General features: G+C 54.1%; 95 protein-coding genes (2 of these 95 cut by a window edge). 49 read left to right on the forward strand and 46 right to left on the reverse strand.

The genetic code is table 11. The features are described from left to right. From ACYVHX_RS28840 to ACYVHX_RS28870, 7 genes are all read right to left on the reverse strand, one after another. Positions 1 to 457 carry the start of an ABC transporter permease gene (locus tag ACYVHX_RS28840; RefSeq protein ID WP_460675189.1) on the reverse strand. 2,177 nt of this gene lie to the left of the window's left edge, so 457 of the gene's 2,634 nt are visible here — the first part of the coding sequence; it begins with the start codon at positions 455 to 457; its stop codon lies beyond the left edge, outside the window. Between the two features lie 12 nt (positions 458 to 469). Beyond that, on the reverse strand, positions 470 to 814 hold the full coding sequence (locus ACYVHX_RS28845) for a PadR family transcriptional regulator (protein ID WP_460675190.1): 345 nt from the start codon (positions 812 to 814) through the stop codon (positions 470 to 472). A 315-nt stretch (positions 815 to 1,129) separates the two neighbouring features. Beyond that, positions 1,130 to 2,077, reverse strand: a complete 948-nt coding sequence (locus ACYVHX_RS28850; RefSeq protein WP_460675191.1) for an aldo/keto reductase — start codon at positions 2,075 to 2,077, stop codon at positions 1,130 to 1,132. A 62-nt stretch (positions 2,078 to 2,139) separates the two neighbouring features. Beyond that, the gene (locus tag ACYVHX_RS28855; protein ID WP_460675192.1) at positions 2,140 to 2,514 is read right to left on the reverse strand and encodes a glyoxalase superfamily protein; all 375 of its coding nucleotides are present in this window, start codon (positions 2,512 to 2,514) and stop codon (positions 2,140 to 2,142) included. 38 nt (positions 2,515 to 2,552) lie between these two features. Continuing rightward, positions 2,553 to 3,884 (reverse strand): PQQ-dependent sugar dehydrogenase, encoded by a 1,332-nt coding sequence (locus ACYVHX_RS28860; RefSeq protein ID WP_460675193.1) that lies wholly within the window; start codon positions 3,882 to 3,884, stop codon positions 2,553 to 2,555. A gap of 59 nt (positions 3,885 to 3,943) precedes the next feature. Further along, positions 3,944 to 4,321: a DUF3471 domain-containing protein gene (locus ACYVHX_RS28865; protein ID WP_460675194.1), complete on the reverse strand. Its 378-nt coding sequence runs from the start codon at positions 4,319 to 4,321 to the stop codon at positions 3,944 to 3,946. Between the two features lie 32 nt (positions 4,322 to 4,353). After that, positions 4,354 to 5,337: an alpha/beta hydrolase gene (locus tag ACYVHX_RS28870; protein WP_460675195.1), complete on the reverse strand. Its 984-nt coding sequence runs from the start codon at positions 5,335 to 5,337 to the stop codon at positions 4,354 to 4,356. A 292-nt stretch (positions 5,338 to 5,629) separates the two neighbouring features. Between ACYVHX_RS28870 and ACYVHX_RS28875 the strand changes: the two genes are divergently transcribed. The 8 genes from ACYVHX_RS28875 to ACYVHX_RS28910 all read left to right on the forward strand — a co-directional run bounded on the left by ACYVHX_RS28875 (position 5,630) and on the right by ACYVHX_RS28910 (position 17,393). Then, a complete protein-coding gene (locus ACYVHX_RS28875) occupies positions 5,630 to 6,589 on the forward strand; it encodes a sugar phosphate isomerase/epimerase family protein (RefSeq protein WP_460675196.1) in 960 nt (319 codons plus the stop codon). A gap of 102 nt (positions 6,590 to 6,691) precedes the next feature. Beyond that, positions 6,692 to 7,378 (forward strand): response regulator transcription factor, encoded by a 687-nt coding sequence (locus tag ACYVHX_RS28880; protein WP_460675197.1) that lies wholly within the window; start codon positions 6,692 to 6,694, stop codon positions 7,376 to 7,378. A gap of 3 nt (positions 7,379 to 7,381) precedes the next feature. Then, entirely contained in the window at positions 7,382 to 8,749 is a 1,368-nt protein-coding gene (locus ACYVHX_RS28885) for a sensor histidine kinase (protein WP_460675198.1), read from the forward strand. A 147-nt stretch (positions 8,750 to 8,896) separates the two neighbouring features. Then, a complete protein-coding gene (locus ACYVHX_RS28890; protein ID WP_460675199.1) occupies positions 8,897 to 10,150 on the forward strand; it encodes a TolC family protein in 1,254 nt (417 codons plus the stop codon). A 7-nt stretch (positions 10,151 to 10,157) separates the two neighbouring features. After that, the gene (locus ACYVHX_RS28895; RefSeq protein WP_460675200.1) at positions 10,158 to 11,240 is read left to right on the forward strand and encodes an efflux RND transporter periplasmic adaptor subunit; all 1,083 of its coding nucleotides are present in this window, start codon (positions 10,158 to 10,160) and stop codon (positions 11,238 to 11,240) included. A 105-nt stretch (positions 11,241 to 11,345) separates the two neighbouring features. Continuing rightward, positions 11,346 to 14,498 (forward strand): efflux RND transporter permease subunit, encoded by a 3,153-nt coding sequence (locus ACYVHX_RS28900; protein WP_460675201.1) that lies wholly within the window; start codon positions 11,346 to 11,348, stop codon positions 14,496 to 14,498. Positions 14,499 to 15,265: 767 nt separating this feature from the next. Next, entirely contained in the window at positions 15,266 to 15,655 is a 390-nt protein-coding gene (locus ACYVHX_RS28905) for a response regulator (RefSeq protein WP_460675202.1), read from the forward strand. A 268-nt stretch (positions 15,656 to 15,923) separates the two neighbouring features. After that, the gene (locus ACYVHX_RS28910; protein ID WP_460675203.1) at positions 15,924 to 17,393 is read left to right on the forward strand and encodes a hypothetical protein; all 1,470 of its coding nucleotides are present in this window, start codon (positions 15,924 to 15,926) and stop codon (positions 17,391 to 17,393) included. Positions 17,394 to 17,468: 75 nt separating this feature from the next. Here the strand turns inward: ACYVHX_RS28910 and ACYVHX_RS28915 are convergent, their stop codons facing one another. The 4 genes from ACYVHX_RS28915 to ACYVHX_RS28930 form a co-directional block, all read right to left on the reverse strand. Continuing rightward, positions 17,469 to 18,431 (reverse strand): threonine ammonia-lyase, encoded by a 963-nt coding sequence (locus ACYVHX_RS28915; RefSeq protein ID WP_460675204.1) that lies wholly within the window; start codon positions 18,429 to 18,431, stop codon positions 17,469 to 17,471. 104 nt (positions 18,432 to 18,535) lie between these two features. Continuing rightward, positions 18,536 to 19,411: an alpha/beta fold hydrolase gene (locus ACYVHX_RS28920; protein WP_460675205.1), complete on the reverse strand. Its 876-nt coding sequence runs from the start codon at positions 19,409 to 19,411 to the stop codon at positions 18,536 to 18,538. 111 nt (positions 19,412 to 19,522) lie between these two features. Next, positions 19,523 to 19,999 carry a methylated-DNA--[protein]-cysteine S-methyltransferase gene (locus ACYVHX_RS28925; protein WP_460675206.1) on the reverse strand — a complete coding sequence of 159 codons (477 nt, stop codon included), beginning with the start codon at positions 19,997 to 19,999 and terminating at the stop codon, positions 19,523 to 19,525. Between the two features lie 107 nt (positions 20,000 to 20,106). Then, positions 20,107 to 21,354, reverse strand: a complete 1,248-nt coding sequence (locus ACYVHX_RS28930) for a PQQ-dependent sugar dehydrogenase (RefSeq protein WP_460675207.1) — start codon at positions 21,352 to 21,354, stop codon at positions 20,107 to 20,109. A gap of 261 nt (positions 21,355 to 21,615) precedes the next feature. Between ACYVHX_RS28930 and ACYVHX_RS28935 the strand changes: the two genes are divergently transcribed. From ACYVHX_RS28935 to ACYVHX_RS28945, 3 genes are all read left to right on the forward strand, one after another. Further along, complete coding sequence (locus ACYVHX_RS28935) at positions 21,616 to 22,440, forward strand: serine O-acetyltransferase (protein WP_460675208.1); 825 nt, start codon at positions 21,616 to 21,618, stop codon at positions 22,438 to 22,440. An 81-nt stretch (positions 22,441 to 22,521) separates the two neighbouring features. Further along, positions 22,522 to 23,064 carry an RNA polymerase sigma factor gene (locus ACYVHX_RS28940; protein ID WP_460675209.1) on the forward strand — a complete coding sequence of 181 codons (543 nt, stop codon included), beginning with the start codon at positions 22,522 to 22,524 and terminating at the stop codon, positions 23,062 to 23,064. Between the two features lie 77 nt (positions 23,065 to 23,141). Next, on the forward strand, positions 23,142 to 23,483 hold the full coding sequence (locus tag ACYVHX_RS28945) for a thioredoxin family protein (RefSeq protein WP_460675210.1): 342 nt from the start codon (positions 23,142 to 23,144) through the stop codon (positions 23,481 to 23,483). Positions 23,484 to 23,511: 28 nt separating this feature from the next. Here the strand turns inward: ACYVHX_RS28945 and ACYVHX_RS28950 are convergent, their stop codons facing one another. From ACYVHX_RS28950 to ACYVHX_RS28960, 3 genes are read right to left on the reverse strand one after another with little or no spacing between them, the layout of a single operon-like run. Beyond that, positions 23,512 to 24,204 carry a pirin family protein gene (locus tag ACYVHX_RS28950; protein ID WP_460675211.1) on the reverse strand — a complete coding sequence of 231 codons (693 nt, stop codon included), beginning with the start codon at positions 24,202 to 24,204 and terminating at the stop codon, positions 23,512 to 23,514. Continuing rightward, positions 24,161 to 24,742, reverse strand: a complete 582-nt coding sequence (locus ACYVHX_RS28955) for a hypothetical protein (RefSeq protein ID WP_460675212.1) — start codon at positions 24,740 to 24,742, stop codon at positions 24,161 to 24,163. The genes ACYVHX_RS28950 and ACYVHX_RS28955 overlap by 44 nt, the downstream gene beginning before the upstream one ends. 12 nt (positions 24,743 to 24,754) lie before the next feature. After that, positions 24,755 to 25,471: a dioxygenase family protein gene (locus ACYVHX_RS28960; protein WP_460675213.1), complete on the reverse strand. Its 717-nt coding sequence runs from the start codon at positions 25,469 to 25,471 to the stop codon at positions 24,755 to 24,757. Between the two features lie 176 nt (positions 25,472 to 25,647). Here ACYVHX_RS28960 and ACYVHX_RS28965 point away from each other — a divergent pair, with 176 nt between their 5' ends. After that, positions 25,648 to 27,153, forward strand: a complete 1,506-nt coding sequence (locus ACYVHX_RS28965) for a sulfatase family protein (RefSeq protein ID WP_460675214.1) — start codon at positions 25,648 to 25,650, stop codon at positions 27,151 to 27,153. A gap of 51 nt (positions 27,154 to 27,204) precedes the next feature. On the opposite strand, the gene ACYVHX_RS28970 is transcribed toward ACYVHX_RS28965, so the two are convergent. Continuing rightward, positions 27,205 to 27,798 (reverse strand): TetR/AcrR family transcriptional regulator, encoded by a 594-nt coding sequence (locus ACYVHX_RS28970; protein WP_460675215.1) that lies wholly within the window; start codon positions 27,796 to 27,798, stop codon positions 27,205 to 27,207. Between the two features lie 177 nt (positions 27,799 to 27,975). After that, positions 27,976 to 28,710, reverse strand: coding sequence for a class I SAM-dependent methyltransferase (locus tag ACYVHX_RS28975; protein WP_460675216.1), 735 nt, complete (start codon positions 28,708 to 28,710; stop codon positions 27,976 to 27,978). Positions 28,711 to 28,862: 152 nt separating this feature from the next. Here ACYVHX_RS28975 and ACYVHX_RS28980 point away from each other — a divergent pair, with 152 nt between their 5' ends. Next, a complete protein-coding gene (locus tag ACYVHX_RS28980; protein WP_460675217.1) occupies positions 28,863 to 29,783 on the forward strand; it encodes an ROK family protein in 921 nt (306 codons plus the stop codon). Positions 29,784 to 29,854: 71 nt separating this feature from the next. Here ACYVHX_RS28980 and ACYVHX_RS28985 read toward each other — a convergent pair whose 3' ends face one another. The 3 genes from ACYVHX_RS28985 to ACYVHX_RS28995 all read right to left on the reverse strand — a co-directional run bounded on the left by ACYVHX_RS28985 (position 29,855) and on the right by ACYVHX_RS28995 (position 33,879). Then, positions 29,855 to 32,404: a TonB-dependent receptor gene (locus tag ACYVHX_RS28985; protein ID WP_460675218.1), complete on the reverse strand. Its 2,550-nt coding sequence runs from the start codon at positions 32,402 to 32,404 to the stop codon at positions 29,855 to 29,857. Positions 32,405 to 32,752: 348 nt separating this feature from the next. Beyond that, a complete protein-coding gene (locus ACYVHX_RS28990) occupies positions 32,753 to 33,379 on the reverse strand; it encodes a hypothetical protein (RefSeq protein ID WP_460675219.1) in 627 nt (208 codons plus the stop codon). An 11-nt stretch (positions 33,380 to 33,390) separates the two neighbouring features. Then, positions 33,391 to 33,879, reverse strand: coding sequence for an RNA polymerase sigma factor (locus tag ACYVHX_RS28995; protein ID WP_460675220.1), 489 nt, complete (start codon positions 33,877 to 33,879; stop codon positions 33,391 to 33,393). 205 nt (positions 33,880 to 34,084) lie between these two features. Here ACYVHX_RS28995 and ACYVHX_RS29000 point away from each other — a divergent pair, with 205 nt between their 5' ends. Beyond that, positions 34,085 to 34,585 carry a DUF4385 domain-containing protein gene (locus tag ACYVHX_RS29000; protein WP_460675221.1) on the forward strand — a complete coding sequence of 167 codons (501 nt, stop codon included), beginning with the start codon at positions 34,085 to 34,087 and terminating at the stop codon, positions 34,583 to 34,585. A 68-nt stretch (positions 34,586 to 34,653) separates the two neighbouring features. Here ACYVHX_RS29000 and ACYVHX_RS29005 read toward each other — a convergent pair whose 3' ends face one another. From ACYVHX_RS29005 to ACYVHX_RS29015, 3 genes are all read right to left on the reverse strand, one after another. Then, positions 34,654 to 36,921 carry an NADP-dependent malic enzyme gene (locus ACYVHX_RS29005; RefSeq protein ID WP_460675222.1) on the reverse strand — a complete coding sequence of 756 codons (2,268 nt, stop codon included), beginning with the start codon at positions 36,919 to 36,921 and terminating at the stop codon, positions 34,654 to 34,656. 215 nt (positions 36,922 to 37,136) lie between these two features. Beyond that, the gene (locus tag ACYVHX_RS29010) at positions 37,137 to 37,379 is read right to left on the reverse strand and encodes a hypothetical protein (RefSeq protein WP_460675223.1); all 243 of its coding nucleotides are present in this window, start codon (positions 37,377 to 37,379) and stop codon (positions 37,137 to 37,139) included. 188 nt (positions 37,380 to 37,567) lie between these two features. Next, on the reverse strand, positions 37,568 to 38,821 hold the full coding sequence (locus ACYVHX_RS29015; RefSeq protein WP_460675224.1) for an MFS transporter: 1,254 nt from the start codon (positions 38,819 to 38,821) through the stop codon (positions 37,568 to 37,570). 278 nt (positions 38,822 to 39,099) lie between these two features. On the opposite strand from ACYVHX_RS29015, the gene ACYVHX_RS29020 reads away from it, so the two are divergent. The 11 genes from ACYVHX_RS29020 to ACYVHX_RS29070 all read left to right on the forward strand — a co-directional run bounded on the left by ACYVHX_RS29020 (position 39,100) and on the right by ACYVHX_RS29070 (position 52,673). Beyond that, positions 39,100 to 40,236, forward strand: a complete 1,137-nt coding sequence (locus ACYVHX_RS29020) for a Gfo/Idh/MocA family protein (protein WP_460675329.1) — start codon at positions 39,100 to 39,102, stop codon at positions 40,234 to 40,236. A 140-nt stretch (positions 40,237 to 40,376) separates the two neighbouring features. After that, on the forward strand, positions 40,377 to 41,522 hold the full coding sequence (locus ACYVHX_RS29025) for a Gfo/Idh/MocA family protein (protein WP_460675225.1): 1,146 nt from the start codon (positions 40,377 to 40,379) through the stop codon (positions 41,520 to 41,522). Between the two features lie 100 nt (positions 41,523 to 41,622). Beyond that, entirely contained in the window at positions 41,623 to 41,931 is a 309-nt protein-coding gene (locus ACYVHX_RS29030) for a four helix bundle protein (protein ID WP_460675226.1), read from the forward strand. Positions 41,932 to 41,989: 58 nt separating this feature from the next. Next, entirely contained in the window at positions 41,990 to 43,042 is a 1,053-nt protein-coding gene (locus tag ACYVHX_RS29035; protein ID WP_460675227.1) for a sugar phosphate isomerase/epimerase family protein, read from the forward strand. A gap of 192 nt (positions 43,043 to 43,234) precedes the next feature. After that, positions 43,235 to 43,438, forward strand: a complete 204-nt coding sequence (locus ACYVHX_RS29040; RefSeq protein WP_460675228.1) for a hypothetical protein — start codon at positions 43,235 to 43,237, stop codon at positions 43,436 to 43,438. A gap of 270 nt (positions 43,439 to 43,708) precedes the next feature. Beyond that, positions 43,709 to 44,446 carry a molybdate ABC transporter substrate-binding protein gene (gene modA, locus ACYVHX_RS29045; RefSeq protein ID WP_460675229.1) on the forward strand — a complete coding sequence of 246 codons (738 nt, stop codon included), beginning with the start codon at positions 43,709 to 43,711 and terminating at the stop codon, positions 44,444 to 44,446. Beyond that, positions 44,443 to 45,114, forward strand: a complete 672-nt coding sequence (modB, locus tag ACYVHX_RS29050) for a molybdate ABC transporter permease subunit (RefSeq protein WP_460675230.1) — start codon at positions 44,443 to 44,445, stop codon at positions 45,112 to 45,114. The genes modA and modB overlap by 4 nt, the downstream gene beginning before the upstream one ends. A 4-nt stretch (positions 45,115 to 45,118) precedes the next feature. Beyond that, positions 45,119 to 45,949, forward strand: a complete 831-nt coding sequence (locus ACYVHX_RS29055; RefSeq protein WP_460675231.1) for a sulfate/molybdate ABC transporter ATP-binding protein — start codon at positions 45,119 to 45,121, stop codon at positions 45,947 to 45,949. A gap of 597 nt (positions 45,950 to 46,546) precedes the next feature. Then, positions 46,547 to 47,383, forward strand: a complete 837-nt coding sequence (locus tag ACYVHX_RS29060) for an MBL fold metallo-hydrolase (protein WP_460675232.1) — start codon at positions 46,547 to 46,549, stop codon at positions 47,381 to 47,383. A gap of 18 nt (positions 47,384 to 47,401) precedes the next feature. Beyond that, entirely contained in the window at positions 47,402 to 48,172 is a 771-nt protein-coding gene (locus ACYVHX_RS29065) for a patatin-like phospholipase family protein (RefSeq protein WP_460675233.1), read from the forward strand. 673 nt (positions 48,173 to 48,845) lie between these two features. Next, entirely contained in the window at positions 48,846 to 52,673 is a 3,828-nt protein-coding gene (locus ACYVHX_RS29070; RefSeq protein ID WP_460675234.1) for a carbohydrate-binding protein, read from the forward strand. 71 nt (positions 52,674 to 52,744) lie between these two features. Here ACYVHX_RS29070 and ACYVHX_RS29075 read toward each other — a convergent pair whose 3' ends face one another. From ACYVHX_RS29075 to ACYVHX_RS29115, 9 genes are read right to left on the reverse strand one after another with little or no spacing between them, the layout of a single operon-like run. Continuing rightward, complete coding sequence (locus tag ACYVHX_RS29075; protein WP_460675235.1) at positions 52,745 to 53,518, reverse strand: glycosyltransferase family 2 protein; 774 nt, start codon at positions 53,516 to 53,518, stop codon at positions 52,745 to 52,747. A gap of 42 nt (positions 53,519 to 53,560) precedes the next feature. Further along, complete coding sequence (locus tag ACYVHX_RS29080) at positions 53,561 to 54,346, reverse strand: glycosyltransferase (RefSeq protein WP_460675236.1); 786 nt, start codon at positions 54,344 to 54,346, stop codon at positions 53,561 to 53,563. Between the two features lie 46 nt (positions 54,347 to 54,392). Beyond that, positions 54,393 to 55,709, reverse strand: coding sequence for a T9SS type B sorting domain-containing protein (locus ACYVHX_RS29085; protein ID WP_460675237.1), 1,317 nt, complete (start codon positions 55,707 to 55,709; stop codon positions 54,393 to 54,395). 9 nt (positions 55,710 to 55,718) lie between these two features. After that, on the reverse strand, positions 55,719 to 56,624 hold the full coding sequence (locus ACYVHX_RS29090) for a glycosyltransferase family 2 protein (RefSeq protein ID WP_460675238.1): 906 nt from the start codon (positions 56,622 to 56,624) through the stop codon (positions 55,719 to 55,721). A 25-nt stretch (positions 56,625 to 56,649) separates the two neighbouring features. Beyond that, positions 56,650 to 57,486, reverse strand: coding sequence for a PKD domain-containing protein (locus ACYVHX_RS29095; RefSeq protein ID WP_460675239.1), 837 nt, complete (start codon positions 57,484 to 57,486; stop codon positions 56,650 to 56,652). A gap of 29 nt (positions 57,487 to 57,515) precedes the next feature. Next, complete coding sequence (locus tag ACYVHX_RS29100; RefSeq protein WP_460675240.1) at positions 57,516 to 58,664, reverse strand: acyltransferase family protein; 1,149 nt, start codon at positions 58,662 to 58,664, stop codon at positions 57,516 to 57,518. Next, the gene (locus ACYVHX_RS29105) at positions 58,664 to 60,100 is read right to left on the reverse strand and encodes an MOP flippase family protein (RefSeq protein WP_460675241.1); all 1,437 of its coding nucleotides are present in this window, start codon (positions 60,098 to 60,100) and stop codon (positions 58,664 to 58,666) included. The genes ACYVHX_RS29100 and ACYVHX_RS29105 overlap by 1 nt, the downstream gene beginning before the upstream one ends. A gap of 15 nt (positions 60,101 to 60,115) precedes the next feature. Continuing rightward, positions 60,116 to 62,326, reverse strand: coding sequence for a GumC family protein (locus ACYVHX_RS29110; protein ID WP_460675242.1), 2,211 nt, complete (start codon positions 62,324 to 62,326; stop codon positions 60,116 to 60,118). 27 nt (positions 62,327 to 62,353) lie between these two features. Then, on the reverse strand, positions 62,354 to 63,124 hold the full coding sequence (locus ACYVHX_RS29115) for a TolC family protein (protein ID WP_460675243.1): 771 nt from the start codon (positions 63,122 to 63,124) through the stop codon (positions 62,354 to 62,356). 458 nt (positions 63,125 to 63,582) lie between these two features. Between ACYVHX_RS29115 and ACYVHX_RS29120 the strand changes: the two genes are divergently transcribed. Together ACYVHX_RS29120 and ACYVHX_RS29125 are read left to right on the forward strand one after the other, a co-directional pair. Further along, complete coding sequence (locus tag ACYVHX_RS29120; protein ID WP_460675244.1) at positions 63,583 to 64,785, forward strand: glycosyltransferase; 1,203 nt, start codon at positions 63,583 to 63,585, stop codon at positions 64,783 to 64,785. Positions 64,786 to 64,803: 18 nt separating this feature from the next. After that, positions 64,804 to 65,424: an acyltransferase gene (locus ACYVHX_RS29125; protein ID WP_460675245.1), complete on the forward strand. Its 621-nt coding sequence runs from the start codon at positions 64,804 to 64,806 to the stop codon at positions 65,422 to 65,424. 3 nt (positions 65,425 to 65,427) lie between these two features. On the opposite strand, the gene ACYVHX_RS29130 is transcribed toward ACYVHX_RS29125, so the two are convergent. The 3 genes from ACYVHX_RS29130 to ACYVHX_RS29140 form a co-directional block, all read right to left on the reverse strand. Then, a complete protein-coding gene (locus ACYVHX_RS29130) occupies positions 65,428 to 66,348 on the reverse strand; it encodes a beta-1,6-N-acetylglucosaminyltransferase (protein ID WP_460675246.1) in 921 nt (306 codons plus the stop codon). Positions 66,349 to 66,453: 105 nt separating this feature from the next. Continuing rightward, positions 66,454 to 67,923 (reverse strand): O-antigen ligase family protein, encoded by a 1,470-nt coding sequence (locus tag ACYVHX_RS29135; RefSeq protein WP_460675247.1) that lies wholly within the window; start codon positions 67,921 to 67,923, stop codon positions 66,454 to 66,456. Between the two features lie 40 nt (positions 67,924 to 67,963). Beyond that, positions 67,964 to 69,142, reverse strand: a complete 1,179-nt coding sequence (locus tag ACYVHX_RS29140; protein WP_460675248.1) for an acyltransferase family protein — start codon at positions 69,140 to 69,142, stop codon at positions 67,964 to 67,966. A gap of 458 nt (positions 69,143 to 69,600) precedes the next feature. Here ACYVHX_RS29140 and ACYVHX_RS29145 point away from each other — a divergent pair, with 458 nt between their 5' ends. Continuing rightward, a complete protein-coding gene (locus ACYVHX_RS29145; RefSeq protein ID WP_460675249.1) occupies positions 69,601 to 70,143 on the forward strand; it encodes a response regulator transcription factor in 543 nt (180 codons plus the stop codon). Positions 70,144 to 70,421: 278 nt separating this feature from the next. Further along, positions 70,422 to 71,615 carry a glycosyltransferase family 2 protein gene (locus ACYVHX_RS29150; protein ID WP_460675250.1) on the forward strand — a complete coding sequence of 398 codons (1,194 nt, stop codon included), beginning with the start codon at positions 70,422 to 70,424 and terminating at the stop codon, positions 71,613 to 71,615. Between the two features lie 113 nt (positions 71,616 to 71,728). On the opposite strand, the gene ACYVHX_RS29155 is transcribed toward ACYVHX_RS29150, so the two are convergent. Both ACYVHX_RS29155 and ACYVHX_RS29160 read right to left on the reverse strand, forming a co-directional pair. Then, on the reverse strand, positions 71,729 to 73,441 hold the full coding sequence (locus tag ACYVHX_RS29155) for a GMC oxidoreductase (RefSeq protein WP_460675251.1): 1,713 nt from the start codon (positions 73,439 to 73,441) through the stop codon (positions 71,729 to 71,731). 14 nt (positions 73,442 to 73,455) lie between these two features. Continuing rightward, a complete protein-coding gene (locus ACYVHX_RS29160; RefSeq protein ID WP_460675252.1) occupies positions 73,456 to 74,016 on the reverse strand; it encodes a gluconate 2-dehydrogenase subunit 3 family protein in 561 nt (186 codons plus the stop codon). Positions 74,017 to 74,268: 252 nt separating this feature from the next. Here ACYVHX_RS29160 and ACYVHX_RS29165 point away from each other — a divergent pair, with 252 nt between their 5' ends. The 3 genes from ACYVHX_RS29165 to ACYVHX_RS29175 all read left to right on the forward strand — a co-directional run bounded on the left by ACYVHX_RS29165 (position 74,269) and on the right by ACYVHX_RS29175 (position 76,125). Continuing rightward, positions 74,269 to 74,808, forward strand: a complete 540-nt coding sequence (locus tag ACYVHX_RS29165; RefSeq protein WP_460675253.1) for a YfiT family bacillithiol transferase — start codon at positions 74,269 to 74,271, stop codon at positions 74,806 to 74,808. Between the two features lie 246 nt (positions 74,809 to 75,054). Further along, positions 75,055 to 75,627: a YeeE/YedE family protein gene (locus ACYVHX_RS29170; RefSeq protein ID WP_460675254.1), complete on the forward strand. Its 573-nt coding sequence runs from the start codon at positions 75,055 to 75,057 to the stop codon at positions 75,625 to 75,627. Between the two features lie 66 nt (positions 75,628 to 75,693). Continuing rightward, a complete protein-coding gene (locus ACYVHX_RS29175) occupies positions 75,694 to 76,125 on the forward strand; it encodes a DUF6691 family protein (protein ID WP_460675330.1) in 432 nt (143 codons plus the stop codon). Between the two features lie 85 nt (positions 76,126 to 76,210). Here ACYVHX_RS29175 and ACYVHX_RS29180 read toward each other — a convergent pair whose 3' ends face one another. Beyond that, positions 76,211 to 76,447, reverse strand: coding sequence for a hypothetical protein (locus ACYVHX_RS29180; RefSeq protein ID WP_460675255.1), 237 nt, complete (start codon positions 76,445 to 76,447; stop codon positions 76,211 to 76,213). A 128-nt stretch (positions 76,448 to 76,575) separates the two neighbouring features. On the opposite strand from ACYVHX_RS29180, the gene ACYVHX_RS29185 reads away from it, so the two are divergent. The 5 genes from ACYVHX_RS29185 to ACYVHX_RS29205 all read left to right on the forward strand — a co-directional run bounded on the left by ACYVHX_RS29185 (position 76,576) and on the right by ACYVHX_RS29205 (position 85,457). After that, on the forward strand, positions 76,576 to 78,984 hold the full coding sequence (locus ACYVHX_RS29185) for a glycoside hydrolase family 2 TIM barrel-domain containing protein (RefSeq protein ID WP_460675256.1): 2,409 nt from the start codon (positions 76,576 to 76,578) through the stop codon (positions 78,982 to 78,984). A gap of 110 nt (positions 78,985 to 79,094) precedes the next feature. Continuing rightward, a complete protein-coding gene (locus ACYVHX_RS29190; RefSeq protein ID WP_460675257.1) occupies positions 79,095 to 79,313 on the forward strand; it encodes a hypothetical protein in 219 nt (72 codons plus the stop codon). A gap of 34 nt (positions 79,314 to 79,347) precedes the next feature. Further along, positions 79,348 to 80,448: a hypothetical protein gene (locus ACYVHX_RS29195; RefSeq protein ID WP_460675258.1), complete on the forward strand. Its 1,101-nt coding sequence runs from the start codon at positions 79,348 to 79,350 to the stop codon at positions 80,446 to 80,448. Between the two features lie 338 nt (positions 80,449 to 80,786). Next, the gene (locus ACYVHX_RS29200; RefSeq protein ID WP_460675259.1) at positions 80,787 to 83,759 is read left to right on the forward strand and encodes a SusC/RagA family TonB-linked outer membrane protein; all 2,973 of its coding nucleotides are present in this window, start codon (positions 80,787 to 80,789) and stop codon (positions 83,757 to 83,759) included. Positions 83,760 to 83,768: 9 nt separating this feature from the next. Continuing rightward, a complete protein-coding gene (locus ACYVHX_RS29205; protein WP_460675260.1) occupies positions 83,769 to 85,457 on the forward strand; it encodes a RagB/SusD family nutrient uptake outer membrane protein in 1,689 nt (562 codons plus the stop codon). A gap of 82 nt (positions 85,458 to 85,539) precedes the next feature. Here the strand turns inward: ACYVHX_RS29205 and ACYVHX_RS29210 are convergent, their stop codons facing one another. The 7 genes from ACYVHX_RS29210 to ACYVHX_RS29240 all read right to left on the reverse strand — a co-directional run bounded on the left by ACYVHX_RS29210 (position 85,540) and on the right by ACYVHX_RS29240 (position 93,956). Further along, positions 85,540 to 85,902, reverse strand: a complete 363-nt coding sequence (locus ACYVHX_RS29210; protein WP_460675261.1) for a high-potential iron-sulfur protein — start codon at positions 85,900 to 85,902, stop codon at positions 85,540 to 85,542. 13 nt (positions 85,903 to 85,915) lie between these two features. Then, complete coding sequence (locus tag ACYVHX_RS29215; protein ID WP_460675262.1) at positions 85,916 to 88,066, reverse strand: PVC-type heme-binding CxxCH protein; 2,151 nt, start codon at positions 88,064 to 88,066, stop codon at positions 85,916 to 85,918. Between the two features lie 59 nt (positions 88,067 to 88,125). Next, positions 88,126 to 89,076, reverse strand: a complete 951-nt coding sequence (locus tag ACYVHX_RS29220) for an amidohydrolase family protein (protein ID WP_460675263.1) — start codon at positions 89,074 to 89,076, stop codon at positions 88,126 to 88,128. A gap of 135 nt (positions 89,077 to 89,211) precedes the next feature. Continuing rightward, positions 89,212 to 90,927 carry a DUF6923 family protein gene (locus tag ACYVHX_RS29225; RefSeq protein ID WP_460675264.1) on the reverse strand — a complete coding sequence of 572 codons (1,716 nt, stop codon included), beginning with the start codon at positions 90,925 to 90,927 and terminating at the stop codon, positions 89,212 to 89,214. A 238-nt stretch (positions 90,928 to 91,165) separates the two neighbouring features. Then, positions 91,166 to 92,221: an Atu2307/SP_0267 family LLM class monooxygenase gene (locus ACYVHX_RS29230; RefSeq protein ID WP_460675265.1), complete on the reverse strand. Its 1,056-nt coding sequence runs from the start codon at positions 92,219 to 92,221 to the stop codon at positions 91,166 to 91,168. Positions 92,222 to 92,361: 140 nt separating this feature from the next. Beyond that, entirely contained in the window at positions 92,362 to 92,868 is a 507-nt protein-coding gene (locus ACYVHX_RS29235) for a PPC domain-containing DNA-binding protein (protein ID WP_460675266.1), read from the reverse strand. Between the two features lie 146 nt (positions 92,869 to 93,014). Further along, positions 93,015 to 93,956, reverse strand: coding sequence for an NADP-dependent oxidoreductase (locus ACYVHX_RS29240; protein WP_460675267.1), 942 nt, complete (start codon positions 93,954 to 93,956; stop codon positions 93,015 to 93,017). A gap of 90 nt (positions 93,957 to 94,046) precedes the next feature. Between ACYVHX_RS29240 and ACYVHX_RS29245 the strand changes: the two genes are divergently transcribed. Continuing rightward, positions 94,047 to 94,901, forward strand: a complete 855-nt coding sequence (locus ACYVHX_RS29245; RefSeq protein ID WP_460675268.1) for an AraC family transcriptional regulator — start codon at positions 94,047 to 94,049, stop codon at positions 94,899 to 94,901. Here ACYVHX_RS29245 and ACYVHX_RS29250 read toward each other — a convergent pair. Further along, positions 94,894 to 95,346: a hypothetical protein gene (locus ACYVHX_RS29250; protein ID WP_460675269.1), complete on the reverse strand. Its 453-nt coding sequence runs from the start codon at positions 95,344 to 95,346 to the stop codon at positions 94,894 to 94,896. The genes ACYVHX_RS29245 and ACYVHX_RS29250 overlap by 8 nt on opposite strands. A 56-nt stretch (positions 95,347 to 95,402) precedes the next feature. After that, a complete protein-coding gene (locus ACYVHX_RS29255) occupies positions 95,403 to 96,887 on the reverse strand; it encodes an arabinose isomerase (protein ID WP_460675270.1) in 1,485 nt (494 codons plus the stop codon). A gap of 184 nt (positions 96,888 to 97,071) precedes the next feature. Here ACYVHX_RS29255 and ACYVHX_RS29260 point away from each other — a divergent pair, with 184 nt between their 5' ends. The 11 genes from ACYVHX_RS29260 to ACYVHX_RS29310 all read left to right on the forward strand — a co-directional run. Next, positions 97,072 to 97,746 carry an RNA polymerase sigma-70 factor gene (locus tag ACYVHX_RS29260; protein WP_460675271.1) on the forward strand — a complete coding sequence of 225 codons (675 nt, stop codon included), beginning with the start codon at positions 97,072 to 97,074 and terminating at the stop codon, positions 97,744 to 97,746. A gap of 71 nt (positions 97,747 to 97,817) precedes the next feature. Further along, positions 97,818 to 98,828 (forward strand): FecR family protein, encoded by a 1,011-nt coding sequence (locus ACYVHX_RS29265; RefSeq protein ID WP_460675272.1) that lies wholly within the window; start codon positions 97,818 to 97,820, stop codon positions 98,826 to 98,828. Positions 98,829 to 98,847: 19 nt separating this feature from the next. Then, the gene (locus ACYVHX_RS29270) at positions 98,848 to 102,303 is read left to right on the forward strand and encodes a SusC/RagA family TonB-linked outer membrane protein (protein WP_460675273.1); all 3,456 of its coding nucleotides are present in this window, start codon (positions 98,848 to 98,850) and stop codon (positions 102,301 to 102,303) included. 20 nt (positions 102,304 to 102,323) lie between these two features. Further along, the gene (locus ACYVHX_RS29275; RefSeq protein WP_460675274.1) at positions 102,324 to 103,970 is read left to right on the forward strand and encodes a RagB/SusD family nutrient uptake outer membrane protein; all 1,647 of its coding nucleotides are present in this window, start codon (positions 102,324 to 102,326) and stop codon (positions 103,968 to 103,970) included. After that, the gene (locus ACYVHX_RS29280) at positions 103,970 to 107,023 is read left to right on the forward strand and encodes a PVC-type heme-binding CxxCH protein (RefSeq protein WP_460675275.1); all 3,054 of its coding nucleotides are present in this window, start codon (positions 103,970 to 103,972) and stop codon (positions 107,021 to 107,023) included. The genes ACYVHX_RS29275 and ACYVHX_RS29280 overlap by 1 nt, the downstream gene beginning before the upstream one ends. Before the next feature lie 15 nt (positions 107,024 to 107,038). Next, positions 107,039 to 108,370, forward strand: a complete 1,332-nt coding sequence (locus ACYVHX_RS29285) for a neutral/alkaline non-lysosomal ceramidase N-terminal domain-containing protein (RefSeq protein WP_460675276.1) — start codon at positions 107,039 to 107,041, stop codon at positions 108,368 to 108,370. A gap of 56 nt (positions 108,371 to 108,426) precedes the next feature. Beyond that, complete coding sequence (locus ACYVHX_RS29290) at positions 108,427 to 109,257, forward strand: polysaccharide deacetylase family protein (protein WP_460675277.1); 831 nt, start codon at positions 108,427 to 108,429, stop codon at positions 109,255 to 109,257. Positions 109,258 to 109,551: 294 nt separating this feature from the next. Further along, the gene (locus ACYVHX_RS29295; protein WP_460675278.1) at positions 109,552 to 110,727 is read left to right on the forward strand and encodes an aldose epimerase family protein; all 1,176 of its coding nucleotides are present in this window, start codon (positions 109,552 to 109,554) and stop codon (positions 110,725 to 110,727) included. A gap of 78 nt (positions 110,728 to 110,805) precedes the next feature. After that, positions 110,806 to 112,743 carry an SGNH/GDSL hydrolase family protein gene (locus ACYVHX_RS29300; protein ID WP_460675279.1) on the forward strand — a complete coding sequence of 646 codons (1,938 nt, stop codon included), beginning with the start codon at positions 110,806 to 110,808 and terminating at the stop codon, positions 112,741 to 112,743. A gap of 183 nt (positions 112,744 to 112,926) precedes the next feature. After that, positions 112,927 to 114,261, forward strand: a complete 1,335-nt coding sequence (locus ACYVHX_RS29305) for a Gfo/Idh/MocA family protein (protein ID WP_460675280.1) — start codon at positions 112,927 to 112,929, stop codon at positions 114,259 to 114,261. Between the two features lie 162 nt (positions 114,262 to 114,423). After that, positions 114,424 to 115,343, forward strand: the 5' portion of a protein-coding gene (locus ACYVHX_RS29310; RefSeq protein ID WP_460675281.1) for a ThuA domain-containing protein. 2,497 nt of this gene lie beyond the right edge of the window; only the first 920 of its 3,417 coding nucleotides appear in the window; the start codon lies at positions 114,424 to 114,426; the stop codon falls past the right edge of the window.

The following is a 115,343-nucleotide window of genomic DNA, read 5'->3' on the forward strand; positions in this document are numbered from 1 at the left end:
TGCCCTGCACACCATCACGTTTTCCGGCGGGCGTAATGAATTGGTTTGTAATCCGGTAGATATTCGGATTGTTGGCGTGAAACTGGTCGTAACTGACCTCATCCTTGGCGTACAGAATAATGAGCATGGCCGCGGCCAGCCCAATGCTCAAGCCGATGATATTGATGATCGAATAGGCCTTGTTGTGGGCCAGCGTCCGAAAGGCGATGGTGAGGTAGCTGCGTAACATGCTGGACGTGAATAAAGGTGGAGCGGGATAGTGGGACGGTTTTCGCTTGAAAAAATACGGGTTCAGGTAATTCAGGACGGCCCAGACGAATTGCCGACGGGCTTTCGGCAACCCGTGCTGTTCGAGTTGTTTATAAAAGACTTCGTGCAAATCCCCCTGCACATCTTCCCGAAGGTGGGGAGCCACGAAGAGTTCCAGCAGGCGGTCGGCCCAGCGGGGCGGTTTCATAGGAACAGTGAATTAGGCGTGATGGGTGATGAGCTGAAATTTGCCGGGCGGAATGGCCTGCCAGAGACGACTACGGACTTCCTGAATGTCGTTCAGGGCGCGCACCCCGGCGGTGGTCAGGGCAAAAAACCGCTTGCGACGTCCTCCGCGCTCGGCGGTGGCGCCCCCCATCTCGGAGGAGAGGTAGCCTTTTTCTTCCAGACGGTATAAGGTGGCATGAACGGCGCTCATCGTGATGCTGCGGCCGGTTTGCTGCTGAACATCCTCCCAAATCGTAACGCCGTAGGCTTCGGCCGGACAGGCGGCCACCACGAGCAAAACAATTTCTTCGAACTCACCCAAAAAGGCTCTGCGCATGATGGTTACGGGCTGGTATAATTAGTTGTAATTTTGCAAAACAAATAAAGTGCCAAAGGCGAAAAAGCCTGCGGGAGTGAACGGAAGGGAGTTTTCAGGAGAGGAGTGTGTCCGAAATCGTACAGATTTTGTCCATGCACGGACAGGGGGGACGGTTTACGGTATTCGGTTTTCGGTATACGGTTTTCAGTTTACGCCGGCCCGACGCTTCGGCGGCTGAGGCATTCTCTCATTACGCAGACCAGCCAATGGGAGCGCCAGCCCACCGAAAACCGTATACCGAATACCGTAAACTGAAAACCGTAAACCGTAACCTTAAAATCCGCGCAGGAGTGCCGCCATTTTTTCACGCAGTGCCGCATCGGGCTGGCGTCCGTGGCCGGCCAGCATGTTGTCGGCGGCATGGCGCGGGTTGCTCGTGCCGGGAATGACGCAGGTGACGGCGGGGTGGCCGATGAGGAATTTCAGAAAAAACTGCGCCCAGCTCGTGATCCCATTTTCGGTGGCCCAGGGTGGTAATTCTTTGCCCTTCACGAGCGAAAATAACCGCCCTTCGGCAAAAGGCTGGTTGATAATCGTCGCTACACCTTTATCCTGGGCGGTGGGGAGAAGCCGCTTTTCGGCGTTGCGCGAAAGTATCGAATAGTTGAACTGCACGAAATCAATCGGGACTTTGGTGATGATCTCGATCAGTTCGTCGTGCATCGAGTCGGTGTAGTGCGTGATGCCGATGTAGCGGATTTTGCCACTGGCTTTCCAGGCTTTCAGGGTTTCGAGGTGAGTTTTCCAGTCAACCAGGTTGTGAATCTGCATCAGATCCATCGTCGACCGTTTCATTTTCCGCATCGAGTCGTCCATCTGCTGAATGCCCGCTTCGCGGCCCCGCGTCCAGACTTTGGTGGCGTAGAAAAACGCATTCTGGATGCCGGATGCCGCCGTGAGCTGGCCCACCACGTCCTCCGACCGGCCGTACATCGGCGAGGAGTCGATCATCTTCCCGCCCGCCTGATGCACGGCTTTGAGTGCCTGTATCAAGGGCTCCTGTTCCGGTTTTCCGGCCACGTCGAACGTTTGCCAGGTACCAATGCCGACGACGGGCAGCTTTTCTTTACTGGAAGGAATGGGGCGGTTTAGCATGGTGGTTGGGTTGGGCGTGGCAAAAACCGGTACACCATCCGTACTCAGGAGGGCAGCGGATGCGGCCAGAAACCGGAGGGCTTCGCGTCGGGAAGGTTGCTGGGGCAAGGGATTAACAGGTTTCATCGACTGGATTAACCACGATTCGGTGCCAATTGTTGAGCGGGTGGCCTGGAGGAAAGCCGGTTTTAGTGGCCCGACTCGTCTTTGCGCTGAAAAAACTCAATCCGGTTGCCGAACGGATCGCTGACGCTGACCGTCCAGGCGTTCCAGAAGGCATCTTCCAGACCCGCTTTCATGTAGGGGTAATTCTTAGCCGTCAGCTCTTCGTGGTACGCTTTCAGGTTGGGGTATTCGACCAGAATCTTGCTGCCGGGCGTGGCGTCGCCGTGGTGCTCGGAAAGATGAAACCGCAGATTTCCTCGGGTTACCTCCAGGTATATGGGGAAATTTTCTTCAAACCGGTGTTCCCACGCAATGGAAAAACCGAGCCAGTCGACGTAAAATTCGACGGCCTTGCGGTAGTCGAAAATCCGGAAAATCGGAATGATGGGGGAAAGCATAAAATAGGGGCCACAACCCGTGCCGCGGCCCCACGAAGTTAACGTTTTGCACTGACGCGCCAAATCCGGTTTCCGGCGTCGTCGGCCACCAGCAGCGATCCGTCGGGCATAACCGTGACGCCCACCGGCCGGCCGTGCACATCCTTGTCGTCAATGACAAAACCGGTCAGAAAGTCCTCCGGTTTGCCGCTCGGTTTGCCATTCGCGAAGGGCACGAAAACGACTTTGTACCCAGCGAAGGCCGAACGGTTCCAGGAACCCCGCTGCCCGATGAAGGCACCGTGGCGGTATTTTTCGGGAAAGCCTTCCTGATCGTAAAAAGCCAGTCCCAGGGACGCCGTGTGCGATCCCACCGGCACATCCGGAATAACCGCTTTCTGAACCAGATCGGGCTTTTCACCTTTCCGGCGCGGATCTTCATTCTGGCCGTAGTAGGAGTAGGGCCAGCCGTAAAACGCGCCTTCTTTCACGCTCGTAATGTAATCGGGAACGAGTTCGTCGCCCAGTTCGTCGCGTTCGTTGACCGCCGTCCACAGGGCCTTGGTCGTGGGGTTCCAGTCCATGCCGACCGGATTGCGGAGGCCGCTGGCGAAAATCCGCTCACCCGTTCCGTCAGGATTGATTTCCAGGATGTTAGCCCGTTTCACTTCGTGCTCCATGCCATTTTCGCCCACGTTGCTGCCGGAACCCACAGAAATGTAGATTTTGGAACCGTCGGCGCTGGCAATCAGGTTGCGCGTCCAGTGGTTGTTATAACCGCCCGCGGGCAGGGCCAGAATGGATTTTCCGGGGGCGGTAATTTTGGTCTGACCGGTTTGGTACGGAAAAGACAGCAGACCGTCGGTATTGGCGACATAGAACGTATTGCCAACCAGCACCATGCCATAGGGCTGGTTCAGTCCTTCCAGAAAGGTTTCCCGGATTTCCGGTTTGCCGTCTTTATCCGCATCGCGGAAAAGGGTGATGCGGTTGGCGCTTTTGCCGGTATTCTCTGATTTGCCCCGGCCGCTCACGACCGATTCAACCTTTTTGGCAATGCCTTTGCGCTCGGTTTGCGATTCCACCACGAGCACATCACCGTTCGGCAGGGCGTAGGCCTGGCGCGGATTTTTCAGGTCGCGGGCATACTCGGTCACCACAAAACCCTCGGGCGCTTTGGGCGTTTGGCCGGCATCCCAGCCCACAACGTTGCTGAAATGGGTGGACCCTTTGGTGGGGGGCGGCAGATCGGGCGCTTTCGGTGATTCTTCGGCGGTGGCCGCGCTGGCGGTTTCCGACTCGGCACTGGCTGATTTATTGCCCTGGCCGCAGGCCGACAGCAAGCCGGTTAACAGCAAAGCGTATGTAAAAAGAAAATACGGTTTTTTCATCGTTGAACAGAATTAGAGACCTCCTGTATCAACCGACTGACTAACGGCTTTGTTTTGGCCTATTTGTCTTTCGTAGCGGTAAGCTCGTTGCCCATAATCTGGATTTTAAAACCGGTCACCTGTTTCGAGGCTGCATCGCGACTGAACGTAAACACCGAACCGTATTCGCTCGTCGATTTGTAGGTGTCGGCTGCGGGTTGCTTCACCAGCTTGTTTTTCGGGTACGTATCGACCGCGCCGAATAATTCACCGTTTTCAACGGTCACGACAAACTGCTTGAAGGTATCGTTAGAAGCAAACGTATACGTTCCGGCGTAGGCTTTCAGGTCGGTCGAATCGGCCGATTGGACAAGTGCGGAAGAAATACCGGGTTTTTGAGTCGCAAAAACCAGCGTAGAAATCGTCAGGGCGAAGGCAAAAAGAAGGAGCTTTTTCATAAGGATACGGTTTTAGAAGTCAAACTGATGATTTAGGGAAGCTGTGGTTCGGACACCGGTTTGGAAACGGGGCTGGCCTGCAAAAACCGGCTGATGGTGGCCCGCCATTTATCCGGTTCTACGGTGCAGTACGACTGATGTCCTGACTTTTCAAAAATCACCAGTTGCTTTTGTATCGAGCCCAGGTTTTCAAAAATCGCGTCAGTTTCGTGGCGCAGCACCCGGGGGTCATTGATTCCCCAGTTCAGCAAAACCGGCATGGTGAGTTGTTTGGCGTATTCCGACGGCCGGAAGCTGTACCCGCTGATGCCACGCTGCAAACCGCCCCACAGCAGCAGCAGTTCCGAGGCCGGGTGGGCGGGAATGTGCATGGAACGCAGCCGACCCTGAACCGCATCGTAGAGCGAGGCAAACGGGCATTCCAGAATAACCTGCTTCGGCTTCAGGTTGTGTTCGGGGATGGCTTTCAGGATGGTGGCGGCCCCCATCGACGCGCCCCAGAAGATGATGTTTTTTTCACCGGTGCGCGTCACGAAATCGTAGGCGGCTTTCAGGTCGTTGGTTTCGCGATACCCAATGGTGCAGATGTTGCCTTCGCTGTTGCCGTGCGCTCGGAAGTCGAACGAGAGCGTGGTGTAGCCCAGTTGGTGGAAATAATCCATTTCGCACAGGATGCTTGCCTTGGTCGATGCGTGGCCGTGGGCAAGAATCACGGTGCCTCGGGCATTCTCGACCGGGATGTACCAGCCTTCCAGTTTCTGGTTGTACTCATTCGTGAGCCGAATGGTTTCAAAAGGCATTTTGGGGTAGTTGCTGACCACCGATTTCTTTAGTTTCAAGCCAAAAAAAGCCGCATTCAACTTGTCACCCGTTGAATAGGTTTCCGATTTTTTCGACGGCGTTTTGTCCGGATTATCAAAAAAATACGTAAACCGGGCCGCGTGAAACGCCAGAATGATGTTCAAAAGGACAAACAACACGAGCAGAGCCAGCCCGGTCCAACGGACGATGCGCATAAGGGGTAGTAAAAGTCGTAGCTAATTTCAGTTCCAAATTTCGACTAAAGGTACAGACAAAGTGGTCGATTTCCACGCTATAAGGACCAGGGAAGGTTGTTTTTCGTCCAGGGCTTGAAAGACTCAGATTTTGGGAGGAATGGAAAAACTGGCCGGACCGTACTCTGAAACTTTCAACGTATTACAGCGCGCGGACAAGGGGCTATGCGGCTCTGTTGGCTGGTCTGCCAAGCCCAATAGGTAGATAATCAACCGGAATTTCTTATCGGCATAGCTTCTTCTCCTTACTGCTATGCCAACGCTGCTTCAACGACGGGATGTATTAAAAGGGCTGCTGGCGACCGGGCTGGCGGGTTCGGCTGCCGAGACGCTGACGGCTGCGAATCCGGCCCCCGATGCGGCCCCTTTCAGCGTTCACATTTTTTCTAAACACCTTCATTTTCTGAATTTTACCGAACTGGCGGCCACGGCTTCCGATCTCGGTTTCGATGGCGTCGATCTGACGGTGCGACCCGATGGCCACGTTGAGCCCGTCCGCGTCCGGGAGGATTTGCCGAAGGCGGTGGAAGCGCTCAAAACGAAAAACCTGAGCGCGTCGATGATCACCACGGCGGTTACCAAAGCCGATGATGCAGTTAGCCGGACGGTTTTGGAAACCGCCAGCCAGCAGGGCGTCCGGTATTACCGCACGGGTTGGCTGCCCTATCCCGCTAATCAGCCCATTCCGGCAAGCCTGAAGCAATTCCGGCAACAATTCGGTGAATTGGCCCGGCTCAACCAGCAACTAAACCTGGCGGGAGCGTACCAAAACCACGCGGGCACCAATTTCGGCTCGGCCATCTGGGATTTGGCGACGGTTTTGCAGGAGATTAACCAACCCGGTTTGGGGTGTCAGTACGACATTCGCCACGCCACCGTCGAAGGCGGTACGTCCTGGTCGACGGGTTTGCGGGTGATTCATCCGCACATCCGGTTTATTGCCATCAAGGATGTGATCTGGGAAAAAACCGACGGCAAATGGAAGGCCGTGAGTGTGCCGCTGGGACAGGGCATGGTCGATTTTCCGGCCTACTTCGCCTTGCTCAAACAGCTGAACGTGCGGGTGCCGATTTCGCTGCACCTCGAATACCCGCTGGGCGGAGCCGATCAGGGCAAACGGGCGTTAACCATCCCCCGCGAAAAAGTGTACCAGGCTATGCAAACCGACTTGCAGACGTTGCGGGGAATGCTGAAAAAGGCGGGGCTGGCGTAGGGAATTGACGGGCTCAAGGATTAGAATACCCTTAGAAATGCTGCGTCTCAGAACTGGCGGACCCGTCGATTGCGTTATGGTAGGAACCGTTTCAGAAACCGCATGAAAACTATTCTGATCGTTGAAGATGACCGCCGGATTGCCCAGAACATCAGCCGGGGGCTGATGGAAGAGGGCTACCAGACCGAAGTGGCCTACGAGGGCTACAACGGCCGTGATCTGGCCCTGCGGGAGCCGTTTGACCTGGTGATCCTGGATATTAACCTGCCGGGTCTCAACGGCTACGAGATTTGCCGGAATGTGCGGGCCGAAAAACCGCACCTGCCCATCATCATGCTGACCGCGCTGGGCGAGATTGAGGACAAGGTGGAGGGATTGAAACGGGGCGCCGACGATTATCTGGTGAAACCGTTTGATCTCCGGGAGTTAAATGCCCGGATTGCGGCCTGTTTCCGGCGGCAGGAGTTGCTCGACAAGAGCGCCGTCGATGAGTTGTTACGGGTTGCCAATCTGGAAATTAATGTGTCTACCAAACAGGTGAAGCGCGGAAATACGCCGGTCGACCTGACCGCCCGCGAGTTTGCCCTGCTCGAATACCTGGTGCGAAACCGGGGGCGCGTGGTGTCGAAAATGGATCTGGCGGAGAAAGTCTGGAGCCTGAATTTCGATCCTGGAACCAACGTGGTCGAGGTATATATCAACTACCTGCGCAAAAAAATTGACCGCGATTTTGAGCCCAAACTGATTCACACCCGGGCGGGCATGGGCTACGTGTTAAAAGTGGAGTAGAGTATGAAAATCAGAAACCGGATTGCGCTCCAGTTTTCGCTCATTGTAGCGTCGATTCTGCTGGTTTTTTCGATTATCATTTATTTTACCACGACGGCCTACAGCCGGGATGATTTTTACGAACGGCTGAAAAAGAAGGCCCGTACCACCGCCCGGTTTTTGATTCAGGTCAATGAAGTCGATCAGAACCTGCTGAAAATCATCGACCGAAATACGCTCACGGCTTTATACGACGAAAAAGTCTTGGTGTTCGATGAACGAAACCGGCTGATCTACGCCAGCGTCGATGACCACATCATTCACTACCAGCGGAGTTTACTGGACGAAGTCCGGCAGCTGAAGGAAGTGGAAACCTGGAGCGACGAGAACCAGTTGGCCGGCATTTTTTACGAAGAGGGCGGGCGTAAACTGGTGGTGCTGGCATCGGCCTACGATCAGGTGGGGCGGAGTAAACAGAAAAACCTGCGCCTGACCCTGATCTGGGGGTTGCTGGGCGGAATTGGGCTAACCATCGGATTAGGGATCTTCTTTGCCGGACAATCGCTACGGCCGATTGACGAAATAAACACGCAGGTTTCGACCATCACCGCCCGGAATCTCCGGCAACGGCTCGACGAAGGCGACCGCCGGGATGAAATCGACCAGCTTGCCGTAAATTTCAATGCGGTTTTGGGACGGCTGGAACAGGCCTTCGAGCAGCAGCGCAGTTTTGTGTCGCACGCATCCCACGAACTGCGTACCCCGCTGGCGGCCCTGAAATCCGAAATTCAGCTGGGCCTGCGCCTACGGTTGAATACGGCCGATTACGAAACCATCCTGACCAACCTGCTCTCGGATACGAACCGGCTTATTGCATTGACCAACAGTTTGTTATTTCTGGCCCGTACGCTCGAAAACTTCAGCCAGATGCCGCTCGAACCCGTGCAGATGGAGGAGGTTGTGTTGCTGGCGAGGGACGAATTGCTGAGTGCCAAACCCGAATACCGCATTGAATTTGACTACGACAACATCCCGCAATCGGAAACCGATACCCTGGTTTCGGGCAATGAAGAACTGCTGAAACGGGTGTTGCTCAATCTGATGGACAACGCCTGCAAGTACTCGGCCGACCACACGGCCCGCGTCCGGCTCGGAACCAATGCACAGGCGTGTTGGGTGAGCGTCCGGGACGAAGGCATCGGGATGACGGCCGAGGAAACCGAGCTTATTTTTGAGCCGTTTTACCGGACAGCCAAAGCGCTGGAATACGAAGGGTTTGGCGTTGGGCTTTCCATTTGCCAACGGATTCTGGAACTGCACCAGGGCCGAATTACGGTCGAAAGCCGCCCGAACGAAGGCAGTCAGTTTACGATGCAACTGACCCACTTATAAGCGCGTTTTTAGCACTCCGCAAAGCCGACGGTTTGGATCGCTCTCTAATTTTTTTTTAACCCCTGTTTAACATTTTTCTAATTCGTTTCTAACGGACTTCTAACCTCCGCTGGTGAATCTTGCACCTGCAATGTGCTAACCAGTTAAATGCGCTTTACGTTTGTGGTCTGCATGCTCGGGTTGCTTTCGGTAGCCGGTCATGCGCAGGATTCGTTGCGGCTCAGTCGTCGGCAGGCTGATAGCCTTTTTGTCAGAAACAACTTGCTGCTGCTGGCCGGTCGGTTCCGAATCGAAGCCGGACAGGCCGACCTTATCCAGGCCAGTCTCTACGAAAACCCCACGGTTTCGATAGAATTGAGTGCGTATAATACCGAGCAGCACCGCGCCCTGGATGTGGGGCGGCAGGGCCAGAAAATCATCTCCGTTCAGCAATTGTTATACACGGCCGGGAAACGCAACAAACGCATCGCCCTGGCGCAGGAGTCCGCCCGGCTCAACGAATACGAGTTCGCCGATTTGCTGCGCTCGCTTCGTTTCGAACTCCGCAGCCGGTTTTTCGATCTTTACTTTCAGCAGCAGACCCTCGGGCGGTACGACCGCCAGATCACGACCTTGCAGGGAACCGTGACAGCTTTCGAGCAACAATATGACAAAAACAATGTGTCGCTGCGGGAATTGCTGCGCCTGAAGGCCCTGCTTTTTCAACTCAACAACGACCGGCTGGAAATCCGGCTTCGGCTGGCCGAAAACCAGCAGGTTCTGCGGACGTTACTCTCGGTTGATCAGCCCATTCTTCCCGTTGTTGACGAAGATCGGCTGCAACGGTATCGCCTGCCGGATTTGCCGGTCGCTTCCCTGCGGGATCGGGCGCTGCGGCACCGGGCCGATGTACTGGCCAATCAATCGCTGGCCCGGCAGTCGGAACTGAACTACAATCTGCAAAAAGCACTGGCGGTGCCGGATTTGCGGGTGGGCGGCACCTACGACCAGGCCGGAAGCTACGTGCCGAATTACCTCGGCGTTTCGGTGAGCCTGGATTTGCCGCTGCTGAACCGCAACCAGGGGGCCATCAAAGCCGCCCGCAGCCAGATCAACTACCAGAAACAGATTCAAAATCAGAAAACCGTACAGGTGGGCAACGAGGTGATTGCGGCCCTGCAAAAAGTGCAGGAGGTCGAGCGGACGGTGCAGTCGGTGGAGTCGCGGTTTTCGGAGCAGTTCGAGCAACTGAACCAGGGTTTGTTCACCAACTTTCAGAAACGCAACATTTCGTTGCTGGAGTTTATTGACCTCATCGAAACCTACAACGAAAGCACGCGGGAACTGAACCGGCTCAAGGCCGACCGCATCAGTGCCTATGAAGAACTGAACTATGTCGTGGGAGAAGAATTATTCAATTAAAAACCGCATGAGACCGTTCGTTAGCGGCCTGTTTTTGGGCGTAATCGGGTTGGCAACCGCCTGCCACCAGAAAGCCGAAGTGGAAGAAGCCCAGGCGTTTATGATGTCGGATACCATGATGAACCGCATTCGGGTCGATACGGTCGTGAACCTGCCGGTCCGCTCCGAACTGACGCTGGTGGGCAAGGTGGCCGCCGACGAAAACAAGGTCATCAAAGTGTTCCCGCTGGTGGGCGGGGTGGTGGAGGAAGTGGACGTGGAGCTGGGCGATTTCGTGAAAAAAGGGCAGCAGCTGGCCGTCATTCGCTCGGGCGAAGTGGCTGATTTCGAGCGCCAGATGATTCAGGCCCAGTCGGATTTGCTGCTGGCGCAGAAAAACCTGAGCGTGGCCGAAGATCTGTTCGAAAGCAAACTGAATTCGCAGCGCGAAGTCGTAGCCGCCAGGAAAGATGTCGAAAGTGCGCAGGCCGAACTGAACCGGGTAAAGGAAATTTTCCGGATTTACGGACTGGGCAAAACACCGACCTACATCGTTCGGGCGCCGATCGACGGTTTTGTGATCGAGAAAAACGTAAACCGGGATATGCAGCTGCGGTCCGACAATGCCGACAACCTGTTTACCGTCGGGCAGATCAGCGACGTCTGGGTGCTGGCCAACGTCAACGAGAGCGACATTAGCCGCGTCAAAGCCGGGATGCCTGCCAGCGTCCAGACGTTGAGTTATCCGGATGAGCAGTTCAATGGGCGGGTTGACAAAATCTTCAGTGTGCTCGATCCGGGCACCAAAGCCATGACCGTCCGCATCCGGCTGCAAAATGTGGGCATGAAACTCAAACCCGAGATGCACGCAACCGTCGCCCTGCGGTTCGAAGAAGGCCAGAAGTTGGCAACGGTGCCCTCCAACGCGGTTATTTTCGACAATTCGAAGTACTACATCATGATTTTCCGGAGCCGCTCCGACGTCGAAACCCGCGAGGTGCACATTCACAAATTTCTGGGCGATGTGGCGTATGTCAGTTCGGGCGTGAAACCGGGTGAGCAGGTGATCTCGAAAAATCAGTTGCTGGTCTATGATGCACTAAACGATTAAAAATGGAGGAGGCAGGAAGGGGTGAAAGGAGAAAGAAGAATAGAGCCAATCAGGGCTTACTTCCCTTCAATCCGCTTCTCCCTTTCCTCCCTTGCTTCTCCTGGTATGAATAAATTCATTCGGAACATGGTCGGTTTTTCGCTTAAAAACCGGTTTTTTATTTTCTTTCTGACCGTCGGGCTGAGTATGGCCGGGGTGGTCAGCTACCTGAATACGCCACTCGAAGCGTTTCCCGATGTAACCAATACCCAGATCATTGTCGTTACGGAATGGAACGGACGGAGCGCCGAGGAAGTGGAACGGTTTGTCACCGTACCCATCGAAGTGGCGATGAATTCGGTGCAGCGGAAAACCAACGTTCGCTCCATTACGATGTTTGGCCTGTCGGTCATCAAAATTATTTTTGAGGATGATGTCGAAGACTTTTTTGCCCGCCAACAGGTAAACAACCAGCTCCGGACGGTAACCCTGCCGGAAACCGTCGAACCCGACGTTCAGCCGCCGTATGGGCCGACGGGTGAGATCTTTCGTTTCACGCTCCAAAGCAAAACCCGCGACAGCCGCGAGCTGCTGACCCTGCACAACTGGGTGATCGACCGGCAGTTGCGATCGGTGCCGGGCGTGGCCGACGTGGTGGCTTTTGGTGGGCAGGAAAAAATCTACGAAATCCGGGTCAATCCCACGCAACTCACCAAGTACGATCTGACTCCGCTGGAAGTATACCAGGCCGTCACGCGCAGTAACATCAACGTCGGGGGCGATGTGATCGAGCGCAACGGACAGGCGTATGTGGTGCGGGGCGTCGGCCTGCTGACGTCGATTCCGGACATTGAAAACATCATCATTGAAGAACTGAACGGCAACCCGGTTTTGGTGCGGAACGTGGCCGAAGTGGCCGAATCGAGTTTGCCGCGCGTGGGGCAGGTCGGCCTCAACGACAATGACGACGTGGTGGAGGGGATTGTGGTGATGCGAAAAGGCGAAAACCCGAGCGAAATCCTGAAACGGGTGAAGGATAAAATCGACGAACTGAACACCAGCGTTTTGCCCACCGACACCAAAATGGTGACGTTTTACGACCGCGATAACCTGATTGCGTTCTGCACGCGGACCGTGTTGCACAACCTGACGGAAGGCATCATTCTGGTGACGGTGATCGTCTTTGTATTCATGGCCGACTGGCGCACCACGGTGATCGTTTCCATCATCATTCCGCTGGCGCTGCTGTTTGCGTTTCTGTGTCTGAAACTGCGGGGTATGTCGGCCAATCTGCTGTCAATGGGTGCGGTCGATTTCGGGATCATCATCGACGGCGCGGTGGTGATGGTGGAAGGGATATTCGTCACGCTCGACCACCTGGCTCACAAAAAAGGCATGGCGGCCTTCAACCGGATGAGCAAACTCGGTCTGATCAAAAAAACCGGGGGAGAACTCGGCAAGGCGGTTTTCTTTTCCAAGCTGATCATCATCACGGCGCTGCTACCGATTTTTTCCTTTCAGAAAGTTGAAGGAAAGATGTTTTCGCCCCTGGCCTGGACGCTCGGTTTTGCGCTGCTGGGCGCGCTGCTGTTCACGCTGACGCTGGTGCCGGTTTTGTGTTCGATTCTGCTGCGGAAAAACGTGCGGGAGAAAAACAATTTCATCGTCCGGTTTTTCGACCGCTCGGTGACCGCCGGTTTTGAATGGTGTTACGCCCGCAAACGGCTGAGCTTTCTGCTGGCGACGGCGGTTCTGGGCCTGACGTTTTTCTCCGCTACCTTGTTGGGGACGGAATTTTTGCCGCAACTCAATGAAGGCGCCTTGTGGGTGGAGGCCAAGCTGCCGATGAGTTCGTCGCTGAGCGAAACGACCAAGATGGTGCGGGTGTTGCGCAAAAAATTAATGGAGTTTCCGGAAGTCAACGGCGTGTTGTCGCAAACCGGGCGCTCCAACGACGGCACCGACCCGTCCGGTTTTTATTACGTACAGATGCAGGTCAACCTGAGACCAAAGGAGGAGTGGACGGATCGCCGGAACGCGCGCAAGCTGACAACCGACGAACTGATTGAGGAAATGGACGGAAAACTCAAACAGTTTCAGGGCATTAACTACAACTATTCACAGCCGATTATCGACAACGTGGCCGAAGCCGTGGCCGGGATGAACGCGTCCAATGCCGTCAAGATTTTCGGGGAGGATCTGAACCAGCTCAACGGACTGGCCAACGAAGTGATCGACGCCATTGAAGACGTGCCGGGCATCAAGGACGTCGGCATATTGCGCAACATCGGTCAGCCCGAAATCAGCGTGTTGTTTCACGACCACAAAATGGCGCTCTACGGCGTTTCGACGGCCGACGCCCAGGCCGTGATTGAAATGGCCATCGGCGGAAAAACCGCATCGATTCTGTACGAGGGGGAGCGCCGGTTCGACATTCGGCTGCGCTACGCCGAGAATTACCGCAAAACCGAGGACGACATCATGCGGCTGATGGTGCCCACGATGCACAGCAGCAAAATACCGCTCAGCGAAATTGCAACCTTGCGCAAAACCACCGGTCCGGCCTTTATTTACCGCGATCTGAACAAACGGTTTATCGGTGTCAAGTTCTCGGTTCGGGAGCGCGACCTGGGCAGCACCATCGCCGAAGCCCAGCAGAAAGTCGAGCAAAAACTCAAACGGATGCCGAAAGGCTATTCGGTTACCTGGACGGGCGAGTTTGAGAACCAGGTGCGGGCTACGCAGCGGCTGGGGCAGGTGGTCCCGCTGAGCCTGGCGGCCATTTTTATCATTCTCTTCATCACCTTCGGCAACGCCAAAGACGCGGGGCTGGTGTTGCTCAACGTGCCCTTTGCGTTGATGGGCGGTATTCTGGCGCTGCACGTTACGGGCATCAATTTCGGAATATCGGCGGGCGTGGGGTTCATTGCCCTGTTCGGAATTTGCGTGCAGAACGGGGTGATTCTGGTGTCGGTTTTTAACCAGAACCGCGCCGACCGCCACCCGCTCGACGACGCCATCCGGCTGGGGCTCCGAACCCGGATCCGACCCATCGTGATGACGGCCCTGATGGCGGCCATTGGGCTGTTGCCAGCCGCCGTCTCGACCGGCATCGGCTCCGAAACCCAGAAACCGCTGGCCGTGGTGGTGATTGGCGGTCTGATTACGGCGACCGTGCTGACCCTGCTGATTTTTCCGATCCTGTACCGGTATTTCTACCGCAAAGCCGAAACCGCCGTGAAGCCGTGGCGCCGGGAGCCGCAGCTGCTGGAAGGGTAGAATTAACTTTTTTCTAAGACCGCTCTAAGCGTTTTCTAATTTGGACCCGCCTACTTTGCATCCGTAAGACCGGCCCACAGGGGGAATCTCCTGTCCCGGTTGGAATATAGGTGCGGTGGTTCATACTTTGACAAAAGACAAGCGACGGAAGAAGAACGATTTCTTTTTTGATTATCCAAGAACGGTAGCTTTTCTTCTTTCGTCTACGTGCTTTTTTCTCATGTATTCAAGAAGGTTTTTGGCGAGTAAATTGCTAATTTCAGGTGATTCCGATAGCCGGTTACTCCTTAGAGACCGGCTATTTCTTTGGGGAAAAATCTAATTTTTTTCTAATCCCACTTTAAGCTTAATCTAAACCACGCGGCCCATCTTTGTGGTAAGACTAATCCTTACCATTATGTCCTGGTTTGAATACAGTAAGTGCGTACTGAACAAAGTAGATTTCGACCGGCGACTGTTCCGTAAAGAATTGCGTAAACTGTTGCGGTGGCTTTCTCCGCCGGAGCGGTTGCAGCTTCTTCGGTGGTGTCGGCAGCAGTTGCAACGAAAAGGACAGCTGCTCAATGCATAGAAAGTAGTAAGATAGAAGAAGGACAGGGGAGAACAGACGGGTCGAAAAACGTTCTTGACTCACTTGTCTTTCTTCTTAACTCTTTAGTTAGTGTTTTCTTTAGCGTTTTAGGTAGAAAGGGAGTAGCCGGTTCAATAATGGATCGGCTATCTTGTTACGGGTTGATTCACATTGCTCAGCACTAAACCGATCGGAAATGCCCCTGAAAAACCGCCTTATTTTTATCGCTGACGACGATGATGACGACCGCTTCATGCTCTGGCAGGCGTTTCAGCGCCATCACCCGGGCTGTTTGCTGTTTACGTTTTCGGACGGCCAGGAATTGCTGGACCATCTCACCGACTATTTCGACGTGCCGGACCTGATTATTCTGGATCTGAACATGCCGGTGATGGATGGCGTCACCACCCTGAAACGCCTGAAACGCAGCAGCCGGTTTTGCTCCATCCCCACGGTTTTACTCGGTTCTTCGTTTGAAACCAATACCAATTTACGCAACACCGAACTGAGCTCCGGCGCGTTACGCGTGAAGCCGACCCGGTACAGTGAGCTGGTTCAACTCGCCAGCCAGTTGTGCCCGGCGTAAAGGCTGTTTCCCATCATTCGGTCCATCCTCCCGCTACCACTGATCCCAGGGGGCGGTTTTTCGTGCCTGACCGGCAACCTGGCTACTAAACCGCTGCGGCTTCAGCGGCCGGCGTCTACCTTCCCGCCCGTTTGCTTCGGTACGAGTCGTTACGGATTTACACCCGGTTTGGGTGGGGTGAAGAATAATTCTTGACTTCCAATGGTATGATTTACCACCGACGGGTATCTATGGTAAACGAGTTTTCATTCCTCAACCCTCCTCATCCATGAAACGTATTGCGGCTGTTTATACCTGGATTTTACTGCTCTCAACGGGCTGTCTGGCGCAAAAGAAAGACTATCTGTATTACGCCAAAACGCACTGTGACAACCTGATTGAGTACGGTAAAGACAAGTACGGCCGGCAAACCTCCAACCTGCTGGCGTCCGTGATCGACACCCGCGACATGAGCATACCGAAGGAGAACGTGCCGCCCACGGAAGGAACCCGGCCCGCCGACCGGGCGGTTGGGGGTAGTAATTTTTACCACGATGTCGAACTCATCAAGGTGTTTAACGAACTATCCACCCTGACCGGAAACCGGAACTACACCAACGCATTGCACGATTACGCGGGGGATTTTCTGAAATACAGCCAGAATCCAGTGACCGGTTTGCTGGGCTGGGGAGAGCATATTTATTATAATTTTCACGCGGATACGGTCATGGAAGGGCTCGATCCGATGGGGAAATTCAAGTCGCACGAGTTTCTCGAAAGTACGCCACCCTGGGCGTTCCTGTGGGAAATCGATTCGGCGGCCACCCGCCGGGCGATTGCTGGCGTTCGCTACCACTTCCGGTCGGGCGTGACCCAGAGTTTCCTGTACAACCGGCACGCCCGCTGGCACAAGGCCGAAAAAGCAGAATACCGTGGACTGGAACAATACCAGGACGGCGGGCAGGCCTGGATCAAACATTCCGGTCTACAGTGCTATTCGTTTACGTTTCTGTACGGAAAAACCGGCCACCCGGAGTGGAAGCGGTGGAGCGAAGGAACCGGAAATCTGTTCTGGAAATTCCGGAATCCCGAAACGAACCTGACCATTTCCTGCGTTGACGACCCGCGGTCTTCGGGCGTGAATGCGTCGTTGCCGGGGGCGTCGCTGCTGGCTTATTACCTGCTGAAGTCGTCGCAAAACCACCCGGACTTCAAACACCTGCGGGAACGGGCGGAAGTGCTGTTCAAGTCCATCGAAGCGCATTCGTGGGACGGGCAGCGCAAGGGCTATTGCAGTGAGGTGGGTTTAGACGGGAAGGTGGTCAATCCGGAGCTGATTCCGGTGGTTAATACGGGTTATGGGGGCGCCGATATCCTGATGACGGGTCGGATTGCGGCTTATTTTTACACTATGACGGGCGACCCCGTTTACCGGGACATGGTCCGGAAGGTGGCCGCAAACGTGTCGGCCGTCACCTGGCCGGAAACGTTCGTGATGAATAGTCTGGCCAGTACGATCCAGTTTTCGCTGGACGCTGCGGAAGTGCTCAATGACCAAAGCCTGATCCAAACCGCGCAGAAGCTGGCGGACCTGGGCATCCGGAAATTGTGGAGCGGCAAACTGTTTGTCCGGCAGCCGCAGGATTCGTATTATGAGTCGAAACTGGGCGCCAATGAATTTGTGGCCGGTTTGGTTCGGCTGCATTTGATTGAGAAAAATAACGCAGCCCGCGCAAGGCTTACCAACTGGTCGCTGTAAAAACCGGGGATGAAATGGCCTGCAATGAGCCATTGGCTGACCACAGAAAACTTCAGTGTTGAAACCGGGTGAGGATTAAAACGGTAATTTGCCCAGATCGACGTTGCCGCCCGTCAGGATAATGCCCACTTTCTGGCCGGCAAATTCGTCTTTGTGTTTCAACAAAGCGGCCAGCGGAACGGCGCAGGAGGGTTCAATGATGATTTTCATGCGCTCCCAGATCAGGCGCATGGCGGCCACAATTTCGGCATCCGAAACCGTCCGAATGGCCGTGACGTGTTCGCGGATGTAGCCCAGCGTCCGTTCGCTGAGGCTGGTCATCAGGCCGTCGGCGATGGTTTTGATGTAGGGCGCTTTTTCAACCTGGCCGCTTTTAAAGGACAAAACCGCATCGGCTGCGCCTTCGGGTTCGCCGGCCATCACCTTCGTTGACGGGCTCAGAAAGTGCGCGATCAGAGCCGTGCCACTGAGTAAACCGCCCCCGCCAACCGGCGCCAGAAGGAAATCGAACGGTTTTTCCGAACCGGCATCTTCCATCAATTCCTTGGCGGCCGTGGCCTGTCCGGCAATGACGCGGTCGTCGTCGAACGGGTGGATGAGCGCAGCCCCGGTTTTTTCGATCACTTCCCGCACCCCGGCTTCGCGGGCTTCCAGCGTCGGCTCACATTCGATCACGTCGGCCCCGTAGCCCAAAACCGCGTCCTTTTTCACCTGGGGAGCGGTGCGGGGCATCACGATATAGGCTTTGGTGCCCACCTGCCGGGCGGCAAAAGCAACGGCCTGGGCGTGATTGCCCGACGAATGGGTGGTGACCGGGCCGAGCGTTCGGCCGTGAAGCCGTTCCTGTTCCGACAGTTGCAGAATGGCGTTCAGACCACCCCGGGCTTTGAAAGCGCCGATCTTCTGGAAGTTTTCCGGTTTGAAGTAAATATCGGCTCCGCTGAATGCATTGATGGTCTGATTCGTCAGAACGGGTGTACGGTGGATGTGCGCCCGGATGCGGTCGTGGGCCGCCTGAATGGTTTCAAGAGTAATCATTCTGGTTGTGGTTGGGGCCAAAAAAGGACAAGACAACAAAGCAAAGCCTACCGGCAAAACCGGGATGGTCCGGCTACCTTATCTTTCCTGGCTAAAGACAACGTTTAATTTGCCGACACTTCACCCGACGGCGCTGCGTAGCCCGCTTTTTGGAGAATCAGGCTTTTAACCAGTTCGGAGTGGGAGTTCGTAATCAAATGACCGGCTTCGGGCAGGAAGATAAACTCCGCCGGTTTTCCGGCCAGCACTTTTTTGGCAAAATCCAGATTGGCCGGATCAACCAGCCAGTCCTTGCCACCCTGTAGCAGCGTCACCGGCACGTTCAGCGTTGACCACAGGGGCAGCAACTGGCGTAACTCGGCGATGTGCGTGTATTTTTCGGCGGTCGCCAGGTTCAGGTGCCGGTGCAGAAACAGCTTCACAGGTGGCATTTTTCCCCATTTTGAAAACCAGAAAAATTTCTCTTTTTCGGGGTCGAGCGGGGAGGCCACCAGGAACAGGTGTTTGATCCGGCTCGGGTACAGCAGCGCCAGCCGGGCGGCCACCGGCGATCCGAACGAGCGGCCCAGCACAATGGCCGGTTTTCCCGAGTGATTCAGGTTCAGGGCGTGGCCAATCCACTGCGCCTGCCGGGTAATGGACGTGATGGCTTTGCGACCCTTCCGGGATTTGCCGTAGCCGGGCCGGTCGACGGACAGGATGTGAAACCGGGTGTGCAGCAGACTATCGTCGAACATCCGCAAATAGCCGTACCAGGAACCCGGCGCGCCGTGAATCAGCAGGAGCGGGGGCAAAGTATCGGCGCCAATGCTGGCAACGTGCAGCCGCAGGCTGTCGTTTTCAATGGTGAAAAAAGTAGGTTTGGCCGATCGGTTGGCAAAGTGTTCCTGAATCTGGCGGTCGCTCATCCGCCAGCGCCGGAAGCAGCCGGAAAGACTGAGAAGGAGCAGCAGGAACAGAATAGAATTAAATACTTTCACGCAAAAATCAGAGGACAAATTGAATGGTTTACGGTTTACTGTTTTCGGAGGAAGTTCGATGTATTAAAAGAACGCGCCAACCCCCGAAAACCGTATACCGAAAACCGGATACTAAAATAACGATAGCTGCCCATTGGCCACCTGCTCGTGTTCCAGCAGCCATTTTTTTCGGCCCAACCCGCCCGCATACCCGGTCAAATCCCCGTTGGAACCAATGATCCGGTGGCAGGGAATAATGATCCAGATGGGATTTTTGCCGTTGGCAGCCGCCACCGCCCGAATCGCTTTTTCGTCGCCCAGCCGCCGGGTTAATTCCATGTAAGACAGCGTTTTGCCGTAGGGGACCTCCGCCAGCATCTGCCACACCGACCGCTGAAAAGGCGTGCCCTGCGGACAAAGCGGCAGGTTGAACGCGCGACGCTTGTTCAGAAAATATTCTTCCAGTTGACGCGCACATTTATACAGCACAGCTGGCACAAAAGCCGAATCCGGGACGGGCTCGCTGCTGCACCGAACGCTCATAATACCGTCTTCGTTGCCGCTGATGACCGCCAGTCCGACCGGCGTGTGAATCGTTGTCGTGTACATGGGAGAGGAATTTGCGTTCATTGCTACCAATCTACTGAAAAATAAAACAAAAAAAGACAGACTCCCACCGGAACCTGTCTATTCTTATTGTTCGTAATCCGAAGTGATTATTTGGCAGCAAATCGCTTGATCAGCCCACTGCTGTGGTCGAGCAAATACAACTCCCGATTGGCATCTTCGCCGAAAGCCGAAACCGGGCCGCCTTCGCTGGTCAGCAGTTGGTTGGCGGTTTTCTTTTCGCCATCCACACTCAGCGCCCACACCTTGCCGCTGCCAAAGTCGGCATAAACGTATTTTCCTTTTAAATCCGGAACGCTGTTGCCCCGGTAAACAAAACCGCCCGTAATGGAAACGCCTTCGTTGCGCGGATACTGGTGAATCGGCTCGACCAGCTGGCCCTGGTTGCAATCTCGTTTCGGGTTGTAGCAATCCATGCCTTCTTTCAAGCGCCAGCCGTAGTTACCACCTTTCTTGATCAGGTCAATTTCTTCCTGGGCATTCTGACCTACATCGCCCGCCCAGAGCAGGCCGGTTTCCTTGTCAAAACTAAACCGCCACGGATTCCGAAGACCGTAGGCGTAAATTTCCGGAAACGCACTGGCGTTGCTGACAAACGGGTTATCGACCGGAATTCCGTAATTACCTTTGTCGGTTTTGTTGACATCGATGCGCAGGATCTTGCCCAGAAACGATTTCAGGTTTTGGCCGTTGTTGTGCGGGTCGCCCCCGCTGCCGCCGTCGCCCGCAGCAATGTACAGAAAACCGTCGGGGCCGAAACTGATTTTTCCGCCGTTGTGGTTGTCGTAGGGCTGGGCAAACCGGAGCAAAACCGTCTCAGAAGCCGCATCGGCTCGGTTGGCCGTCGGGGTGACCTTAAACCGGGAAATAACCGATTCGACCGGGTTCCGTTTGGTATAATACACGTAGAAAAAACCGTTCTGCTTGAAATCGGGGTGAAACGCCAGTCCGAGCAGCCCCATTTCGCCTTCCGACGCTACTTTGTTGCTCAGATCCAGGTACGTCTCGGCGGTTTTGGCGGAGGAGTTGTTTTCGAAAACGCGAATCTTGCCTTCCTGTTCAAGGACAAAAAGGCGGTTGGTGCCGTCGCCCGCGTGGGTGAATTCGACGGGGCGGTTAAATTTCAGACCCGGAAAGGCGTTGGTCAGCTGAATGGACGGGGGCGCCGTGGTGCCGGGCGTTTCAGTCGACTTCTCCTCACCGGCTTCGCGCGGCTGGCAGGCAATCGAAACCAAAAAGGCAAAACTGACGGTTGCCGCCAGGGAGCCCAGTAGGGTTGTCGCCGTTTTTTTGAGGTAAGTCATCGAAGTGTTGATGAAGTTCGTTACTTTCGTCATAGCAAGATTACATCCAGAGGGTTCCGGCGAACTTTTTGGCAATGTTTTTGTTTCTCTTTCAACGGATTAGCTAACGAATTGTTGTCAATGCCTGTTTTTGAGCAAGTTACCTGTTGTTGTCATCATTCCTCAAATCGGGGCGTATGATCTACGGTAGTTGCCGGAACGATCGCCCTTCGCAAGAGGGATTTTTTTTGCGCTGAGGTGTCAATACTCGATCGAATTGATTCTATCCATAGACTTTACCCGGGTGCTACTGTCATGACTCCTGCCGAACAGCAACATTTCTTTGAACGAATGGCGATCCAGAACGCCAGCTTTCGGTACCGGCTTCCGTCCAAGCCGGATGTGGGCCGGTTTATCGACAACCTGATCCGGTTTCTTTTTCCGATTACCCAGGATTGCCAGGCGTTTGTGATCAGTACGGCCGATACCTACCGCGAGTTGCACCATAAACTGGCCTGCCTGTTAAAACCGCTGGAAGAGCATTTGCCGACCAGCCAGGAAGCGACGGTCGAGCGGTTTTTTGAGCAGTTACCCCTGACCTACGAGGAGCTTTTGCTGGACGCTCACGCCATTTCCGCGTTTGATCCGGCGGCTGCGGGGGTTGAAGAAGTAATTGCGGTTTATCCCGGTTTTTACGCCATTGCCGTCTACCGGATTGCGCACGTACTGACGGATCTGGAGGTGCCGCTGCTGCCCCGGATGATGACCGAATACGGCCACAGCCACACGGGAATCGACATTCACCCCAACGCCGAAATTGGTTCGTCTTTCTTCGTTGACCACGGTACGGGGGTCGTCATTGGCGAAACCGCCATCATTGGCAGCAATGTCAAGATTTACCAGGGCGTAACGCTCGGCGCAACGAACGTCGCCAAGTCGATGGCGTCCAGAAAACGGCACCCGACCATTGAGGACAACGTCATCATTTACGCCAACGCCACCATTCTGGGCGGCCGGACGGTGGTGGGCCACGATTCGGTGATTGGCGGCAACGTCTGGCTGACCCAAAGCGTCGAACCGTATTCACTGGTGTACCATACGAGCCAGATTGAAGTACGGTCGCTGGCTGCCGAATCGTAAAAACTTGCAAAAAAAGGGAACGCCCGGGTGATAATCCGCGTCTTCGTGGTATGAAGGACTAAATGGACTGCCATGAATTGTATGTGTGATCAGAGCCTGGTGGAATCGCTTCGCTCCGGCGAAACGTCGGCCTACGAGTGGGTATACAAAACGTATTATCCGTCCATCGCCCGTTTCGTCCGGCGCAACCGGGGAAGCGATGGCGATGCTGAAGACGTGTTTCAGGAATCGGTCATCGTGCTCCACCAGAAAATAACGGCTGCGGATTTCCGGTTAACGTCGACTCTGAAAACCTTCCTGTTCTCGATTGCCCGCAACCTCTGGTTGAAAAAGCTGCGGGACGAAAAACTGATTCCCCTTTCCGAAGAACAACTGATTTCGTTGCAGGACGCCCACGGTTTTGCATCCGAGGAACCGTCCGCGGACGAAGTTCAGCACGAGCAGCTCAGCGCCTGGATGGCCCGCATCACCGGTCATTGCCAGCGCGTTATCAAATCCATCTATTTTTCACACGAGCCAATGGACCACCTCATGGTGACGATGGGCTGGAAAAACCGCCACACCGCCGTCAACCAGAAATACAAGTGCATCCAGCAACTGAAGCGCGCGTCGGAAAACGGGTAACTTACCAAAATTTTTGCGGAAGCCGGGTGATTTTGGGCCGTTGTTTGGAATCAATTGAAAACAAACAATTGACAACGATGACGACTGAACCTTCGAAAGCGGTTTACGCAACCGATCAGAACTGGGACGAATTACTGCAAAAACCGGGTGTTCTCCTGGTTGATTTTAGCGCCGAATGGTGCCCGCCCTGCCGCCGGCTGGAACCGATCATGAATGAATTAGCGGCCGATTTTGCCGGTTTGGCGACCGTGGCTACCATCGATGTGGAAATGAATGCCACCGTTACCGCCCGCTACAACGTCCGGAACATGCCGACCATTCTGGTTTTCCGGGATGGGAAACTGGTGAATCGCCAGGTCGGTTTTACGACCAAAACCGTCCTGGCGGGTATGATCGAAGGCCAGTTTGTGTCGGTTTAGCGGTGGAACCGGTGATGAAAACCGCCGGTTACACTTCCAGAATCAGAAGCAGGGCGTCGTTGGAAAGGGCTTCGAATTCCAGCTCGTCGAGGTATTGCAGGGCCAGCCCGTCGCGCGGATGCAGAAGCCGGTTCTGGACTTCAAACGCACCTTCAAGGATAAACACAAACAGGCGTTTTCGCGGATTGGTGAGCCAGTAAGTTCCTTCCTGCCGACCGCCGTACATCCCGACATACACCCGGTTTTCGGGTTTTGCAGTCGGGAATAAAGCCAGCAGTTGGTTCCGGTTTTCGAGCGTAAAGCCGGACACCGGAAAGTTTTGGCGGTGGGCGGGGTCGGCCTTTCGCCAGATCTGCAAAAAGTTGACGGCTTCGGTGTCGAACGGATTGATGAGCCGGTATTCCTGTCCCGGAAAAGCCGTAAACTGCATGGCTTCCCCGGCACCCAGAAAATGGCTTTCGCCGAGGCTGTCCACCAACTCAATCCCGCCGACCACCGGCAGCAGCAGGACGTCGGTGGGCTCCGCGACGGCAATGGCGTGGCTTTCCCCGGCCAGCAGCGTGTCGTCATGAAACGCCGTCAGCGTGCCAAAAGGCTGGCGGCTCTCGTGCCAGTACGATCCAAAGTTGAAGGTGTGAAAGCTCCGGTACCCGGCGGATTGGGTGCAACCCCGCTGGTCAGCCAGGTAAATTTGGGCTTCCGTTTGCAGAAACGTGTTCATGATCAGTGCGGTTTTCGGCCTTTCCGGGAAAGGAAAAATGGGAAATGCTCAGATACGGTGACAACGGAATCAGATCGGTTTCGACTTCGTTTCCGACCGCGAGCGCAGCGGATTGGTCGCCGTACGCGATCAGCAGGTTGTTGTCGATCGTATCGATCCAGGTCAGCGGTTCGCTGTAAAACCAGATGGCGATTTTGTGCTGGCTTTTGTCCTGAATGTGCGAATCGATGATTTCAAACCGGAAGTTTTTAAACGGCAGGCAACGTTTCCCATCCCGGTTGGTCACATCCGGGATGAGGTCGTTCAACTGGCGGATGTAACCAATGGCGGCCGTGCTGGTCAGGTAATGCAACTGATCGGCTTTGGCGACGTTTTCCAGCAGAAGCCGGAACGTCGGATACTGGCCCCCGGGGTCCAGACGCTGGGCCTGCATGTAGAACTCCAGATGCGTGTCGTTGAACACAAACTGATCCCAGGGCTTGCGGGAAGCCGCATCGATGATTTTCCGGTACTGCAGCTTTACGATTCCTTTTAGCATGGCCTTCGCTGGTTACGCTTCTACGACAATCGCCCAGGTCAATTCGTAACCGGCAGCCGCACTTCCGGTAACCGTTGATATATTGGTGGTCACGCCGTCGCTGAAAACGTTGTCGCGCGCGTTGGTGGTGTCGGCCTGGCCGTGGCTGGCGTAAACGCCCTGCGCATAAACGACCTTGCTGATGTCTTCGGGAAACGCAATCTGGGAGACTTTCAGCGATTTGCCGCCTGAATTGTAAACGTGAACGTGAATGTGGGTCGCCCGCCCGGAATACCAGCCCGGATAGATCGTCGTAAACGTCACCAGTCCATTGGCGTCCGACGTTTGCCGACCACGCAGAAAGTGAACGCTTTGGTAGTTCGTCGATTGCATGCCGCTGCCGCCGTATTCGGAATAATTGCCAGTTGCATCGCAATGCCAGACATCCACCAGGGCAGCCGCCAGTCCGGCGCAACTGTTGTTTTTGTTTTGTACGGTTATTTTAACGGTCAGCTTGGTTCCTTGCCGGTCGGAGGTGATGTTCGACGTCACCAGGCTGGCGGGGGTTTTGGTCGGAAAAGGCCCTTCGGTTTCGTTTGAGGTGACGGTGCAACTGCCGGTGCTGGTTCCCGTTTCGGTGGTTGAGTCGGGGGCTACCTCGTCTCCCTGCTTGCAGGAGCTGATCATCGGTGCCACGGCGGCCATTCCTAAAACCGAGAAGGTTCTTTTCAAAAAGTCTTTACGTTCCATGCTTTCTATAGGTGAGTTGTGATTAAATGCGGCTTCCTTTTTATCTATATCGCTGAAATGGGGCGTTTCGTTGCATGGCGCGACGTTTTGTAGGTAAACCGCCGAAATCTGTCGGTGAATGCGTGGAGAAAACCGCCGTTTGGTTTACTTTGCGCCGAGTCCTCACGCCTGACCAAATGAAAAACCGCCTGACTGTTCTGATTTCCAGTGCCCTGTTTCTGGTTGCGCTGCTCGGTCACGCCCAGCAGAAACCCAACGTCATCCTGATTTATGCCGATGATTTGGGCTACGGTGATTTGAGTTGCTACGGAGCTACGAGCCTGAAAACGCCGAATATCGACCGCGTAGCCGCCGAAGGTCTGCGGTTTACAAACGCCCATGCCACCTCGGCCACCTGCACGCCGTCCCGGTATTCGCTGCTGACGGGCCAGTATGCCTGGCGAAAAACCGGCACCGGAATTGCTCCCGGCGATGCGGCTTTACTGATCCCAACCGACCGGGTAACCCTGCCTGCGGTTTTGCGACGGGCCGGGTATCGAACCGGCGTGGTGGGCAAATGGCATTTGGGCTTGGGGCCAAAAGGCGGGCCGGACTGGAACGGGGAGATTAAACCGGGACCGCTGGAGGTCGGCTTTAACTACGCCTTTCTGCTGCCGGCCACGGGCGACCGCGTTCCCTGCGTTTACGTGGAAAACCGCCGGATTGTGGGCCTGGATCCGGGCGATCCGGTGCAGGTGAGTTACAAAGATCCGATTGGAACCGAGCCCACGGGCAAGGCAAATCCGGAACTGCTCAAGATGAAGTATTCACACGGGCACGACCAAACAATTGTCAACGGCGTCAGCCGGATTGGGTACATGAGCGGAGGGAAATCCGCCCGGTGGGTGGACGAGGAAATGGCCGATGTACTGACGGGTCAGGTCAACCAGTTCATCGAAACCAACCAGCAAAGTCCCTTTTTTATGTACTTTTCGACGCACGATATTCATGTACCCCGCATGCCCCATTCCCGGTTTGTGGGCAAAAGTGGCATGGGCCCCCGGGGTGACGCCATTCTGCAACTGGACTGGTGCGTGGGTGAGGTCATGAAAACCGTGGAGCGACTGGGACTGAAAAACAACACCATCGTGATCATCAGCAGCGACAACGGCCCCGTTGTCGACGATGGGTACAAGGATGAAGCCGTTGCGAAAATGGGTAATCATAAACCGGCCGGGCCGTTGCGCGGGGGCAAATACAGCGCATTTGATGCCGGAACGCGGGTGCCGTTTATCGTTCGCTGGCCGGGGAAGGTGGAACCGGGCACATCGGCTGCGCTGGTGAGTCAGGTGGATTTGCTGGCATCCCTGGCGGCATTAACGGGACAGAAACTGGCTAAAACCGAAGCAACCGATAGCAACAATTCGCTCGACGCTTTTCTGGGGAAAAACCGAAAGGGGCGCGATTACGTGATTGAACAGGCGCTGAACAACACGCTGTCGGTGGTCAAAGGAAACTGGAAATACATCGAGCCCAACCCGGGTCCGGCGGTGCAGAAAAACACCAACACCGAATTGGGCAACCATCCGGAGCCGCAACTGTATGATCTGGCGAATGATTTGGGTGAAACAACAAACGTGGCCGACAAAAATCCGCAGATTGTCAGCGAATTAGCTGCGCTGCTCAAAACCGCAAGGGAGTGATGAGTGATGAATGGGCTACCGCATTGCAATTCATCATTCATCACCCTATGTTCACCGTAGCGAACGGACAAACCGGCGCATGGAGTCGCGATAAACCTGTTCGGATAATTCCATTGACTGTTGGTCGCGGAGCATCATCGCGAGCGTGATCATGCCGTGCGACAAGGACCACCATTCAAAATACAGTTTCTGAATGCTTTCCTGCGATTTCGGAATAAACGTGAAAATGATCTCCCGGACCAGCACATTGATGGCTTCGATTTCGCCGGACTCGCGGATCGGACGGGTGCAGTAGGCGCCGTTCAGGTTGTACATCACCTGATAGATTTCGGGCTGTTCCTTCGCAAACTGCCACTGCGCTACGGACATTTCAAACAGACGCTTTTCGGGATCGCGGTAGACCTTTTTGATGCGTTCGTATTCAAATCGGAGCTCCCGAAAACCGTCGTTCCGGATTTCGTCCAGCAGTATATCTTTACTATCGAAGTATTCGTAAACAATCGGTGCGCTATAATCAATTGCGTCAGCAATTTTGCGGATCGACACAGCTTGCCAACCTTCCCGGCGAGCGATGTCCTTAGCGGTCAGAACAATAGCAGACCGGGTTTGCTCCCGACTGCGTTGTTTGCGCTCAAGTGTCTCCATGCGGTTTTGTCAAGTTAACAGTGTTAAATTTGATGGTAAACTACGCATAAGAAGGCAAACCTTCTAACTAAATTGCAATTATTCTTTAAATTATTCAATACTTGCGGCAAATAGTATACTTCATGTAAACTGATTTTGAAATTCAGTGCAGAAAAAGAAGCGCCCGCTTCGCTTGTCTTATTTTTGGCAAACCAACCATAAACGCTCATCGCCCAGTTGAAAGTCAGCGCCATCCAGCGCGCCAAACCGCTCCGTCGGGGCCAATCCGACCTGCTGGAAAAGGCGGTCCAATTCGGCCAGCGTATAGATGTAATGTTTCGCTTTACGCTGTTCGGTGTGGCCGTTGCGGATATAAGTCAGTTGAGCATTGATGCAACTGCTGCGGGCGTCGTACTCGTTTTCCAGCAGAAACGTAATATCGCCGATCTGCATCCAGCTTCGTTCCTGAAAATCCGGCAGAATGCTCTCGGCAATCATGGCGGTTTCGGCCACGAAATGACTGCCCGCAACGAGTTGACCCGCGATTTTTTGCAGAAAGGCCCGCATCTGATCGTGCGGAAAAAAACTGAAACTATTGCCCAGGCAATACGCGCCCTGAAAACCGCCTTCGAGAGCCAGCGTCTGAAAGTCACCCGCCCGGGCATCAATCGAAAGGTTTTCCCGTTGTGCGGTTTTTCGGAGCTCCTGCACCGATTCCGCCGAAATGTCGACGCCCGTTACGGCATACCCCATCCGGGCGAGTTCGAGGGCGTGCCGACCGTGACCGCAAAAAATATCCAGCACTCGCTGGCCGGGTTGCAACGCCAGCACATCGTTCAGAAAGTCGGCTTCCAGCTCGGTTTGCTCGTCGGTTTGGGCCGCTTTCCAAGCTTCCTGCACCAAACCGCTAAAGAAATTTTTATACCAGGCCATAAGGGATGATGAAAGATAAAGGATGAATTAGGAAGATGAGCGATTTTGCCGCGCGGGCGGTCCGGTCATCGTTTATTTTTCATAACGCATCATTCTTTTGCCATTTTCGGCAAAAGAACTTACTTCGCACATCAAAATTCTTAAATCCATCCATGCAAACCTATTGGGGCATTGATTTAGGCGGTACTAAAATTGAAGGCGTTGTGCTGTCGGCACCCTCGCCCGAAGCCGTTGTTGTGCGAAAACGCATTGATACAGAAGCTGATAAGGGCTACCAACACATTGTCAGTCAGATTGCGAAGCTGGTCGATTCCCTCAAAGCCGAAACCGGGTATCTGCCTGATCACATCGGTTTTGGAACGCCCGGCACCTTCGATCCGGCCCGCCATGTGATGAAGGGCTGCAACACCACCTGCCTGAACGGCATGCCTTTGCCCCAGGAACTGGAAAAAATACTGGGTGTGCCGGTCAGTATTGCCAACGATGCCAACTGCTTTGCCCTAGCCGAAGCCACCCTGGGCGCGGTGCCGGATGTGGTGCCGAATTTTCGGGCGGTTTTTGGAGTCATTATGGGTACGGGCGTCGGCGGGGGCGTGGTATTTCGCGGGAAAGACGGTCAACCCTTTGTGCAGAACGGTTTGCAGGGAATTGGGGGCGAATGGGGCCATATCATTCTGGAAGAAAATGGATACCCCTGCTACTGCGGCAAACGCGGCTGCAATGAGCAGGTGTTTTCCGGCCCGGCTTTGCAGCGCTATTACGAAGACATTAGTGGCGAAAAACGAAAACTGAAAGAAATTGTCGAACGTCACCTGGCCGGAACCGACGCCTACGCTTCCCAGACGATTGACCGGCTTTTGGAGAATTTCGGAAAGGCCATCTCGGTCATCATCAATGTGCTCGACCCGGATGCGATTGTGCTGGGCGGGGGCGTTGGCAACATCGACCAGTTGTACACGGAAGGCGTCGAACGGGCCAAAAAATATGTTTTCAACGAAGGCCGGCTGGAAACCAAATTCCTCAAGCCCAAACTCGGCGACAGCGCCGGTGTTTTCGGCGCAGCAATGCTGTAAAAAGAAGGATGAGTGATGAATTGCCTCCGCCAGGAAAGAAAGCGTCAGCCAATTCATCACTCATCACTCTTTTAATTCCCCGGTTGTTGTCCACCGCCGTCTTTGACATCATCGTTGGTGACGGATTTCTTTTTGCGTTGAGGCTGGTTGAAGCTCATTTTACCGATCCGGTAGCTGAACGTTAGCCGGACGCCCCGGTTGTAGATGTAGGTGATGCTGCTCTGCTGAAAACTGGGTGACATCAGCTCCGTCCGCATCTTGAACCGATTGGCGAAAAAGTTCTCTCCCGCCAGGCCCAGGCTTCCTTTCGTTTGCCCCTTGTCATCTTTGAAATCTTTCTTGATTCCGAGCGTATAGAAGCTGAAACCGCTCTGGTACCCCTGCAACTGGACGCTCCGGCCCTGCGCGAAGCCAAAGCCCTGCACACCCCAGCCGTTTTTCAGGGACAGGTTGGTGAAGAGCCGGCCCGTTACGACCCAGCCCGAGTTGCTCGTATTCAGCGCGGCCGATGGACTGTTGTTGGTAATATAGGAGTAATAGGAATCGACACCACCACCAACTTGCCATTTCGAGGTTACATTGACGTTACCAAATACGTTGGCTCCGTAATTTTCTTTGTGGCCGATGTTCTGGTAGGTTGTCGTAATGACACCAGCCTCACTCGTTGTGCGAACGCTCTCGATCGAATTGTCCGTACGGCGGGCAAACAGAGAAAAGTTCAGGTACGTTTTCTTGATGCTGGCGCTGGTACTCAGTTCGAGGTTGTCGGTTAATTCCGGTTCCAGGTACGGGTTTCCGAAGGTGATGTTCTGCGGGTTGGACGCATTAACGTTTGGATTCAGGAACTGAATACCGGGTCGCTGCAACCGGCGGTTATACGCAATTTTCACAATTTTGCCGCCCTTCAGGGATTTTGAAAGGTTGATGCTCGGCACCAGATTGCCATAGCTTGGAATGTCGATGGTCTGGCCCGGCGTTTCCGACCGGAAATTGGCGTCGATCATCGTGTATTCATACCGCGCTCCAGCCTTGAGCGTGTATTTGTTTTTCGTGGTATAGGTGTACGACAGGTAAGTTCCCGCTACGTTCTGGTTGTAATCCAGCCCGTTGTTCGGACGCAGTGGATTCTGGCCGTAGGCCCCATCCGGACCGGTCGAAATAAAATACTTGTAATCGCTGTCTACCTGCCGGAAAATTCCTTTTCCCCCGAATTCAATCTGCTGGTTGGTTTTAATCGGCGTCTGATAGTCGATCTGGATGGTCGATTCCTGGTTGTAACTCAGGTTGTCGTTCCGGTCGCGACCCGTGATGATGGCGGTGTTGCCAAACAGTTCGGCTTCGTAGTCATTCGTCCGGTTGTTGCGGCTGAACTGCGTCAGGATGCTTAATTCCTGTTGCGGTTTTTTAAACGTCCGGGTGTAATCCACGTTCACATCCACGGTTCCCGAGAGGTTTTTCATCTCGACATCCCGGCTCGATGTTTGCCCCGGCAGGATTCCGCCCGGAAACAACAGCGTCGTCAGATTCTGCGACATTTTTCCGTTTTGGGCACCGTAGCGCAGCGTGGCCGTCAGGCTTTGGTTTTTCGCCAAGTCGTAATCGAATCCTAGCTGGTAATTACCAAAAAGGAACTGGTTTCTCGAGTCCGCCATTTGCCGGGTTTCGGTCGTTACCCCGTCGAAAAAGCTGCGCTGAACATTTTCGGATTTGCCGATCATGTTGTAGTTGGCCCGGCCAAAACCGCCCAGTGAAAGGCCCATTTTGCCCACCCGGTAATTCCCGTTCAGGCCGAGGTTGGAACCCCGGTTTCCGACGCCCGCGTCCATGTTCAGCGTCAGACCCTGCAAGGTGTTTTTCTTCGTAATGATGTTGATAATACCGGCGGACCCTTCGGCGTCGTATTTGGCCGAGGGCGACGTGATGACTTCCACGGATTTGATCATGTCGGCCGGAATCTGCTTCAGGGCGTCGGCCACGCTGGCGGCCACAATCGTCGACGGTTTGTTGTTGATCAGCACCCGGACGTTGCTGCTGCCCCGCAGCGACACATTTCCGTCGAGATCGACCGATAGCATCGGCACTTTCCGCATCACCTCGGCTGCATCACCGCCCTTGTTTGTAACATCCTTGTCGGCATTGTAGACGAGCCGGTCCACTTTCTCTTCAATGACCGCGGCCTGTCCGACCACGTTTACCTCTTTCAAGGTTTTCACATCCGGCGACAGCACAACGTTTCCGAGGTTGATGTCGGTGCCGCGTTCGATCTTTAGCTTACCGGTTTCTTTGTTGCTGTATCCTAAAAATGAAATCTGCAACCGGTATTCGCCCGGCAGCAGTTTGGTGAGCGAAAATTTTCCTTTTTCGTCGCTGGTCGTACCGTCAATGGGTTTGCCGGTTTGCGGGTTAAGCAGCGCGATGGTGGCAAATTCAACGGGTTTGTTGGTGGTTGAATCGATCAGGATGCCGGTGATTTTGCCGTTCCCGCGTGGAGCGTCGGGATTCACCGTTCCCGGGATGGACGAAGTGGGTCGGGCACCACCCGGGGGCGGTCCGGCGGGAGGCTGCTGCGCAAACGAATAGGTCGAGCAACAAATAATACTAAAAAGTATTAACTTTTTCATAATTCTTTTATGAGAGTAGGCTAATAGCTGAAAATGGCACTTTTAAATTGAACTATACAAAGATATTACTAACTTCAGTCATAAGACAGGTCCTGCGAGTGTAGTGCCCCTGAAAATGCGGAACGGCAAAAACCAGCCTTCGGACGGTAAGGAAAATGGATGAATGGAAAGCAGTGACTTTCTTCAAAAGAACCCTCAAATTTAGCCTGTATAGGTTGTTTGTAGACCGGATTTTCGACGAGTGGCGGTTTTTTCGGGACAAACCACCGGTATTTCGGGGTAAGAAAAAAAACGAAAGGACGAGCTATTTTGAGTGGACAATAGGACGGATGAGCGGAGTTGGAGCGTTCAGGAAGCGGTGTTTAAGTGATCCAGCTCCCGGAGATTTTCCTTCAGCTCCTGACCTAGTTTATCGTCAAAAGCTCTAAAAATCCAGTGGGCAATACTGAATAATAGCAGAATCAACACGACCTGAGCACCCAGGACAACACTGATTTTGAGGACACTGTAAGCTTCAAACTTCCGGGCAATCATCGAAACCGTGAACAGAAAACCGGCCAGCAGACACAGAATCCAGATTTTTGTCAGAGCGGCCTGGGCTTTTTCGTGCCGTTGCAAAACCGTCGTCAGGCTTTCGTGCAGATTCTGACGGCTCAGGCTTACCCGGCTCAGGCTGTGGTAATTCTGTCCCACAACGATCAGGGCCGCGAGCGCCAGTGAAATATACAAAACGGATGGAATGTAAAAATACCAGCGGGTGTAGTCGAACGCATTTCCGACGATGGCGGCCGAGAAAAAGAGGATGACGCCCGTCATGATGCTGCCGGCAAACCGCAGATTCCGCTGCATCCTGGCCAGCGTGCTTTTCGAGCGGTCCTTCAGCATCAGGAACACCAGGCGTTCGCTGAGGTGCTGGCTGGCCAGAATTTTTTCGTCGTAGGCTTGCCAGGTCGATTTGAGTTCGTCCAAGTTCATGTTCGTGAGGTTTAGCGGGTGGCCGCGTTGATGAGTTTCTCCAGTTTGGCTTTGATTCGGTTCAGTTTGACTCCAACGTTGGTTTTGGAAATGCCGATGATACCTGCCATGTCGTCGTAACTTCTGTCATCCAGATACAGGGTAATGACGGCTTTTTCGATGGGCGAAAGCTTTTCGATGGAAGCATACAGCAGCCTGATCTCTTCATCGAGTGGATCGTCGGTCAAGTCCGGCACCTGAAGCTCATGCGATGAAAAGGAAACCGTTGGCGGTTTTCCGGTTTTCTTTCGGTAGTTCGAAATGGCGGTATTCAGCGCAATCCGGTACATCCAGGTGGGAACGGACGATTCATTTTTGAAGGCTGGATACGCCTTCCAGAGTTGCAGAACGATCTCCTGAAAAAGGTCATTGCGGTCTTCGGAGTCTTTGCAATACAATGAACAGACTTTGTAAAGGATACCGGGGTGCTGGTTTAGCAGGCTGACAAATTCCTTTTCCATCGCAGAGCATCTTAGCAGGCTTTCACGGTATTAGTCGCAGAAAGAGCGGAATTATTACAAGCGGGTAAAAAAATGGGTGAAAACGTCAGCGAACGCGACCGCCAGACGCCCGAAAACCAAAAGCCGCAGCAGCAGTTTACTCAAGATCAAACAAGCCCGCAGGGGTTGGAGAAGCCCGTACGCCGTGCGGGGCACCACACATCGTATGAAGAGCGAAGACCGGAAATTCAACTACAATCTCGACTACAGAGAATTAGACCTGCGCAAACAGCCCGAACTCTACCGCGTTGGCAAGGGCGAGCAGGGCGTGTTGCTCGTGCAACCGTACAAATCCGAAATTCTGCCGCACTGGCGGTTTAAAACGCCGGAGATTGCCCGCGAGTCGTCGGCTAAAATTTACGAGTTGTTTGTCGAGTATAAAAAGAACGGCGACTTCATCGGGATGGACATGGCCCGAAAGTTTCTGCAAATGGGCGTGACACGGTCCCGGCGCTACGCCAATCACCGCACCGGCCAGAAGTACGACGGCCCGGTTCCCGCCGACCAGAAAGGCCGCAGCGGAAGCCACGGCCGGGAAACTTTACCGCTGGACAGCGACCCGGTCAAGGCCGAAAGTGCCGCCATTTTCCGCGAAGTCTACCTCCAGGCCCGCGAAGACCCGGACTACAAGCGGCTCAGGAAAGAGTGGCAGGAGAAATATGGATGAATTTTGAAAGATGAACGATGAATTGATGTATCTGCTCATTCACCGTTCATCATTCATCGTTCAAAACCCTATTTCCCTTGCGCTTCGACTACGGCAATGGCGACCATGTTGACGATTTCACGTTCGGAACTGCCGAGCTGAAGAACATGGACCGGTTTTCGCAAGCCGAGCAGAATGGGGCCGATGGCATCAAAACCGGCGGATTCTGTCATGAGGTTGTACGCGATGTTCGAAGCGGATAAATTGGGGAAAATCAGCGTATTCACACCTTCTTCCACCAGTTTGCTGGACGGATGGTTGAGCTTCAACAAATCCATATTGAAGGCCAGGTGAGCCTGAATTTCGCCGTCCACAATCAGGTCGGGGTGTTTGCGTTGCAGAATTTCGACGGCCTGATTCATTTTCTGGGCGTCGTCGCCTTTGGCGCTCCCAAAGTTGGAGTAGGTGACCAGCGCAATCCGGGGTTTGATGTTAAACCGCTCGACGGCCCGGGCGGTCAGCTCGGTAATTTCGACAATTTCATCGACCGTCGGATTAAAGTTAACCGTGGTGTCGGAGAAAAACAGCGGTCCGCGTTTGGTCAGCAGAATGTACATCCCGGCCACTTTTTTTACCCCGGCTTCCTTCCCGATCACTTGCAGAGCCGGCCGAATCGTGTCGGGGTAATTGCGCGACAGGCCCGAAATAACCGCATCTGCTTCCCCTGATTCGACCATCATAACCCCGAAATAATTCCGGTAATACATCTGTTTGGTCGCTTCGGTGGCATTCACGCCCTTGCGACTCCGTTTCTTGTAGTACAATTCACTGAACCGCTGAATGAGGTGGTCCTGCTCCGGGGCACGCGGGTCCAGAATCGGGACGTTTCCCAAATCCAGGTTGTTTTCGGTAATCAACGAGCGGATTCGGGCCACTTCACCGAGCAGGATCGGGAAGGCAATGCCTTCATCCCGCACCTGTTGGGCGGCTTTCAGGACTTTCAGGTTTTCGGCATCGGAAAAAACCACCCGCTTCGGATTCGATTTGGCTTTGTTCAGGATCACCCGCGTAATCTGGTTGTCCTGACCCAGCCGCTGGGCCAGTTGGTGTTCGTAGGCTTCCCAGTCGGTGATCGGCTGACGGGCTACGCCGGATTCCATCGCAGCCCGCGCCACGGCCGGAGCTACGGCCGAGAGCAGGCGCGGATCGACCGGTTTTGGAATGATGTATTTGCGGCCAAACATCAGGTTTGATTCACCATACGCCAGATTGACCAGATCGGGGACGGATTTTTTGGCCAGATCGGCCAGCGCATGAACCGAAGCCAGTTTCATGGCTTCGTTGATTTCCGTGGCCCGAACATCGAGCGCTCCCCGGAAAATAAACGGAAAACCGAGTACGTTGTTGACCTGGTTGGGATAATCCGAGCGCCCTGTGGCCATAATAATGTCCTGACGGGCTTCCGTGGCTTCCGGATACGAAATCTCGGGCGTGGGGTTCGCCATTGCAAAAACAATTGCGTCTTTTGCCATCGAGCGCACCATGTCCTGCGTTACAACGTTGCCTTTCGACAATCCGATAAAGACATCCGCATCGACCATCGCTTCCTGGAGGGTGTACAAGTCGCGACGGGTTACAAACTGGCTCTTGCGTTCGTCCAGACCAGCGCGGTCGGCGCGAATCACGCCTTTGCTGTCGCACATGACGAAGTTTTCGACCCGGGCACCCAGGGCAATGTATAATTTCGAGCAGGAAATGGCCGAAGCCCCCGCACCGTTGACCACGATTTTAACATCTTCAATTTTTTTGCCGACAATTTCAAGAGCGTTCAGCAACGCGGCTGCCGAAATAATGGCCGTGCCGTGCTGATCGTCGTGCATAACCGGAATGTTGAGGTCGCGTTTCAGCCGCTCCTCAATCTCAAAGCATTCCGGCGCTTTAATGTCCTCCAGGTTAACGCCCCCAAAAGTCGGTTCCAGAATTTTGACCGTCCGGACAAATTCGTCGACATTCTTCGTATTCAGTTCAATATCAAAAACGTCGATGTCGGCATAAATTTTAAACAACAATCCCTTGCCTTCCATCACCGGTTTTCCGGCTTCGGGGCCGATGTCGCCCAGGCCTAAAACCGCACTGCCGTTGCTGATGACGGCCACCAGATTGCCTTTGGCGGTGTATTTATAAACATCTTCGACGTTTTCGGCAATGGCCAGACACGGTTCGGCCACGCCGGGTGAATACGCGAGCGTCAGATCGCGCTGGGTATTGTATTCTTTGGTAGGAATGACTTCAATTTTACCCGGACGACCCTTGGCGTGGTATTCGAGGGCATCTTCCCGGCGGATTTTCTTCTCCATAAAGCAATGTGTGAGGGATGGTCAACTAGGGCTAAAAAAAGCAAGATTGCGTGGTAAACCAGTGCCTTAAGGCGAAACCGGTTCAACCTGGGTCGCTAAGGTAAGGAAAAGTAGCAATCGAAACCTTTTAAAATAAGATGACCCGCTCGTGAGGGCGGGTCATCGAAATCGTCAGGAGATTGGTAGGAGAGGTCGTATCAAATAAAATCAGAATTTCAGAATTGAGATTTAAAGGCATGGGAAGCGGAGACGGTCGACTTGGCAAACGACTGATCATTGAGTGCACCAGACTGGCTCATAATGACCTGCACCGGATTCGTTCTGGGCCGTACGTGTTCATATTGGGCTTTCCAGAAAAACATTCCTGCAATCAGCGCCGATAAAACCGACAGCTGAATGACCTGCCAGCGCGATAATGTTAACCGGGGCCATTCGCGGGTTGGAGTTAAGTGATTCATTGTTAATAGGATAAGGGTTAAGTTGTTCTACTAAATGAGTTTAATCCAATAGCACTTTAGCAGGTATTAAGTTACGTACTCAAATATAAAGAAACTGAAAATATAATACTAAAAAATCTGCAAAAAATTAAAAAAGCCGGACCGCTTGGAGAGCGGTCCGGCTTTTCGCCTTTAAAATGAGGAAGTCTTTACAATTGCGGCTGCTGGTTGGCCAAACGTTCGTCGCCGGTTCCGGCTCTGCGGTTGCGCATCCAGAACCACAACAGAACGAAGGCCACGATCAAAATAATGGGAAACGTAGTCATTTTGAGCAGGGTATCCTGCCCAGCCGCTAACTCGAGCTCATCCCCGGAAAGGCCCGCTGCGGTTTTTTCGATCCGCGCATCATCAATCCAGCCTCCGATAATGAATTGGAAAATAGAGGTTGAGAGCATCCCGACACCACCTACAATCGACATCCCAAACGCACCGCTCAACGGAATGTGTTCGGCTACAAAACCGATCATGGTTGGCCAGAAATAACAAACACCAATGGCAAAGAAGACAGCCGCAACATAAGCAGCAGCCCCGGTTTGAGTGCTGAACAGATAAATACCGATGGTGGCGAAAACCGCGGAGCCCAGCAACACACCCGTTTGATCAAGCCGATGAATGATCGGACCGGCAAAATAACGCCCGATGGCCATTAATCCGGTTACCAGCGCCAGAATCAACATGGGGCTGGCTCCACTTTTAGCCATAATCAGACCGACCCATTGTTGCGGACCGAATTCCGAGATGGCCGTAAAAGCCATACAACAGAAAATAAAGATATACAGGGGCGTAACCATGGCTCTGAAGTTTTTGGCCAGTGACGTAACGCCTTCTACTTTTGGCCGTGGGAACGCCTGCCCGAAAAACAGAAACACGTAGATCAGGGTCGGAATCATGATGATCCAGATCTGAGCCTGCCAGGGCTGGCCGGCGTCCGTCATGAATTTGGAAACCAAACTTCCCAGTACGATCCCGCCGGGGAACCACATGTGAAACCGGCTGAGCATTTTATTCATTTTTTCACCCTGGTACATATCGGCGATCATCGGGTTCGCGGCCGCTTCCGTACAGCCGTTACCGAAACCAATAAAGAATGTCGAAACCAGCAAACCCGTGTAGCCACCCGAATAAATGGTGAGCAAGATTCCCAGCGTATGCGCCAGAAAGGCAATTTGCATGATGATTTTGGGTCCAACGGAGTGGTAAACCAGCCCACCGATGACCATTGAAATGGGGAAGCCGAAGAAGAACATCGAGTTGATGATGCCCAACTGCGTGGCCGTCAGCCCAAACTCCGTACCCAATTGGGGCAGAATACCAGCCCGGATACTAAACGAAAAGGCGGTGGTAATCAGGGCAAAGCAACTGGCATTGAAAAGGCGGCTCTGGTTGACAGGCGTCGTCGCCATAACAGTCTGCATAGGGGGTTGTAGGGGTTTAGTTGAAAAATTTTAGGTCAATAGTAAGTTTTATTGAAGGGAAATATACAAAATTTCCGAAAAATACGTGAATCTGCTAATTTCCCGGCCAAAATCTTCTGATTTTAAATTTTCAGATTTTTGATTGGAGAATAGTAGGAACTGATTTTCTGAATCTTCCCCTTTCAAAACCCGGACTATCGGATCAGAAACTAGTAATTCTCATCTACAACTTCAGTTTTTATACTATGGCGCACAGAAAAATGCGGATGGGCATGATTGGCGGAAGCCTCGAAGCCTTCATTGGGGCCGTCCACCGCCGGGCTGCTGTTTTCGACGGTGAAATCGAACTGGTCTGCGGAGCGTTCAGCTCAAATCCGGAAAAATCGAAAGCCACCGGGCACGCGCTTTACCTACCCGAGGAGCGTGTCTATGGCAGTTTCGAAGAAATGATTTTAAAAGAAAAAGAACTGCCGGAAGGCGAGCGGATGGATTTTGTGTCGATTGTGACGCCGAACCACATGCACTTCCCACCGGCTAAACTGGCGCTGGAGAACGGTTTTCACGTGGTTTGCGACAAGCCAATGACGCTGAATCTGACGGAAGCCAGAGAACTGGCCCGCATCGTCAAAGAAACCGGCAAGCTCTTTTGCCTGACCCACAACTACACCGGTTATCCGATGGTGAAGGAAGCCCGCGAAATGGTGCGCAGTGGCAAACTAGGCAAGCTTCGTAAAATTGTGGTGGAATACCCGCAGGGCTGGCTCTCGACGCTGGAGGAGGCCACGAATTACAAGCAGGCCATCTGGCGAACCGATCCGGCGCAGTCGGGTGCAGCGGGATGTATGGGCGACATCGGAACCCACGCCGAGAACCTGGCCGAATACATCACCGGTTTGAAAATCACGGAACTTTGCGCGGACCTGACCATTTTTGTGCCGGGTCGCAAACTGGACGACGACGGTAACGTACTGCTCCATTTTGAAGACGACGTGAAAGGGGTGCTGCACGCCAGCCAGATTGCCAACGGCGAAGAAAATAGCCTGAACATCCGGATTTATGGCGAACTCGGCGGACTGGAATGGCACCAGATGGAACCGAATACGCTGATTTATAAATCACAGGAAGGGAAGCGGATTTTCCGGCCGGCGGTGGGCCAGTTATCGGCGGCTGCCAAAGCGCACATCCGGGTTCCGGCGGGTCACCCCGAAGGCTTCTTTGAAGCGTTTGCCAACCTTTACCGCAATTTTGCCATCACCTTGCGCAGCACCCTGGAAGGCAAAGAACCGGACCCAATCTACGCCGATTTTCCCTCGGCCGAAGACGGTATTCGCGGTCTGGCGTTCATCGAAACCGTTCTGCAGTCGAACCAGTCCAACGAGAAGTGGACGAAGTTTGTGGAATAAAATTTTAGGTATTTCGCAGAGGTAAGCAGCGTAAAAAGGAGGTTAGCGAAGCTAAAACTCTGATTACCTCTTTTTTCTCCGCTCAACTCTGCGAACTGACCAACCTTCTTAAACCAAAAAACACTCTTTACATCTCACAAATGGAAAAAATCAAAGTTGGTGTAGTGGGTACGGGTTTTATCGGCCCGGCACACATTGAAGCCCTGCGTCGGCTTCCGAACGTCGAAGTAGCGGCCCTGTGCGAAGTCACGGCCGAACTGGCAAAACAAAAAGCCGATTCGCTCGGCATTGCCCGTTCCTACACCTTTGAAGAATTGCTCAAACAGGACGACATCCAGAGTATTCACATCTGTACGCCCAATTTCCTGCACTATTCGCAGTCGAAAGCCGCCCTGGAAGCCGGGAAACACGTTGTTTGTGAAAAACCGCTGGCCAAAGATCTGAAGGAAGCCGAGGAGCTCGTGGCGCTGGCGGCCCAAACCGGGCTGGTCAATGCCGTTCACTTCAATCTGCGGTATTACCCGCTGGCCCGTCAGATGCGGGTGATGCGCGAAAAAGGCGATCTGGGCGAAGTGTATTCCGTGATCGGCTCGTATTTGCAGGACTGGTTATTTTACGAAACCGACTACAACTGGCGGCTCGAACCCGACAAATCGGGCGATTCGCGGGCCATCGCCGACATCGGTTCGCACCTGATGGACATTCTGGAATACATCACCGGGCTGAAAACCGTAGCGGTGCTGGCCGATTTCAACACGATTCATAAAACCCGCAAAAAACCGCTCAAAGCCGTCGAAACGTATTCGGGCAAGATGCTGCAACCGGAAGATTACGCCGATGTGCCCATCAACACCGAAGACCACGCGAACGTGCTGCTGCGGTTCGACAACGGCAACAAGGGTGTCATTACGGTTTCGCAGGTGTCGGCGGGTCGGAAAAACCAGATGAAACTGGAAATTGCCGGATCGAAGAAAACCTTCGCCTGGAACTCCGAAGCACCGAACGACATGTGGATCGGAAACCGCGACGGCTACAACGAAAACCTGATGCGCGACCCGTCGTTGATGTACGCCGAAGCGCGTTCGGTCATTTCGTTTCCCGGCGGCCACAACGAAGGCTTTCCGGATACGTCGAAGCAGATGTTTAAGGAAGTCTACGAGGCCATTGCCGCCGGTAAACAACCCGAAAATCCGACCTTCCCGACGTTTGCCGACGGGTACCGCGAACTCCTGATCTGCGAAAAGATCCTGGAATCCAACCGGAATCAGGCGTGGGTTGAAGTGTAATTTTGAATGAGTGAATGATAGAATGAGTGAATAAATGGATGATTTTTCACCGGTTTCAGGTAAAGAGCAATTCATTGAAGAGTTTAAGCGAAGAACGAAGTTGTTTGTCCTGAGGAGTGTGCGGGTTTTTCAGGCATTGCCAACCACAAGCGAAGCACAACTAATCGGTAAACAGTTTTTGCGGGCAGCCTCATCAACGGGGGCAAACTACCGGGCGGCTTGCCGGGCACGGAGTAAGGCCGAGTTCTACGCTAAGTTAAGCATCACAATTGAAGAAGCTGACGAATCGCTGTTCTGGATGGAGATTCTGTCCGAAACCGAGATTATGCCGTATTCGCGACTTGAAAGCTTGATGAACGAAGCTACGGAAATTGTCAAAGTCCTTTCCAAAGCCCGAAAAAATACCTGATGTTAGTTCACCTATTCTATCATTCACTCATTCACTCATTCAAAATTCTAAAAACAACATGAAAACTATTCAAGGCCCGGCCGTCTTTTTGGCCCAGTTCTTAGGGGATACCGAACCGTTTAATTCGCTGGAGTCGGTTGCCAGATACATGGCTGATCTGGGCTACAAAGGCATCCAGATTCCGACCTGGGATCCGCGGATGATCGATCTGAAGCAAGCCGCCGAAAGCGCCGACTATTGCGACGATCTGAAAGGCAAACTGAAAGACATTGGTGTGGAAATCACCGAGCTTTCGACCCACTTACAGGGCCAGCTCGTGGCGGTTCACCCGGCATACGGCGAAATGTTCAACGGATTTGGTCCGGCCGAACTGGCGGGCAAACCGAAGGAGCAGCAGGAGTGGGCCACGCAGCAACTCCTGTGGGCGGCCAAAGCCAGCCAGAACCTCGGTCTGACCTCGCACGTAACGTTCTCCGGCGCCCTGCTGTGGCCCTATGTCTACCCCTGGCCGCAACGTCCGGCGGGGCTGGTCACCACGGCGTTTCAGGAGCTGGCCAAACGCTGGACGCCGATTCTGAACGCGTTCGACGAAGCCGGTGTTGATGTCGGCTATGAGCTGCACCCCGGCGAGGATCTGCACGATGGGATTACGTTCGAGATGTTCCTCGACCACGTTAATGGCCACCCGCGCGCCGGAATCAACTACGATCCGAGCCACTTTGTCCTGCAGCAACTCGACTATCTGCAATTCATCGACTTTTACCACGACCGGATTTACGCCTTCCACGTGAAAGATGCCGAGTTTAACCCCACGGGCAAACAGGGCGTCTACGGTGGTTACCAGGGCTGGGTGGAGCGCGCTGGCCGGTTCCGTTCGCTGGGCGACGGGCAGGTCGATTTTGCCGGTATTTTCAGCAAACTGTCACAGTATGATTACGACGGCTGGGCGGTTCTGGAGTGGGAGTGTGCCATCAAACACCCCGAGCAGGGCGCGGCTGAAGGCGCACCGTTTATCGAAAACCACATCATTCGCGTGACCGAGCGGGCGTTTGATGACTTCGCGGGGACGGGTGCTGATGAAGAATTCAACAAGCGCGTACTGGGCTTGTAAGAAGGCTTGAAAAGGGTTACGGCAAAGGGCTGGAAGGCGGTTTTTTGCGGTAACCCTTTTTGTTTTCAAAAACCGGAACCGGTTTTCGGCAGTTTAAAGGACAAGAGAGACCGTTCGTCAAAAACCGCATGAACGGATCATTCACTCCACTAATTTTTGTTGGTGGTTAGACACCTTTAAACGCTTATACCAATGGCAGGTCAAGGATCGGGCGGTAATGTTCTGGCAGCCCTCTGTAGTTTTTTCATTCCCGGTTTGGGTCAATTGCTGCAAGGCCGCTTGCTGATGGCGATTATCCATTTCGTACTGGCCGGGATTCTCTGGTTTTTTCTGCTCGGCTGGCTCATTCACCTGTGGTCCATCATCGATGCCGCCCGGTTTAATCCGGGTAGTTAGAGCATCACCATTCAATCCCCTCTTCCCGAAGCAGTTCGGTCAGGGTCAGGACGCAATCATCCAAAACCGGTATGGTTACATCCCAGTTGTGCGTAGTCCAGTCTGCCGTTCGGCTGGCGATCAACACCTTTTGGGGTTGAGTCGTAATCCAGATTACTTTCTCAACGCCGAATCGTCATGGTATTTGCTGGCAAAGGTAGAATCAATACTACTAATTTTAAGCCATTTTTTCAAGATCTCGTTATATTTGAAAAACCATAACGAGCTTTCATGCGTCCCTGGCTATTTGCCTTCTTTTTACTAGTCACTTTTTCGGTATCGGCCCAGAAAATCCGGGTGGCTGTGGCCGCCAATGCGCAGTTTGTGATGGAAAAGCTAAAAACCGGTTTTGAAAAAAAAACCGGTCTGGAACTGGAAGCCATCGTAAACTCGTCGGGGAAGCTGACCGCCCAGATTCAGAACGGAGCGCCATTCGATGTGTTTATGTCAGCCGATATGGACTACCCGGAAGCGGTTTTTAAAGCCGGGCTGGCCCAAACCAAACCGAAAGTGTATGCGCTCGGCGTGCTGGTGCTCTGGACCCGTCCCGACATCGACCCGGCGCCGGGATTGCCGGTGTTGAACGATCCGCGCATCCAAAAAATTGCCGTAGCCAACCCCAAAACCGCCCCCTATGGCACCGTTGCCGTGGACGTGCTGACGGCCCGGAAGCTACTGCCTGACCTACAGCCCAAACTCGTGTACGGCGAAAGCATCGCACAAGTCAACCAATACCTGGTTTCGGGCGCCGTCGAAGCCGGTTTTACGGCCAAGTCGGTCGTGCTGGAACCGTCATTGCGGGGAAAAGGACGCTGGGTGGAGGTGCCGGGTGCCAGGCCCATTGCGCAGGGCGTCGTGCTGCTGAAAGGGGCGAAAACCGGCTCCCAAACGTTCTACGATTATTTATTTTCGTCCGAAGCGCAGGGCATTTTTCGCCAATTCGGCTATCAATTGCCGGCCCGCCGATGAATCATTTTGACTGGCAACCGCTCGTGCTGACGCTCCGCCTGGCCACCATTACCACCGGGCTACTGTGTTTGGTCGGTATTCCGCTGGCGGGCTGGCTGGCGTTCACGCGGTTTCGGTTCAAACCGGCGGTCGAAGCCGTAATCAGCCTGCCGCTGGTTCTGCCGCCTTCCGTTCTCGGCTTTTATTTTCTGCTGACCTTCAGTCCGACCGGTTTTCTGGGAGAACGGCTGCTGGCGTGGTTCGATTTTCGTCTGTTATTTACCTTCGAAGGTCTGGTCGTTGCGTCCATTTTTTACAGTCTGCCGTTCATGGTGCATCCGGTTCAGGCGGGTCTGGAGAACCTGCCGGTTTCGTTCCGCGAAGTCGCTTATACGTTGGGAAAGTCGCGACGGGAAACGTTTTTCCGGGTGTTGTTGCCCAACATCAAACCGTCGTTACTGACGGGCGTTGTGTTGTCGTTTGCCCATACGATTGGGGAGTTCGGTCTGGTACTGATGATTGGCGGGAATCTGCCCGGAGAAACCCGCGTGGCTTCCGTAGCGATCTACGATGAGGTGGAATTGTTGCATTACGATGCGGCCAATGCCTACGCCCTGTTGCTGTTGGCGGTCTCCTTTGGTATTTTGCTGGCGGTTTATGCCATCAACAAACGGTGGGTGATCTTCTGATTTCATGATTCAATTACGCGCCCGGACGAACCTGCTGTTTGCCAGCGGTCCGGCCCCCCTCGATGTTGACATTTCGCTGGCGACCGGCAGCCTGACCGGTTTATATGGTCCGTCCGGTTCGGGCAAGACCAGCCTGCTGCGCATCCTGGCGGGGCTGATGGTGCCGGAGGAAGGACTCATCCGGGTCGAAGACCGGATTTGGCTCGATACCGGGCAGCGAATCAACCTGCCAACGCAGCGCCGGAAAGTCGGTATGGTTTTCCAGGATTCGGCTTTGTTTCCAAATATGAGTGTCCGACAAAATGTTGAATTTGCCGCCGAAAACCGCCGGGACCCGTTAATCGACGAATTGCTGGAGCGGGTTGGTTTAACGAAGCTGGCCGATCGACAACCGGCTAGCCTGTCGGGCGGGCAGCGGCAACGGGTGGCCCTGGTCCGGGCGCTGGCGCGTCGGCCACAGCTGTTGCTGCTGGATGAGCCCTTCTCGGCCCTGGACCGGGAAACCCGCGATCAATTGCTGGCCGAATTGCTGAGCCTGCACCAGCGGTTTGGTACCACCACGGTTCTGGTGAGCCACCAACAGGAAGAAATTCTGCGGGTGGCCGATCAGCTTCTGGAACTGAAGCAGGGAAAGGCCTTTTGGGTGGAGATCGGGCCCGGACAAAAAACGCTTCCGGAAGTAACGGGCCAGATTACGGCGGTTCAGCTGGAGTCGGGGCAGGCCCGGATTGAAATTCGGCTGCACGAAACGACGGTGACGCTGGAGATGCCCGTGCATCAGGTCAGGTGGCAGGTGGGCGACCCGATTACCCTTCCTGTATCCCCGCCCGTGTAAGCCGAAGAAGGGCGAGTTGTTGGGGCATGAAAAAGAAAAATCCCCGAAGGTTCGGGGATTTTTGCTACCATTTTTCTCTGTCCTACCTACCTTACCCGGTTAGGAGTAAGGCTCAAAAAAGATCAGTATAACCATTTCATACGACTGTTCCGACCAAAGGTGGCAGTTGAGTGAAACATCTATACTGGACTTTCCAGTTGATCACTTATTTGCAAGCGAAATTTTAAATATGGTTGATTTCTTGGAATCAATACGAAAAGCATTCAAAATGGCGAAATGAAACACCATCTCAAATGAAAATTGGCGTGGATGAACGGTCGAATGCGAAAACACCAGCAAATCAGCGTCGCTGCTGGCTCGAATGGAGCAGTGATGCGGGGAAATCCATTAAGTTCATACACGTTTGGCACTCAATTAACGCCTAAAGGTAGGCATTCTGTCTGGTAAATGCAAGTCAAATCAGTTTTTAAAATAATTTAAGATAGCGCTTTCGAATTTATTTGTTATGATCATTTTTTCTTATTTGATGAAAAGCAAGCGATTTATCGTAAATAAGCGTCGGTTCAATCATTATGTAGAAACGATTCTCGAATTACTATGACAATTCAAACAATCGATACCGGTTTTTTTAAACTGGACGGGGGCGCCATGTTTGGCGTGGTGCCCAAGTCGCTCTGGAGCAGGCAGAATCCGGCTGATGACCGCAACCTGTGCACCTGGGCAATGCGTTGCCTGTTGATCGAGGACAAAAACCGCCTGCTGCTGGTGGATACGGGAATGGGAACCAAACAGGATGAGCGGTTTTTCAGTTTTTATGATCCGCACGGCGATGCTTCGCTGCTGAAATCCATTCGTCAGGCGGGGTATTCAGAGAAAGACATTACGGATGTGCTGCTGACTCACCTGCATTTTGATCATGTGGGCGGGGCGGTACGGCGGGAAGCGGAGCGTTTGGTGCCTACTTTTCCCGCAGCAATCTATTGGAGCCACAGCGCGCACTGGCAGTGGGCCATTCATCCGAATGCCCGCGAAAAGGCCTCCTTTCTGAACGAAAATATCGAGCCGTTGCAGCAGAGTGGACAGTTGCGGTTTCTGGATCAGCAACCGTTTCCGTTTCCCGAAATTGAGCTGCTTCAGGTAGACGGGCACACCGAAAAAATGACGCTCCCGGTTTTTCGGAGTAACGGACGCACGGTCGCATTTGTTGCCGACCTGATTCCGTCGGCGGGGCACATTGCCTTACCGTGGATCATGAGTTATGACGTGCGGCCGTTGCTGACCATGGAAGAAAAGGCACACTTGTTGCAACAGGCAGCCGCCGAAAACTGGATTCTGGTTTTTGAACACGACCCGGTTGTTGAAGCGGCCACTGTCGAGATGACGGAAAAAGGCGTTCGGATTCGCGACAAAGGACCGTTGGCGTCGTTCTTATAAAAAGTAAAAACGTTTTGTATGTTAAAATTTGGCCTGGTGCTTTCCGGGGGCGGAGCGCGTGGAATTGCGCATTTGGGGGTTCTGAAAGGGTTGCTGGAAGAAGGCTTTTCGTTTCAGCAAATCGCGGGAACGAGCGCGGGAGCCATTGCCGGTGCTTTGTTTGCCAACGGTTACACGCCCGACGAAATCCTGAAAATCATTGAAACCACCCCATTTTACCGGCACGTCCGGCCGGCTTTTACCCGGATGGGCTTGTTGCGACTCGACAAAGCAGAAGGATTTTACCGCACATTTCTGCCGCACGACAGCTTCGAAGCGCTGCCGATTCCGATGCATGTGGTGGCGACGGATCTGACCGAGGGCTGCATGACGGTTTTTGATACGGGCGAGATTGTGCGGCCTGTCCTGGCGTCGTGTTGCTTGCCCGGAATTTTTGAGCCCTACCTGATCAATAAACGGCAATACGTTGACGGGGCGGTTTTGAATAACATGCCCGTGGAAGTCATTGAGCAAAAGGTGGATGTGATGGTCGGGGTTCACTGCAATCCCTTTGCGACGCAAAAACCGATAACCTCCATCAAGGGCGTGATTGAACGCAGCCTAATTCTGGCGGTTCGCAGCAAAACCCGGGAGCGGCTGGCCAAATGCCATTTGCTAATCGAGCCGCCGGAACTAACCCGGTTCGATGTTTTCGACTGGCGACGCGCCCGCGAGCTATTCCAGATAGGATACCACTATACCCAGTCGATAAAACCACAGTTAATCAAAACACTTGAGTCGGCTTTCTAAAACGGTCTAGCAAATAAAGTGCGAGATTTTGGTGATTGTACACTCATAACAAATGTGATTAAGTGGTTCGGAATAGAAAATAGTTTGTGGAGATACGGTAGAATGTATTCCAGAAAATGGAACGAAAATAGGTCAATATATTGACTCAAAACCGTCTTTAATAGTTGAGTTAATTGTGTCTGTTATCGGGCTTTTTGCGGGCGAATTGATCTGATAAATACTCATGTATTTTAAAATGAGTCTCTTCGTTCTCCTCAATTTTGAGTGTTTACACGGGTAAAATGCACTTTCTCGCCGGTTTTGCCGCCTTCTATTGCTACCAACTTTGCCATCTATAGGAAATTCAAAATCAGATTATAACGATCGTTTACTAGAAAAAGACAATCCGGATAAAAAAATCGAATTTAACTGCACAAATAATTTCCTGTTTCTTCTCCTAGTTTTCCGGAAAAAGCAGATTAAAAAGCACTAGTTTTTTGTTCATTACTTAAAAATAGCAAAAATATTTTCATGTCTGTTAATTATGGCATACACTTTGGTGCATAAATCAGCTGAAACTAAATTATAGTTTCTAAAGTATATTTGAATGTAAATACGGTTTTTTGCCGGTTTATAAATTCTTTGCTTGGTATACAAACGCGGTTTTTATTTTCCCTACTTCAATTTTTCTACTATGAAAAAAAATGTACTGACCCTGTTGTGTTTGTTTATTTCAGTACTTGTTTTTGCCCAAACCGAACAGCGGATCCGGTTTGTCTCCGTAACACCGAGTGAAGAAACCGGTCAGGATTATTCGCCCTGGCTGAACGATAATACGGACAGCCTGGTGGCGCAGGCCTGGACCAACAACTTTAAATGGGTTGATGTCACCTTGAAGCTGGAAAAGAAAGCGATCCTGAGCCGACTGTCGCTTTACGATGGCGAAGGATGGTTTACGGATCAGCCAGCTTCCATTTACGCCGTCAACGGTACGGAAAAAATTCTGCTGGGGACGTTTGAAGGGCCAACGTACATGACCTGGATCGACCTCCCGCTGGCTCAGCCGGTTTATGCCGACGCCATTGTAATTCACAAATACAGCAACAACATTCCGCAAAAAATCAAAGCCTTCGGACAACCGGTGACTGCTTTGCCGGCTTTTACGCCCGTTCCGGCCAAGGTGCAGGCCGAAAGCTATGCGAACATGAGCGGCATCCAGACCGAAAATACCGCCGACGTGGGCGGTGGTCAGAATGTGGGCTGGATTGATGACAACGACTGGATGGATTATAACATCAAAGTTGCTTCGGCCGGTGCGTATACCTTTAAATTCCGGGTTGCCAACGGCTGGGGGAACGGGCAGATCGAACTTAAATCATTCAATGGGGCGGTTTTGAACTCGATCAGCGTACCACAAACGGGTGGTATGCAGGGCTGGCAAACGATTACCACCACGGGCTATCTTAATGCCGGGGAGCAGATTTTGCGGGTGCGGGCCGTTGCCGGGAACTGGAATTTCAACTGGTTCGAGGTGGTGGCAGCGACGCCGGTGCCGGGCAAAATTGAAGCGGAAAACTACGCCGGCATGAACGGAATCCAAACCGAAACGACCTCAGATACCGGGGGCGGGCTGAGCGTGGGCTGGATCAACGATAACGACTGGCTGGATTACAACCTCAAAGTGCCAACGGCGGGTACCTACGCCTTTAAATTTCGGGTGGCCAAACAATGGGGCGAAGGAAAGATTGAACTCAGAAATACGGCCGGGGCGGTTTTGACCACGGTCGAGGTACCCATCACGGGCGGCTGGCAGAGCTGGACCACGGTGAGCGGGACCGCCACCTTACCGGCGGGCAGCCAGGTTTTGCGGGTACATGCCGTGAAAGGCGACTGGAATTTTAACTGGCTCGATGTGCAGTCGACCGCGCCGACTGCGGTGTCTTCGGTAATTACGTTTGCCGCTTTGCCGGACAAAACCGTGGGCGATGCGCCGTTCAATCTGGTCGCCAGCAGCACCAATACCGAAACCGCTATCACCTTTGCTTCGTCCAACACAGCGGTGGCTTCGGTTTCCAATTCGACCGGTTCCTGGAAAGCGACGGTTGTGGGACCCGGTTCGGCAACGATCACCGCTTCCCAAACCGGAAATGCCAATTTTACGGCAGCTCCGTCGGTCGCCCGAACCCTGACGGTTCTTCCGGCGCAGACCCCTCCAACACCCCCAACCTCTTCAACGGCCATCAAAATTCCGATTGAGGCCAAACGCTGGTATCAGCTCAATAACGTTAATAACGGGCTGGAAGGCTTGTTCGACGGAAATTTGCAGGCCGAAGTCAATACCGGTTATGGGAAAGTGCTGAGCAATTTTGATGCGTATTATCCGTTGCTTCCGGGCGAAACGATGACCATTGAGAGCATTAAATTCTTCGACGGTCCCGGTACGATGGCCGACAATCCAGTGACCTTGTCGATCATCACCGATCAGTGGCAGGTGATCCCGATTGCGACTTTTACCGGACAGGAATACAACGGCTGGGTGGGGCCGTATCCCAACCGCTCGACCACCGGCGACGCCAAATTCAAGCTGGACCTTCCCATCAGCAATGCCCGGTATCTGGTGCTGAATGCGTGGTGGGGATACCCGACCGAAATGGAACTCTACGGCAGCTACACCCCGACGACCGTGCCGACGACGCCGGTTCCGCAGAAATCCATTCAACTGAAAAGCATGTTTGGCGCGAATGCATTTGAGTGGGATTTTATCGATGGCCGGATTCCGGATGTGATCGACGAAACGCGCATGAAAGCCGTTAAAACGTTCCGGGGAATTCGTCACTACATTGACTGGGAAAAGCTGGAAGCCAACGAAGGCAAATTTACGTACAACCCGACCCACAGCGGAGGCTGGAATTACGATGCCATTTATGAACGCAGCAAAGCCGAAGGCATTGAAATACTGGCCTGTCTGAAAACTCTGCCGGCCTGGATGCTGGCAACTTATCCGGCCGATCAGCGGGATTCGGAAAATGTGCCGCTTCGGTACGGCAGCGATTTTACGCAACCGATTTCCTACATCGATCAGGCCCGGGTTGCGTTCCAGTACATCGCCCGCTATGGGTACAACACGAACGTTAATCCGGCTCTGGTGAGCGTAAACAGCGCCCAGCGCTGGACCGGCGATGGCATCAACACCGTGAAAATTGGGTTGGGAATGATCAAATACATTGAGTGCGACAACGAACGGGATAAGTGGTGGAAAGGCCGGAAAGGCTACCAAACCGCCCGCGAGTATGCCGCTAACCTGTCGGCTTTCTACGACGGCCATAAAAACACCATGGGGCCGGGCGTGGGGGTAAAAAATGCCGATCCGAACGTGAAAGTCGTCATTGGGGGCATGGCCTCGGCCTATGCCGGACCCGACTACCTGCGGGGCATGATCGATTGGTGCAAGCAACACCGGGGCTACAAACCGGATGGCTCGGTCAACCTGTGCTGGGATGTGATCAATTACCATTTGTACCCCGATAATTCCAACTCGTCGCAGAGTGGTTTGTCGAGCCGGGGAGCTGCGCCCGAAATTTCGTCCGCCGTCAATGTGGTGAAGCAGTTTGTGGAAGCCGCGCACAAATATTCGTACGACATGCCGGTTTGGGTGACCGAAACTGGATACGATGCCAACCAGGGCAGTCCGCTGAAAGCCATTCCAATTGGCAACAAAAATGAATACCAGACGCAGGCCGACTGGATTTTGCGAACGGCCTTGTTTTATGCGCGTTCGGGCGTCGAGCGGATTTTCTTCTACCAGATGTATGACGATAACTTCCTGAATCCGACGCAGTTTGGCTCATCGGGCCTGATTAACCAGGACTTTACCCGTAAACCGGCCGCCGACTTCATTTACCAGGCGAACAAGCTGTTGGGCGAGTATACCTATAAACAAACGATCAGTACGAATCCGATTGTTGACCGCTATGAATACCAGGGCAAATCGGCTTATGTGCTGGTGGTGCCCGATGAAGTAGGCCGGACGGCGCAGTACACGCTGGATCTGGGCTCGGCAAGTTTCGCGAAGGTGTATACGCCGAAGGTTGCCAGTGACACCGCCGACGTTCAGAAACGGAATACATCGGCGGGAAAATTGACCCTGACGGTGACGGAAACGCCAATTTTTGTGATCGCTTCCGATCAGGTGGTTACTTCCGCTACATCGACCACGGCTACCGCGCGTCTTGGCTCCGCTGAATTGACGGGGAAATCGCTGCACGAAACGGTTCGGGTGTATCCCAATCCGTCCATCGATCAGGTGACGATCGATCTGGACAATGAAAGCAACCAGCCGCTGGAAATTAACCTTTTCAACGGGAGTCTGGGCACTCTGCACAAGCAGATGAACGCGGAAAAACCGTCCTCGAATTACTCGGGAAAAATCAACATTTCAACGTTGCCGGCCGGGATGTATATTCTGGAGGTTAAACAGGGCAACGACCGGGCTTTCCGCAAAATCGTAAAAGCCGATAAATAAAAGGAAGCTGTCATAAAAAGGGCGGTAATCTTATGATTACCGCCCTTTTTATTTTGAGTACCAGGCCTGATTTAAAACATTAAATCATAATTGTATTTGATCTGCCGGTAGAGGGCGCGACCCCAAATGACGAAAAAGTTGGTATTGTCATGGCGCCAGTTACTCCGCGTTACCGTGCTGGGTTCATCTTCAGAATTCTTCTGCTCAAACATGGCTTTAAAATCCGTCAGGAATATCCCTTTTCCTTTATTTTTAATAAAAGAAAGGCACATTTTATACTCGGTTTTGTCGGATTTAATGCCTTCGACATACCGCCCGAATTTGTCCAGAAAGGAACTTCTCCGTAAGTGTGGATGGTCGCTGTAGTAATAAATTTTGGTGTAATCGCTGTACCAGGGTTTGTACAACATCCTCGAAAAACCGTCTTTATACGGTTCCAAGTAGGGATAGGGAAAGTAGGCATAAAACCGGACGATGTCCAGCTCCTTTTCCCGATTCATCATTTCTAGGGCCTTTTTAAAATAGCCTGCAAAAGCCGGTTTTGGAATAAAATCTTCCTGGACATACAGCGTGTACGGCGTTTTAATCGCTTCCTGCCCTTTGTTGATGTTGTTGGCTAACCCTTTGTTTTGATGCGTTGTAATCAGACGAAATGAATACTGTTTTTTCATTTCACGGATCGCGTTCAGGTGTTCCGGTTTGCTGCCGTCATCCGATACGACAATGTCGTCGAACGAACAGTTCAAATCTTTAAACGCTTTTAATAACCGCTCCAGCGAACTGCTGCGGTTATAGTGCGTTATCAATACGGTGACATCCTGAAAATGTGCTGAGGAGGTGTCCATTTTTAAAAAGAAAAGCAATTCAATTGGATCGAACTAGAAAGATTAGTCTTTCAGCAAGGCTAGCTCAAAGGTGTTTTTAAGAAGCCGGTATTTTAAATACCACCAACGGGCAAAAAGAAAAGCCGGATTGGTACTTTCCCGCCAGCTGGCCCGGTAAAACGTACTGGGTTCAGCACTGGAGTTCTTCTGATCAAATACCGTCGTAAACTCATTGAAAAGCAAGGCTTTTCCTTTTTTCTGAATCACCGAAAGACACATCCGGAATTCGGTCACGTTTACATCTTTGCCCTCGACATACCGACCAAATTTTTGCAGAAAATTGCTTCGTCGTAAGTGCGGATGATCGCTGTATACGTAGAATTTTAAATGATTGGCATTCCACGGCCACGGTTTATAAATCATTCTTGAAAAACCTTTGCCGTACGGCTCCAAATAAGGGTAGGGGAAATAGGCATAGAACCGAATCAGATCCAGGTCTTTCTCCTGATTCATGATGGACAACGCGTCCTTAAAATGGGTGGCAAACGCAGGCTGAGGCACAAAATCCTCCTGGACATACAGCGTATACGGTGTCTTGACCGCATCCTGCCCTTTGTTGATGTTATTTCCTAACCCTTTGTTTTTTGGTGTTGTAACCAGTTGAAAGTTATACTTTTTTGTTAGGGCTCTCAACGCGTTTTGGTGCTCGGGTTTGCTTCCGTCGTCCGAAACCACGATGCCGTCGAAAGAGCAGTTTAATTCCGTAAACGTTCGCAACAAACGCTCCAGCGAACCGCTTCGGTTGTAATGCGTAACCAGTAAGGTCACACCCGGAAAATGGTTTTCCATACGTTGAGTAAATTAAAGTCGTTTAGTCCTATCCTAGTTTTCCGAATTAGCGCAGAAGCAGTACCTGACCGGTTTTTACATAATCCCTTCCTTCCGGGTTCAACCCGGGGGATCGGTACGTTATTTTCCACGGGTAAATACCTTCCATACACGGTTTACCTAAATACATGCCATCCCACCGGGGTCCGTTGGTGTCGGTCATAAAAATGACACTTCCCCAGCGATTAAAAATGCGCAGTTCGAAGGTGATGTTTTCACCGTGATAGACCGTCAACTGATCATTTATCCCATCCCTGTTCGGTGTGAAGGAATCGGGGATATCGATCCGGGAACCGCTGCACTCGTCCGGATTTCGAATCGAAATCGTTACGGTATTGGAAATCGAACGGCACTGCGTATTCTGTTCCGAGATGGTGTTTGGAAATTGCGTACAGACCAGCCGGTAATAGCGATTCTCCGCATAATTGACTTGAACCCAATACGATTCACTGGTCGCGTTGGCAATCGCCCGCCAGCTAAAACCATCGGTACTTTCCTGCCACTGATAAACCGGCCGGTCATAACCGGAACCCAGATTCGACCGGATCAGGTGTTTGCTGTTGGCACATACGGTCAGGGTTGAGTCGTCGGTTTCATTATACGCAATCGAAAGCACCGGATGGCATGGACGGAATTGAATATCATCCAGCGCCAGGTCATTCCCACACCCACCCGGACCGTTATTAATCAGTTTAATCACCACCGTATTGCCATCATCCGGCATGGTAAACAGCACCGAATACCGGATCCAGGTTGGTGTGTTGGTACGCGGGATTGATCCCGTATTCAACGTTTGAATGCTGCTTCCGTTGGCCCGTTCAATCTTCATTGTAATGTTTGGATCAAGCGGAACGGACTCAATCGGATTGCAGCCATTGGCGGCAATCGGGTTCATTAAATTCAGGACCCAAACTGAAAACTCGTACGTGATGCCGTTGCACAGTCCCGGCACAGACTGGCTATAAAACTGACCGGTTTCGAACGACGCATTGACGAGAAACATCGCGCCATTGACGTCACCCTCCGTATGATCTTCCGGTACGGTATGCCAGGTCGAACCGAAACAATGCGTCGAATTCGCCAGGATGTATTCACCATCGGTAGGGCAACGATCCGACCTGAACTGATACGTGGTTTTGCCCGGTTCCAGGGGTGTCAACACATCCGTACCAAATGTTTCATTAACGATCGCTTCGCCCAGAATTCCCGTACAGGATTGCGCAAAAACCGCAGCCGGGGAGCCCACGTACAAGACCGGCATCAGTACGATGTTGACGAGTAAAAAGATTCTTGCCAATACCGGAAACGGAGCAGCCATGCGCATGAAAGCGAATCAGGAAGGGGTGGAGCCGGACGCTGAAAACGAAAGTCCCAGACCACGAATAGCCTGCCAGACGCGCGTCGTAAACGCTTTGCCCAGACTGCCATCGGCCAGCAAACGCCGGTCGCTCGTCCAGACCCGCGCTGCGGGGTCCGTCACCCGAACCGTACGGCCTTTGCCTTCCTGTTCCAGCGAGAGCGACATCCAGCCATCTTCGCACTTGCCGGAGGGTGGAGGCTTGATGCCCGCAGCCACCAGTTCGGCCACCGAACCTTCGCGGCCGCTGTCGAGCGCAAAACCGCCTACGGCCAGGGCATCAGCGCGCCGGAAGGCAAAGTTGAACCCATACACATTCATGAACTGATAATTGCGGTTGCGGATGTGGTTGACCAGCTGGGCGGTTTTTTCGTAGCCCAGCAGCGCCAGCCGCGACGAATTCTGGCTGGGCAAAAACGAGTATAAACCGTACGTGCAGGCAACCTGTGGGTCCTTCAGTGGTTTGGTGATGGTTTCCACCCAGCCCGCCGGATACAGGCAGTCGGCATCGGCGTTGGCCATGTACGTACCCCGGGCCGCTTCCAAACCCGCCTGACGGGCAAAAGCAACACCGGGCCGGCGCTCGAAAATAGAACGCACCCCGCATTTATCGAGTAAGTCCTGCGTGCGGTCGGCCGAATTGTTGTTGACAACCAGCAATTCCGTTGGTCGGGAAAGCCGTTGATCGGCCAGCGATGACAGCGTATGCAGTAAATTAGCTTCTTCGTTATAGGCCGGAATAACGATGGAAATTTCCGGTTTTTCCGTGTTAAACTGGGCCAGTCGGGCGCGTAAATCATGAAGCTGCCCAGCAGCCACACTTTTGGGGTTGTAAACAAATGAATGTTTCGCCAGCCAGTCGGGTAAAAGGAGGTTGCTCACGGCTTAAAAGGGCTGAGTTTCTGACTTATTGTGGTAACAATTTCATGCGACATTCCCCGTTTTTGACGGTGATTACACCCGACCAGGAACGGCTTTTCGATCGCGCATAAAAACTATACGTTCCGTCCGTACTCTGGAACGTAACGTACCCATCCAAACCGCAGGTAGTGGGTGTGCCCGTGGCCTGAAAGGTGTTGATAACACCCTGCATGGCATTGGCTACGTACACTTCAATATCGGAGCCATCGCCCCGGCTATTCGTCCAGAACATTACGCTGCCAGACGTGGAGATTCCGGAGATGGTCACGCTTTTAGAAACTTCGTCGGTGCTATTGCCGTTTTTGGCAATCAAGCGGGCCGAAATAATCCCATTGGCTTTGAACTCGACGATTGGATTTGCATCGGTTGAAGCTTGTCCGTCACCAAATTCCCATTGATACCGGTCGGCATTCACGGACTTATTGGTGAATTGAACGCGATTGATCGAGCCGCTCACGAAAGCGAAGTCGAAACCGGCCGTTACGTATTTAACCAGGCCGCCAATTTCGGTGCTGATGGAAACCTGATCTTCGCCAACGCTGTTTTTCGCCGTCAAAACAATGGTGTACGTTCCGTCGGATTTGTACTCAATCTCGGGCGCTTCTTCCGTAGAAGCCCGCCCATCACCAAAGGTCCACTGGTACCGGGTTGCATTGAGGGATTTGTTGGTAATTTTTATTTTTCCGGGTGATCCGCTCACTTGTTCAATGGAAAAATCGGCTACCGGCCGTGGCGTAATGGTAGGCTGGCAACCGCTTATAAAGGCAACGAGTGCAATCAGTTGGAGGATTTTATGGAGCGGATACGTGGATTTATTTCTCATGACACCAAGCGTCGGTATTGAATCGAAAATTAATGCTGAATACTTCTGGATAAGGATTCTTTTTGATTCTTATTGGAAACGAAAAATCCTTTATTAAACCGCATTTCTATGTTTTGATAAGTCCATTTCGATACCACGTAAATGAGGTAATAATTGACAAATACCAGGTACACGTACGCAGAAGGAGGTAACTTTAGTAGGCGAATGAAAATGACATTGAACAAACTCAGAATAAGGGTATGCGTCATGTAAATGGAATAGCTATACGTTCCGATGTTTTTTAATAGCGTGGATTTCTTTAACTGATCAGAAATGATGCCACGTTCAAACGAAAAGATCAGAATGCAACAGAAAAAAATTCCTTCGTAAACGTAGCCGATGCTTTTTAAAACCGGTCCATTAGCGATCATGAACAGCAGGATAAGTAAAGAGGTAATTTCGAGAATTGTGAAATAGGACGACTTTGCTTTTCCGAGTAACGGGTAGATTTTACTGAACACAAAAAAGCAGACGGATCCCGTGAAAAAACCGATCAAACCGCGTAAAAAACCGTAGTCAAAACTGTAGTTCAGCTCCGTTCGGCCAGTGATGCCGATGAGAATCAGCAGGGCCAGAACGGGCAGGTTTCCGAATACAATGAATTTGATGGATTGATAACCCGCCTTAAAAATGGCGACCAGAACGCCCCCAAAAACCACGTAAGAGATCATTTCCGCACTGATCGACCAACTCGGAATGTTCCAGCTTACATCAGAAATGCCGGGGAATTTAACCGAGTTGAGCAGAAACAGCGATGTGAAAAAGGTAAGAATGTTATTGTTTTCGTTGAATGGCTGGTTAATATGGATGTAACTGGCGAAATACAGCTTGATGTTTTCAATTATTACGAAACAGAACAGTAAAATAAAGTGCAGCGGATAAATCCGTAATAACCGCTTCTTAATGAATAATCCAAATTCAGCCGCATCGCGCATTTTGGGATAACTATACGTGATGACAAAACCACTTAATACAAAAAAGAAATCAACAAACATGTCGGAGTTATCGACAAAGCGATTGTTCAGCAGGGGAGTGGCGGCAAAGGGCGATAAATGAAACAAAACCACCATCGAAGCGAAAATGCCCCGAAAGATATCAAGAACCTGAAACCGGTGTTTTATAGGTTGCTCTTGCGACATTACAACGATTGTCTAAAGGTTCTGATTTCAGGAAGTGACACTTTGTATTTCAACGTGAGGGCCAAATAAATAAAGCCTCCGATGGTGATTTCCGCGATGGTGTTGAAAACACCGGCGTACCCGACCAGCTCCTTGTACGCAAAAATGGTAACCACCATGAGCAGACAAAAACTAAGTGGTTTGAGGATGTTCGCCAGGAATTCTTTAAAGAAATTTCCGATCAGGGCGTGGGCCACATAAAAGTTGAGGATCAGACTAATAAAGGTGGTCGTTAAGTAGGACAAGGCAATGCCGGTAACCTGCCAGTATTTTCCGAAGAAATACAGGAGCGGGACCTTAACTACCAGAGTGACTACGTTGATGTAAAACAGTAAGTTGGGTTTGCCTTTGGTAAACGCCAGCGTAAACAGTGGGTGAGCCAGACAACCAAAAAAACTTTGCAAAATAAAAATTTTAATAAGGGGAATGGTGCTATCCCAACCAGGACCATAAAACAACGGTACTACACTTTCAGCCGTAATAAATAAACCGGCAAGGAGCGGTACATTTAAATAGCTGATGATGTCCAGAATCTTGATGTATGAATTTCGTAATTCCAGGTCATTGCCTTTCATCTTGGCCAAAACCGGGTAGGCAACCTGCAAAATAATGGGGTTCAGTTTATTAATCGGAAAAACCGCTAATTGATAGGCGATGGTGTAATAACCGAGGGGCGTAACGCCGAGCAGGCTGCCAACAATAATGTTGTCCACGTTGCCCTGAATAAAATTAATTAAGCCATCGCCCACATTAAATAACCCAAACCGGAGGTGATCTTTAATGAGGCTGATGTTAAAATACAAAGCCGGTTTAAAATATTTGAGACCCAGCAGAATCGATAAAACGGTGCGGACCACGTGCATGATCAGATAACCCATCACCAAGGAGGTTTCGGCGTAGCCATTATACGCCATTCCGATGGCGATGGCGGTGCCGACAACGGTGCCAATTATTTCGACAATGGCGACTGATTTAAACTGTAATTCCTTTTGCAGAATAAACAGGAAAATCTGACCGATGTAATTGATAATAAAATAGAAAGAAGCCAGTTTGATTACTTTGTCCAGTCGTGGTTCGTTGTAAAACGAAACAACCAGGGGCGAACTGAAATAGACGATCAGGAAGAACGTTCCGCCCAGCATCAAGCCCAGAAAATAAAGGGTTGAAAGCACTTTTGGGTCGCTTTCCTGCTTCGAAATGATGGAGTTGGAGAAGCCTAAATTGCTGAAAATAAAGAAAAAGTTAATGATCAGTGTGCTGACGCTGACAACTCCAAAAACGGAGGGGTCCAGCAGCCGGGCCAGAATCGAAACCTGCAGAAACTGGAATACCGTCGAAATTACGGTTGAAATCGTAATCCATTTTCCGCCACTGATGGCCTGTTGTTTCGTGCTCATGAGGCTGCGGGTCTGCTACGCTATTTTTCCGTATTGAAGAGTCCGTTGGTTTTCCAGCGAACGCAACGTCCGCTGCACTTCGACGGAGTGTTCAGGTTGCATCGGCCGTTGCTGGGCGTCAATTTTACTCGGAGCATCGATGTAGCTGCCGTCAACCCGGTTCAGGACCGTAACCACCGAATGCGTGGCGATTTTCAGGTACATCTCCAACACTTTACGCTCCGTTCGGGCCCAGATGCTGTTGACATCGGTTACCAGAACCGAAACCGAGCAGTGATTGATCAGGTAAACCGGGATCGGACTGCTGATCAGGGGCGGTATTTCCAGAATGATCCGGTCGAACTGGGACGCATCGAATTTGGTGGTTTCGTCAAACAGAAAGTCAATTTCTGTCACGTTCATCAAATCCGACCGGCGCGTGTACGGAAAAAACGTGATGCCGTCCTGCTCCACTTTCTCCTGTTCGTCGGTCAGGCGCGGGTAACAATACGCCACCTGCTGACCCGCTTCGGCATACATCCGGCCCAGGCTGTTGGCCACCCAGGTTTTACCCTGTTTCGACCGGACGCTGAACACAGCGATGATGGGGGGGAAGGGCCGGGTGGCGCTGGCTTTGACCAGTTCAAAGTTGATGGCATTGCACAACTGCTCGAACATGCTCAAGGCCGTCCGGCCGGCTTTGGAGTCGATGGTGAATTTTTTGACCTTTGGGAAAACAGCCGCTACCGGTCGGCCAATCAACGCTTCGGCCTGCTCCGGTGAACTGATCCGGCGGTCGATCCAGAAGCGAATAGCCGTCAGCATCATCGCGATAAACAAGCCAACGCCAAAACCGAGGGCCACAAACAGCCAGCGTTTCGACTGCGCTTCGTACGGAAAATTCGGGGCATCCAAAACCGTCAGCGCACCATCGACCGCAATGTCCTGGCGGTGCGTAATCGCCTGATTCAGGTACTGAACCGAGGCCAGATATTCTTTTTCGGCCAGTTCCAGATCCCGGTTAAGCTGACGAAGCTGCGACTCCAGCGGGCTGTATTCTTCGGTTTTGGTCTGGTATTCGTTCATCCGCGATTTGTAGACGTCGAGTCGCGCCGATGATTCTTCAAAGTCGATTACTTTTTCCAGCCATTCGTTCAGCAGGGTGCGTTGCGGAATGGATTCCGGGGAGTTTTCGGCCGTCGAGTAATTCCGGGCGGTAGCTTTCAGAGCTTCCGAAGCCTGATTGACCCGCGTTTGCAGGCGGGTGATAACCGTTTGCGGTTGTCCGTAGGCCTGCGCATTCACCAGCTGATTCTGGGCTTCGGCCAGATCCGCCTGTTTGGCTTTCAGTTCGCCGTTGGTAGCCAGCAAAACGCCCTGCTGCCCCATGCGTTTGCTCAGGGCATCCATTGCGGCTTTGGTCGCCCGGTTTTGCATCACCTCCTTGTTGTAATCGCCGGAAAAAAGCTCCCGCGATGCGGCAATGTTTTTCGATTCTTCCTCAAAATTAAGCACTTTATGCTGCACATTGAAGGCGCGGAGCTTGTTTTCAGCTTCGTCGAGCTTCTTCTTCGATTCCTGCGATTTGCCTTCGTAGTAGGTCACCACCGAGTTTGTTTCGGCGGTTTTCAGAGTCGTATACCGTTTGTTCAGGATTGAAATGGCGTGACTGAGCGTTTGCTGGGCTACCGCCGGATCATCGGATTCGTATTCCATGTCCAGCATGTCGCTGGGGCTTCGGCGGGTGGCTTTCAGCTTTTTGCCCATCACCCGAACCGAGCAGTAGGCGTCCGATTTCAGCAGGAGGTGTTGAACCGGATTGTCAGTAATGGAGCGGGACAGGCTGTCGATCCGGGTGTATAACTGAGCCGGATTGGCATTCTGAATCAACGAACGGCGCAGATTCTCCGGAATGGCCAGGCGAAGTTGCTGAAAAGCGGGTGCCGACAGGATTTTTCCATCCGGTTTTTCGAGGGGCAGGTGCTTCACCAGCAAATCCACCCCGATCTGCCGGAGCGTTTCCTGTGAATTGAGCGTTGTTAGCAGGTTTTCAAAAGCAGCCGCCGAGTGATCGATAAAACCAGCCTGCTGGTCCGAAAGCAGCGAATAGCCCGAAGCCAGCCCCGTGTAAAGCGTCGCCTGTGATTTATAAACGCGGGGTTCATCCTTGGTTAAAAAATACACCGTCCCGGCCGTCAGAACGGGGATCAGAATAAACCAGAGCGCATGCTGTTTGATGAGACGCAAAAATACCCGGGGTGTCATTAAGTGAATCTACGGTTTACGTTTCAGTTGTTGAATGGGCACACCGACCGTGGCTTCGAGGTAAAATACGTTTTTCAGAAATTCACCTTTGGCCTGTTCGGTAATTGACTTCGTTTGGGCATATTCGTTGCTGGCCGTGGCCATGCTTTTCGGGTCGAGACGGCCCATCTGGGAGTCCGCTTCGGCAATTCGGTAGACCGCATACGAAGCTTGTTCGTCCTGAATCCGAATTTTCAGAATTCGTTGTGAAGTCATCAAATCCTGGTAGATCGTAATCAGATCCTTTTTTAGCTCCAGTTCAACGGCTTCCCGTTTGATGAGGGCCGCCTGATAGGTGGCGCGGGCCTGCCGGATTTTGTGGTTCCGGCTGAATATATCGTACAAACTGAGTTGCAAGCCGACGCCGGTGCGATAGCCGTTGGCGATTTGCCCCAGGGCATCCGCCCCGAAGGAGGTGTTCGATAAAATAGCCTGGTTCCCAAACGAATAGTTCGTGAAGCCGGTTGCCGTCTGTAAAATCAGTATTTTGGAAAGTTTGTAATCCGCATTTTGGGTAACAATTATTTCATTTTCATACCGGATCGTTGGGGACTTTGCCACGGCAATCTGGAAAATTTCCTCGAACGGCAGCAACTGCGTTGACAGGTCCTGCGTGATGTCGAGATACAGCGTGTCGTTCGAGCTTGCCACCGGCTGCTGCCCGGGCGTCTTTGAAGCCGAAACCGTATTTTGACCGTACAAAACCGGGGAAATAAACAGACAGAAAAAGGACAATTGCAAGACTTTCTGGAATCTACCGCATGCTAAATTAGAAAATCGAGTCATCATCGCCGGAAAGAATTCATTCACCTATTTCAAGTAACTGGAACAGATTATAGTTAGCAAAAATAATACCACTCTCCATCGGCCTTCTTTGAATGTACCCCAAATAGTGACAAATTTGAATATTTATAAGTATCTGGAAAACAAGAAATTAAATGCAATATTTTACTGCTTAATCCTGTCTAAACATGATCTTGATTTTAATTCTAAAATAATTCCTTGGTCCATTCCGCCGGGGTTCTCAGACGGATTTTGCGCCTGAAATTCTCCGACAAATTAAGCATACTATTTGCTATATTCTTTATGGGAGTGGAAGCGGAGGGGGAAATTATCAGACATTTTTAGAGTATGGATCCGGTGTTTTGGACCGGATTTTAATTGCACGCAGTCAACTCATGCATAAATCGCCTGGCGCAATGAATTTTGTCATCACATCCCGGCAACCCTGGGAAGAAAAACAATTGGGGAGCAATATCCGGGATATGGCCCGCACCCTGTCTAAAAACCACCCGGTTTTATTTGTTAATGAACCGCTGGACTGGTCGGCCCGGCTTTCCAAAAAATCAGGCCGGGCGCAACGGCGCGACGAGTTTGTGGCCGAAAATGGGGGCCGCCATCTGATTCAGGCCGAGGAGAACCTGTGGGTTTTGTCGCCAAAGTCGCTGCTGGGATCGTTCAACTGGCTGCCCGACACTCCGTTGTACGACTGGGCAAACCGGTATAACGGTACGGTTTTGGCGACTGAAATCAAACGCGCCGTCGCGGAGCTGAGCTGGAAGTCGTACGTGTTGATTAACGACAATGACATGCTGCAGGGTTTTTACCTGAAAGAACTGCTCAGGCCGGAGGTGTACGTCTACTACCTGCGGGATAATTTTCTGGCGGTGGATTTCTGGAAGCGCCACGGTGCCCGGCTGGAGCCGCTGCTGATGAGTAAGGTCGATCTGGTGGCCAGTAATTCGATGTATTTGGCGAATCAGGCCGGCCGATACAGTCCGCATTCGGTGTACGTGGGGCAGGGGTGCGATCTAAAAATGTTTGACCCGGCCGCCATTACCGACGTTCCAGCCGACATGGTTTCGATTCCCAGGCCCAGAATTGGTTACGCCGGAGCACTCACCGGTTTACGGCTGGACGGCGATCTGATCGGACAGGTCGCCACTCAACGCCCTGACTGGCAAATCGTCCTGATCGGAACCACCGACGATTCGTTCCCGACGGAACGGCTGAAAGCCTTGCCGAACGTAACGTTTCTGGGGGCCAAAACACCCCGCGAAATTCCGGCGTATCTGGCTGCAATGGACGTCCTGATCAATCCGCAGGTCCTGAATGAAGTGACCATTGGCAATTATCCCCGCAAAATCGATGAATACCTGGCGATGGGCAAACCGGTGGTGGCTGGCAAAACCGAGACGATGGCCCTGTTTGATCAACACGTTTATCTGGCCGAAAATACCGAACAGTTCATTGCCCGCATTGCCGACGTGCTGAATGGCAAGGTGCTGTCGTCGCCGGAAGAGCGGATTGCGTTTGCCTGGGAACACACCTGGGAGAACTCGGTTGGGATGCTGACGGATGCCATCGATCAACTTCTTGTTTCTCAGCCTCAAACCACCTGATTTATTTTCAAAAACCGTATGAAAGAATACCTGGACCGGCACCGCTGGCTGAAAAGCCTGATTCACTGGATGCTGATTCCCCGGCACGAAGCCCGGCCCCGCCGGTGGGTGAGCTGGTTGGTCAATCCGTTCATTCACAAGCGGCACCGGACGTCGATGGTGCGCTCGTCGGTGCGGCTGGATGTGCTGCCGTTCAATCCGTTTGAACTCGGAGCGCACAGTGTCATTGAAGCCTTCGGCGTGGTCAATAACGGCGTGGGGCCGGTGCGGATTGGCGAGCGGTGCACGGTCGGAATCGGATCCGTGGTGATCGGGCCGGTGACCATCGGGAACGATGTCATCATTGCCCAGCACGTGGTGCTGTCGGGCCTGAATCATTCCTACGAAGACGTGAGTCGTTCGATTCGGGAACAGCCCGTTGTCACCCAGCCCATCGTGATTGAAGACGAATGCTGGATTGGGGCCAATGTGGTCATTACGGCGGGCGTAACCGTCGGCCGCCATTCGGTGGTGGCGGGCGGAAGCGTCGTGACGCGCAATGTGCCGCCGTATTCGGTGGTGGGTGGCAATCCGGCGCGCTTGCTGAAGCACTACGATCCCAACGAAAAAGCCTGGGTAAAACCGGCGGTGCGCGTCTAATCGTCAGACCGTCAAAACCGTACTGTCCAGAAAATCCATGATTTTTGCGTCAGTGACCGCGTTGAATTTCCGCGCAAACAACTTCCCGGAAGCCTGCAAAACCGGTTCGTCGTCCAGGGTCAGTGTTTTGGGACTGGCTTTTTTCTCTGACCAGTCGATGTAACGCAGGTTGTCGTTCCGCAGGCTCTGTTTAAAGGTCGAATTGTAGAGAATCGTCTGGAAAAACAATTCATCCGGGCCCCAGGTGAGCCTGAAAAACTGACAGACGTTCGGATGGCTTTTTACGTACTGCGAAATGTATTTTACGGCGTCGAGCGTAATGGTAAACCATTGGGAACGACCCACAAACGTCAGGTTTTCCGGGGCTTTTCGCTGGGGCAGGACGGCATTCAGCAACCGGGCCAGCGTGTGCTTTCCGGGAAACGAATAGTCGTTGAAGTGGTAATTTCTCACCCGGGAAATCGCTTCCTGCCACTCCGTATCCACCGGTAGAAACTCCATAAACTGGGTTCCGGGCTGCTGCTGCAAAAAACTGTGAATGAATTCGGGCGATTTCAGCGGATAATCCTGGCCGCTCATCAGGTTGACATAATCGTAGGGAATCCCCGAGGCCAGAATTTCTTCAAAACCGTTCAGCGTGGCTTTCACAATACTATAAGCCCCCCAGGCTACTTTCTCCCGCTTTTTGACCAGGTAGACATTCTGGTATTTTTCCAGTTTCTGAAACTGCGCCAAATCTGCTTTCTGATCAATGTGAACGTAAAAGTCGGCGCCCGGATGTTGCAGCGCGCGGATCAACCGGTCAAGCTGATCGGGCTGCGAATGGGCCAGAATCAGGTGGGCCAGTTTCAACCGGGAAGGCGTTTTCCGGTTAAAATTGTCGGTACTTGTGTTGGACGATGAATACAGAGCAGATCGGTACATGGCTTGTAAAAGCTGGTTAAAGCCTTAGGTTAATGGTTGCGAGAAGGTCCGATCCCGACGCAGGCTGGCAATGTTTCATGGAGGTGGTGTGGATACGAATGAGATTCATGCGACGCTGGTTTCACTGGCTTGCGGTTTTACAATGGGTGTGTCCCAGCGGTTGCAGGTGGTGAATATAAGCGCATTTACGTAAAGCATTGCACTGGTTGGAAACTGGCCCAATACGGGATTGGAATACCCCATGACGGCTATTCCCACAAAAACCGCCAGGATCGCCCGCATCAGGGACGTAAGCTGCGGGTCCTGCAAATGCCAGACGCGGTAAACGCCAAGGGTGATCAGCAACACCAGCATGGAAATGTAAATCGTTAAACCGATCCAGCCGGTTTCGATCCAAAGCTCGACGTACCAGCTATCCGGTGAAATCTGGGCGGCCCAGTGGTTGGGCGAAAACCGCTGTCCGGTGTCCAGCGAGGTGCCAATACCGGCTCCGAACGGCAGGTCTTTCAAGTGATTCCGGAGTTTCTGCTGGTTTTTCAGACGCAGCAAAAACGACGGGTCTTCCAACGGATTCAGGGCCGTGCGCATACGCTGAATCTGGTAATTACCGCTGCCGACGTTGGTGTATTTCAACACAAACAGCAGGGGGAGCGCCACGCAGAGACCCAGCGCAATTTTCAGAATATCCCGCTTCATGAAAAGGTAAAAACCGTAGCCCGCAATGAGCACAAACAAAGCCGACCGGGTTCCCGAAACCGCAAACCCCCAGAAATAAACCAGCAGCAGAACCAGAAAACCGACTTTTTGCGTAAGGGTGGGCGCTTCGAAAATCCAGATCAGGCAGAGGAGCGAGACGGCGGCCATCTCGGCCCCAAATTGTGAGGCATCGGTGTAAAACGAAAAGCTTCGCAGGTGTCCGAACAGAATGTGGGTTTCGGCGGCCCCCGAATTGAGCCAGATTGTTTCGTTGAGCGTCAGGCCGATGTACTGCTGTTTGAACGCCCAGAGCGCAGCCAGAACCGACCACGTCAGCCAGGTTCGGAGGATGATCCGGAAGTCGGCGCGGGTAATGTCGATGACCAGGAAGGTGCAGGTAATGATGAAAAAGTGCAGCGAGAACGAGCGGGCGTGGTAAAACCAGGCGGCCCGGTAGGGCGATTCCGGGTTGAAAATTTCCAGAACCGTGTAGAAAAACCAGAACCCAACGAGGTAAAAAGCCGGGTGATGCAGGCTCTTCCAGGACAAGCGCCGGTTATTGAGGATCAAACTCAGGACGGTTAAGCCGATGATGCCGTCGATGATCATCCCAAACGGGATGCTGATGGGCAGAAACCGGGCCAGCGCATTGACCAGAAAAATAAGTTGCACGTACATCAGAAACCCAAACTTGGGGTCGGCCAGCACGGCCCCCACCAGCAACAGACCGACCGGCATCACGACCACCACCGCCAGGGCCAGCACGCCCAGTTTGGCGATCAAAAAACCGGATACCAGGGCCACGAGGGTGCCGAGGACACTGTATAGCCAGTATCGTTTTTGTACCTGGTTCGATATGGAGCCCACCGAATGCGGCATAGTAGATGCGGAATCACCCAAAAGTGATCCGACGCTGCGGTTATTTAGAATTGGTCAGACTGGGTACGACCGGGGCGGAAACCTCCACAGGCTGGGTATTGGAATCAGCCGTGTTGTCGCCACTCACCACCTTGGAATACTTGACTTTGGCTTTGATAAACCGCCGTTCGAACCATTCGTACGAAGCGGCTGCCAGCAAAATAGTGAGCAAAATGCTAGCACTGTACAGTAACCAGTTATTACCGGGCGCGATGGGCTGCAATACTTTAAACGCAATGATAATTGCGATCATGTGGTACATATAAATACCAAAGGAGATCTTGCCGAGGTAGTGCAAAACCGGGTGTTCGAGCCGGATCAGTGTCTGTTTATTCGCTGCCAGATTCAGGATGATTACCGCAAACAGGCAGGCATACACCTCCTGATGCAGGTACGGTATTTCAACTCCACGAATGATCATGAACGCCGTCAGCAGGTAAACCGTGATCTGGGTCCAGCGGCTGAACAGGACGCGCAGAATCGCTTCCCGGCGGTAGAAAAGGGCCCAGGCAATCACCCCGCCAATTGCCATGCAATCGACGTTGAAGCTGAGCCAGAACTTGGTGGCAAAATCGACCGGACCACCGGTAACGCCAAAAACCGGAAGCAGGAGCAGACTGAATTTGATGAGCAGGTATACGACGATGGTCCCCAGGGCTACCCGCAACGGATGCCCGATTTTCTTCATCAGCAACGGCCAGAAGGCGTAAAATTGCTCTTCGACCCCAATGGACCAGGTCTGGTTAATGTGCGGAATAGGCGTAGCTACCAGGTTGGGTAAAATCAGCAAAAGCAACAAAACCTTGATGAAAAAGCTGCGGTGCAGCAGATCGGAGTAAATCGGTACTTCAAAAAAAGGAATGTGCGGAAGAATGAACAGACCCAGCATTACGATCAGGTAATACAGGGGCCAGATTCGGAGCACCCGGCGCAGGTAAAAATGCCGGATGGAAATGGTGCCGGTTATGGCCCGTTCCTGCATGAGCAGATAGGTGATGAGAAAACCGCTCAGGACAAAGAAAAGAACCACCCCCAATTTCCCGATCAGGTCGACAAAAGGAAGATGCCAGTAATTGTCGACTTTGAAAATCAGCTTGATTTGTTCGATGTGGTGAACGATCACCCAAAGCGCAGCGATGAACCGTAAGCCATTTAAATTCGGAAAGTAGACTGCTCGCATTATCCCTGAAAAGTTTACATGACTGCCCATTTCGCTCGCAGTACCATGTCATAAGTCGCCCTGAATAATCCTCACATATCGTGCCAACTGTGTCTGATAACTGCCTCCGAAATTCTTCCGCCCCATAAATTGAGTAAAAACGATGCGGGCCAGGCAAACTTTCAGGCCAAAAGGGACATTTCAGTACCTTGCTTAGTGCGTCATTCACAATAAATTATCAATAACGGCAAAAATAATTACACATTTTTTTTGCTATAAAATTAAGTACTATATCTTTGTGTCATTATCAAGTAATTAGACTTTTCCAAGCGAGAGAAAAAGCGTGTATGGTTGAATAAATGACAAAATGTTACTTAGAAGTGTTCATTAGGGCTTTTTGAACAAAATTTTAGCCCAGCTGTTCTGCTACTAATATGATTGTTGTTTAGTTTATGAAGTATTGAGAATGGTACCGTTGTTTGAGTAAAAATACTCCCTTTATTGCAAAAGTGACTATTTCTATTGAAAATACACCATTTTCTCTGTTTGAAACCCTAATTCAACCCACCATGAGTTTGCCAAAATTGAGTTTACTGATTGTTGAGAACAATCACTTTCTAGTTACCGTATTAAATCGGACGTTATCCCGGGAATTCGACGTCACAATTGCGGCCAATGGCTTCGAAGCGATGGCCTTGCTCGAAAAAGGGCTGCCCATTGATTTCGTGGTCACAGATCTGAAATTACCACGGTTTGACGGGCTGGAGCTGATCCAACGGATCCGGAGCAGTAAACCGTACCAATCCATGCCCATCCTCGCACTCTCTGATGGGGACGACAGCGACGCCCGGATCAGCAGTCTGGAAGTCGGTGCGGATGATTGCATGTCAAAGCCGTTTAATCCTCTGGAAGTACAAGCCAAAATCAGGGCAATGCTTCGGCGGGCGGGTGGTCCGAATCCGCGTAACATCAGGAGTCTGAAAGCTTTGTTTCCCGGTTTGCAATCGCTCGGCCTGAATTAATTTGGCCGGATTTTCAATTTGTCAGACATAAAAAACTCCCTTCATCGAGCTTGTTGGCTTTGGTGAAGGGAGTTTTTTATGGTTCGCTGTTTGCAAATCTTTGAAACAAACCGGAACGGACAGGCTCAAATGGTACATTATTTGCAGTCAGATGAGCATTAATCTGATGGCGGCTAAAGAAGAACGCGGGAAAGACGGAACCGGATTTCCGGGCACTTTGGATATTATCAGACAAGTTAAGTATTCGTTTGATTTGTTAAGCGGTAATTTGCTGTATCATGGACATTCTGGGGTATCTGGTCCTTTCACCGATCGCTATCTACCTTCTTTTTAACGTTTTTTATCTGACGGTTTTTGCCATTGCCGGCCGGTTGGGCGGGGCCGACGACGGTGCTGCCCCGCCAGCGCCGGCTCGTACCCGACGCATCGCCGTGCTGGTGCCGGCCTACAAGGAAGACCAGGTGATTCTGGAATCCGTGCAGGCCAATCTCCGGCAAAATTACCCGTCCGACTCCTACGATATTTACGTCATTGCTGATTCGTTCCGCCCCGAAACACTCGAAAAACTTTCGTATTTGCCGGTTAAAGTGCTGGTTGTCAGCTTTGAGGAATCGACGGTGCAGAAATCGCTGACGCGGGCACTCGATTTGTTGCCGGAAGGCGTCTACGACATTGTGCTCGTTTCGGATGCCGACAACCACATGGCGACCGATTTCCTCCACCGCATCAACCTGGCGTTCGACAGCGGCTGGCGGGCGGTGCAGGGGCACCGGGTGGCCAAAAATACCAACACCAGCGTGGCGGTTTTTGATGCCATGAACGAGGAGGTGAACAATCATTTGTTTCGGGGAGGACAGCGGGCGCTGGGCTTGTCGGCTTCGCTGATTGGCTCGGGAATGGCTTTCGAGCCCGCCCTGATGAAACGGGCCATGGGACAGATCCGGTCCGTTGGTGGGTATGATAAAGAGCTGGAAATGCTGCTGCTAACCGAAGGTATTCGGATTGCCTACCTGAAAAAAGCGTTGATTTACGACGAAAAAGTGCAGAATCTGGAGGTGTTTGAACGGCAGCGCACGCGCTGGATTGCGGCTCAGATTCACTTCGTCAAACTTTATTTTGGCACCGGCATCCGGCAGTTGTTCAGGGGAAACGTGCACGCTTTCAACGGCTTGCTGAAAGGCCTGCTGATTCCGCGTATCCTGTTTCTGGCGCTTTTGTTTTTGGGTACCGCCGGGGGGCTGGTTTTCGGGATGACGCCGGTTTTCCAGTTTTTCGGGATGCTGCTGGCAACGCTGGTATTCAGTCTGCTGATCTCCTCACCCGCTTACCTCTGGCAGAAACTTTCGTTCCGCGACCTTCTGACGTTTCCGATGCTCATTTTCCGCATGGTTCGCTCGCTGCTCAAGATCAAAGCCGCCAGCAAGAAATTCCTGCACACCCCACACGGGGAAACGGTGGTGAAAGAAAATTGAGGTTAATGGTGTTTCGGGGAGTAAAGCGGAGGGGCGCAGCGTTCAACGGAGTAAATTTTCTCTGCTAAACACTGCGCCCCTCCGCTTTACTCCCCGAAACTATCAACAGCTTTTTACAAATTCTGCTTTTTCATCTCCTTCACCGCATAATCCGCGGCCCGGGCGGTGAGCGCCATGTAGGTCAGTGACGGATTCTGGGTGGAGGTCGAAGTCATCGAAGCGCCATCGGTAACAAACACGTTTTTGCAGTGGTGCAGCTGGCTCCACTGGTTCAGCATCGACGTTTTGGGATCTTTCCCCATCCGGACACCGCCCATTTCGTGAATATCCAGCCCCGGATTTTTTCTGTCGTCGCGGACGCGGATGTTCGTAAAACCGGCTGCCGTGAACATTTCCGTCATCTGCTCCTGGTAATCCTTCACCATTTTGTCGTCGTTGTCGTCGTAAACAATCGAGATTTTCAGTTGCGGAATGCCGTATGGATCTTTCAGGTCTTTGTCCAGCGCCACGTAATTGGTATCCTTCGGAATGGTTTCGCCCATCATGTGCGAGCCCACACCCCAGCCGCCCAGCGTTGGGTTCGCCAGGTTATTTTTCAGGTCAACCCCAAAACCGTCCTGATTGGTCCGCGAGATTCGGTTGGCCGAAAAACCAGCGGCATAGCCGCGCAAAAAGTCGGTTTCCTGCTTATAGACGTTGCGGAACCGCGGAATATACGGACCGTTGGGCCGCCGTCCTTCCGTGGTCGAATCCAGAAAACCGTCATACTCGGCCGAAATGCCCGCCCGGTAGTTGTGGAAGGCTACGTATTTGCCCAGCACCCCGCTGTCATTGCCCAGTCCGTTCGGAAACCGGTTGGACGTCGAGTTCAGCAACACCAGATTCGAGTTCAGCGCAGCGGCATTGACGAAAATAATGCGGGCGTAAAATTCGATCATCTGCTTCGTGGTCGCATCAATCACCCGAACGCCGGTCGCCTTGCCTTTTTTGTCGTCATAGATGATCGAGTGCACCACCGAATTAGGACGTAGCGTCAGTTTCCCGGTTTTGGCCGCCCACGGCAGGGTCGAAGCGTTGCTGCTGAAATACCCACCGAACGGACACCCGCGCTCGCACATGGTCCGGTGCTGGCACTGCGCCCGGCCCTGTTGCAGGTGAATCGGTTGCGGTTTGGTGATGTGAGCCGCCCGACCCATGATCACCGGCCGGTCTTTGTATTTGGCCGCCATCTGCTGGCTGAAGTATTTTTCCACGCAGTTCCACTCGTGCGGGGGCAGAAATTCACCGTCGGGCAAGGTGGCCAGACCGTCCTTATTTCCGGTGATACCCGCAAATTTTTCGACGTGGCTGTACCAGGGCGCGATGTCATTGTACCCAATGGGCCATTCAACCGCAAAACCGTCGCGGGCCGGGCCTTCAAAGTCAAACTGGCTCCAACGCTGGGTTTGCCGCGCCCAGAGGAGCGATTTTCCCCCCACCTGGTAGCCCCGGATCCAGTCGAACGGTTTTTCCTGCACGTACGGATGTTCGGCATCTTTCACGAAAAAGTGCGCCGACCCTTCGTGGAAAGCGTAGCATTTGCCCACAATCGGGTTTTCCTCCCGAATTTTCAGCGGAAGCTGCCCCCGGTGCTCCATCTCCCAGGTGTTGAGCATGGCAGTCGGGTAATCGACAACGTGTTTCACATCGCGGCCCCGTTCCAGCACCAGCGTCCGTAATCCTTTCTCAGTCAATTCTTTAGCCGCCCAGCCGCCACTGATTCCGGAGCCAATCACGATGGCATCGTAGGTGGTTGCTTTTACAGCATCGATTGCAAAATTTGCCATGTTCTCTGGGCTGCTTATTTGTTTTGTTGATTTTTAGGAGCACTGTTTTTGGCCACCACCGGCACGCAGCCGTGGTAAAAACCGGGAATCATCTGGTAGCGGGTAATATTGTTCATGACGTATTCGGAGCTCATGTAACCCCGAATGGTCAGGCCTTTTACCAGGGATACGAAGCCTTTCTGATCCGCTTCGCTCGACTGACTCATGGTTTTGAGCAGGTCGGTGCGCTGGCTGGCGTCAAGCGACGCAAACGGTTGGCTGTAGGATTTCTGGGCGAGCGTGTCCACCGCCGACAGGCCCTTGGACAGGCTGTTCTGGGCGGCAGGTTCCAGGCAATCCGTCACAATTTTCTGGATGAACGTGTGAACGCCCAGGGCTTTCGCGCCCGGCGTGTCAGTAGCCGGTATAATGGTTTCAACCACTTCGGCCAGGAGCGCATCGGCTTTGGGGGCCAAAAAGGCGGGTCCGGCGGGTAGTTGGGTGGCGTTCCATCTATTGGCCCAACCCGGCAGACTCACCAGTCCACCAACGGCCACCGCCAAACTTTTAAGTGCTTTTCGTCTTTCCACGAGCATTTTTCAGGATTAAAGAAACAATTGTATAGTGGGTAAGGGCTTGAGATTGGCATTCGTTAATGCCGAAAACGACCATAAATTTACCGAAATAGTTACAAAGTTTATGCGGAATCGCGCCGAGAATCGAATAATTTTGTCGGAATTGTCCCAATACCGGTTTTAACGGACGTTGCGCGACGCCTGGAACGAAGGCGCGAACGGAACAGCGCCGGTTTTTGGTTGCAACGTATAAACCTCCATAACCGCAATCGAATGAACTCCGAACCGACCATCGACCGCAAACTCCCCATTGGCCCGCTTGTTCTTCAGGAATTCTACACCGGCGACGAACTGGCGCGAAACATCGACATTCTGGAAACCGCCCCGGCCAGCTACCGGCAACTGGTCGAGAATTTATCACCCGAGGAGTTGGCAAAAACCTACCGCGAAGGCAGTTGGAACGTACAGCAACTGGTTCATCACGTGGCCGATATGCAGATGCTGCATTTTCTCCGGATGAAAAAAGCGATTACGGAAACCGACTACGAAACCGTAACGCTGGTGAAAATGGACGGCTGGGCGGCAACGCCGGATGCCAAAACCGCGCCGGTTGACGATTCGCTGCTGTTGTTCGAAGGCGTTCACCGGCGGTATGTGTATCTGGCTCGTTCGCTCGACGAAACCCAGCTGGCCCGCAATTACTACCACCCGGTTCGGCAAATCTGGTTCAACCAGGCGCAGGCACTGGCCATGTCGGCCTGGCACGTACAACACCACCTGGCGCACATCAAAATCGCGCTGGGGGTATTTTGACGCTCGTCGGGCTTACAGATTCGTGACCCCCGAACCAATTCAATCGGCAGAATAGGCGAGATTTTACGGGTATGAAGTGAGGTGTTGCTTATTGGAGCAAGCAAACCCTGCGATAATCTCATTGGTCAGAAAAGACGGCTTGCAACCCGGTTTTTGCAATTAGAGAAAAACTATGGAATTAATCGACTATCCTAGCGGTTTAGTTCCATATCCCGATTACGAATAGCTAACCAAAAATAAGATTTTATGGACCTGTTGGAGTTGATCCGGAAACCCTGGCCGTGGTACGTTGCCGGGCCATTAATTGGGTTGACGGTGCCCGCGTTGTTGTTAATCGGAAACAAATCGTTTGGGATCTCGTCGTCGCTCCGGCACATGTGTGCCGCCTGTATTCCGGCGAATCTTCCGTTTTTTCAGTACGACTGGAAGCGCGAACGCTGGAACCTGTTTTTCGTAGCGGGTATTTTGATGGGCGGTTTTCTGGCGACGCAGTTTCTGGCCAATCCGGACGCTATTCAGCTCTCCCCCCAGACAATTGCCGACCTGAAAGCCTTGGGCATCCGGGATTTTTCGGGGCTGATGCCGACCGATCTTTTCAGCATCGCGAATCTGTTTACGCTGAAGGGATTACTGTTCTTTGTCGGGGGCGGTTTTCTGGTGGGCTTCGGAACCCGCATGGCGGGCGGTTGTACATCGGGACATTCGATCATGAGGCTTTCCAACCTGCAATGGCCTTCGCTGGTGGCTACCTGCTGTTTTATGGTGGGCGGGTTTGTGATGGCCAACCTGATTTTACCTTTTCTCCTGACCTGGTTGTAAATTGTTCCTTTCACGATGAATATTGTAAAACAAAATCCGGCCCCGGTTGCTGAAACCGCCAACGCCATGAACCGGGATGAAACGGTGGCAGGAAACCTAAAATACGGGCTGCTGGGCATTCTGTTCGGAATCGTTTTTGTCAAAGCGGAAATTGTGTCCTGGTTCCGGATTCAGGAAATGTTTCGATTGCAGAGCTTTCACATGTACGGGGTCATTGGCTCGGCCGTAGTGGTCGGGATGCTCTCGGTCTGGGCCATTAAACGATTCAATATCAAAACGATAGCGGGGGAGAAGGTCGTCTTCACGCCGAAAGCGTTCCACACTGGCCAGGTCTACGGCGGTTTGTTGTTCGGCCTGGGCTGGGCCATTACGGGCGCCTGCCCGGGGCCGTTGTTTGCGCAGATTGGGAGCGGCTTTGGCGTGGTGCTGGTCACCCTGCTAAGTGCCATTGCCGGAACCTGGGTATACGGTTTTTTTCAGAATCGGATGCCCAAATAAAGGGCAGTTTTCATCAATTTTTCGGGTATACGAAGCCGGTTTTTACGTCTTCCCCGACCGTAAAACTTCTCCGCCAGGCTGGTTTTCAGTGGCCTGATTTACCTTCACTCCAATAGCCCGCGCCGGCACGGTTTTTTTCGTTCAGTCGGGCGGTTTCCGGTTTTGCTGGGATCTGGCGTACGATTCGGCGTTTTGTGGAAATGCCGCCGGGCACGTCGCCGACGAAGGGGATAGCCGTCTTCAATTCCGCCGAAAAACCGTCCAAAGACTGGGCGTTCAAAAACGGCAGACTGAACCTGTCAGCGCAATCGCTTAATAACAACCCTTCGTTGAACGGGTTTTTAGTCTATCAATAAGGCGTGATGAGGCATGAATGATGAACGATAAATGGTTAACGCGTCAGCTCATTCATCGTTCATCGCACATACTTCATCGTTGAATTCGAACACCATGAAACGATTCCTCTTTGCCTGCACCTTTCTGACGACGATCCACACCCTTGCCCAAACCCGGCTTTTCGATTCGGACTGGCGGTTTTTGAAAGACAGCACCGTTCAGGCCGAAAACCGGGCATTCAACGATGACAACTGGCGGAAACTCGATTTGCCGCACGACTGGAGCATCGAGGATTTGCCCGATCAGGTCGCGGGGCCTTTTTCGCGGGCCAGCGTAGGAGCAACGTCCACCGGCTACACGATCGGTGGCACGGGCTGGTATCGCAAGTCGTTCACAATGAGTCCCGCCGAAAAAGGGAAAACCGTGTCTATCGCCTTCGATGGCGTCCACATGGAAACCGACGTCTGGATCAACGGGCAGCATCTGGGGTACCATGCCTACGGTTACACCCCGTTTCAGTACGACCTGACGAAACATCTGTTGCCGCCGGGGCAGGAAAACGTGCTGGCCGTTCGGGTTAAAAATTTGGGTAAAAACTCCCGCTGGTACACCGGCTCCGGCATCTACCGGCACGTCTGGCTGAGGGTGGCCGATGCAGTTCATATAGCACCTTTCGGCCTTTCGGTGACAACGCCAGAAGTGACGGAGCAATCGGCGCGGGTGCAGGTCGTAACGACGGTGGAAAATTCGACGGGAAAACCGCTGCCTTTAACCGTGCAGATCACGCTAATCGACGCACGGGGAAAAGTGGCGGGGAAAAAACAGCAGTCCGTTACGGTTTCGGCCCATGGAAAAACCGATGCCACCCAACAAATTACGGTCGCCTATCCGCAACGGTGGTCGCCGGAAACGCCCCGCTTGTACAAGGCGCAGGTGACGGTTTGGTCCGGTCGGAAACGACTCGATCAGGTAACCTCACCATTTGGCATTCGCTCGATTGAATTCAGTGCACAGACCGGTTTTTTGCTGAACGGTAAACGGTATTTAATGAAAGGCGGCTGCGTTCACCACGACAACGGGCCGCTGGGTGCGGTGGCGCTGGACCGGGCCGAGGAGCGGAAGGTGGAACTGCTGAAAAAAAACGGTTTCAATGCCGTGCGGGCGAGTCACAACCCGCCTTCGACGGCGTTTCTGGATGCCTGCGACCGACTCGGTTTGCTCGTGATCGACGAAGCGTTCGACATGTGGCAGCGCCCCAAGAAACCAGCGGATTACCACCGGTTTTTCGATGAATGGTGGCAGCGTGACCTGGAAGCCATGATCCGGCGCGACCGGAATCATCCGTCGGTCGTGATCTGGAGCATCGGCAACGAGATCAACGAACGCGCCGAACCGTCGGGGCTGGCGATCACGAAAAAACTGGCCGACGAAACCCGGCGGCTCGACCCGACGCGCCCGGTCACGGAGGCCCTTTGCGTGTTCTGGGAGCATCCCGGTAAGGTCTGGGCCGACTCCGATCCGGCGTTTGCGTTGCTGGACGTGGGGGGGTACAACTACGAATGGAAAAACTACGAATCGGACCACCAGCGCCATCCGAACCGGATTATGGTCGGTACGGAAACCTTCGCCAGAGAAGCCCTGCAAAACTGGCAGATGGTCGAAAAGCACCCGTACGTGATTGGCGATTTTGTCTGGACGGCGATGGATTACCTGGGCGAAACCGCCATCGGCCACTCGCTGCTGCAACCCCAAACCGCCAAAGACAGCACCCTTGCGGTTTTTCCCTGGCCCTGGTTCAACGCCTACTGCGGGGATCTGGACCTGATTGGTTTCAAAAAACCGCAGTCGTATTACCGCGATGTGGTCTGGCGCAACCGGCCCATCGAACTGGCGGTGCACAGCCCGATTCCCGACGGCCTGAAAGAAACCGTCACCAACTGGGGCTGGCCCGACGAGCAGCCGAGCTGGACCTGGCCGGGCTCGGAGGGGAAGCCGTTGCAGGTGCGGGTTTTTTCGCGCAGTCCGCTGGTGCGGCTGGAACTGAACGGCAACCTGATTGGTGAGCAAACCATCGCGGATACGAGCATCACGGCCCTGTTTACGGTTCCGTACCAGACTGGGGTGCTGAAGGCCACGGCCCTTGAAAACGGCCAGCCGGTGGGGGTGGTGGAGCTGACCACGGCCGGAAAACCGCACCATCTGCAACTGACCGCCGACCGGCTGGCCATTCGGGCCGACCGCAACGGCCTGGCGTACGTCGCCGTTGAGGTAGTTGATGAAAACGGAAAAGTCATTCCCAACGCCACGGTGCCGGTTTCGTTTCAACTCAGTGGCGCGGGCGAACTGGCGGGCGTTGGCAACGCCAATCCGACGGATTTGAGCAGCTTTCAGAAACCAGGGAAAACTACCTTTCGGGGCCGCTGTCTGGCCATTCTGCGTCCGACGGGCAAAGCCGGCCCGGTTCTATTGAAAGCCACCGCCCCCGGTCTGGAAAGTGGCGAGGTGACGGTTCTGGTGCGCTAATTGGACAAATTGGGCGGGCATCCGGTAGACAATTCGGGCGGTTTTTGGTTCATTTATGTAAACATGAACCTATTCGGTACTTGTCGAACGTACCATTTAACGAAGTGCCTATGAAACGCTATTTCGTTTTTCTTCAGCTTTTTATCCTGATTTTTCTTTTTCTGTCGTGTAATTCGGCGCCCATCCGCGGGATTTACGCCGGAATTCAGTTGCGAATCAGTGCCTGGGCGGGCGGGGCGATGGAGCGGGATGATATTGTGCTTTATTTTCGGCCGGATGGCACGTTTACCAACGATTTGAACGATCCGAACTGGAAAAAAAACCGTTAAGGGGAAATTCAAAGTTGCCGGAAAAGACGCGGTTTTGACCTACGATACCGGAAAAACCAGAACCTTTAAAATAACCGAAAAAGGAAACCTGTCCGGCGGCAATTTTGTGCTGATGCCAATGGAAATGAATGGGACGATACCGGCCTCCAGTTTTAAGTACACCGGCGGAAGCAGTTCGGGGGGTATTGGAACCAACCTGCCGTATGTCGGTACGTTCAGCCAGAACCGAATTCATTTTGATGGCAAAGGGAATTTTAGCCATTCGCGGCACAGCACGGTGATGATTTCGGGGGATAACATCGGCGGGGGAACCAACAACAAAAACGAGGATGAAGGGACTTACGTCTACCAGGACGGGATGCAGACCCTGAACTACAACACGGGTAAGAGCCAGACTCAGAGTTTCTTTTTTACGAAAGACGGGGAAGAAATTGCCGCCATGAACGGCCGGATTTACATCAAAGACGAGGGCAAGGAAAGCAGGTCGAAAAACCGGAAAAAAGCACCGGAAAAGGTGCCCTCCGCTTCCGAACTGGTAGCCAAAGCCCGGGAGGTTCACGGCGGAAAGGCGCTGGACGACATTCGCAATCTAAAAGTCATTTCGCAGTTAAATGGGGTTCTGGTGCTTTCGCAATCGGATTATGTAAAGCCCCGCACCCTGAGCGTTATCCGGGCATCGGGTAAGGTGGTTTTTACGGAATACTGGGATGGCAGGCAGGGCTCGGCGTGGGCGCAGGGCAAAACAACTCCGCTAACCGCCGACCAGATGCGCGGCAAAGAAGCCAACCGCTACGTGGGCCTCTCCGGTTTGCACACCCAACGCATGGCAACCCTCCAGAAAGCCGAGGTGACCGCCCTGGACAATGGCGACTACGAACTTTCCTTTACCATAGACGGGAGCCGGATCAAACTCCTGCTGGACAGCAACTACCAACTGGCGGGGGAGGAGATTCCGCTGGATGGTGAGACGGTTTCGGTTCGGTACAAAAATTTCCGGAAAGTCAACGGCGTTCTGTTGCCGTTCACCGAGGTGCACACCAAAGGCCGGCAGCGAACCGAAGTTAAAATTGTCGACTACTTCATCAATACGTTACAGGAAAATGACTGGACGGTTCCCTCGTCGGCGGGCCAGTAAAGAATGCGTAACCAATCAATTACCGATTGGAATTTTAACGGCTCCGCTTGGCGGAGCTTTTTGCATTTTATCGGTATACTTCTTCCCGAATTGCTAAAAGGATAGGATAATTTCAAGGTGTTTTAGGCATATGGCGGGGCGGTTTTTAGCCCGCGGTTCCCGGTTTTCTTCGAGATATTAAATTATTTTTAAATATTTGAGCGTCCAATTGGAATTCGCTGGATTCCGGGAATCTTTGCCACCTTCTATCTTCAAAAGCTATGATGATTTTCTACAGGTTTGCTCCTCCGCTCCGGAATCGATGGGGGAGAATTTTTTGTATCCTTCTGGCAATCAGTTTGCTGGCCGCTGAGGGCCGGGGGCAGGTGCTGGCGTCTCGCCAGACGGCCAATTGGCCGGCGGAAAAACCGGCGGCTGACATAACCGTCAGCGGGCGGGTTACGGATGCCACCACAAACGAAGCGCTGGCGGGTTGCAGCGTCGTTTTGAAAGGCACACAACGCGGCACCACGACCGACGCCAACGGCGACTACCGGATTGCGGTGCCGGATGCCAACGCGGTTTTGGTGTTTGGTTTCATCGGGTTTGTGTCGCAGGAAGTGCCGGTCAACAACCAGTCCACGCTCAACGTCACCCTGAAAGCTTCGGCTTCAGAACTCTCGCAGGTTGTGGTGATCGGCTACGGAAGTGCCTCCAAAAAAGACATGACCGGCGCGGTGAAATCAATCAAAAGCACCGAGTTCAACAAAGGAATTATCAATTCGCCGGAGCAGCTTTTGCAGGGCAAAGTGGCCGGCGTCAACGTCACCTCGGCCAGCGGTGAACCCGGTGCAAATCAGAACATTACCATTCGCGGGCCGGGCGGGGTCCGGACGGGCAGCACCCCGCTTTTTGTGCTGGACGGCATTGCGCTGGACAACTCCGGCACGGGCGGGGGCACCAACCCGCTGAACTTCCTGAATCCGCAGGACATCGAGTCGATCGACGTGTTGAAGGATGCGTCGGCCACGGCCATTTACGGTTCGCGCGGTGCGAACGGCGTGGTGCTGATCACGACCAAAAAAGGGAAAGCCGGTTTTTCGACTTTCAACGTGTCATCCAGTCTGGGCATTTCGAACCTGACGCGGGCGCTGCCGGTTTTTTCGGCGGACGAATACCGTCGGCAGGTTCCGGCGGTCGGAGGTGTTCTGGAGGATTTCGGCGCATCGACCGACTGGCAGAAGGAAATCACCCAGACGGCCTACACCCAGAACCACAACCTGTCGTTCAGTGGTGGGTCAGACAAACTGACGTACTACGGTTCGTTCGGCCTTCAGGATCAGGAAGGAATTCTGAAAAACAGCAAACTGAAGCGTTATACCGGACGCATCAACGTATCGCAGAAATTTCTGGAAGATCGGCTGACGGTGGATGTTAACCTGAACGCAAGCAGCACTTTCAACCAGCGCCCACCGATTGAATCGCTGGTGGGCGGGGCAATTTCGGCCAACCCCACCCTGCCCGCCTACGACGATCAGGGCCAGCCGTTTAAGTATCAGAGCGGCACGAACCCGCTGATTACCCTGGGACTGGAAAAGGATGTTACCACCATAAACCGGGTCATCGGTAACATTTCGCCGTCGCTCAAACTCACGAAAGATCTGGTGTACCGGCTGAATCTGGGGATCGACAATTCGAGTTCCGTACAGGATCGGCAGTCGCTGCCGAGCGCGGTTCCCCTGCAGGACGGTCGGCTGGAAAGTATTTACAAAACCAATCGCAACGTGCTGGTCGAGAACTACTTTACGTACACACTGGCCCAAACGGATCATAATCTGACGGCATTGCTGGGTCATTCGTACCAGAAAATTTTTGTACAGGAGCGCAGTTCGAGCATCAACAAATTCCCGATTTCGCCCATCGAGCCGATTTATAACCCTGGTTTGGGGCAGGACCTGACGCTGGCGAATAACAAACCGGGTGGCTATGCGCTTGAAAATGAGCTTCAATCGTTTTTCTCGCGGGTCAATTACCAGTACAAAGACCGGTACCTGGCCACGGCCACCGTCCGGGCCGACGGTTCTTCCAAATTCGGTTCCAACAACAAATACGGGGTTTTTCCCTCGTTCTCGGTGGGCTGGCGCTTGTCGGAAGAAGCCTTCCTGAAATCGGGGCCGTTTACGGACCTGAAATTGCGGGCGGGCTGGGGCCAGACCGGCAACCAGGAAATTCCGTCGAAAATCACCCAGGCGCTGTTTACCTCGCAGGTGTCGGCCACCACGAGCTATCCGCTGGCGCCGACCGGGCCGTATCCGGCCGGAACGTCGTACTCGCGGCTGGCGAATCCGAACATTCAGTGGGAGGTTTCCTCGCAAACGGACATCGGACTGGATTTTGCCGTTTTCAAGGGTGCCCTGGCCGGTTCGGTCGATTATTTCCGGAAAGTTTCCAACAACATCCTGCTGGAAGTGATTCCGGCGGACCCCGTTCAGCCGGCCGGTACGTTCTGGACCAACGTGCCGAACATGACGATTACCAACCAGGGTGTCGAACTGGAACTGAACTACCGCTACGCCAGCCTGAACGGTTTCCGGTTTGATATTGGCGGGAACATCACGTTTATCGACAACGAAGTTAACAACTCGCCGTATACGGTTATTGCATCCGGCAACGCCACCGGCTCGGGGCTGTCGTCGGCCACCATCAACGGCTACGTCAACGGGCAACCCATCGGCACCTTCTTCCTGAAAGATTTCACCGGTTTTGATGACAAGGGAATCAGCACTTTCCGGGATGTAGACGGCGACGGGATCGTGACGGACAAAGACCGGGTCGCGGTGGGCAGCGCCCTGCCGACGAAGCAGTTCAACATCAATGGCAACGTGGCCTACAAAGGCTTCGATCTGGCGATGAACTTCAACGGGGTGTCGGGCAACAAGCTGTACGACAATACGGCCAACGCCAATTTCTACAAACTGCGCCTGTCCAAGGGCCTGAATACCACGGCCGAAGCCATTCAGTTTGCGAACGAGTCCATCAACAACTCCGCCCCGGTTTCGTCGCGGTATCTGAAAAATGGTTCTTTTTTCCGGCTGAACAACCTGTCACTGGGCTACAACCTGAGTCCTAAACTGCTGGGCATCAACCGCTGGGTTTCGGGCATCCGGCTGTCGGCCACGGGCCAGAACCTGTTCGTCATCACCAAGTACGACGGTTTTGACCCGGAAGTAAACACCGACCGGACCGTCAACGGGATTTCATCGTACGGGATCGATTACCTCAGTTACCCGAAAGCCCGGACGTTGGTGTTCGGTCTGAACCTCTCTTTTTAAACCGCAGTCATGAAAAAAATACTGACCATAACGCTACTCATGGCCGGTGCCTACATCCTGAACGGGTGTACCAACCTGGCCGAAAATGTGCTGGACGAAGCCTCGGCCTCGGGCCTTTCCGACCGCCAGGCCGCCGACGGCATCATTGCGCCGGTTTACGCCCGGTTGCCGGATATTTTTACGCACACGAACTACTTCGCGCTCCAGGAAATTTCGACTGACGAAGCCATTTTGCCGTACCGGGGGGGAACCGACTGGGGCGACAACGGTATTTACCTGGCCCTGCACCAGCACACGCACACGAGCACGGACCCCAACATGCGGAACACCTGGAACCTGATTTTGCAGGGCGTTTCGCGGGCGATTACGGCCATCAATACGCTGCCGACGCTGAACGATCCGGTGACCAAAACCTACCTGGCCGAAGCGCGGGGGATGCGGGCGTATTATTCGCTGCTGACGCTGGACATGTTCGGGCTGGTGTTTGTCAAAGATGATCTGGGTGCCAATTCGACCATCCTGCGGGGTGATCAGGCGGTGGAGTACATCAAAAGCGAACTGTTGGCTGTCGAGCCGAATCTGGAAACCACCGTGGGGCCGGGCCGCCTGACAAAAGGGGCGGTTTGGGGACTGCTGGCCCGTCTGCACCTGAACGCAGCGGTGTATCGGGATCCGTATGCGGCTCAGTTTACGTTCAAACCGGAGGACATGGACAAGGTGGTTGAATACAGCGACAAGATCATCAATGCGGGGCAATACCAGCTTTCGCGCGATTATTTTTCTATTTTCAATTCGGATAACCACGACAACAAGGAGCTGATTTTTGCGGTCGATCAGCGGGCCGAACTGAACGGACACAACCGGATGGCCTACTTCTCGCTGTCGGGCGATCAGTTTCCGCTGCCTGCTTACCCGAACGCCAACGGGACCGACGGACCGGGCATCACGCCCGACTATTACCGGACCTGGGTGAATGCCTACGCGCCGAAAGACCCGGCGACGGTTGACCCCCGGTTTTACAAACAAAACCTGTCGATTTACTCCAATCCGGCGGATTCGTGCGTAGCCGAGGCCAGTTTCAACGTGAACCGGGGTATTTTGCGCGGTCAGCAATACGGTTTAATCCGGCGCAACGGCGTATTCCTGAAGTGCGCAGATGGCCGGTTCAAGGTGGCTAAACTGTTCCACGACACCCGAAACCGCCCGACGCAGGCGGTTGAGTTTACGGAACAGATTGATTTCTCCGTGACCGGAAGTAACTACAACACCGGCTACCGGGTCGAGAAATACGAGTTCAGCAAGAAGTCGGTCAGCGGCCGGAACTTTGGCGAAGCCGACATCATCATTCTGCGGTTAGCCGACGTTTACCACATGCGGGCCGAAGCCAAACTTCGCAAGGGCAACGATGCCGCCAGCGCCCTGGCTGATATCAACCTGGTGCGGGCCGCCCGGACGGCGACCACCCCGCCACCGGCCCTGACGTCGATGAACCTGGACCTGTTGTTCCGGGAGCGCGGGTTTGAGTTTTACTGGGAAATGCTGCGCCGGTCCGACATGATCCGGTTTGGCAAGTACGAGGACAAATGGACCGAAAAAACCAATAGCGATCGGCAAAAACGGATTTTCCCGATTCCGCAAACGGCCATTGACGGTGCTTCCAATCTGCCCGGCTATTTGACCCAGAACGCGGGCTACTAAGCCGGTTTTGAAAAAACAGCCAGCGCGGTTTACCCCCGGGTGAATCGCGCTGGCTGTTTTATAACGTGTTGATTTTTACCCATCAAGTGCTGACCTGGGGTGCCCAGTAGGTGCAGTGCGCGTTGGCATAAATCGGTCCTTTGAAGAGCATGCAACCTCCGCATTCCTGGCCCGGAGCCGGGGGCAGCCACAGGTTGCAACTGTTGCACTGTTTTTCCGGAATGGGTGATTTGGTTACGTAGCCCAGGTCTTTCCGCTTCTTTAACTCCTCAGCAGGGACCCCTGAATAATCCTCGCAGGGGTTGGCCGCCGGTTGTTTCGCCTTTTCCGTCTGGGCGGTTTTCTTGGAATCACAGGCGACGAGCAACAGGTTGCCGCTTCCCAGGAGAAAACCGGCTGACGCCGAGCGTTTCAGGAAAAATCGGCGTGAATGCGTTTGTTTCATACGTGCTTATCGATCAGATGGAAGCTGGTTTTGTCAACGCTTGCCGCACCCCGGCAATGGCTTTTTTAACCTCCGCCGATGGGGTACGGGCTTCCAGTTTCTGGAGGGCTTGCGGGAGTTTCGGCCCGGGATCGGTTTTCCCTTCCGATTTTTGAAGACCTTCGCTCAGCCCCGCTAAACCGGCGAGTTGCCAGCTTTCCTGCCGTGGGGTCGGCCTATTCAGAAAGTCAATCAGCCACGCCATTTCGTCCGGTTTTTTTCGGTGACCGACCACCCGCGAAAAACCGGTCAGAAAGGCCTGCTTCCCGGCGGTGGTATCGCTGAAAAACGGTTTCTGATTCGCTAACAAGGTCATCAGGGCCGAAGATGAGCCAGCGGACGAGCTCAGCACGGCGGTCCGAAACCAGGCATCTTCGGGGTGTTTGGCAAGGGCCTGGGCCAAAGCCGAAACCACAGCGGGGCTGTTCACCTGCCCGGCACTCAGGCAGGCCTGCAAAGCCACGGGCAGCGAGGTATCTTCGGTCATTTTCAGGATGTGGGCCAACAAGGCCGGAAAGCGCTCGGCCAGCATCAAACCGTGTTCGCGGACACCAGCCTGGGAGTCCTGCAACGCTTTCTGAACCAAATCCTTATCCAGCGCATTCAAGCCTTCCAACGTATAAAAGGCGTGCAGCCGGGCGCGCGGATCGGTGTGCTGCGCAAACACGGTTTTCAGGCCCGGAATCACCGACCGATCCTTTCGTTCCAGCAGCAGGCGCTGGGCCTGTAGCCGGTTCCAGCGGTTTGGGTGGGCCAGCAGCCTGACCAGTTCCGCCGAGGTTTGTTGCCGTAAGTTGGGGCCTTCTTTAGGACGGTTTGGGGCATTTTTGGGCAAAATTCGATAGATGCGTCCCTTGTCATTTCCGTTCAGGAAATCCATGTCCGCTTTCAGGTCGTCCGGAATGGAAACCGGGGTTTCGATGTGCTGGCGGTACATATCGACTACATACAGAAAACCGTCCGGCCCGGTGACCAGGCTGGCGGGCCGAAACCAGGGGTCGGTCGAAGCCAGAAACTCCCGATCGGTTTCCCCATCGGCACGTTTGGCCACCAGAACCGGCTTGTCGGTTGCGGGCGTGAGCACATCCCGGTGGATGAGGTTGCCGGCCACATCCCCCGTAAAAACCGATCCGTAATAGCCATCCGGAAAACCGTCTCCTTCGAAGAACATACCGCCCGAAGAACCCGTAAAATGATCTTCGGCGTATTCTTTCCGGCCGAGGTTGGCTTCGTCGTACTGCTTCTGCCGACGGTCGGTGCGTTCTTTGCGCCAGTAAGGGGGCGGAGTCTGCTGGAACATTTCCAGATCATGATCCGAGATGTTGACGGAACCTTTTGGCGCGATCAGATCCGGATTCCGGCGCAGGTACCGGCCGGCAATCGGCGCCTGCTGGATGTGAATGGTATTTTGGGTAAAAAACCGGTGTCCAAAATCGTCGAGGGCCATCCCAAACTGCCCGGTTCCTGATTCCACTTCGAACAGGCCCCGATCGAGCCGAAACCGGAAATCTCCACCGCTGACGGTCAGTGCGGGTGCACCGGGTTGGCGCAGAAACCGGACCTGGCCTTCCTGGCCGTTGTTGTTGGCGTAAATCCAGTTGTCGATGCCGTAGCGAAGGCACGTAATCTGGGCTTCGGAATTGTTCGCAAAAAAACCGGTAAACAAGACTTCGCGCACGTCGGCCCGGAAGTCGCCGGTGGTGTCTTTCAGAAACAGGATGTCGGGCGCAGCCGCCACGATCAAACCGCCTTCCCAGGGCAGCATACTCGTGGCATCCGGAATGGAATCGACAAAAATCACCGACTTGTCGATTTTACCGTCCCGGTTGGTGTCGGCCAGCATCCGGATTTTGCCCTTGCCTTTTCCCGGTTCGGGTTTGCCCGGGTAATCACCCATTTCGACCACGTATGCGGTGCCCTGTTCGTCGAAAACGAGGTCCACCGGATCGGCAACGAACGGTTCAGCGGCAAAGGTTTCGATTGAAAAACCGTCCCGCAGCTGAAAACTTCCCAGGGCATTGTCGGGCGTTAGCGGGTCGCTGTACCGCTTTTTCGAACAGGAGAAAAAGCCGAGGAGAAACAAAAAAAAGACGAACGCCCTTCGATGGGTAGCGAGTCGAGTCATGAGTTTAGGGGATAGGGAAGCGGCCCGGGCCGGTTTTTGAATTTATTCGGGTAAGCTGTTTACAGGCGGAACAGCTTTTTGGCATTATCGTGTAAAATCTTGCGCTCGATGGATTTGGAGGGAGCCAGTCTGCGGATGGTGGCAATCGTCTGCGAGCCCTGACACTGGGGGCCGTGGCCGACCGCATCGACGCAATCACTGCCGAACAGCAGCTTGTTCTGGTGCCGTTCCAGAAATCCCCGGGCGTGGTCTTCGTCGCGTTGCAGGGCATTCAGGCCTGAACCAGCCGACATATCGGCGTACATGTTCGGGTAATCGCTCAGCAGTTGGTCGGTAATTCCACCGGGCGTCACTTTCGTTTTGGGATACAAAACCGTCTGGTCGTGGTGGTTCTTGTCGATATTGGCCCACCAGGTTTGCGCGTGTCCGATAAAATTGACCTTCGGGTATTTTTCCAGCATAGTATAAAACCGGGTGAAATCGTAGTTGTACATCCCGTGCTGCCAGTGCATCAAAACCGGAACGCGGTACGTCTGAGCCAGTTCGTAGATGCGTTGCATTTCGGGTGAATCGCACTGTACGCCGAATTTCGACTCGCCAATGACCAGGGCACCGAGCTTCAGGAATTTTTCAATCTCCTTCGTGGCGTCCGGCAAATCCGGAACTTCATTGGACGCAAAGACAAACTCCTTCGGGTATTGCTTCGCCAGGTTGTAACAGGTTTCGTTGCCGCTGCACTTCGCCTGTAGGCCGTTCGATTCGCCTTTGTGCGTCGAAAGACCGAACGCGGGCGTTCCGGCCGGGAGCAGCACGGTGGTGGTCACGCCCATCGCCCGCTGGTGAGCGATGAGCTGATCGTGGGTCCGGCCCATGTAATCGGTGTGCTGGTGGATATCAATGATCGGTTCGGTCTGGGCAGCCAGCCCCTCGTCAAGCGTTAGGGTCAATCCCGCCAGCAAAAGGCCGGTGCGGTTTATAAAACCACGGCGGGTAAGCGAAGGTGTTTTCATATAAGGGTTTCTTTTCACCCCTTAAAATACGCATAACACCCAGTTGGGCAATGGTCGACCCCTGATAATCTTTACCTTACTGCGGGAGGCAGCTACATTCCCAGCACTGTTCTTTGGTTTGACGCACCCCAAGTTCTACTCGATAATCACTTTCTGGCTCTCCGTCTGGCCACTTTGGGTGGTAAGCTGCAACAGATAAAAACCGGCCGGTAACGCCGGCAGGATCAGGTCGATTTTAGGGCTTTGAACGTCCGATTTGGTGAGCACCGGTTGGCCCGACAGGTTGAGGAGCCGGTAGGCGGCAATGGGTTCGGCGCAGGTGACGGTCAGGCTGGTTTTGGCGGGGTTGGGAAACACCTTCGTCGTTCGGTCCAGGACCCAGCGCGCCGATTGGATTTTTGAATGCGCGTACGTCTCATCCCGGTCTACCATCTTCAACCGATAATAGTAGTACGCATTGGGCTGGGCGGTTTTGTCCTGATATACATAGTTGCCCTTCATCACATCCGGTTGGGGAGCAACGGCCGCCAGAAAATCAAACCCGCTGCGGGGGTCGAGCGTCCGTTCGATTTCGAAGTGGTCGAAATTTACTTCTTCCGCGGTTTTCCAGCTTAGCTCGATGGTTTGTCCGGTTCCTCGAGCGGCAAAACTGACCAGCCGCACCGGAAGGCCGCAGAGGGCAACGGATACCGTGGCCCGGCCCGACAAATTGCCCTGATTGTCCCGAATGGTATACTGAACCGTGGAGCTCGTAAAACCGGATGCCGGAGTAAACGTGATGACGCCGGTGGTGGTATTCACCGTATACGTGCCCTCTCCGGAAATGGTCACGGTGGTTACGGCTGAGCCCGAAACCGGGTCGACCAGCCGGACCGAAGCCGCGTTAAGCGGAAAACTACCGGCGCCATCATTGGTTGCGACCCCAATCGAAACCGGCGCAGCTGCCGAAACCGCACAGGCCTGATCATCGTTGGCCGACGGAAGCACGATCTGGTTGGCACACCGCGCCCCGTCGCCCGGGCTCAGACCTTCCAGGCTGTTTGAAAACGAGCTGGCCGTAACGGGTAGGGACGGCGCATTCGGCGTGGGGATTTTATAAAGGTGCCCACTCGCATTGTTACCAATGTACATATTTCCGTAGCTATCCATAAATGCCGTACCAAAAGCGCCCGATTCACTGCTTAAACCGGCGACGGGCCCGATGGTGGTCACGGTATTGGTGGCCGGGTCGTAACTGACCAGCGTTTTGGCGGTTGTCATGCCGTAGATTTTTCCGTCGATCGGGCTGATCGTCCAGTCGTTCAGCCCGCTTAAGGCCGATGCCGCCGAACCAGTCAGCAGGGTTTGGGCGACCAGTGGCGAATTGTTCAAATTAATGGCGACCACGGTGCCGGAACCGTACAGGTACATAATGCCGCCGGGACTGATATCCCCCGTGGCGTAGCTGCCCGATGGGCTCAGACCCGAAACCGTCAGCAGTTCCACCGCCCCGTTGCTGCCCAGCCGGGCAATCTGGTTGGTATTGTACCGATATCCGTAAAGGAAGTTGTCCTTCATGTTGTAGCCGAAGGCATTCAAAAACCGGTTGGGTTCGGGTAAAATCCCGGCTTTGATCAGCGTGGAACTGCCATCGGACAAATTGAAGGAATAAAAGCTGGTGACGTTCCCGTTGGCGTTGGTGGTTGGGTTGGTCAGAATGTATCCTAATCCGTTTGAACAGTCAAATGGGGTCGGCGTTTGGGCGAAGGTTGAATGGCAAAACAAAATTAAAAGGAGAGCCCACAGGAAAAACGACGAACGACGGACGGGGTGATGAATCGGGTGGACAGGCAGACGGTAGAGTAGTTTCATAAGGGTTGTGCATGAAACCGTTCGGGTCAAAAGCCGTGAAAAGGCCTGCTGACGACGTTCTACGCGCTGACAGGCGGGTGGTTGATCAGGAGCGGAGAAGCGAACGGTTCAATCCGTTTTTTTAAATTAGACGAATCCGGGAAGCAGAAGTCACTTATTTCGTCATCTATATGCACAACCCGTTGCCAAATTGCCCCCGGGCAATTTGGCAACGGAGCGGAAATCGGTTGGGATCGTTCTAGGAAGTAACGCCTTCTTTTGTGGCTTTCAGCGCTTTTCGGACCTCTGGCGCTACTTTAGTGCCGAATAATTCAATGGAATGCAGAATCTTTTGGTGCGGAATTTCAGCCCCGCCAATGACCTGCGCAAGATACCGGGTGTTTTTAAACAATTCGTGGAATTTCAGAATCTTGTCGATGACCTGCTGCGGACTGCCCACCATGAGCGGACCGGACTGACGCATGTACTCGAACTGCTCCCGGCCCAGGGGCGACCAGCCGCGTTCGCGCCCAATCCGGTTCATCATCACTTCATAGGGTGGAAACAGCTCATTGGAAGCCTGTTGCGAATCGTCGGCCAGGTAAAAATGGGAATTGATCGCCAGGGGTAGTCTGGTCACATCGTGCCCGGCTTTCTGGGCCGACTGCCGGAACAGATTGACAAACGGCACAAACCGGTCGGGGGTGCCGCCCAGAATCGCCAGCGTCATCGGCAGGTTCATCGTGCCCGCCCGAACCGCCGAAGCCGGGGTGCCGCCAACGGCCAGCCAGATCGGGAGCGATTCCTGAAAAGGCCGGGGGTAAACACCCAGGTTGTGAATGGCGGGCCGGAAATTTCCCTGCCAGTTGACCCGTTCGTTTTTATTGATGGCCAGCAGCAAATCCAGCTTCTCGGTGAACAGCTCGTCGTAATCCTGCAAGTCGTAACCGAACAGCGGAAACGATTCGATGAACGAGCCGCGCCCGGCCATAATTTCGGCCCGCCCGTTCGAAATCAGATCGAGGGAAGCAAAATTCTGAAAAACCCGCACCGGATCCGCCGAACTCAAAACCGTGACGGAGCTGGACAAACGGATGTTTTGGGTCTGGGCTGCGGCTGCCGCCAGAATGACTTCGGGAGAGGACACCATGAAATCCGGGCGGTGGTGTTCGCCCAGGGCGAAAACGTCCAGCCCGACTTCATCGGCCAGTTTGATTTCGGCCAGCAATTGCTGCATGCGCTGGTGGGCATTGACGGCTTTTCCCGCCACTTGATCGGGTACTACTTCACCAAAGCTACTGATGCCTAATTCCATTTTTCAATTGTTTAAAAGAGGTTGAACTGCCTTTCGGGCGCTGAAAGCCCTCCTCCACAACAGCAATGGACGCACAAAAGTTGATGGAACGCTTCGGGCGCTGATCCGGATTCGCAGGGGCGCCGGCTGCCCGGGCACGATCAGTGGCCCAGTTGGAGCACGTTGGCACCCAGCGGTTGTTCCATCACCCGCTGGAGCGGTTTGTCGTGAACGGTAATCATGATTTCCACCGATCCGGTTCCGACCGTGGCCGCCAGCAGGTGGCCGCCGTAGGCCTGAAAACGTTTGTCGGTCACCACGCCGTGGATGTGCAGGGACGGTTTTTGATCCTGCCAGGCGATGGAACCCGTCAGGCTGGCCAGCTCCACGTCCTCAAATTCTTTGGGGTCGTACTGTTTGGTCTTGCGGTTGAAGTAGCCAAATTTGACATTCACAAACCCCATTCCCGTGAAAGTAGCCGACGGTATTTTTTCGGTTTGGGCGAACGCTTCCAGGTGCGCAAACACATCGTCGCCCTGCCGCAGCACCATCAGGTAACCCGCCGGAACTCTGATGTAGCGTTTGGGGGATTGGTTATCGGGTTGCGCCGTACCCGGACGGGCTAAGAACGTCAGCAGAATGAGCAGAATAAACCAGTGTGTTTTCATAACGGGATGGACGCCCGGAAGCTCAGCGCAAAAACCGGCCAAAATTCCGGGCGTCGATGCGTGCTTCCAGGGAAGGGGTTGACCCATTGAACACGTTCGGAAACGAAAGGTTTATTTCCAGCCTTTCCGCAGCGCCTGCTGCCGCATTAAACCGTTACGATCACTTTCCCGACGGTTTTGCCCGTTTCCACCTGAAGGTGCGCATCGGCCATCTGATCGAACGGATAGGTTTTGAAAATGTGGGCTTTCAGCAGGCCTTTTTCCAGCAGGTCGGCCAGTTTTTGCATGTCGTCGCCGTTGGATTGCACCATGAACGGAAAACCGTTGATGCCTTTGGCGGCTGCTTTTTCGGCTACCTGATCGTTTTTGCCGCTGGGAATGCTGATGAGGATGCCACCCGGTTTCATCACGGTCAGCGATTTGTCAATGGTATCGCCCCCAACGGTGTCGAAGACAAAATCGACGTTGGAGGTAACTTCGTCCAGTTTTTGGGACTGATAATCAATGTGCTCATCCGCCCCCAGGCTCAGCACAAAATCCCGGTTGGCCGCCGACGACGTGCCAATCACGTAGGCACCCCAAAGTTTGGCAAGCTGCACGGCAAAATGCCCGACGCCACCGGCTGCCGCGTGAATCAGCACCTTCTGACCGGCCTGAATGGGCCCCTGACTGGGCATACCCTGCCAGGCGGTGAGCGCAGCCAGGGTGACGGCTGCGGCTTCTCCGTGCGAAATGTTGGCGGGTTTCAGGGCAAGTTGGGAGGCCGGTGCCGCCACGTATTCGGCGTAGGCTTGGCCGTGGCCCGGAAAATTCACCATGCCAAAAACCGCATCGCCCACCTTAAAATCCGTCACCTGACGGCCGGTTTCAGTAATAACCCCCGAAACGTCCCAGCCTAAAATCAGGGGATTACGGTCTTTTAAACGCCCTGCGACGCCCTTGCCCGCCCGGGTTTTCACGTCTACGGGATTGATACTGATGGCCTTAACCTGGATTAGAACGTCGTTGTCCTGAAGAACGGGCGTGGAAATGTCGGTTTGAATCAGGTGTTCGACCCCCCCAAAACCGTCGGTTATGATTGCTTTCATAATGGTGTTACCTTAATGATGACGCAAACTTATACCCTTTTTCCTGATCTTATCTGGTATATCTTTTCGTTTTTTTGGTAAAATTGTGCCATGAACAAGGAAAGCCTCCACGAACCGTTCGAAATTGTTTACAAAACGATCGACGATTGTCCGAAACTCGAACACCAGCATTCGTTTTTTGAACTGGTGTACATTCTGTCGGGGACGGGGCGGCAGTGCATCAATAAAAACCAGTTTAAATACCACGCAGACCACCTGTTTCTGATTACACCGGACGACTGCCACGCGCTGGAGGTCGAAACCACCACGCAACTGTTTTTTCTGCGTTTTAACGATATCTACATCAAATCCAGCGCTTTGCACGCCGGTAACATCCAGCGACTGGAATATATTCTGCAAAATGCCAATCACCAGCCGGGTTGTATTCTGAAAAATCAGTCGGACAAACGCCTGGTGCGGCCCACCATCGAAGCCATCATTCGGGAATACGAAAACCGGGATTTGTACAACCGGGAGCTGATTCGGCAACTCGTAAATACGCTTATTCTGCTCGTGGCCCGCAACATCGCCCGGTATTTGCCCGAACACGTCAGCGAAAACACCGACGAAAAGGCGCTCGACATTCTGAATTTCATCCAGAACCATATTTACCAGCCGGAGAAAATCCGGGCCGAAGCCGTCAGCCGGCATTTTGGAATTTCAAAAACGTACCTGGGCCGGTATTTCAAAAAGCACGCCAGCGAAACCATGCAGCAATACGTGACCCATTACCGCCTGAAACTGATCGAAGCCCGCTTGCAGCACAGCGACCTGCGCATCACCGAAATTGCCCGGGAACTCGGTTTTACGGACGAAAATCACCTGAACAAATTTTTCCGGAAGCAGAGAGGCCACAGCCCGACGGCCTTTCGAAAGGGTTTGGGGCGAGGCAAGAAGGTCAGCTAGCGGCAAGCCGTTCCGGATTTTCGCCGAGGATCAACAAGGCGAAGGAGGTACCGGCGACCAGAACCGTTAGTTCGAGGGTCAATGCCACCCAGAGGAAGGCCGGCGGTTGACCCGTGGTCCAGAGCCAGTATGCCGTCCCCCCTGATCCAGCGAGGGCCAGAACCGCTAAAAAAAGTCCCATTGCCATTCCCGGGCTGATTACTTTGACTGGACGCGCTGGATGGAGCGAAAGTGATTTGCTTACGGCTGTCATTATCTTGTTGTTTAGGACGTTATCAGTGCTGTTGATCGAACAGCTTATTCTGACGCGATGCAACAAAATAAGCAGCTTATCAGGCAGCGAGCCGATGGGACGTTGCGCGCCGGGACAAAAGAGGCTTACGAGGGCCTTAAACAGCCGCACGAAGAGACAACTGAGTAAACGGTTGGGAAGGAAAAGCGGCATTTGGTTTTCCCCGTGCTGAGTTGTTAACCCGTTACCGGGAAAACCGGCAATGCCAGTCAACACACCTGAATCACCTCGATCGATAGCAAAGCCCCCAGTTTCGCCAGCTTCGAGGCCAGGTGACCGACGCCGACGGCGCAGTGGTGGGCCGGGCCGTGGCTGTTCCAGGTCTGCACGAAGTTTCGGGCTCCCGGCGAAAACCGGTAGCGGCTGTTCGTGTTGCCGATTTGCAGGATCGGGCCCGGTACGGACTCGCCCTCGGCCACGAGCAGACTGATTTTGCCGTTCCCGTTTTCCACCACCGACAGCAGCGTGACCGGCCCGTTTTTGACCGACATTTCCACTGACAGTCCCCGGCCCACTTTGCCGTGGTAAACGTACAGCGGTCGAACCTTGGTTTTTCCTTCGGCAATCCGGATGTGGCCGGGGCCGTCGTGGCCCATCAGCACCACATCGTCCGTAAAATCCATTGCGTAGTATTCGGTAAATGAACCGCCCGCGCCGAAGCTGTCCATGATTTTCATGGCCTGCGCATTCTTGACTTCGTATTCCCCGGCCACCGGAATCCCCCGCGCCGTGAGCAGCGAAGTACCCAGAATAACCGAACTCATCGTATCCTCGTTGGCCGGATTGCCGCTGCCTTTGTGGTAATAGGCAAGCGAGCCCAGACCGTGTATTTCCACCAGTTGGTCCAGCGCCACGGAGGTGCGGGCGGCCCGGTCCAGCTCGTCGGATGAGCAATCGTCCTGAATGGCAAACGTTTCGGCGAAAAACCGGGTTCGTTCCCGGATTTGATCGGAGGAGACGGTTTCGCGCAGGGCCGAGAGTTCGTCCACTTCCACGATCTTCATGTGACCGCCGAAGGTCGCGGTTTGCAGCGTCAGGTCGGCGTAAATATCGAGCATGCCGCTGTAGTAATTGCCCATCAGACCCAGGCAGTTGTGCGCCATAATGTGGGCCACCCGCCCGGCTTCGATCCATTCGTCAATCTGCTGCCAGCCTTCCGGATCGTTTTCGAGCATACCGGTCACCTGCTGAAACGGGATGTGGGCGCGCCGGAACACGTTGGCAATTTCCGGCACGGGGCAGGCCGAGCAATAGGCCAGCCATTCCCCGGTCATGCGGGTGCGGTCGTTCAACTGATTGAACCACTCGTAGTTGATGGCCGGTTCGGGCGCCAGGTTCAGGATAATCACCGGCACTTTGGCGCGTTGCACGACCGGCAAAACCGTGGCCGAAAGGGCGTAGGTTGTCACGTAAATGAACAGCAGATCGATGTCGGCCTGCCGGAACTGGTGACCGGCCGCCAGCGCCTTTTCCGGCGAATCGACCAGCCCCAGGTTGACGACCTCCACCTCCGGGCGCCGAAACCGCTCCTCAACCCGCCGGAGATAGCCTTTCAGCCGGTTTTCCAGACCGTCGAACTGCGCCCAGTACGTGTCCAGGCCAATGCCAAACAAACCCACTTTAAACGGATAGGAAGGGTGCCCGGTCGTGGATTCGCGGGGATGAGCGGCTGGGCGGTTTGGTGTTGTTTGCATGGGTTTGGGATCGTTGGTAGCCTGTTTGGTGAATCCGGGGGTAAACCGGTAAAAACCGGAATGTTTTTCAAATCTGCCAAAAAAAATAAAAAAACAGTAAGTGTTTTTGCGGACGTCAATCGTCTCTGGTTATCAACGCACGAGTTTTTGCCTTTCTGATTTGTATTTTCTACATTCAACCAACATGGGAGAGGTTAGACGTTTACTACCGGAACCGAACGGCAACGAAGGAGCCCCCTTTCCGTTCGGGGATTATGCCCAGTTTCAGCGACCCTCGACCGTGCTGGACCCGGAGGTGCTGATTCATAAAGCGTTTGCCCAGGACCCGGATGCGGGCATTGCCCTCTTGTTTCAGCACTATTACCAGCCGCTGTGCAGCCACGTCGTACGGTTTGTTTCTTCCAAGGAAATTGCCGAAGACATCGTATCGGACATTTTCTACGAATTTCACGCCGGGCAGGTTTACCGCACCATTACCACTTCGTACCGTGCTTTCCTGTTTACCGCCGTCCGCAACCGGGCGTTCGACTACGTGCGGGCCGAGATGAAACGCAGCACCTCGCTGGAACAGGCCGAGCGGCTTTCGTTTCCCACCGAGCAGCAGCCCGACTCCGTGACGCAGTTTGAGGAACTGTACCACGACGTGGAGAAGGCCATCGACGCCATGCCGGTGAAGCAGCGGACGGTTTACGTCATGCACCGCTTCGAAGGCCGGAAATACGCCGAAATTGCCACCGAACTCAACCTGTCGCTACGCACCGTTGAAGTCCACATGTACCGGGCCATTCACCACGTCCGCAGTTTTCTGAAAGACAAATGGCTGATTCTGCTGATCAGCTTCTGCCAGTATACCCAGTAAAACCACAACATTTTTCTGAAACACGGGTTTTTGGGCGCTCCGGCCGGGGCGCATCGAACCACGCCTGAATTATGAAAACGCAAGTAACAAAAGAATTGCTGTTCAACTATTTTGCGGGCCGGACCACGGCCTTTCAGAAGCAGTTGATTGACGAATGGGCGCAGGAAGCGGCCAACCGGGAACAGTTTTTTTCCTGGCTGGAACTCTGGGAAAGCCAGCATCCGCAATACGTCGCCAACGTGCAAACGGCCCTGGAACGGCACCAGCGCCGGATGCAGCAGGTGCCGATCCCCCGAACGCCGGTGGAGGAAAGCGAGCCGGTTTTGCCCGTCTGGTCACGGATGGTGTGGCACCAGTGGGTGGCGGCAGCTTCGGTGGTGCTGGTCCTGGCGGGCGGCTGGTGGTTTCGGGATGCGGTTTTAAACGAAACCTTTTCCACCGCCTACGGAGAAACCCGTCCGCTGACACTGGCGGATGGGAGCGAGGTGGTGCTGAATGCCAACTCGACGCTGAAGGTGCCCCGGTTTGGCTTTGGCTGGCAAACCCGGGCTGTGGAACTGACGGGAGAAGCCACCTTTTCGGTCACGCACACCACCGACGATCAGCGGTTTGTGGTGAAAACCGCCCGCAATTTTGAAGTAGTGGTGCTGGGCACGGAGTTTACCGTTTACAACCGCGAGCGGGGCGGCAAGGTGGTGCTGAACAAAGGCAAGGTGCAGCTTCGCTACCAGGAAGGCCAGGCGCCCCGGGAACTGACGATGAAACCGGGTGATTTGGTGACGCTCGACCGGCAGAACGGCCCGGTGCAGCTTCGGAAGCTGAGCCAGCCCGAAAATACGGCGGCCTGGCGCGAAAACCGCTTTGTGTTTGACGAAACGACCCTGGAAGAAATTACCCATTTATTCAAGGAAAATTACGGCCTTGACCTGGAAATTGCCGATCCCAGGCTGGCCCAGTGGACGGTTTCCGGTTCCTACACGGCCCATAATGCCGAAGAATTGCTGGAATCGCTCATGGAAGGCTCGGCCCTGACCTACAGGCGCACCGGTAACCACATCATTATTTCCGATCCTGCTAACTAACCCCCTTTTTCCTAAACCCATGAAAAAACAAATACCCCTGCTGCTGGTCCTGGTTCTGGGACTGATTCAGCCCGGTTGGGCCCAGATGCTGGCCAAAGCTCAGACAACGACCCGGCAACCGCAGAGTGTCCGGGCCGAAAACCGGCAGTTGAAAGAAACCCTGCGCGAGCTGAAGACCTTCTACAAGGTAGACATCCTGTTTTTTGACCGGATTGTGGATGGCTACGTGGTTTCAGCCGACGCCATTCGCTGGGACGACCAACTCGAAACCAACCTGGAAACCGTGTTGAAACCGTTCGGGCTGGCCTACAAAAAATCCCGGAACGGCGGCTACGTGATCACCGGGAAAGAGCCGCAGCGGAGGACGGATTTGCCCGCGGGCCGATTTCCGGAAACCACTCTCGCCCGCCCGCTCGAAAACCGCAAATCCGCCGAAACCCTAACGACGGATGCTCCAAACGCGGTAGCGTCCGAAAAACCGGCCGTTGCCGAAATCAACGTGCAGGGCCGCGTCACCGACGGCACGAAAGGCGACGAACTGCCGGGCGTCAGCATCGTGCTGAAAGGTTCGACGCGCGGCACCACCACCGACGGCAGCGGCACCTACCGGCTGGCCGTTCCGGGCCCGGAAGCCGTCCTGGTGTTCAGCTTTGTGGGCTACGAACCGCAGGAAGTGCTGGTGGGCGACCGCACCGAAATTAACGTGGGCCTCAAGCCGGACATCAAGGCGCTGAGCGAAGTGGTGGTGGTGGGCTACGGCGTGCAGAAGAAAACTTCGGTGACGGCGGCCGTATCGGCCATGAAAGGCGAGGAAATTGCCACGGTGCCGGTCACGAACCTGAGCAACAGCCTGGGCGGACGGCTGCCGGGCGTCATTGTCAAACAGGGCTCGGGCGAACCGGGGCGCGACGGATCCAACATCTACATCCGCGGTATTTCATCGACGGGCGCCAACCAGCCCCTGCTGATTGTGGACGGGATTCCGCGCAATTTTCAGCAGCTCGACCCCAACACGATTGACACCTTTACCATCTTGAAAGACGCAGCCGCCGTGGCACCCTACGGCGTTGCGGGCGCCAACGGGGTGGTGCTGGTGACCACCAAACGCGGCAAAACCGGAACGCCCACGCTGTCGTACAACGGCTATGTCGGTTTTCAGAATCCCACCGCCATGCCCAAATACCTGTACGGCTACGACTTTGCGGTTTTGAAAAACGCAGCTGCCCAGTACGCCGGTTTGCCGCTGCCGTATTCGGAAGAAGCCCTCCAGAAATTCCGGGACGGATCGGACAATGACGCCTATTCCACCGACAATTACGTGGATAGGCTGGTCAACCGAAACGCCACCATCACCACGCACAACATCGAGTTGTCGGGCGGGGCCGAACGCATCAAGTATTACGCCAGTTTGGGGTACCAGTACCAGGCCGGGATGTGGCCGTCGACCAAAAATCAGCGGTATAACCTGGCCATGAACCTCGACGCGCAGGTGACCAAAACCACGAAGCTTTCCTTTAACCTCAACGGTCGGCTCCAGCGCGCCCAGTATCCGTCGATTGGAACGTCGCGCATTTTCGAGTTGATCGGGTACGCCCACCCGCAAACCGGCCCGCTTTATTTCAGCAACGGCATGAACGGCACCTACGTCACCGGCAGTATTTACGACAGCGGGTACCAGAAAACCAACACCACGGCTTTGTATACGCAACTGTCGCTTGAACAGGAGATTCCGTTTATTCCGGGACTGGTGGCGAAGGGTACGATTGCCTACGACCCGTCGATGGTGATGGACAAAATCTGGATTACGCCGGTGCGCATGGCGAGTGTCAACACGGCGCAAAAACCGTACGTCTTTACCGACGGTATTTTCGGACAGGCCAAATCGTCGTTGAGTCAGAGTTACAACCAGACGCAGCAACTGACCTACCAGGCCAGCCTGAACTACACGCGCTCGTTTGGCAAGAGCACCATCGGGGCGCTGGGTGTTTTCGAGGCCAAAGCCAACGATGCGCTGGTGCTGGGGGCGACGCGCCGGAACTACAACCTGACCATCGACGAGCTGGACATGGGCAGCTCCAGTCAGGCCGATATGACCACCAACGGAACCTCCAACTACGCCCGGCAGATGGGCGTGGTCTACCGCGTCACGTACGACTACGCCGACAAATACCTGGTCGAAGCGAGTGGGCGGTACGACGGCAGCTATTTCTTTGCCCCCGAAAACCGGTACGGTTTTTTTCCGGCGTTCTCGCTCGGCTGGCGGCTGTCGGAAGAAAATTTTATCAAGCAGAATGTCCGCTGGATCGACAACCTGAAACTCCGGGGTTCTTACGGCGAAGTCGGGGCGCTGGCGGGCAGTGCCTTTCAGTACATGAGCACCTACAGCGTGGCGGGTCCGGCCTACGTCATCGGGGGTAACGCGGTTCAGGCAATTCGGGAGCGCAACCAGCCTAACCCGAACATTACGTGGGAACGGGCCAAGAAAACCGATGTCGGGATTGAAGCCACCTTGTGGAAGGGTTTGATTAACCTGGAAGCCGATTATTTCTACGAAAAACGCTCCAACATGCTCGTGAACCCCGATGTGGTGGTGCCCGCTGAGTACGGGATCGGGTTAAGCCAGGTCAATGCCGGAATCATGCAAAATCAGGGCATTGATCTGTCCATTGGGTCAACGTACCGGTTTGGTCAGGATTTGCGGGTGTCGCTGAACGGGAATTTCACCTACGCCAAAAACAAGCTGTTGCAGGTGTTCGAAGCGGCCGCGACCTACAACAACCTCAACCGCCGTCTGACCGGAAAACCGCTCGGCACGCAGTTTGGCTTTCAATCGCTGGGCTTCTTCCAGGTGTCGGATTTCGACGAAGCGGGGAACCTCAAACCCGGTATTGCGGTGCAGCCCTGGGGCAAAGTGCTGCCCGGCGACATTCGCTACGAAGACATCAACCAGGACGGCAAGATCAACGACGACGACCTGACGCAGATCGGGGATCCGGTGGCGACACCCCGCATCATTTATGGCATTGCGCCGAACGTGCAGTACAAGGGATTTACGCTGGATTTGTTGTTTCAGGGCGCGGCCAAGACCAATTTTTATTACCAGAACGATGCGGCCTGGGCATTTTTCAACGGCATGGGCGCCCTGGAGGATAACCTGGATTACTGGACGCCCGAGAACACCAGCGCCCGCAACCCGCGCATCACCTCGGCACCGACCACCAACAACACCCAGCGGTCGTCGTTCTGGATGGGCGACGCTAGTTATTTGCGGCTGAAAAGCGCGACGCTGGCCTATTCGATTCCGGCGGTGATTGCCCAACGGGTGAAACTGCAAAACGCGCGGGTGTTTATCGCCGGACAAAACGTGCTGACCTGGACGAAGATGCGGAATTTCGACCCGGAAGTGAGTGAAGTAAACGGGCGCAATTACCCGCAGCAAAAAGTGATTTCCGTTGGCCTGAACCTCACGCTTTAACCCTTACCGACCCACTCCTTATGAACCTGCATACCATTAGTTTCCCCGGCAGCAAGATCGTTTTGCTGCTGGCGGCCCTGGGAATTTTTTCCTGTAATGACTTTCTGGAAGTCATGCCCCGCGACCAGATTGCCGATGACCTTGTCTGGACGGATGCGGGCACCGCTGATCTTTTCCTGAACAACGTGTACTCGGGATTGCCCGGCCCGTTCAACACCTTCGATCCCTGGGAAAATTTTACCGACAACGCCATGAACGGCGTCAACGGCCAAACCAGCCGGGTTTTATACGCCAACTCGGTGTATACCCCCAGCAATTCCCCCCACTACTGGGCGCAGTACGCCAACATTCGGCGGGCCAATTTATTCATCGAGAAAGTAACGGCGTCAGGCCTGCCCGATGCCTGGAAGAAATCCAAGCTGGCCGAAGCCCGGTTTCTGCGCGCCTATTACTACCAACTGCTCTGGACGGCGCACGGGGGCGTACCGGTTATCACCAGCACCCTGAACCAGAACACGCAGGGCGACGAGATTTTCCGGGCGCGGAATACCGACGAGGAAACGTATAAATTCATTGTGGACGAATGCGCGGCCATTGCGGACGACCTGCCACTCAAGGCTGAAGGGGGCCGGGCTTCCCGGGCGTCGGCCCTGACCCTGAAAGGCTGGTGCGAGTTGTTCTGGGCCAGTCCGCTGAAAAACACCGCCAGCGACAAAGCCCGCTGGACGCTGGCAGCCGCAACCAACAAAAAAGTAATCGATCTGGGGTCGCACAGCCTGTTTGCGGATTACGAGAGTATGTTCTACGAAGGCAATAACAACAACGTCGAGGTGATTTTTGCCAAGCAGTACCTGGGCGGAACGGCACTGGGCAGTGGCCGCGAAGGCTTGCAGGGCCCCTGGATTGTGGGCGGGGTGCAACGGGCGTACGGCGGGGTGGATCCCACGCAGGAACTGGTGGATGAATACGCGATGGCGAACGGTTTGCCAATTTCGGACCCGGCTTCGGGCTACGATCCGCAAAAACCGTATGTGAACCGGGAGAAGCGGTTTTACCAGTCCATTGTGTACGATGGGTCGACCTGGGTGGGCGCCGAAATGGTCATGAAACAGGGCGTCGGTAGTCGGAATGCGACGGATTTGAGTAATACCAACGAGGCAACGAATACGGGCTATTACCTGCGGAAAGGACTGGATCCGAAATACACCGTCAACGGCAACCACCTGTTGAGCAGCGCCAGTTTTATTATTTTTCGTTTTGCGGAAGTGCTCCTGAGTTATGCCGAAGCCCAGAACGAAGCCGTCGGGCCGGATGCGTCGGTCTACGATGCGGTTAACAAGGTCCGGGCGCGTTCGGAATTGCCCGCCCTGAAAACCGGAATGACGCAGGCGCAGATGCGGGTGGCTATTCAGCGCGAACGGCGGGTCGAGCTGGCTTTCGAGGAAAAACGCTGGTATGATCTGCTGCGGCTGAAACTGGCGGAAAAGAACCTGAACGGGCCGATGCACGCCATGAAAATCGAACAGGTGGGCGGCAAGTGGACGTACACGGTCATTCCGGCACCGGACGGCGCGCGGACGTTCTTTGCGACTAAAAATTACCTGCTGCCGATTCCGCAGTCGGCCATGAACCAGAATGCAAAATTGACCCAAAACCCGAACTATTGATGCACGTGCGTGACAGGAAAATAAAACAGTGGCGTTTATACGGTTTTATCGCGGTTTTGGCGCTTGGGGCTTTTGCCTGCGAGAAAAAACCAGTTAGTTCGGGCATTTCGCCGGAAGAAGCCCTGAAAACGTTTGAACTCGAACCCGGTTTTCAGATCGAACTGGTCGCCAGCGAACCGCTGGTGGCCGACCCGGTGGCGATGGAAATCGACGAAAACGGGCGGTTTTACGTGGTGGAAATGCACGGTTATCCGCTCGACAAAAGCGGCACCGGAAAAATCAAACTCCTCACCGACACCAACGGCGACGGGCGCATGGACGAAAGCACGGTTTTTGCCGACGACCTGACGTTGCCCACCGGCATCATGCGCTGGAAAAAAGGCGTTCTGGTGACCGACGCCCCCGATGTGCTGTACCTGGAAGATACCGACGGCGACGGCAAGGCCGATGTGCGCGAAAAAGTGCTGACCGGTTTTGCGCTCTCGAATCCGCAGCACAACCTCAACAGTCCGCTGCTGGGGCTGGACAACTGGATTTACCTCGCCCACGAATCAGCGGTGACGACGCAGATCTACAAGGAGGAGTTCGGCGACCGGGGCGGTGACATTCTCTATCCGAAAAAACCGGATGGCGTCCGTTTGCCCGACAACGCCAGCGGGCGCAGTGTCCGGTTCCGGCCCGACCGCTTCGAACTGGAGCCGGTTTCGGGCAATACGCAGTTTGGCCATTCGTTCGATGCGTGGGGAAACCGGCTGCTGGTCAGCAACGCCAACCACGCCTACCACGAAGTGATTTCAACGCCCTACCTGCAGCGAAATCCGGATTTGCTGGTATCCAACGTCACGCAGTCAATTTCAGACCATGGAAACGCGGCCGAAGTCTTTCCGATTACCAAAAATGCGCAGTACCAGCTCCTGACGGATGTGGGCGTCATTACTTCGGCCTGCGGCATTACGCACTACCTCGGCGGGGCATTTCCGGCAAAATACGACAGCGTCACCTTCGTGGCCGAACCCGTCAGCAACCTGGTTCACTTCGACAAAATAACCGACAAAGGCGCCACGTTTACGGCGAGTCGGGTGCAGGCGCACCAGGAATTTCTGGCGTCGACGGATGCCTGGTTTCGACCGGTGAATATGTACATCGGCCCGGATGGAGCGCTGTATGTGGTTGATTACTACCGCCAGATCGTCGAGCATCCCGAGTGGATGGCCGAGGATGTGGTAAAATCCGGCGCGTTGTACAACGGCACCGATCAGGGACGCATTTACCGCATCACCCCCAAAGGCACGAAACCCGCGACCTGGAATAAGGACCTGCTGGGCAAGGCTACCAATGTGCAACTGATCGAAAAACTGGCGGAAAAGAACAGCTGGTGGCGTCGGCAGGCGCAGCGGCTGTTGCTGGATCGGGCAAGCCCGCAGGACGTAGCCGCGCTGGAGAAAATGGCCCAAAAACCGGACGCTCCGCTCGGTCGGCTTCACGCGCTCTGGACGCTGGAAGGCCTGGAGAAACTCCGCCCGGAATTGATCGCCACGGCCCTGAAAGACCCCGTTGCGGGCGTGCGGACCAACGCCATCAAACTCGCGGAACTCCATCTGAAAACCGCCCCGGCGCTGGTCCCGGCCTTGCTGGCGCTGCAAGCCGATCGCGATCCGAAAGTGCGGTTTCAGTTGCTGTGCACCCTGGGTTTTGTCGAAACGCCCGACGCGGCCACCGTTCGTCAGAAATTGCTCTTTGCGGATCTCAGCGACCCCTGGGTGCAAATTGCGGCTTTGTCGGCGCCGTCGTCGCAGAACAGTAATCTGCTCAAGGCGGTTTTGGCCCGATTCAAATCCGACGAACCCGCGTACGGTTCGCTGGTCGAGCGGCTCAGCGCCATGACGGGGGCGGGGCAGTCGCCGGCGACCATCCACGCCCTGTTACAAAAAGCCGTTACGCCCGTTTCGGCTGGATCGGAAACCTGGCAGCCGTCGCTGATCAAGGGCATCGCCCAGGGAATGAAACGGCGCGATGCCAAGCTGGATTCAAATTTTCAGGCCGAGCAGGACCTGCTGGTGCGGGCTTTTTTCGATCATTCGTCGGCGTCGGTGCGCTCGGCCTGTTTGCAGGTGTTGCAGGTGACCGGCCTCCCGGAAAATGCCCCCTCCACGGCAGCTCTGCAACGGGCGGCACAAACGGCGGGCGATGCCGGACAAACCCCCGAACGGCGGTCCGAAGCCATTGGTTTTCTGACGCTTCGGGAACCGGCCCGCCAACAGCCGCTGCTGAAAAAGCTGATGGCCCCGACCGAGCCGCTCTCGGTGCAGGTGGCGGCTTTGCAGGCGCTGAGTTCCATTCCCGACGAAACCGTCAGTCAGTATGTCCTGCAACAGTGGCCGGTGATGACGCCGGACATGCGCGAACCCGCCATTGCCACCTTTTTTGCGGGTTCCGAAAAAGTAAAACCGGCCCGGATCAAGCTGCTGCTGGATGCCGTCGAGCGGGGAACCATCGACCAGAACAGCATTGGCTGGCCGCGCAGCGTGGGCCTGATGGTCAGTTTCGACAAGCCACTGCGGGAGCGCGCCCGGGTGTTGCTGACGAAGCGGGACCAGCAGCGGGATGAAGTCATCAAGCAATACCAGACGTCGCTGGAGCTGCCTGCCGACGCCAAAAAAGGGATGCTGGTTTTTCAGCAGAACTGCGCGCTGTGCCACCAGATTGGCAACGCCGGGGGCGTGGCGTTCGGGCCGGATCTGGCCACGATTCGCAACCGGCGACCCGCGTCCATCCTGGGCGATATTCTGAACCCGAACCTGTCCATTGCCGACGGCTACGATTTGTGGACGATCAAACTCAAAAACGGCGAAACCATGCAGGGCCTGATTGCGACCGAAACGCCCACGGCCCTGACCCTGCGCAACCAGGGCGGACTGGAAACCACCATTGCCCGGCAGGACATTGAGTCGCTGAAAGCCATGAATATGTCGGCCATGACGGCCGGGCTGGAAAAACAGATCAACCCGCAGCAGATGGCCGATCTGCTGGCTTACATCCGAAAAGCGCAATAACCTAACCCCTTAACCATGTTTTATTCTAAAATTCTTAAAGCGGTTTTTCGCGTTTCAACCCGGTTTTTTCGGGTCGGGTTACTGCTCTTTCTCATCCTGGCCCAACGAAGCCCATCGACCGCTGCGGGGTTTCGGGCGGCCGTGGTGAAGGTCGATATTACGCCGGAAAACCACCAGATGCTGCTCGGGTACGGGGCCCGGAAATCGACCGGCGTGTACGATAAAATCTACCACCGCATTGTGGTGATGGACGACGGTAAAACGCAGTTCGTGCTGGTGTCGACGGATATCTGCCTGGTTTCGCCCTCCGAATACGACAAGATGGCGGCCCGCTTGAAAAAGCAACTGGGGATCGATCCACTGAATTTCTGGTGGAATTTTACCCACACGCACTCGGCTCCCGAAGTAGGGCCGCCCGGTTTGCCGTCCATTTTTCTGGGCGATCGGTACCAGCACCAGTACGATACGGGCTATACCGAAACGGTGGAACAGAAACTCCTTCAGGGCATTCAGGAAGCGCGGCAGAAACTCGTACCGGCCCGGTTGGGCGTGGGATGGGGACTGTCGCAGGCCAACATCAACCGCCGGGCCAAAGACATCGACGGCAAGGCCTACCTGGGCATGAATCCGGACGGCCCGGTGGATCGGCGGATTGGCCTGTTGCGGCTCGACAAAGAAGACGGCAGCCCGATTGCGCTGATTTCCAATTACGCCATTCACGGTACGGTAATGAGCGGGGCCAACCTGCTCATCAGTGGCGATGCGCCCGGTGTGGTGTCCGAATACGTCGAACAGAAACTCGGGGCGCCCCTGCTGTTCATCAACGGGGCGGCCGGCAATCTGGCTCCGATTTACAGCGTTTATCCGAGTCCGCAGGCCGGGAAACTTTCCCAGTTTCGGGTATTGCTGGGCGATAAAGTGCTGGAAGCAAACAAAACCATCACGGCAACAACGGCCGACGTGAGTTTGAAAGCCGGCGGATTGACCGTCGAAACACCCCGAAAACCGGAGCTGGGCTGGCCCAATGATCTGAAAGACTACACCCGGACCACCAAAGCGGGCGTCAAGCTGGTGAAGCTGCCCGTCCGGTTTTTGCAGATCAACGACGACATTGCCATCTGGAGCGCCCCGCTGGAATTGTTCTGCGAAATTTCCAACGAAATCCGCGACCGCTCCCCATTTCCGTATACCTTCTATTTTGGTTACGGCAACGGCTGGCTCGGGTACCTGCTGACGGAGGAGGAGATTAAACACGGCGGCTATGAGGTGACCGTGTCGCCATACACACCCGTTGCGGCCAAAGAGCTGACGGATTCCGTGGTGAATTACTTGCAGGGTAAAAAATGAAATGCGAAATCGGTAAGGCTTTGCAAACCGTACCGGTTTAAGACCTAATGACTCCCATGAAACTAAACTCTTTTACCAGGACAGCCGCCCTGTTGGGCGCAATTTTGAGCTTTTCATTCGCGACGGAAAGCGTTCCGGAAACCGCCAAACCGTCGGCGGCCCCCATCACCTGGCCGAACGGCAAGAAAGTGGCCGTCAGCCTGAGTTTTGACGATGCGCGCCTGAGCAATGTCGACGCCGGTACGGTTTTACTCGACCAGTACGGCGTTAAGGCGACCTTTTTTGTGGTGCCGGCGGCCGTCAAAAAGCGGCTGGAGGGCTGGAAAAAAGCCGTGGCCAGCGGCCACGAAATGGGCAACCATTCGGTCAATCACCCGTGCAGCGGCAACTTCGTCTGGTCGCGGGAAAAAGCGCTGGAAGACTACACCCCCGAGAAAATGCGGGCCGAACTCCTCGAAGCCAACAAACAGGTGCAGGAGTTGCTGGGCGTCAAGCCGGAGGTGTTTGCGTACCCCTGCGGGCAGATGTTCATCGGGCGCGGCCGGACCACCCAAAGCTACGTGCCGGTCGTGGCCGACCTGTTTCTCAGTGGCCGGGGCTGGCGCAACGAGGCCCCGAACGATCCGTCCTACTGCGATATGGCGCAGATTTACGGGATGGAAATGGACGGCAAGGAGTTTGGCGAAATCAAGGAGCTGATCGAAACCGCCCGCAAATCCGGCCAGTGGCTGGTGCTGGCGGGTCACGAAACCGCCGAGTCCGGCTCGCAGACGACCCGGCTGGCAATGCTGAAACAACTGTGCGAATACGCCAAAGATCCGGCCAACGGCGTCTGGATTGCGCCCATCGGGGAGGTTGCCAAATACGTTCAGAAACAACGAAAATAGAGATGGTAAGCATTCAGCCCCCGGTTTTTGACTGGGGGCCTGATTGGTTGTCGTCAGTTGAAACCGGTTTTCGGTATTCGGTATTCGGTTTTCGGTATTCGGTTTTCAGTATTCGGTATACGGGTTACGGTGTTCGTTATCCAATCGTCATTATTCACGGTTGAATCTAAAAACAAACGAACCCAGCCTGGCAATTGACCATCGAATATCGAAAACAGTTTCCCGTAAACTGAATACCGAAAACTGAAAACCGTAAACCGTATCCCGAAAACCGTATCCCTTAAAATCAAACGGATGAAGAAAGGAATGGGCCGCCTGGCCTTTTTTGGGTTGCTGGCGGGCTTTGTCAGTCTGGCTGGTCTTGTTGGGTTTTCGGGAAAAAACCGGGCTGAGAAGGCGCGAAAAACCGCTCCGCAAGGGGCGGAAATCCGGAAAGAAGCGTTTGGGCAGACCGCCGATGGCACACCGGTTTTTCTTTTTACGCTCGATAACAAAAAAGGCATGGTCGTGAAAATCACCAATTTCGGCGGTACCATTACCTCGATTGTGGTCCCGGATAAAAACCGGCAGCCCGGCGATGTGGTGCTGGGTTTCGGGAACTTAGCCGGTTACCGCTCCGGTCAGCCGTACCTGGGCGCCTTGCTGGGACGCTACGGCAGTTTTATCAGCCACGGGCGGTTTTCCATCGACGGAAAGGAGTACAAGCTGGCGACCAATGCCGGAACCAACCACCTGCACGGCGGCACGACCGGGTTTGATAAAAAAGTCTGGCAGGCCCGGGAAATCCAGTCCGGACCGGAGGCTGGCTTGCAACTGAGCTACCAAAGTCCCGACGGCGAGGAAGGCTTTCCCGGCCAACTGGACGCGACCGTGACGTTTACGCTCAGCGCCCGCAACGAACTCCGCATTGATTACGAAGCCCGGACCGATAAAAAAACGCCCGTCAACCTGACGCACCACAACTATTTCGACCTTTCGGCGGGGCAAAGCGCGACGATTCGGCAGCACGAAGTCCGCATTGACGCCAATCGGTACGTGGTGATGAACTCGAAAATGGTGCCTACCGGCGAACTCCGCGCCGTGAACAACACTGCCCTGGACTTCAGGAAACCCACCGCCATCGGGGCGCGGCTGGACCAGTTGCCCGGTGCCTACGACCATAATTTTATCCTGAATCATCCGGACGACGGGAAGCTGCGGCTGGCGGCTACGGTTTTTGAGCCGAACAGTGGGCGGTTTCTGGAAGTTTCCACCACCGAACCCGGCCTGGAACTGGCCACCGCAAACTGGCTGAATGGCAAGCTGAACGGGAAACAAAACCGGTCGTATGCCAGTCAGGCCGGTTTTCTGTTGTACCCGCAGCACCTGCCGGATTCGCCCAACCAGCCCTCGTTTCCATCCACGCTCCTGGAACCGGGCAAGGTGTATCGCCAGACGACGGTTTACCGGTTTTCGGCCAAAAAAAGCTAAATCGTGACCTGAAAACCGCCGGGCTGAGTAGAAAACGACGCGGGAGATCTTCCGAATTTAAGTCGATGTTCCCTTCCCATGCGCCTTTTCCTCATCACCTTCAGCTTTTTTTGGATCGTATCTTCTGCGGTTTTGCGGGCTCAGACCACCGAAACAGTTTCGCCCTGGCACAGCTTTGAAAAAGTAGAATTCAAGCTTCACGGCGTTCCGGCGCGCTACATCAAACCCCGAAAACCCCTGCCGGGCAATCCGTGGGTCTGGCGGGCCCATTTCCCCGACTGGCACGTCGAGATGGACAGCATTCTGCTGGAACGCGGTTTTTACATTGCTTACCTCAATACCAACGACCAGTACGGCGCGCCGAAAGCCATGCTGGCCTGGGACGATTTTTATGAGTACCTGGTTTCCGTAAAAAACTTTGCGCCGAAGGTGGCGCTGGAGGGCGTCAGCCGGGGCGGGTTGTACGTTTACGGCTGGGCCAAACGCAATCCCGAGAAAGTCAGTTGCATCTACGCCGAAGCGCCGGTTTGTGATTTCAGAAGCTGGCCGGGCGGCAAAGGCCAGAGCAAGGGCGACGCCAAGTCGTGGCAGCAACTGCTGGCGGTCTACGGTTTTTCGGAGCAGCAGGCGCTGGATTTCACCGATCAGCCCATGGATAACCTGGCCGGGCTGGCGGCTTACAAAGTGCCGATTCTGCACGTTATCAGCCTGAACGACAAGCTGGTGCCGAACGCCGAAAACACCTTTCCGCTCGTCGAGCAGTATCAGAAACTGGGCGGCCCAACGACGGTGTACGCCATGTCGCGGGGGGCGCAGACGCTGGAAGGGCACCATTTCCCGATCGAACACCCGGACTGGTGGGCCGATTTCATCCAGCGAAATTCGTACCCGGTGCAAAAACCGCTGAGCCAAAAACCGTATGTGCAAATCCGGAACGGTTTGCCGAATGCGTACCGGGCCATGACGGAGCAGAAAAAGGCCACGGTGGCGTTTCTGGGCGGTTCCATTACGCACAACACCGGCTGGCGCGACAAGGTGAGCCAGTATTTGCGGGAGCGGTTTCCGCAAACCGGGTTTACGTTTATTCAGGCTGGCATTCCGTCGCTGGGGAGTTTGCCGCACGCCTTTCGGGTGGAGCAGGATGTGTTGAGCAAGGGTAAAATTGACCTGCTGTTTCTGGAAGCCGCCGTCAACGACCGCACCAACGAAACCGACAGCCTGACGCAGCTCCGGGCGTTGGAAGGCATCGTGCGGCACGTCCGCGCGAGCAATCCGGCGGTGGACGTGGTGCTGATGGGCTTTGCCGATCCGGACAAGTTTGGCGATTTCCGGCAAAATAAAAAACCGGTCGAGCTGGCCAACCACGAGCGGGTGGCCGCCCATTACGGACTGCCCTCCATTGATCTGGCCCGCGAAGTGTACGACCGGATGGCCGCCCGCGAGTTTTCCTGGGAGTTCGATTTCAAGGACCTGCACCCTTCGCCGTTTGGGCAGGAGCTGTATTTCCAGACGATCAAATATTTGCTGAATGAAAGTTTCCGGGAAGCCACAACCGGAAAACCGGCCGCCGGGACGGCTCCGCTGGTGCGCGGCAGTTTTGAACGCGGCCGCTATGTCGCCATTCAGGAAGCAAAGCTCGGCAGCGGCTGGACGCTGGTCGAAAACTGGAAACCGGCGGACAAGGTCGGTACCCGGGCCGGTTTTGTCGACCGGCCCATGCTGGAAACCACCACTCCGGGAGCCACGCTGACGCTGAATTTTACCGGCACCGCCGTCGGCCTGGCCATCGTGTCGGGGCCGGACGCGGGCGAGATCGAATACCGCATCGACAACGGCCCGTACCAGAAAATGGACCTGCAAACGCAGTGGAGTCAGCAGCTGCATCTGCCGTGGTACAAGCTGTTCGCCAGTGATTTGTCAGCTAAAAAACACCGCCTGCACCTGCGCATGGCGGCCACTAAAAACCCCAAAAGCGCTGGGACTGCCTGCCGAATTGTGTATTTTCTGGCGAATTGATCGGCTTCCTGCCCCCTGATGAAAGGCAGGGCTATAAAAAATGCCCTCTTTCTTTCCCGAAACCGTACCGCGCCAGGATGTTTAGCCAGAAGTGGAGGTTTGAAAACCGGGTCCGGGGAAGGGATAAAGTAAATCGGGGCGGTTTTGCGCTTTACCTGGAAAATCAAGTTTCTCCAAACCCTCATGGAAAAAGAACCTTTCAGCGCCTTGTCCCGGCGTAAATTCATCGGACAGGCCTCCGCAGCGCTGACCGCCTTTACGATTGTTCCCCGGTATGTGCTGGGCGGTCGGCGGTCCGACGGTTCGGGCTACCGGGCCCCGAGCGACATCATCAACCTCGGTTTCATCGGAACCGGCAAACAAAGCCGGGGTCTGGCGCGTAATTTTCTGGCTACCGGCGAAACCCGCATTCTGGGGGCCAGTGAGGTGTATAAAGCCAAAAGGGATCTATTCATTGAGAACGCCAAAACCTATTATGCCAGCGAAGACGGTAAAAAAGCCAAAGGCAACGTGACGGACATTCAGGCGTATCCGGACTTCCGGCAACTGCTCGAGCGGAAGGAAATTGATGCCGTGGTGATTGCCGCGCCCGACCATTGGCACGCGGTGATGGCCGTGAAAGCCGCCGAAGCCGGGAAAGATGTGTACTGCGAAAAACCGCTGGCGCTGACCATCCGGGAGGGCCGGGCGATGGTGAACGCCACCCGCAAAAATAACCGGGTGTTCCAGACCGGCAGCATGCAGCGCTCGTGGCCCGAATTCCGGCAAACCGCCGAACTGATCCGCAACGGCTATCTGGGGGAGATCAAGCACATCAAGGTAAACGTGGGCCCTCCGCCGAAAAAGTACGATCTGCCCGCCGAACCCATTCCGGAAGGACTGGACTGGGCGATGTGGCTGGGTCCCAACGAGCCGGTTCCCTTTAATTCCGAGCTGGCTCCGCCGATCTCGAAAGACGTGTTTCCCAACTGGCGGAATTACAGGGAGTTCGGGGGCGGCATGGTGACCGACTGGGGCGCGCACATGTTCGATATTGTGCAGTGGGCGCTGGATAAGGACGATACCGGCCCGGTGGAGGTGATTCCGCCGGACGGCCGGGACCACAAATTCCTGACTTACCGCTACGACAACGGCATTACGATGACCCACGAACCCTGGGAGTGGAGCAACGCCATCCAGTTTGTCGGTTCGGAAGGTACCCTGAACATCCAGCGGAAAAAACTGGAAACCACTCCCGTGGCGCTCGCAACCAAAGTGATTGGCCCGGATGAAAAGCACGTTTACCACAGCGAGAACCACTACAAGGACTTTCTGGACGCGATGCGGAAACGCAGCAAACCGATCTGCGATGTGGAAATCGGCCACCGCACGGCCTCGGTCTGCACCATCGGCAACATCGCCTACGCCTTGAAACGTCCGCTGGAATGGAATCCGAAAAAAGAGCAGTTCAAAAAAGACAAAGACGCCAACGCGATGCTGGAGCGTTCCCTGAAAAGCGAATGGGCGATTAAACTGTAAGCGGAGAAAAACCGCTTCCGGTTTCTGGGTATCAACGAAATTTTTACCAGCCCACGGCTCGGTCGCCCTGGCGATTAAGCCGTGGGCTGAATAGATCCGCTTATCGGTTTTTTACGAACGGTTTTAACCGTTTACTTTACCTGAATTTTTACCCCTCACTGTATGCTAACCTCGATGAAAACCGGGTCGATTGCCACCGCCCTGCTGGTGACGGCTGCGACGGCCTGGAGCTTTTACGGCTGCAAATCGCCCCAGGCGGCAGCCAGCCAGTCGCCAAACCCAGCGGCACCGGAAACCGTGGCTGCGGCCCCGGCGCCGAAAGTGCCCCGCATTCTGGTGTTCTCACGGACCAAAGGCTTTTACCACGAATCGATTCCGACCGGTATTGCGGCTTTGCAGAAGCTGGGTAAGGAAAACGGTTTTCGGGTGGATACGACCAAGAGCGGGGCGTATTTTGTGCAAGACAGCCTGAAAAATTACAGCGCCGTGGTGTTTCTGAGCACCACCGGCAACGTGCTGAACGCCGATCAGCAGGTGGCCTTTGAACGCTACATTCAGGCCGGGGGCGGTTACATGGGCATCCACGCAGCCGCCGACACCGAATACGACTGGCCCTGGTACAACAAACTGGCCGGCGCGTACTTCCTGCACCATCCCAAACAACAGAAGGCCGCCATCGACGTGGTCGACAAAAATCACCCCTCGACGAGCTTTCTGCCCGACCGCTGGGAGCGTTTCGACGAACTCTACAGCTACAAAAGCATCAACCCCGATGTGAAAGTACTGGCGAAGCTGGACGAAACGACGTACGAAGGGGGCCGCAACGGCGACAACCACCCGTTTGTCTGGTATCACGAGTTCGACGGTGGGCGCGCGTTCTACACGGGCGGGGGCCACACGAACGAAAGTTTCAGCGAGCCGCTGTTTGCGCAGCACCTGCTCGGGGGGTTGAAATACGTCATCGGCGCTAACAAAGACCTCGATTACGCGAAAGCGTACGCCGTGAAAACGCCGGACGAAACCCGGTTTGTGAAAACCGTCCTGTCCAACGACCTCAACGAGCCGATGGAACTGGCCGTGGC

The organism is Larkinella ripae, assembly GCF_054780775.1.

Bases quoted from the DNA above. Each gene is read 5' to 3' on its own strand.
- ACYVHX_RS28860 (WP_460675193.1), bottom strand. From the start codon at position 3,884: ATGAAAAAACCGTATTTTCTTTTTACATACGCTTTGCTGTTAACCGGC.
- ACYVHX_RS29010 (WP_460675223.1), bottom strand. From the start codon at position 37,379: ATGAATCACTTAACTCCAACCCGCGAATGGCCCCGGTTAACATTATCG.
- ACYVHX_RS28895 (WP_460675200.1), top strand. From the start codon at position 10,158: ATGAGACCGTTCGTTAGCGGCCTGTTTTTGGGCGTAATCGGGTTGGCA.
- ACYVHX_RS28880 (WP_460675197.1), top strand. From the start codon at position 6,692: ATGAAAACTATTCTGATCGTTGAAGATGACCGCCGGATTGCCCAGAAC.
- ACYVHX_RS29285 (WP_460675276.1), top strand. From the start codon at position 107,039: ATGTTTTATTCTAAAATTCTTAAAGCGGTTTTTCGCGTTTCAACCCGG.
- ACYVHX_RS29260 (WP_460675271.1), top strand. From the start codon at position 97,072: ATGGGAGAGGTTAGACGTTTACTACCGGAACCGAACGGCAACGAAGGA.
- ACYVHX_RS28990 (WP_460675219.1), bottom strand. From the start codon at position 33,379: ATGAACTTGGACGAACTCAAATCGACCTGGCAAGCCTACGACGAAAAA.
- ACYVHX_RS28850 (WP_460675191.1), bottom strand. From the start codon at position 2,077: ATGAAACCTGTTAATCCCTTGCCCCAGCAACCTTCCCGACGCGAAGCC.
- ACYVHX_RS29065 (WP_460675233.1), top strand. From the start codon at position 47,402: ATGTTAAAATTTGGCCTGGTGCTTTCCGGGGGCGGAGCGCGTGGAATT.
- ACYVHX_RS29015 (WP_460675224.1), bottom strand. From the start codon at position 38,821: ATGGCGACGACGCCTGTCAACCAGAGCCGCCTTTTCAATGCCAGTTGC.
- ACYVHX_RS29250 (WP_460675269.1), bottom strand. From the start codon at position 95,346: ATGCCGCTTTTCCTTCCCAACCGTTTACTCAGTTGTCTCTTCGTGCGG.
- ACYVHX_RS29220 (WP_460675263.1), bottom strand. From the start codon at position 89,076: ATGAAAACACCTTCGCTTACCCGCCGTGGTTTTATAAACCGCACCGGC.
- ACYVHX_RS29085 (WP_460675237.1), bottom strand. From the start codon at position 55,709: ATGCGCATGGCTGCTCCGTTTCCGGTATTGGCAAGAATCTTTTTACTC.
- modB (WP_460675230.1), top strand. From the start codon at position 44,443: ATGAATCATTTTGACTGGCAACCGCTCGTGCTGACGCTCCGCCTGGCC.
- ACYVHX_RS29165 (WP_460675253.1), top strand. From the start codon at position 74,269: ATGAACTCCGAACCGACCATCGACCGCAAACTCCCCATTGGCCCGCTT.
- ACYVHX_RS29170 (WP_460675254.1), top strand. From the start codon at position 75,055: ATGGACCTGTTGGAGTTGATCCGGAAACCCTGGCCGTGGTACGTTGCC.
- ACYVHX_RS29185 (WP_460675256.1), top strand. From the start codon at position 76,576: ATGAAACGATTCCTCTTTGCCTGCACCTTTCTGACGACGATCCACACC.
- ACYVHX_RS29240 (WP_460675267.1), bottom strand. From the start codon at position 93,956: ATGAAAGCAATCATAACCGACGGTTTTGGGGGGGTCGAACACCTGATT.
- ACYVHX_RS29040 (WP_460675228.1), top strand. From the start codon at position 43,235: ATGGCAGGTCAAGGATCGGGCGGTAATGTTCTGGCAGCCCTCTGTAGT.
- ACYVHX_RS29020 (WP_460675329.1), top strand. From the start codon at position 39,100: ATGGGCATGATTGGCGGAAGCCTCGAAGCCTTCATTGGGGCCGTCCAC.
- ACYVHX_RS28995 (WP_460675220.1), bottom strand. From the start codon at position 33,879: ATGGAAAAGGAATTTGTCAGCCTGCTAAACCAGCACCCCGGTATCCTT.
- ACYVHX_RS28930 (WP_460675207.1), bottom strand. From the start codon at position 21,354: ATGACGAAAGTAACGAACTTCATCAACACTTCGATGACTTACCTCAAA.
- ACYVHX_RS29305 (WP_460675280.1), top strand. From the start codon at position 112,927: ATGGAAAAAGAACCTTTCAGCGCCTTGTCCCGGCGTAAATTCATCGGA.
- ACYVHX_RS29120 (WP_460675244.1), top strand. From the start codon at position 63,583: ATGAATTTTGTCATCACATCCCGGCAACCCTGGGAAGAAAAACAATTG.
- ACYVHX_RS29235 (WP_460675266.1), bottom strand. From the start codon at position 92,868: ATGAAAACACACTGGTTTATTCTGCTCATTCTGCTGACGTTCTTAGCC.
- ACYVHX_RS28965 (WP_460675214.1), top strand. From the start codon at position 25,648: ATGAAAAACCGCCTGACTGTTCTGATTTCCAGTGCCCTGTTTCTGGTT.
- ACYVHX_RS29025 (WP_460675225.1), top strand. From the start codon at position 40,377: ATGGAAAAAATCAAAGTTGGTGTAGTGGGTACGGGTTTTATCGGCCCG.
- ACYVHX_RS29300 (WP_460675279.1), top strand. From the start codon at position 110,806: ATGCGCCTTTTCCTCATCACCTTCAGCTTTTTTTGGATCGTATCTTCT.
- ACYVHX_RS28845 (WP_460675190.1), bottom strand. From the start codon at position 814: ATGCGCAGAGCCTTTTTGGGTGAGTTCGAAGAAATTGTTTTGCTCGTG.
- ACYVHX_RS29215 (WP_460675262.1), bottom strand. From the start codon at position 88,066: ATGACTCGACTCGCTACCCATCGAAGGGCGTTCGTCTTTTTTTTGTTT.
- ACYVHX_RS29070 (WP_460675234.1), top strand. From the start codon at position 48,846: ATGAAAAAAAATGTACTGACCCTGTTGTGTTTGTTTATTTCAGTACTT.
- ACYVHX_RS28985 (WP_460675218.1), bottom strand. From the start codon at position 32,404: ATGAAAAAGTTAATACTTTTTAGTATTATTTGTTGCTCGACCTATTCG.
- ACYVHX_RS28970 (WP_460675215.1), bottom strand. From the start codon at position 27,798: ATGGAGACACTTGAGCGCAAACAACGCAGTCGGGAGCAAACCCGGTCT.
- ACYVHX_RS28875 (WP_460675196.1), top strand. From the start codon at position 5,630: ATGCCAACGCTGCTTCAACGACGGGATGTATTAAAAGGGCTGCTGGCG.
- ACYVHX_RS29225 (WP_460675264.1), bottom strand. From the start codon at position 90,927: ATGAAACTACTCTACCGTCTGCCTGTCCACCCGATTCATCACCCCGTC.
- ACYVHX_RS29270 (WP_460675273.1), top strand. From the start codon at position 98,848: ATGAAAAAACAAATACCCCTGCTGCTGGTCCTGGTTCTGGGACTGATT.
- ACYVHX_RS29125 (WP_460675245.1), top strand. From the start codon at position 64,804: ATGAAAGAATACCTGGACCGGCACCGCTGGCTGAAAAGCCTGATTCAC.
- ACYVHX_RS29155 (WP_460675251.1), bottom strand. From the start codon at position 73,441: ATGGCAAATTTTGCAATCGATGCTGTAAAAGCAACCACCTACGATGCC.
- ACYVHX_RS28915 (WP_460675204.1), bottom strand. From the start codon at position 18,431: ATGATTACTCTTGAAACCATTCAGGCGGCCCACGACCGCATCCGGGCG.
- ACYVHX_RS29205 (WP_460675260.1), top strand. From the start codon at position 83,769: ATGAAAAAAATACTGACCATAACGCTACTCATGGCCGGTGCCTACATC.
- ACYVHX_RS29100 (WP_460675240.1), bottom strand. From the start codon at position 58,664: ATGTCGCAAGAGCAACCTATAAAACACCGGTTTCAGGTTCTTGATATC.
- ACYVHX_RS28955 (WP_460675212.1), bottom strand. From the start codon at position 24,742: ATGCTAAAAGGAATCGTAAAGCTGCAGTACCGGAAAATCATCGATGCG.
- ACYVHX_RS28925 (WP_460675206.1), bottom strand. From the start codon at position 19,999: ATGTACACGACAACGATTCACACGCCGGTCGGACTGGCGGTCATCAGC.
- ACYVHX_RS29290 (WP_460675277.1), top strand. From the start codon at position 108,427: ATGAAACTAAACTCTTTTACCAGGACAGCCGCCCTGTTGGGCGCAATT.
- ACYVHX_RS29265 (WP_460675272.1), top strand. From the start codon at position 97,818: ATGAAAACGCAAGTAACAAAAGAATTGCTGTTCAACTATTTTGCGGGC.
- ACYVHX_RS28940 (WP_460675209.1), top strand. From the start codon at position 22,522: ATGTGTGATCAGAGCCTGGTGGAATCGCTTCGCTCCGGCGAAACGTCG.
- ACYVHX_RS29160 (WP_460675252.1), bottom strand. From the start codon at position 74,016: ATGCTCGTGGAAAGACGAAAAGCACTTAAAAGTTTGGCGGTGGCCGTT.
- ACYVHX_RS28865 (WP_460675194.1), bottom strand. From the start codon at position 4,321: ATGAAAAAGCTCCTTCTTTTTGCCTTCGCCCTGACGATTTCTACGCTG.
- modA (WP_460675229.1), top strand. From the start codon at position 43,709: ATGCGTCCCTGGCTATTTGCCTTCTTTTTACTAGTCACTTTTTCGGTA.
- ACYVHX_RS29005 (WP_460675222.1), bottom strand. From the start codon at position 36,921: ATGGAGAAGAAAATCCGCCGGGAAGATGCCCTCGAATACCACGCCAAG.
- ACYVHX_RS29075 (WP_460675235.1), bottom strand. From the start codon at position 53,518: ATGGACACCTCCTCAGCACATTTTCAGGATGTCACCGTATTGATAACG.
- ACYVHX_RS28910 (WP_460675203.1), top strand. From the start codon at position 15,924: ATGAAACGTATTGCGGCTGTTTATACCTGGATTTTACTGCTCTCAACG.
- ACYVHX_RS29295 (WP_460675278.1), top strand. From the start codon at position 109,552: ATGAAGAAAGGAATGGGCCGCCTGGCCTTTTTTGGGTTGCTGGCGGGC.
- ACYVHX_RS29095 (WP_460675239.1), bottom strand. From the start codon at position 57,486: ATGAGAAATAAATCCACGTATCCGCTCCATAAAATCCTCCAACTGATT.
- ACYVHX_RS29210 (WP_460675261.1), bottom strand. From the start codon at position 85,902: ATGAAACAAACGCATTCACGCCGATTTTTCCTGAAACGCTCGGCGTCA.
- ACYVHX_RS28960 (WP_460675213.1), bottom strand. From the start codon at position 25,471: ATGGAACGTAAAGACTTTTTGAAAAGAACCTTCTCGGTTTTAGGAATG.
- ACYVHX_RS29175 (WP_460675330.1), top strand. From the start codon at position 75,694: ATGAACCGGGATGAAACGGTGGCAGGAAACCTAAAATACGGGCTGCTG.
- ACYVHX_RS28870 (WP_460675195.1), bottom strand. From the start codon at position 5,337: ATGCGCATCGTCCGTTGGACCGGGCTGGCTCTGCTCGTGTTGTTTGTC.
- ACYVHX_RS29035 (WP_460675227.1), top strand. From the start codon at position 41,990: ATGAAAACTATTCAAGGCCCGGCCGTCTTTTTGGCCCAGTTCTTAGGG.
- ACYVHX_RS28855 (WP_460675192.1), bottom strand. From the start codon at position 2,514: ATGCTTTCCCCCATCATTCCGATTTTCCGGATTTTCGACTACCGCAAG.
- ACYVHX_RS29280 (WP_460675275.1), top strand. From the start codon at position 103,970: ATGCACGTGCGTGACAGGAAAATAAAACAGTGGCGTTTATACGGTTTT.
- ACYVHX_RS28890 (WP_460675199.1), top strand. From the start codon at position 8,897: ATGCGCTTTACGTTTGTGGTCTGCATGCTCGGGTTGCTTTCGGTAGCC.
- ACYVHX_RS29275 (WP_460675274.1), top strand. From the start codon at position 102,324: ATGAACCTGCATACCATTAGTTTCCCCGGCAGCAAGATCGTTTTGCTG.
- ACYVHX_RS28945 (WP_460675210.1), top strand. From the start codon at position 23,142: ATGACGACTGAACCTTCGAAAGCGGTTTACGCAACCGATCAGAACTGG.
- ACYVHX_RS29150 (WP_460675250.1), top strand. From the start codon at position 70,422: ATGGACATTCTGGGGTATCTGGTCCTTTCACCGATCGCTATCTACCTT.
- ACYVHX_RS29080 (WP_460675236.1), bottom strand. From the start codon at position 54,346: ATGGAAAACCATTTTCCGGGTGTGACCTTACTGGTTACGCATTACAAC.
- ACYVHX_RS28905 (WP_460675202.1), top strand. From the start codon at position 15,266: ATGCCCCTGAAAAACCGCCTTATTTTTATCGCTGACGACGATGATGAC.
- ACYVHX_RS28935 (WP_460675208.1), top strand. From the start codon at position 21,616: ATGACTCCTGCCGAACAGCAACATTTCTTTGAACGAATGGCGATCCAG.
- ACYVHX_RS29135 (WP_460675247.1), bottom strand. From the start codon at position 67,923: ATGCCGCATTCGGTGGGCTCCATATCGAACCAGGTACAAAAACGATAC.
- ACYVHX_RS29105 (WP_460675241.1), bottom strand. From the start codon at position 60,100: ATGAGCACGAAACAACAGGCCATCAGTGGCGGAAAATGGATTACGATT.
- ACYVHX_RS29230 (WP_460675265.1), bottom strand. From the start codon at position 92,221: ATGGAATTAGGCATCAGTAGCTTTGGTGAAGTAGTACCCGATCAAGTG.
- ACYVHX_RS28975 (WP_460675216.1), bottom strand. From the start codon at position 28,710: ATGGCCTGGTATAAAAATTTCTTTAGCGGTTTGGTGCAGGAAGCTTGG.
- ACYVHX_RS28900 (WP_460675201.1), top strand. From the start codon at position 11,346: ATGAATAAATTCATTCGGAACATGGTCGGTTTTTCGCTTAAAAACCGG.
- ACYVHX_RS28950 (WP_460675211.1), bottom strand. From the start codon at position 24,204: ATGAACACGTTTCTGCAAACGGAAGCCCAAATTTACCTGGCTGACCAG.
- ACYVHX_RS28980 (WP_460675217.1), top strand. From the start codon at position 28,863: ATGCAAACCTATTGGGGCATTGATTTAGGCGGTACTAAAATTGAAGGC.
- ACYVHX_RS29245 (WP_460675268.1), top strand. From the start codon at position 94,047: ATGAACAAGGAAAGCCTCCACGAACCGTTCGAAATTGTTTACAAAACG.
- ACYVHX_RS29000 (WP_460675221.1), top strand. From the start codon at position 34,085: ATGAAGAGCGAAGACCGGAAATTCAACTACAATCTCGACTACAGAGAA.
- ACYVHX_RS29190 (WP_460675257.1), top strand. From the start codon at position 79,095: ATGAAACGCTATTTCGTTTTTCTTCAGCTTTTTATCCTGATTTTTCTT.
- ACYVHX_RS28885 (WP_460675198.1), top strand. From the start codon at position 7,382: ATGAAAATCAGAAACCGGATTGCGCTCCAGTTTTCGCTCATTGTAGCG.
- ACYVHX_RS29060 (WP_460675232.1), top strand. From the start codon at position 46,547: ATGACAATTCAAACAATCGATACCGGTTTTTTTAAACTGGACGGGGGC.
- ACYVHX_RS29055 (WP_460675231.1), top strand. From the start codon at position 45,119: ATGATTCAATTACGCGCCCGGACGAACCTGCTGTTTGCCAGCGGTCCG.
- ACYVHX_RS29255 (WP_460675270.1), bottom strand. From the start codon at position 96,887: ATGCAAACAACACCAAACCGCCCAGCCGCTCATCCCCGCGAATCCACG.
- ACYVHX_RS29130 (WP_460675246.1), bottom strand. From the start codon at position 66,348: ATGTACCGATCTGCTCTGTATTCATCGTCCAACACAAGTACCGACAAT.
- ACYVHX_RS29140 (WP_460675248.1), bottom strand. From the start codon at position 69,142: ATGCGAGCAGTCTACTTTCCGAATTTAAATGGCTTACGGTTCATCGCT.